Origin of the sequence: Paenibacillus sp. GCM10027628 (genome assembly GCF_042676385.1) — a bacterium.
GTDB lineage: Bacteria > Bacillota > Bacilli > Paenibacillales > NBRC-103111 > Paenibacillus_E.
The window spans coordinates 115344-200602 of record NZ_JBHTHA010000017.1; the positions used below are offsets into that span (position 1 = coordinate 115344).

Genomic DNA, 85259 nt, shown 5'->3' on the forward strand with positions numbered 1-85259 from the left:
CGCGGAGCGCGGAGCTAGAGGCGACGCAACTCGCGGCGGCGAAAGAGCCGGTGGTGCGGAGCGTGGAGCTAGAGGCGGCGCAACTCGCGGCGGCGAGAGAGCCGGTGGTGCGGAGCGCGGAGCTAGAGGCGGCGCGACTCGCGGCGGCGAGAGAGCCGGTGGTGCGGAGCGCGGAGCTAGAGGCGGCGCGACTCGCGGCGGCGAGAGAGCCGGCGGTGCGGAGCGCGGAGCTAGAGGCGGCGCGACTCGCGGCGGCGAGAGAGCCTTTGGCGCGGAGCGTGGAACTAGAGGCGGCGTGCGGGGCGAGAGTGTCGGTGCAAGAAGCGACTCTGCGCGTAACGATAACATGAGTGCCGCAAAGGCTCGCGTTACGAAATCTTGGGGGCGCGGGGAAGCCGTTGAACGTGGCGGAGCGCGGAGCAGCGAAAAAGCAGGAAGCGCGGAACGTAGCGGCCAGGCTTTCGGTCGTGGAAACACGGCAGCCCGTGGTACGAGAGGCGCGAATCGGAGCGAAAATACCGGCTCGCCATACGGCAAGTATGCCGGCGCTGAGCGGGGGCAAGCTCGCGGACGTAACGATCGCGGCGGCCGCGGTGGAAAACGCTAGATAAAAAAGCGTTTTCATGACAAAGCTTTACCGCTTCCCGTGAAAGTTGTAAAATATAAGTACCCTCATCTTCGGAGGTTGGGATATAACGATTGCTATTGATCTATTCGACCAGATGTCTTTCTTATTTCTCATAGAAAGCTTAAGCACCATCTGGAAGTGATCCTACTTAAGCAAAAATCGTTTCATACCGGAGCTCGCACGTAGGATTTACCCCCCACTATTTCACCAAATAAGGAGGTATGTTCCATGTACGCATTAAAGGAAAGAGAAATGATTTTTGTATTTACGGGCCCGCACGGAGCCGGCCGCAAAACGGTAGCGGAAATGTCAGGTTCAACCCTCGGCATGAAACAAGTCATCTCGTACACGACAAGGCCTCCAAAAGCAACCGAAGTAGACGGTCAAGACTATAACTTTATCTCCCCTGCTCAGTTTGTGGCAGCGCAAGCGGGCAACGAATTTATCGAAGTCAGCACGGTTAATGATCATTTGTATGGCATTAAGAGCACAGATATCGAGCACATGTTTCAGCAAAGCGGAAGCATTTACTTAATTTTGAACCGTTTTGGCGCGCAAACGCTCAAAAAGCTTTATGGCGAGCATGTGGTTCAAATCTTTATCTACGCGGACAAAGATACCTTGGCCCAAAGAATGCGGGAAAGCGGCGACTCCGAAGAGATGATCTCCAAATATCTTTCTCACTACGAAGAAGAAATGGCCTTCCGTGATCAATGCGACCATGTCTTTGAAAATGTAGACCTCGCTCATACCGTATTCGATCTGACCAAAACGTTGGACCAATACTTGAATCGCAATTTATTAGATCTGGATTAAGCGGCAGCAACTGCCTTTTATCAGGCCTGGACGTCAGCGGCGTCCGGGTCTTTTCACGTATAACCCTTCTCTGCCCATAAAAGAAAGGAGCATGCTTACCGATGAAAATCGTATCGATAGAACCAACACCCAGCCCTAATTCGATGAAGCTGAATATGGATGAATCCCTCCCTACCGGGGTGCGAATGACCTATACGAAAGGTAACAGCGCAAGCGCACCGGCAGAAATTCGAGAGCTGCTCGCCGTACAAGGGGTTATCAGCATTTTTCATACCGCAGATTTCGTTGCGGTGGATCGTAACCCGAAGGGCGATTGGCAGTTTATACTCGCCAAAGCCCGTGAGCTGTTCGGCGAAGCGCAGCCGTCTGCCGGCAGCGACCTGCAGCCTGAGCAAGCCGCCACGGATGCGGCGTTCGGCGAAGCGCAGGTGCTGCTGCAGACGTTCCGCGGCATCCCGCTCCAGGTGCGGGTGCGCGCCGGCGCCGAAGAAGTGCGCGCGGCGATGCCGGAGCGCTTCACTGAAGCCGCGGTCCGCGCAGGTACGGCATCGCCGAACCTGATCAAGGAGCGGAAGCTCGAAGAGCTCGGCGTACGCTACGGCGAGCTCAAAGACATCGCGGGCGAAGTCGTCCAGGAGCTGGACGCTTCCTACGATGACGCCCGCGTCGAAAGCCTGGTCTCCCTTGCGATGCAGGAGACCCCAAACGCATCCCCCGCTGACGAAGACGCGGGGCTACTTGACACAGCCGCAGCGGCAGAGCAGCTGCGGCACAGCGATTGGAAGCTGCGCTACGCCGCGCTTCAGAAGATCCAGCCGTCGCTGGCGACGCTGCCGCTTCTCGTCCATGCCCTGCAGGACGAGAACACGTCGATCCGTCGACTGGCGACCGTATACCTCGGGGACATCAAGGAGCCCGAGGTACTGCCTTACTTGTATCGCGCCCTCGAGGACGATACACCTGCGGTTCGCCGGACAGCGGGCGATACGCTGTCCGACATCGGCGATCCTGCCGCCATACCGGCCATGGCGAAGGCGCTGAAAGACCGCAACAAGCTCGTACGCTGGCGGGCCGCCCGCTTTCTGTACGAGGTCGGCGACGAATCAGTCATCGATGCGCTGCGTGCGGCTGTAGACGACCCCGAGTTCGAGGTGCGCATGCAGGTGAAGATTGCGCTCGAGCGCATCGAAGGCGGCCATGCAGCTGAGGGATCCGTCTGGCAGCAAATGACGCGAAGAAACGATTAACAATGAAAAAAAGCATGAATCCTGTCCGGCTAATCGGATAAGATTCATGCTTTTTACGTTTTCCCCGGGTTGCTACCTCCTGTTACCACCTGGGGTCACCTTGCAAATTGCTTAAAGTACTCAATACGTTCCAGAATCGTCGGATGCGATCCGCGAAACCATTGCACGAGCTTCGGCTGCGTGACCGGACTCAGATTCTCTTTGGCAATCTTTTGAAATGCATGAATGGCTGAAGTGCCGTCTCTCGTCATTTTCATGGAATAGACATCTGCCCGGTGCTCGATGACGCGTGAAAATGCATTTTGGGCTGGAGCAGAAGCAAAATTCATCAGAGTTACAATAAGCAGTAAGACCGGCAGTGCGGCTAAATCCCTTTCCCCGGTAATTCCCCAGAGCGAACCCCAGCGCGCAAGGAAAAAGCGATAAGCATGAAAAGCAAGCCAGAAACCCAGAAGGCTAAGCGCAATGCCATATGCGATTCCAAAATAAATATGCTTCTCGACATAATGCCCCATTTCATGAGCCATTACGGTCAATATTTCCTCCGGCTGCAGCTTGTTCAGAAATGTATCCCAGAGCACAATCCGCGCATTTCCTCCGATTCCGTTCACATAAGCATTAATGGCATTCGTACGTTCCGACATGTTGACTTCGTAAACTTGATCTGCAGGGATATGCGACTTTGCTGCCAGGTTAAGAATCTGCACTTTCAACTCTTGATTCTTGAGCGGTTGAAAATCGTTATAAAGCGGATCCAGCACAACAGGTTGAATAAAGGTCACAAAAAGAATAAGCGGAATCGAAGCCATCCAAAACCACAGCCACCAGCGTTCGGGACTACGCCCAAGAATCCACCTGAAGATCCAGACCATCACAATCGTCCCCACACTGTTTAGGAGAAAATCTTTGGCATGATCGTCCCAGAACATCGCCATCGTTTCATTCGATATGCCGTAAGCTCGATCAACCCGGAGCAGGAAATAATCGATCGGCAGGAAAAGCACGTCCAATAATAAAGTAAAAATCAGCACGAAAACGATCATCTGCAAAAAAGGCCGCCGAAACCACGCCTCAGCCGCCTTGCGAAATTTTACGGCAATCCCTAACAGGACCAGCAGGAGTCCCATCTGCAGCGGCGAGGTGATGAAAAAAGCCAGCGAACGAATGCGAGATAAGGACTCGGATTGTTCGATTTCTTGAATTGTCATGAACGTATGCGGGTCGGCCACAGTTCCACTGAGCGCATTGGGGATGCTGTATAAATCTCCTTGCAGCAAATATAAACTAATCGCTATGGCGTACAAACCAAAACCGATAAGCAGCCAAATGTATAAGCGTTTCACTGGATTCCCCTCCCTTAAGCTTTGGACAAACTTATATGTATGCCATAACGGCTGCCATTATACGGGAAATCAGGAATCCAAGAGCTTACGCCTGATCCGGTCTGGTAAGGGTTCTTTTAAGAGTTGATGGATAACAGTTGCATCGCCGTGCTGCTCCATATAATGCCATAACAGATCTGCCTTGACTGGACGGTTCATCAGGTCATAGGCGACTGCCCATGCAGCCGGACTGCCTATGGCCAGCCCGTTCCATTTTGACTCAGAAACGCTTGGAATACGAACAATGCCGGTTTCCGTATGAATTTTGAAACCCCCAATAATTTCTATCGGCTTCCCTTCCGTCAGGACGCGAACGCGATAATCGCTGACAAAGGGGAAGTCGCCGCTATGCTGCAGCCGCACTTCCTCTCGGATTAGAGCCTCCATAAGCGCATCCAGCGGAGCCTCTGTCGTCATATCCCAGTCGTTCATGCGATCAACCAGCTCCAGGCTGAATAATAATCCGCTTCCACCTATGGCATAGGAGATTTGGGCATGATCCAAAGCTTTCGTTACTCGCCTTATATGCTCGAACACGATTCATTACCCCTCAATCTCGTATAAATTGACCAGCAGCCAATCGGGCGTAAAGTCTCTGGATAGCAGCCAGACCTTTGTGAAATGACCGCGCGGCAGCACCAGCTTATGCTTTTTGCCCAGCACATCGGACATGCCGAATAGCAGAGAGATATTGCGAATAAGCAGCATGCAGGGATATTCATGCGAATAATCTTTGAATTTCTCTTCCTTGCTTCGTACCCGATCATTAATGACCTTAATGAATTGATCGAGCCCTTCCATCCCAGGCTTAGGAAGCTCGGAACGTGACATCAGCCTCGCTTCTTCCGCATCATAGAATAAATGCGTTACTTCCAAACCTATGCCGTTCTGCTGCGCATCTTCAAGTAAAGCGTCCGGCTTTTCCTGCTGTCTGACAAGTCTAAGTGGTTGTTCATTGTTTAAATTATACAATTCGAGAAATATGTCAATCGCCGTTTGTTCCAACGCTTTTTTCTCAGCCTCGTGTTTGTTCATAGCTCTCCCTCAAATCCATATAACGGGTCTGTACAATCCATTTTACCCTATTCTATGAGCTTATGCGCCATGAGGTCATGCTGTGAACAGCTTTTGATGCATAAATCTGACAAACTCCCGGGCTTCAAGCGGCCTGCTTAGAAAATACCCCTGTATCTCATCGCAGCCGAATAGGGATAGCATTTCCCACTGTTCGTAATTTTCCACACCCTTAGCGATGACGCGTTGGCCTAAAAGATGAGATCTCGCGATGATGGTGCGGACTCGCTTCTGTTCGTGGTCATTGAGATGCATCTCATTGGTAAAGGAACGATCGATTTTAATAGAATCTACGCCTATCTGCTCTATGACACCCATGGCCATACTTCCGCTTCCATAATCGTCAATCGAGAGCTTGACGCCAAGTTCCAAGATGGATCGGTATATGCTCATAATGTCATTGTTTCCGTACATCACTGTGATCTCGGTTATTTCCAAGCAGAGACAAGCAGGATCAAGTCCCGTGCGTCGCAGCGTCTCCGCTAACCGTTCCGGGAAACCCGGATCAAATAATAGCTGTGCAGAACAATTGACCGACATAACTAGTGGCTGCATCCCGTCCTCCATCCAGGTTTGAAGCTGCTTGCACGCGGTATCCAATACCCATTGGTCGATGTCGGCCAGCAGTCCCGTTTTCTCAGCAGTCCCGATAAACTCGTTAGGAGACAACAACCCGATCCCTGGACGAATCCAGCGGATCAACGCCTCGACGCCGAGAATACGTCCGGAATGGATCTCAATTTGAGGCTGATAATACAGAATGAACTCGCGATCATCCAGCGCTTTTCGAATTTCGAAATTTTTAATAGATGCATCTTGTTTCACATTTTGATTGGATTTCTCATAGACAACGATCTGATTCATCCCTTGCTTTTTCGCCTGATACATAGCCAATTCGGCAGCCTGCTGAAGTTCCTCTGCCTGCAATCCATGTTCCGGATACGTGCAAATGCCCACACTGGCTGAGATCATGGGTTCTTCCAAGTTAGTGATTAGATAACCGGCCAACGTGGCAAGTGAATATGTTTCAACGATATCTGGCAATATCAAAGCAAATTCATCACAGCCCGACCTCGTTATAAGTGCGCTTTCCGGTGCATACTTCCTTAGCCGATCAGCTATATGCTGCAGCTTCCTATTTCCCGCATCAGGTTCCGTTATGTCATTCGTGGGATTGCAATCCTCCACCTTTACCAGCATAATGGCAAAAGGGGGCGGATCCCCCTGTGTGAGTAAGGTATTCATTTGATTTATATACTGCAAGCGGTTCCCGATGCCTGTTACGGTATCGAAATAGGCAAGGATGCTTACTCTTTCTTCCGCCGCTTTTTTTTGAGTGGTATCGGTCAGCACGATATAGTACAACAGATCGCCTTGGGATTCCATATGCTGGATTTCTACCTTTACATGCTTAACCTTCCCGCTGCTAGTTACAAGGGCATATTTCCCTTGAAGAACCCATTGCGTTATTTCGTTACAAAATAGACCCGTTGCCGAGTTCCCTGCTTCGGCCGCCAGAATTTGTTCGATATGCAGCCCCAGCAATTCGCTCGGCGATCGTTCCAAGAGCTGCGCCGCTTGCGGATTCAAATCTTTGATCATGCCGTCCTGATTAATCACAAGAATGGACAAGGGCGATAAATCGTAAAGCTGCTGATAGTTGCGGTCAATGGATGGCAAAAAGTCATACTTGGTCATCGCCTTCTTTAGAAACCAGGCAAACCAAAGAAAAGAGAATAAGCCCAAGTCCGGATAGTGAACATATGCCGGTAAAAAGGGAAGTCGTTGATAAAAGAAAAAAAGCAGCTGCCAGATGTTAGCCGCCAGTGACCCTAGAAAAATCGTGCGGATTTGCTTTCTTTTCAAATTCAAATCGTATGTTTTCACATAGTGAAAACCGGCAGCAACCAGCAATAGGCCGGTCACCGTTGTATATAAGCTGCTTCCAAGCATTATCAGTTCGAGTGCCTTGCTATTCCTCTCATACTTCCAAGTAACGCTCTCGATGATCTCAACCGATATCCAGGATAAAGGAAAGAAAAGCATGCTTCCTAAAGCCACGGGTCCGTAACAAATCACAAGCAGCAGCCATTTGGGCAGGGACTGGAACCTCCCCGTCATTCTTATACAAAAATGAAGCGCCACTGACATTAGTATAAAAGCCGGAAAATAGTAAAGCCAAAGGATGACCCGGCTCTCGTACACCGGAGGAACGATACGTACCACGAAATTGCTTACAATCAGAACCACAGTCAGCACGAAAAAAGTAGAAGCGATTTTATTCAAACCGCCGTAGGGATTTCTTTGATATACCTCTACCGCCATATGCAACAACAAAACAATAGGAATGATATAGAGCACGATTGACGTTGCAAAAGTTATCATGTTGCTGCACCTCGAGTGTTGGTAGGCCATCCATAAGAAGAAAAAAAGAAACCTTGCTTAAGGTTTCTTAATCGACCTAAAGCGGAAACTGGCTGGCATACGAGTGAATCGTGTAGCCCCTCTAGTTTTGCGTCCTTGACTTTCGTCAAGTTTGCCTTTATCTCTTTATGGAAGTAATATATGTAACAACGATGTTTATATAGGACTTTTTACCTACATAATTTATATCATGCCAAGTTTGATAGCGTCAACTACTATAATAGTAAAAATCATAGATGGGGGCGAAACGCGTGAAAGGGAAATTCACCTCAATTTTGATTATCTTTGCTGTTTTATTTCTGACTCAGCCAAATATGACTTATTCCGATGAAGATCCCCATCACTATCAAATTCCTGACGTGGCGGCTCTCTCTCAACTTCCCGAATTGCCGAACGGCTGCGAGGCCGTAGCCGCTACCATGCTGCTGAATTGGGCCGGAGTTACCGTTACTAAAGAGGAAGTGGCCAAAGCGCTGCCCAAAGGTGAGCTTCCCCAGGTCAACGATGACGGCGCTTGGGTAGGGGCGAATCCTGAACAGGTATTCGTTGGCGATCCGTTCGGGGTAGGTTTTGGGATCTACCATAAACCAGTCGCCGATACACTGAATCATTACCTGCCTGGGCAAATCAAGGACATCACAGGCTCGTCGCTGGACGATTTGCTTGAAACCGTGAAGTCGGGGCGACCTGTCATGGTATGGGCTACCGAACATATGGATTCCCCCTTTTTGGAGGATGAATGGCAGGATGCCGATGGCACTCTGATCGATTGGTACGATCCGGAACACGCCCTGCTCCTGACAGGGTGGGACGATGATCACGCCTACCTGAACGATCCGATGACAGGCGAGCAAGAAACGTACAACCTCTGGGGCTTTAAGACGGTATGGGAGGCCATGGGTTCGCAAGCCATTACTGTTACAGAAAATTATCATCCATAAAATGAAGTAAAGCCCCCGCAGCATTGCTGTTATGAGCAATGGCGCAAGGGGCTTTTTTGAGTATGAGTTGAGGTGACTTATTCGCTCCGTCTCCGGGAGGGGAAGATTAGACCGTATGCGGGACCGTACTTTCTTCCTTTGGCTGTGCGTCTGCGCCTTGAACAGGCGCCACGAAGCGGAGCGGACCCGCTATGAAAGCGGCTGATAAGCCAATCACTCCGAACACGATGCAAAGGATGAAGCCATGATTAATGGCCGTTCCAAGAGTGTCTCGCATAAAATCCAATGTATCTTTAGGCAGCTGCGCGCCGGCGCGGATTAATTGATCCGGATTCCCCAGGGTCGCCAACTGATCAAGCGGCATATGATGATCTTCAGCACCGGATTGGATCAGGCTCTTGTAGTTGTTGTTCACAACAGTTGCCATTATTGAAGCCCCGAGCACCCCGCCAATACTGCGCCAGAAGCCGACAATGGAGGAGCTAACCCCGATGTATTTACGATCTACACTAATCGCAACCGCATTTTGTGCAACGCTCATGAGCGGTCCGATGGCGAAGGCTCCGAGAATAACCATAAGCAGTATCATATACCATTTTGTCGCGTCATGACTGACAACGCTCAATAAATAACCGACAACAACACCAGCTATCATACTAAATGCGATTACCGTACGGAAGCTGAAGAAACGCAGGAAGAAGCCGGAGGACACAGCTCCCACCATTAAGGAGAACATCATCGGAGTCAGAAGTCCGTTGGAATTCGGCTGCCCGAGAACTGCCGTTGAGAAAACAGGCAAGTAAGCAATCGCCGAGAACATGATGGCTCCTTGGCAGAGGCAGGCCAAGACCATGCCGAGCACCATCCGGTTTTTGAACAACGGCAGCGGAAGCACCGGTTCTTGAGCCCTGCGTTCTACCGCAATAAACAAAGCTCCAACGACAACGGCAATAGCCAGCATGCCGATAATTTGCCACGATCCCCACGCATAATCCTTACCTCCCCATTCCAAAGCGAGCATCAACGAAACCGTGCTAATGATAAGGAAGAACGTACCCAGGTAATCGATCTTCGGACGCCGATCCGAACGGGATTCTTTCAGGGCTAACAACAGAACAATGAAAGAAAGCAAGCCTAAAGGCAAGTTGACATAGAAGCACCAGCGCCAACCCCAATTCTCCGCAAGAAAAGTCCCGATCTGCGGGCCTGCAACAGACGATAGACCGAAGATGGCAGCGAAAACGCCGGAAAGTTTGGCCGCTTGTTTCGGATCGGAGAATATCGTAAAAATAATCGTGAAGCTGATCGGAAATATCGCACCTGAGCCAATTCCTTGAATCGCTCGATAGATAATTAGCTGCGTCATATCCTGTGCAGTACCGCACAGCGCCGAACCGATCAGAAATATTGAAATACCGATCAAATAAAACAGTTTTCTGCCGAACATATCCGACATCTTCCCGAACACAAGCATCGTAGAGGTGGAGGCCAGCATATAAGCCGTGAACACCCAACTGATCTTGTCGAAGCCATTAATGTCACTAATAATGTGACTGATTGCAGCCGACGTAATCGTATTGTCCAGTGCAGACATCAACAGCCCCAGCGCCATGGCTAGAATGATGAATCCTGCCCGTTTGTTATTCATGATTTCCCTACCTCTTTTCCTTGATTTAGCTTTTTAAATTTATCTAAACCGTTTCCCAGTGTTCCCAAGAGGCTTTCACTGTTCTCAATGCCGATCAGGATGCAGATTTCCTGCGTCGGGGACATGGTTGCTTTCCATTCTTCATAATTCTTCCTAAGCCTGGCGAGCGTCTCCTTCGTTTTCTCGATGCCGAGTTCAAGATAGCCGATAATCACCTCTGGCTCCACGAACTCTCCAAAAAACAAACGGATCATCGCATCAGACTTAAACTCATTCGCTTGCATAGGGCTATACATATACGTCCTAAAATGTTTGCGCCCCTCATCGGTAATGGAATAAATATTTTTATTCGGCCTACCCTCTTGCAGAACGCTCTCCTTTGTAATTAAGCCATCCTTCTCCAACTTGCTAAGTGTCGGATAGATCGTGCCATAGCTGGCATTATAGAAATAAGAAAAAACCGACTCCAGCAAATGCTTGATGTCATACCCGGAACGACTTTGTTTCATTAATATGCCTAAAATAACATCCTGACTTGTCATGTTGTATGCCTCCTGGTTCGATTATGCTTGGTTTGGATCATACATAATTTAACATATAACATATATCGAGTCAATATATATCTGATAACTATATTACACACTGCTATATAATGATTTGCGATACGTTGGAAAAAGAGGACTTCTCGAAAAAGCTTGAGGAAGGGTTGTTAATATAAGATGACTATGGCAGTATAAAGCAATATAAAGAACACCCTAGGAGGAAAGAAACGATGTTGGATTTGCCAAACTGCCCCAAATGCAATTCAAAATACACTTACGAAGATGGAAATCTTTATATTTGCCCCGAATGTGCGCATGAGTGGACTTTAGAATTAGAAACTGAAAATCATGAAGATAAAAAGATTTTCAAAGATGCCAATGGAAATGTGTTAAACGATGGCGATTCCGTCACCGTGATTAAAGACCTTAAAGTAAAAGGAAGTTCATTGGTCGTAAAAATAGGTACAAAAGTAAAGCATATACGTTTGGTTGATGGAGATCATGATATTGATTGCCATATTGATGGTTTTGGAGCTATGAAATTAAAATCTGAATTCGTTAAAAAGGCGTGAATGCCGGTATAGATGAAAAAAGGATGGACTGCCTCGTCGGTGAGGAATCCATCCTTTTTATATCCCGGCCTTGCTTTCACAGCGGATCCAACTGAACGGCAGCTTGCTTGCCGCTAAGCTGAATGCCTGTCCGCTTCTGACCGTGCGGACTCAAATCTCGGAGCAGCTGCTCCAGCAGCGCCTTCGCTTGCGCGCCTTCCTTGCCGCTGATCTTCACGACCAGCAGCACGGCGTCGCCGGATTGCAGGATGCGCTCTGCCTGCAGACGTTTCGTTTCCAGATCGTGATCCTCGATCTGCGGCGTCAGCCGGATTTCTTTCACCTTCGGCCCTTGCTCGCGTTTGCGCGCTTGTTGTTTCTCCTGCAGCGCTTCCTGTTTAGCAAGACCTGCGCCAATCAGCTTGCAGGGCGGCGGACTGCTCATCAGTGACGTGCAGACCAGATCCACTTTAAGCCGCTTTGCCATCGCAAGCGCTTCAGCTGTAGGCATAATACCGAGGTCTTCCCCGTGCAATCCGGTTACATGCACCTCGGAAGCCTTAATTTTCTCATTCTTAATCATTGTGATTGCACCTATACTTTCGCTATAATAAACCCAGTACCTGTGACAACTCCCACGACTGAAGCGTGTGGGCTTCTCAAATCATCGGGGATCGTAACCTTTCCCCTCCTTGAAGGCTCTGCCCAAGCCTAATAATTTTTATTGGTTACGATACGCAAAGTGCACGTTTCAGAATGTTCCTCGCCGCATTGACATCTCGATCATCGGTGTAGCCACAGGAACAACGGTGAGTACGTTCGGCTAATGTTTTCTTCACGATGTTGCCGCAATTCGAGCATTCTTGAGATGTATGGCGTGGATCAACTTGGACAACAGCTCTACCGGCGCTTTCAGCCTTGTATATGGTGAAGGTGACAAGTTGGCTCCAGCCCGCATCCGCAATGCTTTTGGATAGGCGGCGGTTCTTGATCATTCCTTGTACATGTAATTGTTCAAATGCAATGAAACCGTATCGGTTTACAAGTGCGCGGCTTACCTTGTGGGTGTAATCCTTCCGTTGATTAGCAACTCGCGCGTGTTGCTTTGCTAACTGCGCTACGGCCTTCTTACGACGCCCAGAACCTTTCTTCTTGCGCGAAACAGCACGTTGAAGTTGTTTTAATCGGCTTTCGCTCTTGCGTAAATATTTTGGCGATTCAAAAGGCTTCCCAACGGACGGAACGGCTAAGTATTTAAGGCCAAGATCAACGCCGACTTGTGCATCCGTAGGAGGGAGTAACTTGGCCTCCACTTCGCAGGAAAAGCAAGCATAGTAGCAGGAATTCTTGACGATGATCGTACACGTTTTCACGGTTCCTTCTATGGCACGATGCATTTTGATTGTAACTTTGCCGATTTTGGAGAGATGAAGTTGGTTGCCCTTGATACTATACCCACCTTGCGGATAGGTGAAACTGTCATATTGCTGCTGTGGCTTATAGCGTGGGAAGCCCGGTTTCTCACCTTGCTTGATCCTCCGAAAGAACGATTGAAAGGCTTTGTCGAGTCGCTTACCCACATCCTGCAGCACTTGAGAATGAACTTGGCGAAGTGAAGGAATGTGTTGCTTCCGTTCGTTGAACGTGTTTGCTTGCTCGTAGTAGGAAAGAGATTTTCCTTCCCGCTTAAATGTCAAAATACGTTCCTCTAGTAGCCGATTGTACAGTAAACGACATCGTTCAAGGGTAAACTTGATCTTCTTCTTTTGTTCTTTAGTTGGATACAGTCGGTATTTAAACGTCAAGCGCATCCTTCCACCTCCCATTGTTAGCATACCACAAATGGGAACAATTGTTTGTTTTTTTCAAAGATGGCGCCTTATATCCCACACCTGAAGGAGATGGGTTTTACGACGCGCCCTATAAGGAGATACACCCTATTATGAGCAGAAAAGAAATGGAAGAGCAAATTATTCGCAACTACCAGCGGGACGAGCAGATGATGATTCTCGTTTTTGCCCAGTGGTGCATCAATAACGATCTCGATCCGTCCGAACTGTACCGTCGTGCTTATCCGGATCAAACCGACAATATCGCGCTTCAGCAGGCTCTGGACCTAACCGTGCCCAAAGAAGAGGCAGGCGAGGTGCCGGACGATACGCTGCTCGGCGTGCTGTCGTTGTTCGGTAACGAGGAGCTCGCTTTCATCGTTACCGAAGAGATTCATAAACGGCCAAAACGTGGCCGTTAAGCCAATCAAGAGGTCGTGCGGGTTAATTCCACACGGCCTCTTGATATTAGAGGACATGCAGAACTGTTGTCCGCCCGGCCTAATTTACTAGTACTTCCTGAAGAATGTACATGTGTTTTGAAGTAAATGCCCTTTTTACCCAGATCGTCCTGCAAAATGTGCATGTTATTTATCCGATTTCTGCTAAATTACCTGATTCCAGCTCATTTTAATGTACGAAATGCATGTGGCACTTCATATATAGCCCTTTTCCTCGAAACTTACTGTATAAAATGCAGCAAGCCCAGACCATTGGGGTTAGACACCATGGGGCTGTCATCCGAGACCGAAAGCTTCGGCCAGCAATTCACATGTACGGATTCTTGTTTCCATCTGATAGCCGCCCGCCACGACCATCACTTCATCCACTTCGTAGCTTTCCGCCAACGCCAGCAATTGCTCCTTCACCCGCTTCGGACTGCCGATAATCATTCGCGCCCGATTGTCGCGTAAGCGAGTCCGGTCCCACTCGGAATACGGATAGGCCAGCGCTTCTTCGGGTGATAGGACGGCGGCAAACTCCCCTTTTTCAAACTGCAAAATCCTGAGATCAAACGATGCCGCTTGGCGCTCCGCCTCTTCGTCCGTCTCCGCGCAGAGCACATAAATGCAGACCGTCGCCTGCGGCACGACGTTCAGCGCGGACGGACGGAACGACTTGCGGTAGCTGCGCACCGCCTGCTGCCCGCCCGCGCCGTTGATGAAGTGCGCGAAGCAGAACGCCGCGCCCGCCTGCGAAGCATACACCCCGCTCTGCCCGGTGGAGCCGAGCAGCCAAACCTGGGGCACTCCGTCCACCAACGGGGTGGCGCGGATGCCCTCGAACACATGGCCCGGTTCCACCGAATCGGTTAGGAACCGCAGCAGATCCGCGACTTGAGCCGGGAACCGCTCAAGTCCCTCGAACAGATCGGCGCTGACGCCTCGCAGCGCCTTGGCCGTATGCGGTGTGCCGCCAGGCGCACGCCCGATGCCGAGGTCGATGCGCCCAGGGTAAAGCGCCTCGAGCATGCGAAAATTCTCAGCGACCTTGTAGGCGCTGTAGTGAGGCAGCAGCACGCCGCCGGAGCCTAGCCGGATGCGGCTCGTGCGGGCTGCGAGCGTGGAAAGGAGCACCTCGGGCGACGACCCGGCCAGGCCGGCCGAGTTGTGGTGCTCCGACACCCAGAATCTGGTGTAGCCGAGACGGTCTGCCGCCTGAGCCAGCTGGATCGTTTGCTGCAGCGCCTCGCTATGCGTGAAGCCGGAGGATACCGGCGACTGGTCGAGAATACTGAGCTTCAGCACATTCATCCCTTCTTTCTGCCCATCTGTGGGGATCATTCCATAAATTATACCTTGCCCGGTAGCAAAAGAAAAAGGACAAGCCGCTATCGGCATTGTCCCCTTCTTCGTTACTTCAGCTCCGCGATCAGACGATCGACTTCACCTGCAGGTGTATTCAGCGCTTCGTATACTTTGACGGTCACGTTGCTTTGAATTTGATCGGTAGTCAGATTGTTGAAGGTTAAGGTTTGCTTTCCGTTAACTAGGCGGTCTGTGCCTGTGAAAGGAAACGTTTTGGAACCCAGGATGCTGCCGGCAGCGTCTACCAGCTCAAATTTCAGCTTGGAGAAATTGTTGTCTACCAGTACCTGAGGATCGCGTGCAAGCTCCATGTACAATTGCAGTTTGTAGGTGTAATTGATGGCCAGAGATTGACCCGGCGAAGTAATCTGCGCTAAGAAATAATCTTTAATATTTACAGTGTATGGAAATAAAGAAATCTTATGTCTGTCCTCTTCACTTTGAGCCGCCACTTGATAGGACGCGATCGTCGATTTATACGCTGGAGTTGAATCGCCGCCAGCAGCGCCATTCACTACATTTTGCAGCTTCATGGTGAACGTCTCGCTTGTCTCGGAAACAGGCAAAACGAAAGCGTAGCTTACTACCGTTGACGTTCCTGGAGCAATGGTTTTCTGCGCATCGCTTTGTCTGGATCCGGCGTAATCATACCCCGCCTTACTCGACAACTCCGTTTGGAACGCTGGAACAGGAATCGGACTTAATCCTTTATTTGTCAGCTTAAACTTGGCGAACGCCAGTTTGCTGCCCTGATCCTCATTATCGGCGATATGCAGCTCATTCAAGGACACATCCAGATCCTGATTAATAACGTCATTCCATTTTTCGAAAACAATCGGAGTACCATATTGGTAGCTGCTTACAGCCTCTTTGGAGCCAGGCAATTGAACGTTCAGCTTGCCTATGGCAAAGTTGGTGGTTTTCACCGCACCTGCGCTATCGGCTTGCGTGAAGCTCTCGGCTGTCAAGACGTTAATGCTCTCCAGGATAGTATCCATCTCCGCACGGATAGCAAAATGAATGTATTTGCTTTCGCCAGGTTCCAGCGAAACCGTACCTGCTTCTACCTGTTTGCCGGCGTAGATGTTCGCTTTCGCCTTCCCATCCAATTGTAGCGCAGGAACCGTCTCGGTCTGATCCGATGGATTAGTCACGAGCAGTTTCACTACATAGTCCGCACCCTCGTTTGTGTTGCTTCTGGTGAAATCGACGGTTTTATACTGAAGCGGCGATTCCAAGGTAGGAATGGTGAACGATTCGCCCCATTTTTTCAACAACGCAGCTTCTTTAAGCTCTGATCGGCCGCCGTTCCACACCGTTGATCCGATAGACGCTGTAAACAGCGTGGTTTCCACTTTCGGATACACATCATAGTCCACATCAATCAGCGATAAATCAGTAAGGCTCACTTCCGTTTGACGATTCACGACTTTCAGGTAAGTTAACTCGACTTCGGAATCCGGCTGTACGCCATGAGCATTGCTGCTGCTAGGACGAAGCGTGTATGTAACGCCGTCGGCCGTTTTTACTCTTAGTTCGTGGTCCGGAATCCGCAGCGTCTGACCGCTCGTATTATTCACCCGAATGACGGCGCCCAGGCGCACGCCACCGGATGTTTTTTCGTTATAAACCCCTTCAATGGTAACGTGAAGGCTGTCGTTCAAATCATAAACCGCTGCTGCGGGCGATACGGCTGCCCCGTCTGCCAGTGCGGGAACGCCTGCCATCAAAAGCGAAGAAGTCAATACAAGGCTCATCGCCGCTTGTTTGAGTTGAATCTTCATGGTTGTGTTCACTCCTAGAATTTTGAATGGTCTTACATTTCGATCATCACATGTTGCTGAGCTTCCGTTCCGGATCCCGCACTTTCCTGCATGGCTTCCTTCTGTTTCTTTCTCTGTCTCATGAAGATGACCAATACGATCGAGATAAAAGCCGGAACCGCAGAGTACATCAGCGTATCGGCGATGGCTCTCGTCAGGGCTTCCTTTTGCACCAAACCGTATAACACACCGATGACGCCGCTCGCCGCAGAGCCCGAATCCGTACCCAGCTCCATGTAACGATGCACGACATTGGTTTGGAAATCCGAATACGCCGGTGAATTCGTAGAAATAACTTCGTTGAACCTGGCCCCGTACTGCGTCGATCTGTTATTCATAATACTTGTCAGCAGCGCGATACCCAGAGAGGCCATGACGTTACGAATGACGTTAGACACGGACGAGGCTCTGCCGATCATATGATTCGGGAGTGTGTTCATCCCGGCTGAAGACAGCGGCATCATACATAATCCGATCCCGATCCCGCGAATGATGAGCAAACCGCTCATCCAATGTGTTGAAGTTTCCTGTGAGAGCACATGCAGCTCCAGGGTCGTAAAGCCAAGAATCGCCAGTCCCAGCGCGCTAAGCGGTACAACGCCGTATTTGGATACCAGCTTCCCGGTCACCGGCATCATGAACGCCATCGCAATCGACTGCGGCATCATGACAAGCCCTGTTTGCATCGGCGTCAATCCCGTTACATTTTGCATGAAGATCGGCATCATATAAATACCACCCTGCATGGAGATCATGACGAAGCTGGAAGCCGCCAAGCTTAGCGTAAAGACTCGGTTCTTGAACAGCCGGAAGTCCAGAATCGGGTTTTCCTTGCTAAGCTCCACCCATATTAGAATTACAAAGCTAAAGAAAGAGATGAAAAACAAACTGACAATATACAAAGACGTCCACCCATCGGATTGACCATCTGTTAAAGCAAGCAGCAGCGTTGCGAATACAATCATAGACAAGATACTGCCGGTAAAATCAAACTTCAGCCCTGCGCGCTTCGGCGTCTCTTTCAAGATAATAAACCCGAGTGCAACCGCAATGATCCCGATCGGAACGTTAATGTAAAATAAGTACCGCCAGCTGAAATTATCGACCAAGTAACCGCTGAGCGTAGGTCCCATGGCAGGCGCCGCCATGGCAGCGATGCCCCAGATGCCCATTGCAACCTGAATTTTGCTGCGGGGCATGATTTGATATAACATCGCCATGCCGACCGGCATGATGAAGCCTCCGCCTAACCCTTGAATAATGCGGAAAACGATCAAGCTCGTGTCGCTCCAGGCAACTCCGCACAAGATAGAACCTATAACAAAGGCGACTACTGTAGATAGAAACGTCGTTTTATAGCCAAACCGATCCGACAAAAACCCGCCCATCGGCACAACGACCGCCGAAGCAAGCATATAGCCCGTCACGACCCACTCGATCTCAGTCGAGGTTGAACCAAAGACTGCCATGAGCTTCGGAATGGCGACATTCATCAAGCTGTTGTCCAAAATCGCGAGAAACGTGCCGAGAATGAGCACCACCAGCGCCAGCCACTGGTATCCGGTGATTTTCTCTTCTTCCGGCTTGATTTCAGCTGCGGGGGAAGCTGCTTCCGTTGTTGACATCTGTGTCGCCCCCTTTATTCGGCATGAACCTTGGCTCCGTCGGTCAGCTTGTCACCCGGATTTAGCACAATTTTATCATTTGTATTTAAAGGAGATTGCCCTTTAAGATACACCCAATCCTGGTTTTTCTCTTCCGTTTGCAATTCAACCGGGTGAACCGTATCCCCGCTTAACTTGTAAACGATCGATTTCCCGTCTTTTTGCACGACGGCTGCTTTCGGAATCTCCACTCGACTCTCGCCGCCGCTTCCTCCGAATGCAACGCTTGCGACTGCCCCTGCATGTAAAGAGCCGTCTGTGTTGCTTACCGTCAGCTTCACAGGGAATGTATTGTTATTCGTATCCGAGACCGGACTTACGAATGTAATCGTACCTTCGAACGTTTTACCCGGGATGCTAGGTACGATGACGGATGCTTTCGCGCCTTGCTTAATCGAACCCACCATATCTTCCGGAACGCTCACTTCCACCTTCACTTGATCCATACTGACAACCGTCAGCAGCGGAGCTCCGGCTTGGGCCATTTCCCCTGCGTTTACGCTCTTTTTCACGATCACGCCGTCGATTGGCGAGACAACACCGGCATTTTTAACCGCGTTCTGGGCTAAATTGAAGGATGCTTGCTTCGCTGACACATCCGCCTTTAGTTGCTCCAGCGTATTGGCCGTTGCTCCTTCTTTAGCTAAGCTTAGCTTAGCCTGTGCCGCAGATAATTGCGCATTTGTCGCCTGCTGCTGGGATACCGCCGATTCATAAGCCGACTTGGCCTTATCATAGTCCAGTGATACTTTATCCAGCTCATCCTGCGTTACGTCGCCTTGGTCGAAACTGTTCTTCGCGTGGTTGTAACTCTTAGTTACGAGATCCAGCGCCGCTTTCGCTTGCGTCACGCCCGCAGCCGCTTGATTCACGCCCGCCTTTGCTTGTTCCACAGCTGCCGCAGCCGCTTGCAGATCCTGCGAACGTGCGCCCGCTTCCGTATCCGCCAGCTTCGCTTGCGATGCCGTCAGACCCGCTTGCGCTTGATCGAGCTGCTGCGTCAGATCCTCCGGATCGATTTGCACAAGGATGTCGCCCTTCTTCACTTTCGCGCCTTCTTCCACGTTCACGGAGGCAATTTTGCCGCTGATCTTGGAAACGACCTGTACGGTTTGATCTGCCGCCAATTTACCGCTCGCGCCTACAGCATTTGTGCTGCCCAGCGTTATCACTTTCACAGACGGTACCTGAGTTCCGGCAGCGCTTGTCGGCGTACTTCCGCAACCGCTCACCATCATCATCGAACCGGCCAGAACACTTAAAGACAATACTACGTTAAGATGTTTTCTCATGGGTGTCACCTTACTCCCCTTTGATGTGGATCTTGATCTGAGCATTCATGCCCGGCGCCAGATCAAATCCCTGATGATCGTCGATCGATATTTTGACATTCATGCGCTGCGTAACCTTCGTGAAGTTCCCGCTCGTACTCGTTGTCGGAAGCAAAGAGAAGGTAGACGCCGTCGCTTGACCGATCTCGAACACTTTCCCTTTAAACTCGGTTCCGCCATAAGTATCCAATGCAAAAGTTACGGGCTGACCCACCCGAATCTTCTTGATTTTCGTTTCTTCCACGTCTGCCGATACATACAGCGCGTTTTTATCCACAATCATCGCAACCGATTGACCCGGCGAAACCACCTCGCCGACTTTGGCTGCCGTTTGGATAACCGTTCCGCCGATCGGAGAACGCAAGGAAGCTTGATCCAGCAAGCTGTTCGATAAATTCGTAATATCTTGCTGCCCGACGATTTGATCGGCCACAACCGTATCGCCTACCTTGACGCCCAGCGAGTTGATTTTACCTGAAATCCGTGGCATAACCCTGTAAATATCTCCGGCAATACGTGCGTTATCCGTCGAGACGAAATACGCTCCCTCGTACCAGTAATACCCGCCAATACCGGCTCCGCTGACGACCATAACGGCAAGAATAATGACTAAAACCAGTTTTCGTTTCATTCCATTCCCTCCAGCTTTTTCTCCATATGTGCAATGAGTGTGCCTATGACATCCTTGCATATAGCAATTTGTTCAGGCGTAAATGTGTCCTCGAGCCCTGCGTAAAACTCTCGATTCAGGTCCTCGACCTTCGTCTTCTTCATCTGCTGACAAAAATTCGTCGTACCAATCCAAACCACTCTTCGATCCTGCTCATCCCGCTTGCGCTCAACCAGTCCGTCTCGCTCCAACCGATCAACAATGCCGGAAACGGTGCTGTTGCTGAGCTGCACGGCTTGAGCCAGATCGACAAGCTTTCTGGGCTCTTTCATGAACAATTCCCGTAAAATAAACAGCTGCGGTCCAGTCAACTCTTCCCGTTGGAGCGCCTTATACGTGAGAGTTAAGCGTAATTTTTGCAGCTTCATCAGATCAGCGACAAGATTTTTTACATCCTCCAAACCACTTCCCCCTTAGCATTTGCTACCCTGTATGAACCCCCGAATATTTCGGACGCGAATCTTTCGTATGCGAAATAATCAACGTCACCTATCATAACACGCTTTTTTCATTCTGGAAATATTTATCTTTGTGAATAATGTGTGAAAAAGTTTTGAAATTTGGATGTGTTATTATTTCAAATCAATCTTACAAAGTTCCTGCTCGCTTGTAAATATGTTTTGAAATATTTTTGATAAAAATTTCAAAAGTGGTTATACTAGAAGTGGAGGTGTACACCTTGGACGGGTATACAAAACGCACAAGAGAGAAAATGAAAAATATCGAAGAGGCCACTCTCTCTCTTTTACACTTGGACTTGAATGACATCAAAATAGCTGACATTGCCCAGAAAGCGGCCGTGTCGCAAGTAACCATCTATAATTATTACGGGAGTAAAGAGAAACTGATAGAAACGGTTATCCTGCAGTTAATAGAGCGGCAGCTTCAACGATTTGAAGAAATCATAGAAACCGATTTACCGTTCACTGAAAAATTAAAACTCATCATCTCTGTCAAAAAACTAACGGCACGTCAGAGTAATATATATAAACTGGCTGCTCAAGACGAAAGATTCCGCGAATGGCTCAGCATTTATTTCCATAGAACCATCCCCCTGTTTATGATATTAATTCAACAAGGCAGACAATCCGGCCATATCCGCGAGTCCGTGAAAGATGAAGCCTTATTATTTTATTTAAATCTATTAGAACGGTCAGTAACCCGGCTAGACGAAAATTTCAATATTCCCGGTGGGTTTGAATCTATTTCAGATGGTTTAACCGATTTGTTTTTGTATGGGATTTTGAAACAGAATTGAACAAAGGAGTTGTCGTCACGGACAGCTCCTTCTTTTATAAGACCCTCTTAAACTACTTATCGTCCGGAATCTGTACCTTTTGACGTCTTCGGAATAGAAGCGGCAGAAGCGCAAAGACGCCATATAAAGCTAAAGCCCAGTAATTTTCGCGTCATATAAAAAGCAAGCAGCGCCCCTGCTCCCGCTCCAATGATATCGTACAGCGTTCCCCAGAAGGCTCCGAACACAAAACCTCCGAATATTGTCAAAGGTGTTGCCGGAAACAGCACTAACGGACGCAAAGTGTAGACCACAATATACAGCAGACCGCCCACTACGTCTAGATTCCGCAACCAATCGCTAAGAAAATCCATATCTACTCGAGACCAGACACCCGTTACTTGGAGTACGAGCAGGCAAGTCCCAGCGGCTAGAAACCAGATCAGCAGCAACCAAAGCGATTTCACGCGCACCATGGCTTCCCACCACATCCTTCTTAATTCTGTTGTGTTCCATCTTACACAAATTTACAGCGGAATATCAACAACAGAAACGGTTCTGACAAAACAAAAAAAAGGATCAAGCAGTTCACCTGCTCGACCCCTTTTTTCCAAATACCCTTAAGCCAACCACTGCTTCACTTTCGTCGAAAAGTTCTGCAGCATCTCTTTCGAACCATACTGCCCGCTGAAATCTTCGATGCCCAGATAGCCGTCGTAGCCGACTGTTTTCAAATCGCCGAGCAGCTTCTTCCAGTTCACGATGCCTTCATCCAGTGGTGACCACTCGCTGGTCCAAAGCGCAATACCGTCCTGACGCTCTCCCGTCGGTATCCACTGCGTGTTCTTGACGTGAACGTGAGCGAGGTAAGGCCCGAGCAGCTCAAGGCCCATGCGGAAGTTCTCAAAGCCCTCATGCACCATATTTCCTGCATCGTGCAATACGCCAACGTGCTCCGGATTGAAACCAGACACTAATCTATACGCTAAACCAGCGCTAGGCGCGATTGTTTTGTGATGGATTTCAACCAAGCCTTTTACGCCATATTGCTGCGAAAGTTCCTGAACGCTATGCAGGAATTTCACTTCTTCAGCAAACAGGTCATTGTAGTTCTTACGTCCATCGTACCCAGGAACGCCTACACGAATGAAACCCGCGCCTACTTTCTTCGCAACCAGCATGGCCCGTTCCGTACCCTCAACATCTCCGTAGGTCAAATATGGCGTCACGCTTAAATTGACTAAACGATGCTCTATAGCGGCAAGTCTGAATCGCTCAAGCTCTTCATCCGATGCCGACGGATTAATGGAACAAATGTTATTTCTCCAAAAAGAAGGCTCTTCATTCGCAAATTCTGCGGGGACTTCCTTATAACGCCACTCAATACCGTCAATCCCAGCTGCCTCGGCCGCTTTTGCCAATTCTTCCGGTGTCAGGTCTGGTGTAGCCACGGTAAATACGGATAGTTTCATCTTGTTCCCTCACCTCGTCAAATGGTTTATCTCCCCTTTATTTTGCAGTATAATAATAACGTATTCATTGCAATAATTGGGCAAAAGTATGCTTATATTGACCGCTTCAGATCATAAATTCATTAACGTGCTTAAGCGAAATGAAACCATTCTGAACGGCATGAAAAGCTACATCTTACGCAGGGTCATTCATCGTGGAGATGGCTCCGAATAGAAGCTTTTCTTACTCCATAACAAGGAGATTACCGCATATGCAAGAACTCTACCAAAACTTACATCAAGCCATTAATTTCAGGCATGGCGTTACCCACGATCCGGGACATCTTGATTTTCACCGGCATCACGATTTATATGAAATTTACTTTTTCCTTACCGGAGACGTTCATTACTTTATAGAAAAGCAAGTATATCCGCTTCAATATGGGGACCTCCTCATTATGCACAGCAATGAGCTGCATAGGCCTAATTTTCAATCCAAAAAGCAGCGCTACGAGAATATCGTCATTCACTTTAACCCTAAACTGATCCAAGCGTTCAGCTCCCCTCAATTCGATCTGCTGCATTGTTTCAACAGCCGCGTCCTGGGCGAGAAAAATCGAATGAGGTTGACGCCGCAGCAAATCACCGACATCATGGAGCTCTACGAACGTATGGATATTCACAGCCGTTCTCAAGCTCGCGCAGGCTCGGAAGTGTTGTATGTCTCTGCATTTATTGAGCTCCTTGTCTTCATCAATCGATTGTTTCAAAGTCAAGGCAAGCAGGAAGAGCAAGTTATGATTCCGGACAAGCTCACATCACTCCTAACCTATATCGATGAAAATCTGGATCAGGATCTATCGCTCGATGTACTGGAACAGGTTGTCTTTATGAACCGTTCGTACCTATGCCGACTCTTCAAAAAGCATACCGGCAGCACGATCCACGAGCATATTCTATTCAAGCGGATCGCTAAAGCGAAGCTGCTGCTGCGGGAAGGCAGCACAGTCACGGATGCATGTCAGCTGGCAGGCTTTAACGACTATTCCAATTTTATTCGCACATTCAAGAAAGCCGTCGGTCTCCCGCCCCGGCAATATCAGGCGCAGCAGCGCCGAGTGTAACTTTTCAAAAGAATCCCTTGACATTACGCTCAAACGATACTATAGTATTGAACCAAATCCATATGTAAGGCTTTGACCAAAGACATGGTTTCCTTCACGGGCTGCCCAGAGAGAGAAGTGTAAGCTGCGAGCTTCTCCTGTACCGGATCGAGATTACCCCTTTGCAGCCGTGGCGCCCAACCCGTTGAGAGTTCGAACGGCAGTAAGCGGCACCGTCTTATCCCCGATAACGGATACCAATGAGGACCTTGCATCTGCTTGCTTTGGCAATTTGCCACTGTATGACATGCTGCAGGTCGAATTAGGGTGGAACCACGAGCTGAACGCACTCGTCCCTTTGTGGATAGAGGCGTTTTTTTGCGTTCAAAAATAATCATGAACAAAGAAGAAATGGAGGCTGGAACATGGAGATCAATGTCATTTTACCCGATGGAACAATACGGAGGTATAAGCAAGGCACCACAATCGAGCAAATAGCGGAGTCCATTAGCACCGGGCTGAGAAAACAGGCTGTTGCCGGCAAACTTGACGGTAAAACCGTTGATCTGATTCAGCCGGTTCATCAAGACAGCCGCATCGAAATCGTCACACTGGACAGCAAGGAAGGATTAGAGATCTACCGTCATAGTACGGCACATCTCATGGCTCAAGCCATTAAGCGCATTTATGGGCATCAATCCGTTAAACTTGGCATCGGACCGGTTATTGAAGACGGATTCTATTATGATATCGATATTGAAAAGCCACTCTCGGTTGATGATCTCGCCGCCATTGAAAAGGAAATGGCCAACATCGTCCAGGAGAACCTGCCGATCGTAAGACATGTGGTCAGTCGTGCTGAGGCTATCGCCAAGTTCGAGAAGCTCGAAGAACCGCTAAAGGTCGAACTCATCCGCGACCTGCCTGTTGAGGCCGTCATCACTCTCTATGAGCAAGGCGAGTTCATTGACCTTTGCCGCGGCCCGCATCTGCCGTCGACAGGCAGAATCAAAGCATTTAAGCTGTTAAACGTGGCCGGCGCTTATTGGCGCGGCGATGCTAACAACCAAATGCTGCAGCGTATTTATGGCACTGCTTTTCCTAAACAAGCTCAACTTGAGGAGCATTTGCATCTGCTTGAAGAAGCCAAAAAACGGGACCACCGCAAGCTTGGCAAGGAATTGGAACTGTTCATGTTCTCGGAAGAAGCGCCCGGCATGCCCTTCTACCTTCCAAAGGGAATGACAATCCGGACGGAACTTGAAAACTTCGCACGCGATCTGCAACGACAACGCGATTATGAGGAAGTTCGCACGCCGCTGATGATGAATAACCAGCTCTGGGAGCAATCCGGACATTGGGACCACTACAAAGACAACATGTATTTCACCGATGTGGATAGTACAAAATTCGCCCTTAAGCCTATGAACTGCCCCGGCCATATGCTGATTTTCAAAAACCGTCTTCGCTCCTATCGCGAGCTGCCTCTCCGCATCGCGGAGTTTGGCCAAGTGCACAGGCACGAATTTTCCGGAGCGTTGAACGGCATGATGCGTGTCCGTACATTTTGTCAGGATGATGCTCACTTGTTCGTACGCCCTGACCAGATCGAAGAAGAAATTGGCCGGGTTATTGAACTGATCGACCATGTCTATCAGGTATTCGGCTTCGACTATAAGATTGAGCTGTCTACTCGTCCGGAAGACTTTATGGGTTCGGAAGCGTTATGGGCACAAGCAGAGCAAGCTTTACAAAACGTGCTGGAGAAGCGCGGCATCTCCTATCGAATAAATGAAGGCGATGGCTCATTTTACGGCCCCAAGATCGATTTTCATATTCTAGATGCGCTAAAACGAAGCTGGCAGTGCGGGACAATCCAATTGGACTTCCAAATGCCGGAGAAATTCGATCTCTCCTATATCGGCGAAGACAACATGAAACATCGTCCCGTCGTGATCCATCGTGCGGTATATGGCTCCATCGATCGCTTCATGGGGATTATCACTGAACATTTTGCAGGTACATTTCCGCTATGGCTCGCACCCGTTCAGGCGAAGATACTGCCTGTTTCCGAGAATTACCTGGATTATGCGTATCAGGTGAAAAAACAGCTGGAAATCGAGGGGATTCGCGTCGAAGTGGACGCTCGCAACGAAAAGCTGGGGTACAAAATTCGGGAGGCTCAGCTTGAAAAGGTGCCTTACATGTTCGTAATCGGCGAAAGCGAGAAATTGGCTGGCAACGTCTCTGTCCGAAAGCGCGGGGAAGGCGACCTCGGATCGATAAGTATCCAAGCGATTGTTGAACAAGTGAAAGAGGAGATTAACGGCAAAACCGGTTAAAATAACTTTCTTTAGAAGTAGGACAATAGAGTTGTATCGCTCCTCATTGGATTTTGTACAGTAAAAATGGCTGATCTGAGGAATGATGGGGGTATTCCATTGGATTTTATACAGTAGATTGAGCCAAATAGACTTACTCTAATGGAGATTTCCCTCATTAATTGTATGATTTCCAATGACCATCCTTATTCCCCATTATGGTAGACATTCTATTGTACAATTTCCAATGAGAGACGTTGTCTATCAAAAATAATAGGCTGTTTCAGTAGCAAGTCTACTGAGAACAGCCTTTATTTTTTGAATTGAGATCCTTATCGGGCCCTTAAAGAACACTTATCCAAGAACGTCCCTAAAGCCTACGCGCCAGGAGGGGTAAAGAGGCTCCCAACCATATTGTTCTCTGGCTTTCGCGTTTGAGGCCCCTCTTTCCCATCGCTGGCCCGGTACTTGAGCTTGCGGTTTCGGAGCACCGATAGCCGCAGCATAAATCGGCAGCCACTCCGTTCCATGGGCCGGTTCATTATCCACGATGTTAACGGGGCCTGTTGGCCAGTTCAACGCAAGATAAGCGGCACGCGCAGCGTCATCCACATGAATAAATGAGCTGATGCCGTCCGTTTCAGGCAATCCTTGATTTCTCACCTGTTCAGCCATGAACCCGGAGGGCGCATACCAGGTGCCAGGTCCGTAAAACAAGCCATAGCGAAGGATAACATATTCCGGCATGTCAGCGACCGTCTGTTCGAGTGCCTGTATCCCTTGAACAGTCTGTTGTCTGGGCGCTGGAGCATCTAAATCCAACGCTTCCTCTTCTGTAGCCGGCCCATCGCCCGGTACGTAAGCCCAAGAGATACTCTGCGCGATCATCCGACGCACCCCGACCGATTGTGCAGCGTCTACAAGATTTCGCGTCCCTTCGATTCGAATTCTGGCATTATCGGCGAAATTCCTGACACTTAACGAAGTGAGTTGATGAATTACGGTTTGCGGCTTCGTCTCCTGGAGAGCTGCAAATACAGCTTCGCGATCTAAAACATCGACGAGTACTGGTTGAACACCCACGGACTGAAGCCGTTCTACATAGGCCGGATTGCGTGTCATGCCCACCACTTCATGCCCTGCCTCAACCAGAAGCGGCAGTAACGATCTGCCGACTGCGCCGCTCGCACCTGCAACTAGTATTTTCATTTTTAGACGTCCTCCTCATACAATTCCGATTCAACAACTTAAGACTGAATAGGCTTCACTTTTGTGACATGTTTATTTCACAGAGGTTGCGCCAGCACCTCAGAAAAGCCGTATTGTCTTGTCAATCCGCCATCTTCTCGTCTGGAAAGATGAAAAATATCGTTATAGCCACGATTGCACCCTCCCACATGCCTCTTACGATAAAAAACATCTTTCCAGCTTCGCTCAGCGCACAAAACTGCTTTTTTCTTCGTCTGTAAGTGTCCAAAACATCGTTAGAGACACGACTTCATTTCCCACTCGCCCCTGTAACGATGAAAAACACCTCTGCAGCTGTGCACTTGCGATTAAGTTCTATAAAGGATCTAAACATTCTGAACAAAAAAGAATAAAAAAAGACAGCCCCGAATGTCACAACCGACCTCTGGGAACTGTCTTATTCTATATCCTATTTTAAATTCTCCGGATTCAGCTGCAGCAGCTCCGGCAGAACGAAGATGCCATCCTTGCGAATCAGCACGTCGTCGAACCAAATTTCGCCGCCGCCGTATTCCGGGCGCTGAATGTTGACGATATCCCAGTGCAGCGAGGATTTGTTGCCGTTGTACGCATCGTCGTAGCAATTGCCTGGCGTGAAGTGGAAGCTGCCATCGATTTTCTCATCGAACAGCGTATCTTTCATCGGATGCTGGATGAACGGATTCACGCCAATCGCGAATTCGCCTACGTAGCGAGCGCCTTCATCCATATCGAAAATCTCATTAATGCGGGCCGTATCGTTAGCTGTTGCATTCACGATTTTACCATTTTGGAATTCAAGACGAATGTTCTCGAAAATAAAGCCGTCATGCGGAGTCGGCGTATTGAAGCTGATCACGCCGTTAACGGAATCCCGTACAGGCGCCGAATAGACTTCGCCATCCGGGATATTCATTTCACCGCCGCATTTGATGCTGCCGATGCCTTTGATCGAGAACGTCAGATCAGTACCCGGACCAACCAGACGTACTTTATCCGTGCGATCCATCAGCGCTTTGAGCGCATCCATAGCCTTCGACATTTTGCCGTAGTCCATTGTGCATACATTGAAGTAGAATTCCTCGAATGCGTCTGTGCTCATGCTGGCCAGCTGCGCCATTGAAGGCGTCGGATAGCGAAGAACGACCCACCGGGTATCCTTAATACGGACGTCAAAATGAACTTGTTGATAGTAAATTGAATTATAGAGCTTCATGCGATCCGCAGGAATATCGGACAATTCATAGCTATTGAGGCCGCCGCGCACGCCTATGTAACCTTGCATCTGTTTCATTTGAAAAGCATCAAAATCAGCCCAAGTTTGCATTTGCGCTTCCGTGCTGTTCATGATGAGTCCGCGCATAACGGAATGGTCGCGCAGATTGACATAAGGATGAGCGCCCGCTTCGTGGACTTTCTTCACGAGTTCTTTGACCAAAGCGGAATCGATGCCATAGGCTTCGATCAAAATATTTTCACCGGGCTCAGCTTTCACAGAATAATTCACAAGCACATCTGCAAGCTTCGTAAGTCTTGGATCCAGCATCTTTATCTCTCCTCTTCTTCATCAACGGGGTCAAAAGACGGCTCATTCGTCTGGAAGCCGACCGTAGTCAAATAAAACCATTCCCCATTCTCTTCCTGCTGTGAATCGAGTTCGTAAATCAAAGCGCGAAACTTTCTGAGCCATTCCGCATATTTTTCCTTGCTCATTTTAACTTCGACCTGAGTCATGATGATGGGCCACTGCGAACGGTCTGAAGATGGAATCTGGAACGCCTCTTCAGGTGCAGTGATCGCTCTGCGTCTAGCATTTGCAAGTACGCTTAACGTTCTTTCCCGGTAGTAATTCTCTACCTCGGACGCGTAAGGGAGCAGTTTTTCACTTGGTACGAAACCGCGAGCGACGGCACGGTAAAACTTTTGAACGATACCGTTTTTCAGCTCCGTACGCACAACTGTGATGACGCTGTGTTTTTCCAGTTCATTCAAATGATAATGCACCTTGGCACGCGCCATACCTAATAGTTTAGCCAACTGCTGGCCGGTATACGCTTTCTCGATTAAAAATTGCAGCACCTTGGCGCGAAGTGGATCACTCACCGTTTTCAGTTGTTCAAGATCTTCAATGATATAAATCGGCTGCGGCTTCATCATGGACCCGACCTCCCTCTAATTACCCATAGACCCGTATACGATACGGCTATCGGTTCATTCTTTCTCTCTAAAATGAATTTAATTAGACAACGGTCAAATCTTTTTAACCGTATCATAATGCGAAAAAGTAAACATGTCAATTGCGCATTTATATGTAGAATATGATTTCTCACATACTCCATTCAACGCTTTAAAGGGTTAACGAAGGATAGCTTTTCTCTATGGTAGCAAAAAGGGGCGTTTCTGTCACCACTTTAGACAGAAACGCCCCAGGATAAATCAACTATAAATTTGGCTTCCGGCTTCGCGGAATTCCTTGGCCTTCTCTTCCATACCGCTATTCAGCGAAGCTTCTTCTTCAAGCCCCTGCGCATGCGCGTACTGCCTAATGTCCTGCGTAATGCGCATGGAGCAAAACTTCGGTCCGCACATCGAGCAAAAATGCGCTGTCTTGGCGCCCTCGGCCGGCAGCGTCTCATCGTGGTACTCGATCGCGCGCTCCGGATCAAGCGACAGGTTGAACTGGTCGCGCCAGCGGAACTCAAAGCGCGCCTTCGACAGCGCGTTGTCGCGGATTTGCGCGCCCGGATGGCCTTTGGCCAGATCGGCGGCGTGCGCAGCGATCTTGTACGTGACGACGCCTTCCCGGACGTCGTTCTTGTTCGGGAGGCCGAGATGCTCCTTCGGCGTCACGTAGCACAGCATCGCCGTGCCGAACCACCCGATCATCGCCGCCCCGATGGCGGAGGTGATGTGGTCGTAGCCCGGCGCAATATCGGTCGTCAGCGGTCCCAGCGTGTAGAATGGCGCCTCTTTGCAGACATCAAGCTGACGGTCCATGTTTTCCTTGATCATGTGCATCGGTACATGACCCGGCCCTTCCACCATCACTTGGACGTCATGACGCCAAGCGATCTCGGTCAGCTCGCCGAGCGTTTCCAACTCGGCGAATTGGGCTTCGTCATTCGCGTCGGCGATCGAGCCGGGGCGCAATCCGTCGCCGAGGGAGAAGGCGACATCGTAGGTTTTCATGATTTCGCAAATATCCTCGAAATGCGTATAAAGGAAGTTCTCTTTGTGATGCGCGAGACACCAGGCCGCCATAATCGAGCCGCCACGGGAAACAATGCCGGTCACCCGTTTCGCTGTCATCGGGATATAGCGAAGCAACACGCCTGCATGAATCGTGAAATAGCTGACACCCTGCTCGGCTTGCTCAATCAGCGTATCCCGATACACTTCCCATGTGAGGTCTTCGGCTTTGCCGTTTACTTTTTCCAGCGCCTGATACAGCGGTACGGTTCCTACAGGCACCGGCGAGTTGCGGATGATCCATTCGCGCGTGGTATGTATGTTTTTGCCGGTCGACAGATCCATGATCGTGTCTGCGCCCCAGCGGGTTGCCCACGTCATTTTCTCCACTTCTTCTTCAATAGAAGAAGCAACTGCCGAGTTACCGATGTTGGCATTGATCTTCACGAGGAAGTTACGTCCGATGATCATCGGCTCGCTTTCCGGATGATTAATATTAGAAGGAATAATGGCACGGCCTTTGGCGACTTCGTCACGAACGAATTCGGGCTTCAAATTCTCGCGTATGGCAATGTACTCCATTTCCGGCGTAATGATGCCACGTCGGGCGTAATGCATCTGGGTCACATTGTGACCGGGTTTGGCACGCAGCGGTCTGCGGTGAAGGCCCGGGAACACTTCAGCGGCGCCCTTCGCTTCCGGAGACGATAATCCGTTGTCCTCAGGCTTCACTTCACGGCCGACATAGGATTCGACATCGCCCCGTTCTTCAATCCATGGCAATCGGTTGGCCGGAAGCCCTCTGCGGATATCGGTTTGCTGCTCGACATCAGTATAGTGCCCGCTTGTATCATAAACCCGGACCGGTTCATTGGCCTCCTCTTGACCGAACATATTCGTCGTAGGACTGAGGGCAATTTCCCTCATCGGCACTTTGATATCGGGTCTGGAGCCCTGCACATATACTTTGCGGCTGCCTGGAAATGCGGAAATTTTAACGTCATTAACTTTATCGTTAACCTTTGAATTTGTTGTCATTATGAATCACTCCCATGGTTATTGTAGATAATAGCTCGGCTGCTGCCTCGCGCGGTGAGCGCGCCTGACTGATCGCGCTCACTACGGCGACGCCGTCCGCGCCTGCGCGGATGACGGCGGGGGCGTTCACGGCATCGATGCCTCCGATGCCGACGAGCGGCAAGCGGATGCCGCCGGCGCGCATCCGCTCGATCATTGCGGGCCCCCGGACCTCACGCGCATCGAGCTTCGTGCGCGTGGCGTATTGGGGCCCGACGCCCAGGTAGTCGGCGCCTGCGGCCAGCGCCGACTGGGCTTCGGCAAGATCGTGGGCCGAGACGCCCACGATCTTGCCTTGCAGCCGCTCGCGCACGGCGGCGGCTGGCGCGTCCTCTTGGCCGATGTGGATGCCATCGGCCTCAAGCTCTAGAGCGAGCCGTTCATCGTCGTTCACGATGAACGGTACGCCCCGCTGCGCGCACAGCCGGCGCAGCCGGGCGCCCAGCTCGAGCCGCGCCTGCCCCTGCAGGGCGCCGGCGCCTTTCTCGCGGAACTGAAACATCGTGATGCCGCCTTCGATGGCGGCCTCCAGCACTGCATACGGGTCAGCCCCGGCACAGTTCGGACTGCCCATGACCAAATATAAGCGCAGTGCTTGCCGCAGCTGTTCGCTATTCATAACACACCTCGCGTCTGGACGTGCAGGTCGTTATTCGAATCGGCCTCGTGGAATCCGCCACGCCCCGCATCCTCCCGAGCTCCGTCTCTGCTTACTTGTTCGTTCCGCTCTCGCAGCCGACGCCCGTAAGCCCAATGATTCGTCGGCCCATGCCCACCGCCGAGATGAAGCGGCTCCGCGATTGCGGCATGGATGAATTGTTTGGCCAATTGTACCGCTTTCTTGATCGTGAATCCTTGCGCGAGTCCTGCAGTCAGCGCCGCCGCAAACGTGCAGCCGGTGCCATGCGTATGCCGGGTCGCCAACCGCTGCGATGTAAATTCCGTAAACGTCTCGCCATCGTACAGCAAGTCTGTCGCATAATCGGCATTCGCCTCATCATGACCGCCTTTGATTATCACCTGTTTGCAGCCATATTGATGGATACGCTTCGCCGCCAACTGGCGCGTACCCAAGTCGGTGATGGTTAACCCGCTAAGTGCCTCAGCCTCCGGGATATTAGGCGTTACAACGGTTGCCAGCGGAAGCAGAACATCGATCATCGTATCGACCGCTTCCTGCTGCAGCAGCGAAGCTCCACCTTTGGCAATCATCACCGGATCAACGACAACTTGCTCCCAGCCGAATCTTTTAATTGCGGCAGCTACCGTCCCAATAATTTCACCGCTGAACAGCATGCCGGTTTTTAATGCATCCGGAGGAAGGTCTTCACCAATGGATATTAATTGACGCTCGATCGCTTCAGCGCTCATCGGGTAGACGCCCTGTACACCCAGCGTATTTTGGGCGGTCACGGCGGTTATCGCTGACATGCCATAAACGTCAAGTTCTTGGAACGTCTTGAGGTCTGCCTGTATCCCCGCCCCGCCTCCGCTGTCGGAGCCGGCGATCGTCAATGCTTTGAAAATCGCCATCTTCTCCCCCCTTTTCATGGAATGTTTAAATCTATCGTTTCTAATGCACGTGCAGAGTCTTGAATAAGCGCCACGGGGAGCTACTCATTGGATTTCATCCAATAAAATAAGCTGTTCAACAACAATAAAGGCTCGACTGTTGGATATTCTCCAATAGATTTAGAAATACGAGCCCCTTTCGCCAATATTTCCTTGATTTTATTGGATATTTTCCAGTGTAGTAGGCAAAAAACCGTAGGCATCTTCGATCCATTGTACGAAATCCAGTGCATACCGCTCCTGCGATTACCTGGCAAATGATACGGGTAGCATTAGGGTATGTGGTATGCTCTCTCTTTGCTCAGACGATCCTCCTAAGCGCGACTAAACCCTTCCATCGGGCTGCTAGCCGATGCATATCGCTTCTTCGGAATGCGACCCGCTTCGAAGCCTGCGCGTCCCGCTTCGATGGCGAGTTTCATCGCGAGCGCCATTTTCACCGGATCCTTCGCACCCGATACCGCTGTGTTCAGCAGCACGCCGTCAGCTCCCATCTCCATCGCGAGCGCTGCATCCGAAGGGGCGCCGATCCCTGCATCCACAATAACGGGCACCGTCGCCTGTTCGATAATGAAGCTTAGGTTCAAAGGATTGATAATCCCTTGCCCCGTACCGATCGGCGATGCTCCCGGCATGATGGCGTGTACGCCCAGTTCTTGCAGTCGTTTAGCAAGCAAGACGTCATCCGAGGTGTACGGCAGCACGATGAAACCTTCTTTCAAAAGCATTTCCGATGCTTTCAGCGTTTCGATCGGATCGGGCAGCAGCGTCTTGTCATCTCCGATGACTTCGACTTTAATCATGTCGCACAGCCCAGATGCCTTTGCCAGCTTCGCAATGCGCACGGCTTCTTCCGCCGTCTTTGCGCCCGCCGTATTCGGCAGCAGCGTGAACTGCGATACGTCCAGCATAGACAAGAAATTCGGCTGGCTCGCCTCAAAAATATTCATTCTACGCACCGCGAACGTCAGAATCTGCGATTCACTGACATCTACGGCTTGCTTTTGAATTTCAAAATTCGGGAATTTCCCCGTACCGAGCAAAAGACGTGAACGAAACTCGTAAGAACCGATTTTCAACATAAATTTAGCCTCCTCCGACAAAATGTACGATTTCGATTTTATATCCTTCAGCTAACGCTGCTTGCGCGTGATCTTCTTTTTGCAGAATCGACTGGTTAAGCTCGACAACAAGCATTTTACCGGTCAGCTCAAAATGCTCCAGCAGCTCCGTAACTGTCGTGACGGAATCCGGTACGTCAACCGTTTGTCCGTTAATGTGCAGCTTCAATGATGTGCAGCTCCTTTCCTACTTCTCGGCCCTGCTCTTGCTTAGTAGGCCCCTGACCACGATGTCCGGCCCGCTTCGAGTGCCCCGACAGATCCGGGCAAAAAGCATCGAGCCACGGCTTAAGTTGAGGCTCTTGGCGGGTCGGCTCTAAGTCCAACTCCAATTGAGTATCCGCCTCTTGCTCGCTGTCATCCCCCAATATCAGGTCGGCCATCACCTTACCGGTTATCGGACTGAGCAAAATTCCGTTGCGGTAATGGCCATAAGCCGCATACAGTCCCTCGACCTCAGGCACCATGCCGATGTACGGCAAACCGTCCGGCGTCTGAGGACGCAGACCCGACCACGCCTTCTCCCACTCCGTCTCGGCAATGGAAGGCATCAGCAGCTTCGCCCGCTCCATCAGCTCAGCCAAACCGGCCAGCGACACCTTCCGGTCGTAGCTGCCGGGCTGGACCGTTGCGCCGACCAGCAGCCTGCCGCCTGCTTTCGGCACGATATAGCACCCTGGCGTGAACAGGGTCTTGCTCAGCACGGGCTTCGGCGTCAAAACGGAAAAGCACTCGCCCTTCACGGGGTACACCGGCAGCTCTACGCCTACATCGGCCAGGAGCTGCCCGCTCCATGTACCCGACGCGACGATTACGCGATCGCCATAGATCGGGCCGTCGCTCGTCATGACGCCGATGGCCTTGCCCTGCTCCGTGAGCAGCTTCTGCACTTGAGCGAATTCCTGCACATTCGCTCCCAGGATACGGGCTGCTTGCGCGAACGCCTGAGCCAGCAGCGGCGCCTCCACCTGCCCGTCGTCCGGCAGGTAGAGCGCTCCGCGCACGGCCTGGCTCAAGGCCGGCTCCAGCCGGGCGGCTGCGGCTGCGCTCAGCCACTCGGCCTGCTCGCCCGCTGCGCGTTGAAGCTTCTCGCGGGCGCGCAGCTCCTCTTCTTGAACGTCCGTGAGCGCGACGTTCAAGAGCCCTTCACGGACGAGGCCGATGCCGATGCCCGTGAGTGCCTTCAGTTCCTCGGCCAGCTGCGGGAACATGGCCCTGCTGCGCCGGGCCCATTGGAACAGCAGCCCCGTGTCCTCCATCTCGGACTGCGCACCGAGCATACCGGCTGCAGCTGCAGACGCTTCCGAACCTGTTCTGCCTCGCTCCAGTACGGTGACCGCCTGACCACGCCCTGCCAGGTGATATGCGATAGAGCAGCCAATGACGCCGCCTCCCACGACGATAACTTCTGAAGAACGCACATTAGAACTCTTTTTGCTCAATCGATCCACGCCCCTCACCTCCGTACCTTCTCATTTCATCTGCATATACCTTCGCCGCTTGCTGCGGATCCTGCGCTTCCCAAATACCGCTCATAACAGCTATGCCCGTGGCCCCTGCTTCCAGCACCGTCCTTACCCGATCTGGCGTTATCCCTCCGATGGCGATGACAGGGACCTTCACCTTCCCCGTCACTTCCGTCAGCTGCTCTATGCCTCTCGGAGGCAATCCTTGCTTCGAAGCAGTCGCAAACACATGCCCAAACATCAAGTAATCCGCCCCTTCCTGCTCACGCAGCCATGCTTCCTCGGCGCTATGTATGGATATTCCTGTTCGAATGTAGCCCAAGTATATCTCCCGGATAGCGGGAAGCGGCGGGCTGCTGCCCGGTAGATGAGCACCGCCCAGCTTCGCTGCTATCGCTAGACTCGGGTACCCGTTTATATAAATGCCCTTGGGTGAAACACCCGCTTCCAGCAGCGTTTGCAGCCCCCGCAAAATCTCTTTCATCGGCTTTGTTTTTTCCCGAATATGAATCGCAGTGACGTAGGACTGTATCTCCAGCGCGATGGCCGTCATCGTCGACCAGCTTTGTTTGCCATCAGAGATCACGTGCAGTTCATAGCCCGCCATACTCCGCCTCCTCTTTTGTTCAACGCTTGTTTTAAACGCAAAAAAACCACTTTTCCGAAGAAAAGTGGTTGTAGGTCCGCACATACTAAACATGTAAACTAAACATGCGTAGGTGTCCTAACAAATTCGAAATTCCACTTTCCTCCGCTGGTATGACCCAGTTCAGGTTCAAAGGGTTCAGATCACTCTGTCTCAGCCTTTCGGCGCCCCTAGGGATTCATTCACATTCAATTGTTATTCATCATAGCACGATGTCCCTGACTTGAAAATAGGGGACTTTTATAAAAATAGTTTATCGATATTCATGACGCTCCCCCCTTGTGCCCTGTCACGCTTATATTATAATGATCATTAGCATGCTTTTTTGATAATCTGTGCTATAACGAAGAATGCTGGCGATTATTAGCCTTATTGAACTTTTTTACATGAGAAAGCTGCGAAAGCAGCACGGATGCATTGAGCCAGAGAGCACCTGTGCTGATGAGCGAAAATCTGGCCTTCGGATTGGCGAATAAAATGCGAAGATCCTTGAAGAACGCCAGGGCAGACGGGCCGAATTGGACGTGAGGATTGCCCGCTTTCTTGGGAATTGCACACGTTAACAAGAGGGATAGCACGTACAGCGTCAGACAGGTAAGAATGCCAAGCGTATCGGAAATGTCCGCCAGCAAGCCGCCAACGACAGTACCGAGTAGAATAGCCAAAATCGTCGAGCCTTCCACTTTGGCGTTTGCGCGCAGCAGCTCTTCTTCACTATTTGTAAGTTCCGTCAAAATGCCGTATTTGGCCGGCGAGTAGACGACAGCACCTATACCTAGCACCAAGTAACAAAACACGGCGGGCACGCCGAAGAGCAGCATGAGAATGCCGATGCTTTTGAATAAATTGCCATATAAAAGTACATGTGTCTTCGCCTTGCGGTCAGCAAGCGCACCTACGATTGGAGCGAGCACGACATACTGCGACCGCGTTTAAAGGTTGTTTTTATCGCCAATAAGAATTTGTCTTTCCGTGTACCTCGGAACTTATCAATTCTTATGTGGTAAAAAAGTTCAAATTATCCGCAAAGGCGCTTAAAAATTGCGTGAGATATAGCGAATTTAGCGAGCTCGATTTTAGACTCAACGCTCTCACCCCTGTATATATTTTGTTTCAAACTGCTAAATTCAAAGATACTACTGGATCAAGTTGGAAATGAATTTTCAAGAGAGGAAGTCCTCCTGGATGCTGCCGCAATTGAACAAAAAAATGGAAAAAATCATGCCCCTTATAACACCTATTAGCGTTCTCATTGGCGTTTTGCTGGGCGCTCATTTATCCGGATACACGTACTTGTCACCATGGATTTTTGCCTTTATGACCTTCTCGGGAAGTATCAGCTCCAGTTTCAAAGAGTTCGTGCAGGTCGTCGTTCAGCCGCTCCCTTTAATTGCAACTTTACTTATCCTTCATGTCATGATGCCGCTTGTGGCCATGGGCCTCGGCCATGTCGTTTATAGCGACGATTCCTTTACAATAATCGGCCTCGTATTAGCTGCTGCCATCCCTACAGGCATTACCAGCTTTGTCTGGGTAGCTATTTATCGCGGGCATATAGCGTTGACACTATCGATCATATTGGTGGATACGGTGCTCTCCCCATTCGTTGTCCCTTATACGATGTATCTACTCGTTGGAGCCAAAGTACATATGGACACGCTGGCCATGATGAAAGGTTTGTTTTTCATGATCGTGCTGCCTTCCTTGATCGGCATGATTCTCAATCAGTTGACACGTGGCCGAGTTAAAGAGCAGTGGAGCGGAAGGCTCGGGCCTTTTTCGAAAATCGCGATGGGCATTGTCGTCGCCATTAACGGTTCCGTCATCGCGCCCTATCTGCGCGACATCAACGGTAAACTGCTCGGTTTAGCCTTGTTCGTGCTTATCCTAGCCTCGCTGGGCTATGTCCTCGGCTGGCTCATCGCCAAGCTGATGCACTGGCCGGAAGACATTGTCGTTGCACTAACCTTTAACGGCGGCATGCGCAACATCAGCGCCGGTGCCGTTCTGGCTGTCGCCTATTTCCCAGCTCCTGTTGCCATTCCAGTCGTACTCGGCATGCTGTTCCAGCAATCGCTCGCTTCGCTGTTCGGCTACCTGCTGAACAGGCGGTATGCTTTGAAAGCACCGCACAGCTTGGGCGCCGGGAAGGCGCAGGTTTAGTGGTTATAGCTAAAATCAAAAAGCATATTCCGGCTCCGAATACGATGATGCCCAGCAGAACGAGAAGCAGCGTAACCGTGATTTTGGCTGCGAAAACGTGCTCTCTCTAGTGCAAATAACTAGCAATTTTATATTAGGATAGCCTTGTGTTCGGTGCAACACAAGGCGTTCACGAGTCGTTAAGAACAAAGGTCCCAAATAAGGCATTCTGGAGACGCTAAAGATGGCCAGAATCGCTCCTTTCATGCTCCGAACGAACAAAAGTCCATAAACTACGAACAATGTTCAAAGTTTATGGACTTTTGTTCTCTCCTGCTACATCAGATCGTTTCGCCCATATATTAGCGCCTTACGGTTCTTTATTAGTGCACTATGGGGCGCTAATCATTTTCCCAATAATAATCCTGATCTCAGACAACAAAAATCCCGTTCATCCATCAGATGAAATCGGGATTCTAAAAACACATGCTACCTAATGGATTGCAGCACCTGGTCCGCATCCGCTTCTCCGCTCGCTACAAGCTCAACAGGCTCAGCGAACATGTCGCACATGTAGACGAACAAGCTAAGTATGTCCAATATTTCTTCACTATCGAACAATTTCGCGGCGGATACACTGTATACGTAACGGTAATGCAATTCATTCTGTTCGTTAATGCCGAAGTGGCCTATAGGCAGCCTTGTATTAATTTCCAGCAGCACTGCTGCCACGGCATCGCGGCACGCCTCATTCAAATGGAATGGTAATGTACTGTAAATTTGCAGCAGATGGATGGCTGCAGTCTCTTCCTCATCGAGCGGCAAAAAGCTGAAATGGAGAAACCGGTCGCGCCCCTTCTTATCTTCCTGAAATCCGGCCATAAGTACATGAAGCGGAATCGCCTCAGATTTCTCCAGCAGATTCGTCGGCAAACCCGTTTCATCCAAAATATGTTTCAACAGCCTAAGCTGTTCCAAATGACGTGCATGCACATGTTCTTGCAGCATTTGTTCACTCCCTACTTTCTTCAGCTTCTTCAAGTTCAAGTCCACTATAACATGCCGGGCACAAATGCAAAAACATAGCCGAGGAAGAATCGGCATGCCCTCATTCATTTCTCAGTTGTGGTAAAAAAAGTTAGGCACCTTCACCTCATTGTGATAAGTGCTGTGGAAAATATGCGTCGTCGCCGGGGAAAGCGGCGGAATCAGCCAGGACCAATCCCCTGTCACTGCACGGCCATTCGTTTGCTCCCGTTCCTCAAAGCGCATAAACTGTTGGGCTGCAGTGTGATGATCTACAATCGTGACGCCCTGCTTTTGATAGGAGTGCAGAACCGCCACGTTAAGCTCAACAAGCGCTTTATCTTTCCACAGCGAGGCCGTTCTCCGTGTATCCAGTCCCATAATGGAAGCCACACGCGGCAGCATATCGTATCGCGCTTGATCTGCGAAGTTTCTCGCTCCAATCTCCGTTCCCATATACCATCCGTTAAATGGAGCCGCCGGGTAGTCGATGCCGCCGATCTGCAGCCGCATATTGGATACGATCGGTACCGCATACCACTTGAGCTGCAAATCTTCGAACGCCGCAATGTCAGGGTGCGTAATATCCACTTGCATGACCAAATGCTCCGGGATTTCAAACAACTGCGGCTTCCGCTCCCCAATCTGCACGACAAGCGGCAGCACATCAAAATGAGTGCCTGCCCCGTTCCAACCTAGCGACTGGCAAAGCTTTGTCACTTGAAGTGACGCCGGGTCGCCAAGCACCCCATGCTCCGTCTCATAGCCTGCATAGCGGATTAATTGGTCGTTCCAGATGCGAACTCCATGTTTTGGCTCAAGCGCGGGCGGGAAGATCGTGACAACTGGACGAATTTTGCCGCCATTCGTAGCGGTTTCAATATGTTGAAATAGCGCCTCTGCTATTTGTTCTTCGGTTTCCATATGCCTCGCATCGTGAATTTTCAGTGTTTCCCAAAATAATCTTCCGATGCAGCGGTTGCTGTTGCGCCACGCCATTTTCGCGCCATGCTGGAGCTCTTCGGTCGTGTGTTCATAATACCCGTTATCGCGAATATGCCGGTCAATTTCTGCTAGGCGTGTTTCTGTAGCATCTTGATCCTTACCTAGTTCATGATAGCAATCCTTGATGAAGGATATGGCCTCTTCAAGAAGCCGATCCGGTTCTTTCATGTTTGTACTCCCATCGGTATCGGTGTAATAGCCCTAGCTGCTTCGAACCAACTAGGCTCACGTTGAATACATTTGTAATGACCATAAATTTCCAATTTTGAGGCCGCCCATGGATAATTATCCAATGTACCCCTATTACAGTAAACGAACAAAATGTCAGGAAGAACCCCTCTCCTTCCCTCCACAGCGTCAAACCCAGCAACCTGGCTTGGAATATCAAATGACACCAAGAAGATGTCTACCTGGCAAGCGATGATTCCAAGTATGTGACTGGGGAGACCCTGCACGTCAATGGCGGAGATTTTATGACAACATGACAAAGCTTACTGTTGCCTGACATTCATCAGCACCTTACCCGTGCTTTGCCTGCTTTCCACCCATTCATGCGCCTGCGCAGCATCTTTCAAAGCAAACTGTTTGCCGATATTCATCTTCAGCTGACCCTTACTGATATAGTTCAGCACTCGGTCTGCGGTGTTTTGCAAGAGATGCGGCCTTTGCACACGTGTCGTTCCGAAGCTGAATCCAAGCACCGAGCGGCAGCTGGCGTGCAGATCCTGTGTCTTGAAATGACCCATTTCTCCGCTGGAGTTGCCAAAATGAACGAGTCGTCCGTATGGAGCCAGGCACAGCAAGCTTCGTTCAGAAATGCTCCCTGCGATGGAGTCCAAAATGACATTGGCCCCCTTCCCCTCGGTCAAGCGATTGACCTTGTCGGCAAAGTCTTCTTGATCCAGACTAATAACATGATCGGCGCCAGCATTAAGCGCAGCGTCCACTTTTTTTGAATGACCTACGGTGCCAATCACGCTGCCCGCGCCTAATAATTTCGCCAATTGGATCGCCGTCGTACCGATGCCGCCCGCAGCCGCATGAATCAATACGGTCTCGCCCGGTTCGAGCCTGGCAACATCAGCCAGCAGTTTAAACGAAGTAAAAGAAACCACGGGGCAAGCCGCGGCTGTTTCAAAGTCGATGCTGTCCGGCAGCGCAAAGGTGAGATTAGCATCAGCCACAACGTATTCCGCATAAGTCCCCTTGCTCGGGAAAGCAATAACCCTCTGCCCCGCCTTCAAATGCGTGACATCCGCTCCAACTTGCTCTATGACGCCTGCGGCATCGAGCCCTGGGATAAAAGGAAGCGAGGCTCCCTTTTTTCCATATCTGGACTTAATATCGGCAAAATTGACACTTGTCTTCTCGACTCGGATCAAAACTTGACCTGATTGGACTTGCGGTATCTCAAGATCCCGATAAGCCATGAATTCCGGCCCGCCAAACGCTGTAACTACAATCGCCTTCATCCGCTAACACAACTCCCCTGTAATGTTAGATTTGAGCACTAAATTGGTCCGGTACGTACTCGATTCTTGACTGTGCAACTATGATCAATTGCCCGCTGGCGTCATCATAACGGACGGGTCCTTCATTAACGTAGAACCATAGTTTGCGTGTAGGTTCATTTTCAAACTCTTGAAAAATAAACACGTTCAGCTCATCTTTCCATCGCAACAGTTCATCAATGATCTCATTCTTCGCCGTCTGAACGTTGAACACCCAGTTGTCTCCTTCTTGCTTCCACTCATAGGGGAAAGCTTGCTTACCCGTATCGATAAATGATCGGCCTCCGACCGCATGCTTGACCAGAAAAGTTTCTTTCATCCCTAGCCCTCCTTTCTTATGGCAAATCGATTAACATGAAATGTGCGTCCTCAATGGCGGTAAAAGAAACGTTCGCCTCCAATTCCATCCGGGCCGAATCCTTTGCTCCCAGAACGGCATCATTCGCTGACAATTGACCGCTTATGACGAAAAGGAACAGACGGCGGTTCTCCCCCTGCTGAAAGGTCAATTCCTTGCCCGCTTCCAAACGGCTTAAGTAGATGCTCATATCCTGATGGATTTTGGCCGCATGCTCGGAGCCTTCCGGCGTTACGACGGGCAGCAGCGCATTTTGCATCGCCTCAGGCAGGTAAGTCACATTCTCAAAAGACGGCGCAAGCCCCCGTTTGGCCGGCATGAACCACAACTGAAGCAGACTCAGCGGTTCCGTGTCCGAGGCGTTGTACTCCGCATGAACGACTCCGGTGCCTGCAGTCATTCGCTGCACGCCGTCGGCAGCCGTTACCGCAACATGGCCAAGACTGTCTTCATGCTTGATTTGCCCGCTGAGCACGATGCTGACGATCTCCATATCGCTATGCGGATGTGGCCCAAAGCCCCGCCCAGCCGCGATATCATCATCATTACACACACGCATAACCCCGAAACTCGTGTTCTCGGGATCGAAATAATCGCCGAACGAGAAGCTGCGGTGGCTTGTCAGCCAACCCAGATCTATCGTACTGCGCGTTTCTGCCGGAAATAGTTGTATCATCCTCATCGCCTCCTTATAGATTACCTATAGCTTATCACAGTGGAACCGCCAAGTACTATGTCAGAGCCTTGACGATTGCCGATGGGGGCTGTAGACAAATCCTACATCTTTTCGTCTGTAAAGATGAAAAAGAGGCTGTCGATTAACTGTTCATACCTTCGGAAATCTGCGGGAGACCACAAAATGTATGCGAAAAATCTTACAAAATGAGCGGCGCACACATCGAATCAGTCGATTCTATTCGAAAATTCATACACAAAACGCGATTTGGGCCCTGATTCTGTAAATAAATCCGAAAAATCATATACATTCTCTGCATGTTTCCGTTCACGTCAAAACTATCCCCAATAAATCGACAGCCTCTTAAACATTCTTAGTCAAAGAAAAAACCGCCCCTAAAAAGGGACGGTTTCCACAAGCAAGATTATACTTTAATGATGCCAACCGAATATAAGAACACGAGAACGATGAGGATTGGCGAGATAATCCGGAGCAGGAACATCCAAGCCCGGTACCAAAAGCCGGTTAGACCCGCTTCTTCGCCCGCGCGCTTCCATGCATACCCCGTAAAGAGCGTTACGATAAGCCCGCCAAACGGCATCAGAATGTACGATGTGATAAAATCCATCCAGTCAAAAATCCCTTTACCCCCCATTTGCAATGGGCTAAGCACGCCTCCAACAGACAAAGCAGCCGGGACGCCGACCAGATAGCACAGCACGGAGATGTATACGGCCGCTTTGGGACGGCTCCAGTTCCATTTGCTCATGGCGTAGGCAACAGGAACTTCCAGGATGGAAATTGCGGAAGTGAGCGCTGCAATCGCCAACAGCAGGAAGAACAACCCGCCGAAGAAGAAACCGAACGGCATTTGCGAGAAAGCGGCCGGCAAGGCCATGAAGGCAAGACCTACCCCTTCTCCAGGTTGAAGACCGTACGAGAAAACAGTCGGGAAAATGACCAGACCCGCAATGAAGGCGTAGACCAAATCGCCGAATCCGATGGCGAGCGTCGCACCGCCTAACGATTGCTTTTTATCCACATAGGCCCCATAAGTCAACATGCACCCCATACCGAGCGATAAGGAGAAGAAAGCATGTCCTAGTGCAACGAGTGCCGACTCAGCGTCCAGCTTGGAAAAGTCAGGTTTTAAGAAAAAAGTTACGCCTTCCGCAGCACCGGGCAGAGTCAACGAGCGCACCATCAAAATCAACAAAATGATCAAGAAGCCGGGAATTAATATTTTATTAAATTTCTCGATCCCACCGGAAACCCCTCTAGCAATAATCCAACCGCTAATGAGCATAACGACAGCCTGCCAAAATAAAGGCCAGTATCCGGCAGCGAACGACAGGAATTTACCTTTATAATCAGAGCCGGATTGAAACAAGAGCCCTGTAAATGATTCCAACGTGTAATGCAGCGTCCACCCCGCCACAACCGCATAATAAGACATAATCATAAAAGCGGTTAGGATCGAAAGAAGGCCGAAGGCGCCCCAATACTTTTTGCCCGTTAAGTTCACCAGAGAGACCGAAGCATTGCCGCGACCGCCGCGTCCAATGGTCATCTCAGCCAGCAAAATGGGTAAACCGACAATGATTAGACATACAATGAATAACAAGAAAAATGCGGCACCGCCGTGCTTCCCGGTAATATAAGGGAACTTCCACATATTTCCCAAACCGACCGAGCTGCCGATTGCCGCTAAAATAAAACCGGACTTGCTAAAACGCTCACTGCTTTTTGAAGCTGTCTTGGTTGCTTGATGCGAATTCATGATGCACTCCTAGTTGTCAAATTTTGAATTAGGAATAGGGTATCTAATTTTGCGGCTCTTGTCTTGTTGTAAATATTTACAATTGGAATAAGCAAAAAAAGAGGAGCTCCCGCTCCCCTTCTGCTGACTATTCGTTTATCCGTTCTTCCGCTTGCACCCACTGCTCATAGAGCGAATTGAGCTGCCCTTGCACCGTTTCACGCTCCGTCCATAACCGGCTGAGCTCATGGGTGTCTGCATCATCGCCTAGCGATTGCAGCTGGCGGTCAAGGCCGGCCAAGCGTTCTTCTTCCTTGGCGATCTGCCGCTCCAGCTTCTGCCGTTCCTGCTCCTCCGCATGCACCTTTGTGCGCTTCACTTCCGGGACAGCCTGTGACGCTCGCTTTACTGGAGCGCCGGTCGCAGGCTTTTTCTCCTCCGTGCTGCGCAGTTGCCTGCTTTTTTCCTTATAATCGTCGAAGTTGCCTAAGAAGACCGTAATTCGGCCGCCGTCGAGCTCCCATATTTTGCGGGACAGCCGATTCATAAAGTAGCGATCGTGCGTCACGGCCAGAACGGTGCCGGGAAACTCATCCAGCGCTTCCTCCAACGCCTCGCGGGATACGATATCCATATGATTCGTCGGCTCATCAAGAATAAGCAGGTTCGGCTTGCGGAGCACAAGCAGCGCTAGCCGGAGCCGCGTCCACTCACCGCCCGAAAGCTGGCTGACCGGCTTGAACACGTCGGACCCATAGAACAAATAAGATGCCAATCGCCCTCTGGCCTCCCCCTCTTCCATTCGTGCCTCCTCGCGGAAATAGTCCAGCACCGTCTGCTTCTGATCCGCCGGATACTCCTCTTGAGCCAGGTAGCCGATGTCTACACGAGCTCCAAGCTCCATGGCTCCGTCATCCGCCTGCTCCTCCCCGAGTATGAGCCGCAGCAGCGTGGTTTTCCCAGAACCGTTGTGCCCGACGAGCATCACTTTCTCGCCATATTCCAGCAGGCCGCTGGCCTGTTGAAGCACGGATTTGGTGCCGTAACGCTTGCTCACATCTTCGAAGCGAATCACTCTCTTTCCAGAGCGGTCCTCCGTCTTGAGATCAAATTCGGCCGCTTTCGGATCCAGAACCGGTCGCTTCAGCTTCTCCATGCGATCCAGCGCTTTCTGCATTGACGCCGCGCGGCGGAAGAACTTTTCATTATCTCCGACCCGCCCCCATTCGGTCAGCTTCTTGATCGTCTCTTTCATCTTCTTAATCTTCTTCTGCTGTTCCTGATAATCCGCGAATTGCTGGAGAAGTCTCTCTTCCTTCTCCTTCATATAGCCCGTGTAATGAGCATGATACGTTGACGACTCGCCGTCTTCCAGCTCTACGATCTTCGTAACGACACGATCCAGAAAGTAACGATCGTGTGATACGATCATACAAGCCCCCTCATATTTGCCGAGGAATTCCTCCAGCCATTCGACCCCGAACAAATCCAGATGATTCGTCGGCTCATCCAGCAGCAGCAGGTCCGGCTTGCCGATCAACTGGGAGGCCAGCGCAATCTTCGTCTTCTCGCCGCCTGAGAGCGAGGCGAATTGCCGTTCGTAGAACTCCCGGGCGATGCGCAACCCGGTCGCCACTTGATCGATTCGTGCGTCGAGCTCGTAGCCGCCCTCACGCTCAAAGCGCTCCTGCAGCTCCGCGTATTGCCGCAGCAGCAATTCCAGCTGCCCTTGCCCGCTTGCAGCGTCAGGCTGCGCCATCCGCGACTCCAGCTCCGCCATTTTGGCGCGGCACTCCCGCACCTCGCGGAAGCTCGCGGCCAGCACGTCGTAAACCGTGCCTGATTCCCACTCTTCGGGAATCTGCGCCAGGTATCCGATCCGCATATCCTTGCGGACGGTCAATTGGCCCTCGTCGGGCTTCTCCATCTTGGAAATCAAGCGCAGCAGTGTCGATTTGCCGCTTCCGTTGCGGCCGACGAGCCCCACCCGCTCTCCTTGATGAATGTCAAAAGTTACATCTTCTAAGACAAGCTGAGCACCGTGATATTTTTTAACGTTTTGGCTATTAATGATTAACATCGTAAAGGATCCTCCTATTGGTTGAAGACCCTATCCCGAAATTACCCCCAAAACTAACAACGCAAAAAGGCCGCAGGAAAATTCCCTACGACCTTTACGGATGCATCCGTCTGAGGTTAAGGTAGGCGTCTTTTCGTGAGTGGTAATACCGTATGTTCGAAAATGGACAGACTTCTCCCGTCTTTACCAAATACATGAACGATGCCAGCCATCGCAATGGGTAACTGGCTCACACGGTTGTTTACCAACTCCAGATTCATCCTACCTTCACCTCCTATTTAAACTCTCATTATATGTCAATTCCCAATATATCACAGGAAGCGCCGCATTCACAACAGGCGCTCCGCCTAACATCCGCGCTACTGTTCACTCCGCATTTTATCCATGACTTCGAGATATAACACTTGAATGAACTTTTTGATGTTCACTTTGCCTTTCTCCGGCTTTTCGTTCTCATCGATTTCTTTCATCTTCAATCTTACGTCCTGGAATTCAAAATATAGCGGTGCATAGTGCTCGAATTTAGGGTTGCTGTAGTCGGTCAGACCGATGCTGGCAATGTTCGTCAGTGCCGCCATAACAGTGCGGCGGATGCGCTGCTCGGCCGCTTTGCCTTCCTTTTCCACTTCCGCTTCACGAACTTTGTGCGCGCGGGCAGCCGTCTCATAAAGCTCTTTGAGCGGCGGGATCCCGTCCGCCTTATGATGGCCGGTCAGATGCTCGATAATTTCGATCAAATCTCTGCTGCCGCTATCGCCGACAATCCCCAAATCCATGAAAATGGGCTGCATGACCTCGCGGGCGGTGCGCTTTTTCCGGGCGGTCTCTTGTCCCATGTTCAACAGGCTCAGCTTGGTTAACGACTCCTTAATTTCATTCAAGGAACGATTAATCTTCCACTGCTCGTTGACTCTGGACAGCACCGCTTCCACTTCGATTCGATTGATTGGCTTTTGGATATAAAATTCAACGCCGGCCTGGTACGCCTTGCCGATCATTTCTTTATTTTCAATTTGCGAAATCATCACATATTTTCCCTGGAACCCGCGTTCCTTCAAGCGAATGATCGTTTCGATCCCATCCTGGTCAGGCATTAACAGATCGATAACCACAACGTCCGGGTTCGATTCCAACAGCACTTTTTCCCCTTCACTTCCGCCACCGGCCGTCCCTACGACTTCGCCAAGCCCAGCTTTTTCGATAATCGTTTGCAGCATCAGCCTGCTAACCGCATCATCGTCGACAATTCCGAATGTCAGCATGATCTCTACGCTCCTTTTTTCAACGTATCGGTCAATAAAGTAATGACAAAGGTAGTCTGAGAAATCTGCTCGCCAGACTGCAAATGAATGTCTCCGCCCAAAGCATGGATAATATCACGAACATGGGAGAGGCCGATCCCTGTGGCAGCGAAGCCCTCCTGATTGAATTTCGTCGTAAAGCCCGGTTCGAAAATCATCCCCTTGGCCTGCTCGGCAATGCCCGTCCCCGTGTCCGATACAACCAGAACGGTCGCATCACCCTGTTCATAAGCGCGGATAAGAATCTTCCCTTGCACCTCAATCGCTTCCACGGCATTCGATATAAGGTTATTGAGAACCGTTAAGAGCGGTATAAAATGATCCGTCAAATAATCCGTGCGGATTTCGCTGTGAAATTCGATATCTTTACCCAGCATCGCACTATAACCCCGATTCGATTTGATGGAAAATTCAACCACCTCGGCCAGCCTCATCTCGGAGGCGATATCCCGATCGAAGAGTTTTAGCAGACCGGCGAGAATGCGCTGCGAATCTTTTTTCACTTCATGAATCTGTTGTGTAATTTCCAAAATGGTACGAGAATAGCTTTTGAGTCCCGAGCCGTTGACTTTCTCATAGAGATTGTGGCTTTTGGCCGTGATCTGCTCGATCGTATCCATGGATTTTTGCAGGTAAAATACTTCTCCATACAAGCCGCTGTTCGTATTCAGCATCTTCTCAATACGTTTCTGCTGCTCGCTGTGAAGTGCCCGCATCTGACTGATTGTGACACTGCTGTATATGCCGACTACAAAATAACTCCGCACTATGGCGGTCACGGTAATGAGCATCCACTGCTCCGAATACATGTAAGGCCTATCGAAGATGAAGCTTCGAGCTAACAGCTCTAGCTCATTGGAAACAATGTCAATGGCTGAAAGACATACGCCCAAGAGAAACGGATGCAACTCAGGCCATTTCCCCCGTATGCGGCTCATGGCAATCCCATAGGCGATGTAATACAGTGCAGACGAGAAGTGCGTTTGTATACTGCCGCCTAATGAAAACATCCCTGCCGAAGTGATTCCATCCTCCACCGTCCGGAACAGCAGCACCGTAATTCCAGTGATGAGTCCCGAATACGCATAAGGCAGATGCCGCATTAATAACAGACAGAGGAGAAAAGCGCTGCTGCCCAGCCCGATTCGAAACATTTCGCCGCTAAAAGGGGTGATTTTGAACTCACCGGCTATGGCTGTTACGATAGCGACGAGCATCATTTGAAAGCCTTCGTTCTTTAAGCGTCCCAGCATCTCACCCCCAAACTGTAAATCTATTGTAAATCAAGATAGGGTTAATTTCATAGGGTTATAACAAATCCCAGATCTGTTTGCCGATTAACAGCACACAGACGGTTAGGAACAACGGCCGCACATAAGAGGCGCCTTTACGAATCGCCATGCGTGAACCAAGCAAGGACCCGCAGATCATCGCCAGTCCCATCGGTATGCCCACCCCGTAATGGATAGAGCCTATCGCTATGAAAGTAGCCAAGCTCGCAATGTTGCTGCCGAAATTCAGCACTTTGGCATTGCCGGCCGCTTTGACAAAATCGAACCCCAGCATAAGGAAAGTGAAGATTAGGAACGAACCTGTGCCCGGTCCGAAGAATCCGTCATAAAAGCCGAGGCCAAATGCGGCGATCCCCATGAGCCAGGCTGTTTTAGCGGAGAATTGGTGAAACGTGGACTGCTCGCCCCAACTTTTGCGCATTACCGTATAGATCGCAATCCCAACGAGCATGACAATAACTAGCGGTTTCAAAAAATCGGAAGGGATTTGGCGCAGCACCATGGTGCCGCTTACCGCCCCTGTCAGCGACAGCAAGAATAATCCGCGCACCGTCTTCAAATCCACGTTGCCCGATCGCATGAAGGAGATCGTACTCGTCAAGGACGACATCGTACTGGCCAGCTTATTCGTTCCTAGCACAACCGCCGGGGGCAGCCCTGTAGCGAGCAGAACGGGGACCGCAATCAGGCCCCCTCCCCCAACGACTGAATCCACATAGGCCGCTAAGAAGCCGCCGACGATCACGAAGATCATCATTTCCACACTTAAATGTGCCATACTGCGAGCCCCTTCTCTTACGCTAATTTCGTTTCCAATCTGCGTGCCGCCAGGGATAGCGCATAATTGACGGCGAAGTAAAGAATCGCCACCAGCAGCAAAATCGGAATCGTATAACTATAGCTTTGACCGATTACGATTTTCGCATTATGCATCAGCTCCGGCAATGAGATCACAACCGCCAGAGACGAATCCTTCAGCAGCGAAATGAATTGGCTGACCAGTGGTGGCACCATGCGGCGCAGCCCCTGCGGGAGCACAATGTGCCACAGCGTTTGCACATAGCTAAGACCTGAGGAACGAGCTGCCTCGACTTGCCCCTTGTCAACGGAAATGAGGCCGCTTCGCACAATCTCCGCAATCATCGCACCTTCGAACACCGTCAAAGCAACGATGGCCGAGTTCATGACACCGAGCTTAATCCCGATATCAGGCAAAGCGAAGCATGTAAAAAATATAATCAATAAGAGCGGCAAATTACGGATAAGTTCTACCAATACACCCAAAATCGGCGATATGACAGGCATTTTCGTGTAACGAATCGTACCTACGACACAGCCTACTACAAAGCTTAACACAATGGAGATAAAAGCTACCTTCAGCGTCATGTAAAAGCCTTCAAAAATAAATCTTATGTTATCCGGCGAAAAAGCATGTAAAATGTCCATTCATTCACCCTCCAAGTATGGCGCGAAGACCGGCCTCAGCCGCTCCGGGCCAGCTTGCGCTCCAATCGCAGCGCTACATAGCTGAGCGGAAGCGTCAGCACCAAATAAAGCAAAGCGACAAAAACATAAGTATCGAATGTCGCATACGTCTCCATGGCGACCTGATCGCCGAAATACATCAGATCGAAGCCGGCGAATACACCGAGCACCGATGAATTCTTAACCAGGTTAATAAATTGGTTGCTAAGCGGTGGAATAACAATTTTGACCGCTTGCGGCAGGACGACATGCCACATCGTTTGGATGTAGGTCAAACCAGATGCTTGCGCCGCCTCGGACTGTCCTTTCGGTACCGACATAATGCCGGCCCTGATCGCTTCCGCAATAAACGAAGCTGTGTAAACCGTGAGGCCTACGGTTCCGCAGACAAACCCGCTTAGTGTGATGCCTACAGAGGGCAATCCGTAGAAAAACACAAAAACAACAAGCAGCAAAGGAATGTTACGAATAAACTCCACATAAGCTGTCCCGATCCAATTCAGCGGCTTCACGGACGAGATGCGGAAAATGGCAATGATCGTTCCCAGAACAAAGCTGCCGATCAATGCAATTACGCTGGCAATAATGGTGTTGCCGAAGCCCTTCATGTAGATGTCGAAATAGTCGGTAAAAATCGAGAATTCCGGCATACGCTCCCCCCTCATATACAGAAGATGGGTGGCGGCAGCCACCCATCATTCACTTACTTGGATGGCGATTGGCCAATCCATTTTTCATAAATCTTTTTATACTCGCCATTGCTTTGCAGCTTCTTCAGCGCTTCATTGACAGCCGTCTGCAGGGTAGTTTCACCTTTCTTCATCGCGATGCCGTAAGGCTCATCGGTGAACGGCTCGCCTACCACTTCAAAGTTCTTATCTTGCGCCATCATGCCGTAAAGAATCGCATTGTCCGTCGTCAGCGTCTCACCTTGACCTGCTTTCAATGCGCTAAATGCATCCTGGTAGTTATCAAACTCCAGCACCGTAGCATCAGGCGCTTTCGCTTTAATGTTCGTTACGGAAGTGGAGCCCTTCACAGCCAATACTTTTGTGCCTTTCTTGATGTCCGCGATGCTCTTGATCGGGCTGCCTTTTTTCACAAGCAGGGATTGACCGGCTTTAAAGTAAACATCGGAGAATTCCACTTGTTTCTTACGCTCTTCGGTAATCGTCATCGTAGCGACAATCATATCGATCTCTTTGTTGTCGAGCATCGGAATGCGTGTCTTGGAGGTAACTTCTTTCAGCTCCAATTTCTTCTCGTCGCCAAGGATCTCTTTGGCTAACGCTTTCGCAATATCAACGTCGAAACCTTCAACTTCGCCGCCAGTCGGGTTTTTCAAACCGAACAGCTTCGTATCGTACTTCACGCCAACGACAAGCTTGCCTCTGCTCTTAATTTCATCCAGCACGGAAGCGCCGCCTGCCGGTTTCGCGCTGCTTGGCGCGCTGCTGCTTGCCGGGCTCGAAGCCGGTGTGCCTGTCGCGCCCCCCGAAGTTTTGGCGTTGTTTCCACACCCCGATAATACGAATACCATGGCCAACATAAACGTGAAACAACTCATCATCCATTTTCTTGTCATCATTTGAACTTGCTCCCCTCTATATGTTTAGTGATTTAAAACCCGATTCAAAAACAGTCTCGCTCTTTCCTCGCGAGGGTTAGAGAAGAATTCGCCGGGCGGCGCTTCTTCTACGATCTGGCCTTTGTCCATAAACACGACGCGGTCGGCCACTTCACGGGCAAAACCCATTTCGTGCGTGACGACAACCATCGTCATTCCTTCATGCGCCAGCGTCTTCATAACGTCTAGCACTTCGCCGACCATTTCCGGATCCAGTGCGGAGGTAGGCTCGTCAAACAGCATAATTTTCGGCTTCATCGCAAGCCCTCTTGCAATCGCCACACGCTGCTGCTGACCACCCGAGAGTTGTGAAGGAAAGCGCTGCGCTTTATCCTGGATGCCGACTTTCTCGAGGTAATACATCGCCACCTCTTCGGCTTCTTTCTTCGCCATACCGCGCACCTTGATTAGCGCCAGCGTGATGTTGTCGATGACTTTCTTGTGGGGATACAGATTGAAATGCTGGAACACCATCCCAATATCCCGGCGCATTTCGTTAATGTTCGTTTTCTTATCGCTGACCTTGTAGTCGTTTACGATAAGCTCGCCACTTGTAATCGCTTCCAAACGATTGATGCACCTTAACATTGTACTCTTACCCGATCCGGATGGGCCGACAACAACAACGACCTCACCTTGTTTAATCTGAAGATTGATCCCTTTGAGCACATGAAAATCACCGTAATGCTTCTCTACTTGTTGAAATGAGATCAATGGAACCCCCCTCTTCGTTGGATCATTAACCGATGTAAAAAATGTAAACTGTTTGTTACATAAACTAACACTTGGTGCGTTAAATATCCCTAACTAACTATGGAATCCTATACAATCCGACATTTGCTCAAAAAAAATATTTAGATTTTTGTAAGAAATCACAATTTTTCAAAGGTTATGGCTAAAGCTCCACCCGCAAATAAAAAAGAGCTGGAACCCATTTATATCTGGGATCCCGCTCTTTCTTTTGAATGCAACGAATCAATTAAATTCCGCTTCGATTAAATCCGAGTTAACGCCAATGGCCGCCCGGTTTCCTTCCGCTGCTGCCCCAATTAGCTGAGCAGGTCCGCTGACGGACATATCGCCTGCAGCATAGACGCCTTTAACATTTGTTCTGCCTAAGACGTCTGTGACGATACCTTGGAGAGAGTTTAGCTCGAGACCCAGCGTCTCGGCAAATCCAGTAGCCTGCGACCAGCCGATCGTAACGAAGCCGCCATCCCTAAGCAAATCGGAGCCGTCCTCGAAAACAATTTTCTCTAACATCCCGTTTGTTCCATGCAGGGAGGCAATTTTCTGCTCATAGCATCGAATTCCCTTATTGGACAACACTTCTTTCTGCTCTGGCGTCACAATATCATTGCCGTTCGTGCAAAGAACAACGTCTTTGCTCCAGTTATATACGACCTTTGCCATATGAAAAGCATGCTGATTCTCAGCGATAACGACCAATGCTTTGTCTTTTAACTCCCAACCGTCGCAATAGGGACAGTTGAATACGCTTTTACCGTAATATTCACGAATTCCCTGCACGTCAGGTACAATTTCTTTCAACCCTGTTGCGAGAAGAACGGTACGGGCCCGATAAGACGCTCCAGAATCCGTGATGAGCTGAAACGCGCCTCCTTCTTCATCTTCCTTGATCAATTGCACGACTCTTTCACCTTGAAATTGAACCGAAGGATACTTCGCTATGTCTTGATGGGCAATCTCGCGGAATTCACCGGGCTTCACGCCATCCCTCGTAATGAACCCGTGCGACTCCTGCGTCACCGCATTTCTAGGCTTGTTATCATCAAACAAAACCACTTGCCTCCGGGCTCTCCCGAGCACTAGGGCAGCATTTAAGCCGGCGGGGCCTCCACCAATAATGGCACAATCAATAACCATGTTACATCGACTCCTTTTTCAAAAATGATGTGAGTTGTTCGTTTGTCCGCTCAGCAATTTCCGCGATGGTACTCCCATGTAAATATTGTTCCAAGGCACGTTCCGCGTCGCACATCACGCCTTGAATGCAATCATAGATTTATTTTGTCTATAATTATAACAATACCAGATTTTACCTTAAATTTCCTTATCTAAATCCATTCTTTAGCAATTATTTCTTCGCTCATCGATGTAAATTCCTTGCTTTATTGGATGAAGATTCTTTACAATATTGATGAACCTCCCCTGCCTATACTTCGCTAAGAGGCAGGAGTTTCTTACTACTACTTGCCGTAATTTTCTACATGACAGCAGGTTTGCCACCGTCATTCGCTACACATGCAGCGGAAAAAATCGAATTCACTCATACAGTGTGGAATGAATTACTAATAAAAAGCCCTAATAAAATCTTCGCTTCTCTCCGAAAACATATAGTAGAACAGGAGGAAGCAGCTATGGCAACTAAGATTCTCGTTGTGGATCATGTCAAAAGTCTTAGAGGAATTTTACGGCAAATTATTACCAAGATGGGTTACGATGTGCTGGAAGCTTCCAATGGAGCCGAGGCTATTCATAAGTATCGAGATAACAAACCTGTTCTGACCACGATGGATTTGAATATGCCGGACATGAATGGCATTGACGTTCTGCGAATCATTAAAGAATTCGATCCTCACGCCAAAATTGTCATGTGCTCCGCTATGGAGCAGAAGTCGATGATTATCGAAGCGATCCACGCGGGAGCCAAAGATTTCATCTCCAAACCGTTTCACGAGCAAGAAATGATGGAAACCATGACGAAGCTGCTTGTCATTTGAACTTGCCCCAGAAAGGCTTCATCACCTCATACATGAATTTGGCGGATTAGGCAAATAATAGCCAAAATCAAATGAGGTGGTAGCCCATGTGTACTTCGATATCCATTCTTGCCGATGTCTCCGAGCTGGTCAAACAATTTCAAATTGATCGTTTATTGTCCTATAGCTCCAACCGTTATGAGGTTCGTCCGACGGAGTCCCTTTCCGCTGTAGTTGTGAACAAAAAGGGAGAACGGCTTCTCGATGAGTTTCGCTGGGGTTTGATGCCCTTTTGGGCCAAGGAAGCCGTATGCGGCGACCGAGATTCGATATTTACCAATGAAGTCTTCAGACGTATTGTGAAGAAGCAGCGCTGCGTAATTCCATGCAGCGGTTTTTATGTTAGCCGCACAGAAGGCAAAGAAACCAAGTGGATTAAATTTAAAATGCGCAGCGGCACGTTCGGCATCGCAGGTCTGTATGATGTGTGGCGTTCTCCGTCCGGCGACGAGGAACTGCGCACTTGCATGATGCTGATGACGGAAGCGAACCCACTGGTCTCTCCTTACCAAGGCAGAATGCCGGCGATACTTGACGAGGAGCAGACTAACCTCTGGCTGCAGCCGGAGTTGAGAGATCCTTACGCACTCAGATCGTTGTTGCGGCCCATGGATGATCTGCTCATGGTTGCGAATGTGCTGGCATCGCCGGAAGAGAAACTGGAGGCTAACTCCGATGTCGGTGTGCTCATATAAAAAGATGAAATAACCGGGCTCGCGCTATGCGCGGGTCTTTTTTTCTACCGGCGGCAATGCCCCTCCACTTGCGATGATGCGAACCCCTTCCTCACAAACGCCGTAAGGCTGCCAGCGGCAGGTGGCACAAAGATGGCCAATGTCGCTAGGTGCAACATGCTCTGCAACTTGACTGCATATTTCGGCCCAGCTCCGCTCCATTCCTACTTGCAGACCCAGCTTCTCAACAATCTCTGCATCCCTTTGGTATACGGTTCTCCCTTCACAGTGCGATTCCTGGTCAGCGGGATAGGCAGCGCATAGATCATCAGGTCCCAGAACGATTCGGATCGTCGTCTCCGGATGATTGCGCAGCTTTTCATAAACGGCGGTCATATTTTCACAAAATTGTTCGGAATATCCCATTCCCCTGTAACCTAATAAACAAAGCAAATGATGTCCCCGAAGGCCGATCGTCATTGTCATTCCCCTTTTGGATCAAACTCGTCATGTATTACTTAAATGTAGATGATTGCACCGCAACAAATCAATACATAATAATTCCAAAAGCGCTGGGGCGAGCGTATATACAAAACCTGTAATTCCAGCTATACTGAATTCGAATAATACAATTTGTATCAATTTATTTTAGGGAGTGGATATTATGAGAACATTGAAAAAGCAATTTTTTATCATGGCCATCGTATTATTGTTAGCGCTTACTTTTTCTATCGTTCCCGCTTCTGCCGCATCGACCTCCGAACCTCAACCCAAATATGACGTTTATCTGAATTTGGATGGGATTCCAGGAGATTCTACAGTTAAAAATTATGAAAAGTGGATTCAGCTTGCCGATGTTCAATTTGATGTATCCAGTAAGGCAAGCGCCGTAGCAGGCAGTGGAGCAGGCGCCGGCAAGGCAGCTCTGGAAAACTTTACAATCACCAAACCCTTTGACTCCGCTTCCATTCCTTTATTTGTGGATATGGCTACCGGAAAAAATATCGCTAAAGGCCAGCTTGTTTTTGTAAGCAATGCCCTGCAACCGGCTGCAATACTAACCATTGATCTAAGTACAGTTTTTATCAGTGACTATAAGTTCGATGATACCCACGAAACGATTTCACTAAGATTTGGCGGTATCAAGATGAGCTACACGCCGATCACCGCTAAAGGAACCAAAGGAACTCCCATTACAGGAGGTTGGGACTTTATTAAAAATACGAAGCAGTAAAAAAAGCTGCGCAAGTGAAAATCCCCTAGTCCTCTCCAAGAGGCGCTAGGGGATTTCTCATTCATTTCGAGGCGACGCGAGAATCCGGTACACGGTACAATCCGTACCCCTCCATCGGAACGATGGGATTCTCGTCGGTAACCAGCCCCGCCGCATCGGCATGCATGGCAACATCGATGAGCCAACGTGTGAAATCGGCAACGTTCATCGACTGCATCTCTTCCAGGCTGTAGAAGCCGGCGGCATCGACTTCCACTCCGTCAGGTGCAGGCTCACCGCTAATATAATCCATCTCAAAAGCAATATATAAATTATGTATGCTTCTCGGTAAATCGCGCACGGCAACAACCCTCTTAACAACAGCTTCGATGCCGGTTTCTTCCATCACTTCACGCTGAATCGTATCATGAATCAATTCATGCTGTTCAATGTATCCGCCTGGATTCGTCCATCTGCCTTTACCCGGCTCCTGCGCCCTGCGCACAAGAAGCATTTTGCCTTCCCGCATTACAAGCGCGCCCACGCCGATGCTATAATTTCCCCAATGTACAAAGCTGCACACCGTACAAGCTCTGCGCAAAGTTCCGTCTACATCCCGAGTCTCTAAAGTCGCCCCGCAGGACATACAAAATTTGGCTTCCATCATCCTCCAACCCTTCTATGTGTGTGCTTGTCATCCTTCATTGTAACACGAATTGGATGCCATTCACTCATTTGAATGGAGCTGGATCATTATCGCAATCCCAGACTTTTTTTAGCATGCTGATATTCGAATGAAACCTCGAATAACATTTTAAATGCAGGATTACTTTGAAGTCTGGATTTTAAAAATGGATACAAATTCGGCTTCTCAAATTTTAATATGGTGATCACTTCGACCAATGGGCCATGCGATCTTTGTATGTTATAAATCATATCCACACATTTATTCAGAGACACAAGACTATCGTCAATTAGCCCTAGTTCTTTGATGATTAGATACTTATCCATAAGTCCTATTCCCTTTCAGCGGTTTGGTTCAATAATCCCAATATAACATGTGTGTATGCAAGAATCTGTGTTAAAAATAACAAAAGAGAAAGCTGTAACATTATTTCTACTCTGCCATTGAATAGGACTCATAACACAAATAGCCCCATTACTGCCGTGTAACATTCAGGCAGCAATGGGGTTTCGTGACAACCTACACCAGGAACATCGCCACGATCGTCGTGACGGCGAGCCCGATGAGCACCGGCTTAAGGTTCCGTCTGGCCAACTCAAAGGGGCTCACGCCGCAAATGGCTGCCGCAGGAATGAGCGCCCACGGGATCAATGTACCGCCGCCGACCCAGATGGCGGCGACTTGCCCGAGCGCGGTCAAGGTGGCCGCGCCCGTACCAATGGCGGTTGCGAACAATTGCGCAACCGAGCCGGCGAGGGAGATGCCGGAGAAGCCGGAGCCATCGAGCCCCGTAATCGCGCCGGTGACGGTTAACGTCACCGCGCCCACTGCGCTGTTCAGCGGCACGTGATTGGCCAGCGCGACGCCGAGGTCACCCACAATCCCGTGCGAGCCTTGCGGCAGCACTTTGCCGAACAGCTCCACGAAGGCGGAGTCACCCAGGTAGAAGAATGCGGCAATCGGGATGACGGGACCGAATACTTTGAAGCCGAATACGAAGCCTTCAATCAGGTAGGAAGTCGTCTGTTCTAATCCTTTATTGCCGTGAGCCAGCAAGGTTACGGCAATCAGAATAAACACTGCTGTTCCTCCGACCAGCGCCGTTGCGTCCCCGCCTTGCAGGTTAAGCACGAACATCGCGATGACATCCGCCGCGAACAGCAGCGGAATGATGACGGCGAGCCATTTCCTAGCCTTGGGAGCAAGTGTGATTTTCGCATCTTCTTGGACTCCGTCCGAAGTCAGCGTCCCGCTCGAACCGCTCGCAACAAGGCCGTCCCGCCAAGTTCCGTTCTTGATATCCCTCCGCATCATCCAGAAGGCAGTAACGGTCGTTACTAGCCCCATCACAATGACGAGTGGAATACTGGCCTCCATCACGGCGGTGACTGGCAAACCAGCTGCATCAGCTGTCAACTTCGGAGCTCCTTGAATAATGTAGTCGCCGGAGAGGGCGATACCGTGTCCGAACAAGTTCATGGCCATCGCTGCACCAAGCGCAGGCAATCCGACTCGAACCGCAACGGGAAGCAGCACGGCGCCAATAAGCGCTACAGCCGGAGACGGCCAGAAAAAGAATGACGTCACCAGCATAATGAGACCGATCCCCCAAAATGCCAGTGAAGGCGTTCTCAGAAATCGGGTCAAGGGCGCAACCATCGTTTCATTAATACCGGTTCGGATCAAGATGCGGCTCATGGCAACGATAATCGAGATGATCATAATCGTGCCCATCAGCTCTTTGGTTGCATAGATAAAGCTATTGAATACCCCGGATACCGAGCCGCTAAGCGTTTCCGTTGCAAGCAGCCCCAATGCGAAGATACCGACGACGCAAATCATCGTCGTATCGCGCCGTTTGATCAAAACGGCAAGGATAAAACCGATAAATATCAGATATACCCAATGAATCGGCAATAATTGAATGTCCACCGGGAATCACTCATCCTCTCTACACCAACAGCGTTTGTGCTACAGTGTATGCGGGGATCTGGGCGTGGGTTCTCCCGAACGTAGAATCCGTGGTTAATGCTTGGCTTGTGGTACAATAAGAGGAGAATTTTATTTAAGTAAGGAGATTGGATATATGGCTCGGAACCACCGATTAATAACGGACATTGATTTTCAGGAAGCCATAGACCGGAACGCAAGTGTCCGTGTCTTTAAGGACGATCATATCGTGGATTCGAATGCCGTCATTTTACGCTTTAGCGAGACGACCGTCGTCGTTCAAACCCAAGTAAGCGATTTGACCTATTACGATCGCAACGCCTGTGAGTTTTTTGAAATGAAAAAACGCTAGCGCTGACAAGCAGCAGTAGCGTTATTCAAGTGGATATGCGCTTAACTGGACGAAGCGGAAGCCCGCCTTCTGTAGCTCGGGAACAGCTTTTATGACTCCTTCCGCCGTATCCTTCTCCGGTTGGTTCATGTGTGCCAGTACAATAGCTCCGTTATGGGCCTTCATTAGTGCTTGGTAAACTTGCTGCGTGTTATAAGTAGCGCCCGCATCGCCAAGCACATTGTAATTGACCGCCTGGAACCCAAGATCTTGTACAATTTGCACTGCGACTTCGTCGTAATAAGCCGTACCCGAACGGTAAAATAAAGGGCGGCGACCCGTCAGCTTTTCGATTTTGTCAGCGTTGTCCTTAACTTCATCGATGACCCCGCTTACGCTTTTTGTTCCGGCGATGCCATAAGCCGCCTTTCCGTTCACCGATAAGGGCCGATGCTCCGTACCATGGTTCTCGATCTCGAACAACGGATCCGCTGCAAGCTTGGCAAACGTGCCCGGATTGGCATCGATCCATCTCGCGTTCATAAATAATGTCGCCGGGATGTGCGCTTTAACGAGATAATCAATCAGCTTCTCGTCATAGCCGCTGCCTTCCTTGCCGCCGCAGGCATCAAACGTGAGCGCAATGACTTTCTCTTTTGTTTGCAGATGCGTCAGCACTCCGGGCACATGCTCGCCCCACTTTGAGGGGCTTAATGGGCTATAGCGGTTCAGTAGCGTAGTCTTTTGAGCTTTGGCGTCAAGCTTACCGGATGAAACCTGAGCTGCTTCCGGCGTAGCTGTCAGCGATGGAGCCAGCGGCGGGGCTTGCGCCGCCGTCGTCTGAAGTGCAGAAGGCTCTGCAGACGGACTTGTCCCTGCGGGCATACTGCCGACCGTTCCACAACCGGACAACGTCATCATGCTAAGCACAACGAACAGGATAGAGCGTCCTGTTCGTTTTTTCATTTGTGCTTGCGCCAATCGAGATTGCTCTTGCTAAGCAGATGTCCAAAATCGTTCTCCAGCCGTTTCTCTTCCGCTTTACGCGCGGCCTCCGCCTGCTCCCTGGCAGCTTCCTTGCGCGCTTGCTCTTCGGCTTTCATCGCATCGGATTGCGATTTGAGCTTGCTTAAAACTTCCGGGCTAAGCAGATCCTTAAGTGTTGCCGGTTTATCTTGAGATGTGGCATCCGGAGCTGCAGCCGACCATTTTTTCTTGGCCATTACTAATCACCTCGGTTTCTCCCCACATTATTCAAGAGCCCATAGGAAAAGTCAACCCGGTTATGCCTACTCATGCAAATGATAAGGAACTGTCGCCACGACAATATCTTTATCCGATTGCAATTTCGAGCGGATTCGCGACGCAGACTGGTTATGAAGCAGACGGTGCCACCACTTTTTAGGAATAAATTGCGGCAAAATCACCATAATCGATTGTTTTTCGGATACGTGCGTATCAATTCTTTCGATAAACTCGGCCAACGGTTTCACGATGGTTCGATAACGGGATTTGAATACGACCAAGCGAACGCCAGGATCCCATTTATTCCATTTTTCTTCCATCGCTTCTTCCTCTTCCTCCGAGAAAGATACGTAGAAGGCGATAACATTGGGCGATAACGACTTCGCATAGTTAAGCGACTGGGCCACAACGCGGTGAATTCCCGCGACGGGAACAATAATCAGCGATTCTTTGGTACATACGCGATCATGCGCAATATCAATCCGCAGTTGTTTGGCAACATCATCGTAGTGAGCGCTTATTTTCGTTATTAACCAAAGCAGCAATGGCGTCACAACGATAACGATCCAAGCGCCTTCCACAAATTTTGTAAAACAGAAAATCAGAAGTACGGCGAAGGAAACCAAAGCGCCTAACCCATTAATGAGCAATTTACGCCACCAGCCCGCGTTCCGCTCTCTAATCCATTTGCGAACCAAGCCGCTTTGCGCCAGTGTAAAAGACAAGAATACACCGATAGCATACAACGGAATGAGTCCGTCCGTTTTACCTTTGAAGACGATAAGCAGAATGCTGGCCAGCACCCCGAGCGTAATGATACCGTAGTTGAATGAAAGCCGATCTCCACGGAAAGAAAACATGCGCGGGAAGTTTTTATCTTGAGCCATAATTGAGGCCAAGATGGGGAACCCGTTAAAGCTCGTATTCGCAGCTAATGTCAAGATGAGCATCGTCGCGATCTGTGTTGCATAGTACATCGTCCCGCGGCCAAACGCTTGCTCGGTCACCATCGACAACACGGAGGTATGCCCGTTCGGATCAGGAGCGATCCCATAAGCTAGACTGAGCATGGTCACCCCGCCGAAAACAATAGCCAAAAGCGTTCCCAATGAGGCCAGCGTTCTCTTGGCATTTTTGACGGAAGGCGTACGGAAATGCGGTACCGCATCCGAAATCGCTTCGATTCCCGTTACAGCGGAGCAGCCCGATGAGAATGCTTTTAGGAGAACAAACAAGGTTAAACCATGCGTCACCGAACTCGGGACTAGATGGATAGGCTGTGTATGTTCGTGTCCTGTTACCATATCGAAGATCCCTTTTCCAACTAGAAGCAGCACGCAAAGAATGAAAAAATAAGTAGGAATTGCGAAAACCGTGCCTGATTCTGATGTGCCGCGCAAATTCAGCCATACCATGAGCCACACCAGGAGCAACGCCATTGGGACTATGTAAGGCACTGTTACCGGGAAAGCCGACGTTATCGCCTGTACCCCCGCTGAAATCGAAACCGCAACGGTAAGCGTATAGTCGATTAGGAGAGAAACCCCCGTCAACCGCCCCCACATCATCCCCAAATTCTCTTTGGAAACCATGTAAGCTCCGCCGCCCTGCGGATAGGCCTCAATGACCTGACGGTAACTAATGACCAGAATTGCGATGAGAGCGATGATAGAGATTGCGATCGGCAAGGAAAAAGCAAAGGCTGCAACCCCCACGGTCGCAAGCTCCAGCAGAATTTGTTCGGTCCCATAAGCAACCGAAGAGAGCGCATCCGAAGACAGGATGGGCAGCGCCTTCCAAACTTGCATTTTCTCGGATTCGATCTCGCTGGACTTGAGCGGTTTGCCGAAAACAATTTTTTTGATTGAATCGCTAGTCATTCTGTGTAAGCCCCCAATAAAATCTAATAGTCTGATGTTACATTGCCCTTAAGTACGCAAAAAAACACAAGGATAGCCCTTGTGTTTACACGCGTTCTCCTTCTCACGACCGCTTACGAGGTTAGCTGCCGGGTTCGGGCCGCGAGAAATATGCCCTAATCGGTGCAGATGCATGCACCTTTATTCACCCCATGAAACCTTCGGTTCCCCCGCTTTTCTAAGTAGAAAATTCAGCGAAATATTCAAATGTGATGTACGAAATGAATACTACTCTCTTATCGCAACATAGTAAAGGAGGGAATAAAGTTAAAAAGGCATGCCGCGCCATCACATTCATCCAATAATTCGCTTACAACCGTGTGATTCGTTGATTTACTTCGATTATCTGATGCTTTCGTTTATCTTTCTCGATTTTTTTGTCCTTAACCTGAGACGTGATGATTTCTTGTCGTAACTTTGTGTTTAAAAATCATCTTTTTCCATACAAGCGGCAGCCCGCCGATGAGGAACAGATAACGGGCATCGATCACTTTTTTGAGCAGTGCTGCGAATTTGCCCTTGACCTTCTTCACTTTCAACAAGCCGACCGCTTCCCCTCTTCCGAGCGAGGCGACTGTCCCTTTGTAATCAAATGCAAATGGCTTAAGAGGCTTGTTACGAACGGCTGCAATAAGGTTTCTCGCGGCATTGTAGCCTTGCTGCACGGCAATCTGGGCATTAGCCGGATATGGAGAGCCGTCCGGGCCCGTGACGATGGAACAATCGCCTGTGATGAACACATCGGGATATTGAAGCGAACGCAAATGTGCGTCCACCTTCACTCTCCCACGCTGTACGTCAAAACCCGCTTTCTCCAAAAGCGAATTGCCGCGTATGCCGCCCGACCAAATGACCGTCGCTGAACGTATGAACTCTCCGTTGCCTAGAATGACACCCTCCGGTGTACATTCCTTAATCGGGGTCGCTAATTTGTACTGCACACCTTTTCTACGCATCACGTCCATTCCATATTCGACGAGATCGCTTGGTAAGCCTGGAGGCAGCGCCGATGGGGACGCTTCGACATTGAAGATTTTCACACTCGCCGGGTCGACGTCGTAGGTTCTGCTCAACACGGGAATGTGGTCCGCCAGCTCGCCGACAAACTCCGTGCCAGTGAAGCCAGCGCCTCCGACCACGAACGTCAAATAATCCTGGCGATGCGGCTGCATCTTATATTTCGCAAACATATATTCGATGTGCTGGCGGATGAACCGCACGCTATTAATGCTCTTGATCGACATTGCATATTCTTTCAGACCCGGAATGCCGAACGTCTCGGTCTCGCTTCCCAGCCCGACAACCAAGTAATCGTAGGAGAGGATTTCGTCACCGAGCACTACCTTCTTCTCATCAGGCAAAATCTGTTCCACAGTCGATTTCACGAAACGCACTTTGTGCTCGTCGATCAGTTCTGAAATCTCAACGCGGGCGTTGTCATGATGGTCAGTACCCGCCGCCGGCATATGCAGATGCGTGGTGATGTAGTGATAATCATGCTTGTTAACGAGCGTCACATCCAGTTCGTCGAATCTGATCTTCTTCTGAAGCCTGATCGTTGTGACAAGTCCACCGTAACCTGCGCCTAAAATGACTACTTTCGGTTTGCTCATGAGATCCTCTCCTCCGATTTTCTCTCTTTAAAGTTTGTGAAATAAATCACTTACATCTTTATCATATTCTTGTTTTCACAAAAAAACACGATAAATATGACGAATTTATGTCCAAATGCTAATCTCCGCTTTGTCACACAGCCTGCGTATGCGGAAGCAGTTCATGCCTGTCACTCCAAGTTCCTCCAGCAGACCGTAGTTCGCCCAAGCGCCTACTACCGCCCCGATGCCTGGAACGAGCTGCAGCATTTTCCGGAAATCGATCGTATCGCGGTATTCCTGCTGAAGCTGCTGCCAATCGACCTGATCCATGTAGGACGCAGCCGGCGGAAAGGCGCTTGCAACTTTGTTCCAATTGCGAATCGTCTCCAAGAGCTCCGGCTTCTTGTTCGCACTGGAGAAGGCAAGCTGAAAAACATACAGAATAAACAGCCGCTCGCGGTAATCCTTTGTGGAATAGCCGTAAGCGTGCGCCAATTCAAACAGAAATTTCATTTTGATGCCGATCAAAATCGGAAAGTCCGCCAAGCCGAGCAAAATACCGCCTGCTCCGGTACCCGCCCCTTCGGCAGCCGCGATTTTTTTATAGAGAGACAGCAGTTCTTCAGCCCTAGCATCACTGTCCGCCAATGTTGCACCTCGAAGAGGCTCATTCTTCGGCATGTAATCCATACCGAACAATGTAGTCTGAACGATGCCTTTGACCGCTCCGGTGATCGTCTTATGGACTTTATCCGGAATGAGGTTGTTAATGCGGGTTTGCACGGATTTCGACGCCTTTTCTATTAAGCCTGGCGCCTTTTGAAGCTTAATTTCCCAACGTTTCAATTGCTTGATCGTTTGCTGTTCATATAGCGTATACTCGGGTTCCATCAGGCCACCACCGTCAACTTTTTTCTTAAAGTTAGTATAGTATACGTGAAGCCTGTGCACAAAATGTTGCCATGTATCTCTTCATCCTGCAATCATGCTATAATATAGTCCTATAGTAGTTTATCGGGAGGCTTAAAAGTGCGTAAAATCAAAAAGCTGCAATTGCATGAAATTGCTGCACAAGAAATTATTGAATATATACGGAAGTCCGGATTGCAAAAAGGGGACAAGCTGCCGCCAATTGAAGAAATCGTTCAATTGCTAGGCGTTAGCCGAACCTCGATTCGAGAAGCCCTTCGGTCGCTGGAAGCGATGGATTTTGTCAAAATCCAGAATGGAAAAGGGATTTATGTCGATGATCCTTCGTCTTACCGCTTCTCGATGAAAATTGATGTAGAAGATGAAAAAACATTCATGATTCAAGCGTGCCAAGTTCGCAGAGCGTTAGAAGGATTGGCTGTTGAGCTCGCTACCGAGCATGCATCGGATGAGCAGATTCAGAGTATGATGCTTTACTTGGATGAAATTCGGAGCAATTATGAAGTAATTGAAATTACGACGGCTGCAGATAGGAACTTCCACAAGACCATTTATGAAGCATCCGGAAACTTGGTGCTGCAAAGCATCATCTTATCGTTGTCCACTTTCTTCGAGAAGTTCTGGGTACGCGCTCCTCTCGGTCAAGAGCGGCTTTTCGAAGATACATTTCCCTTCCACCCGATAATTGCCCAAGCCATTGCCGACCGTGATAAAGATAAAGCGATGTCAACTTTTCATCAATTGATGGATGCCATAGAAGCCGCTATCCTCAATGTTCCGATGCAGTAACGAGCGGAAAATCCCGTTCGTAACCTCATAAAATATGACAAAACCCCCTCGTGGCCACAGGAGCCTGAGGGGGTTTTCGTTCCAGTTTACTCGTTAATGATTAGCGCCTATGGAAGCAAATGCCTGCTTCAAATCGTTGATGAGATCATCCGGCTCCTCTAGTCCTGCATACAATCGGACGATAACCCGACCACCCGGTTGATTACGCATGAACACTAAACTTTCAAAGCCACCCCAGCTCACCCCTTTGCGGAAGTACTGCAGCTTATTCGCCCAGGATCGCATGCGCTCCATCGACATGTCCGTTTCGAAGGAAAAGAGGCTTCCGCAGCCCGACATTTGCGCGCGATACAGTTCATGCTGCGGGTGGCTGATTAGACCTGGATGGTTAATTTTAGTAATAGACGCCTGGGTTTCCAGGTACTGGGCCACCTTCAATCCATTTTCATGAAGTTTATGCATCCTCAGCGGCAAGGTGCGCAGGCCGCGCAAAAACAAAGCGGCGCTTTGCGGATGAAGGATTCCCCCGATGAGCTGGAACTCCTCTCGGAACAGTTGATCCATATGTTGTTTAGCGCCAATTACGACGCCCCCTATCAGATCGCTATGACCGGAAATATACTTCGTCATCGAATGCACAACCAAATCTATCCCCAATGTAAGCGGGCTCTGAAAAATGGGACTTGCCCATGTGCCGTCAATAATCGTCTTTGCACCGACCTTTTTCGCAAGTTCAGCGCATTGTCTCAAATCCTGCAATTCAAATAAGAAGCTTGTCGGGCTTTCCAAGTAAAACAAACGAGTATTCGGCCGTACGGCATTCCGGATTTGTTCCATGTCTTTTCCGTCAACGAAAGTCGTCTCAATCTGAAATTTCACCAGATAATCTTCCATTAATCTTTTGGCAGGTCCGTAACTGCCGTCCACACAGATAATATGGTCTCCCGCCTGCACAGTCGATAGAATCGCAGCTGCAATCGCCGCCATACCGGAAGCAAAGCATCTGGCTCGCTCTCCGCCCTCCAGTGCGGCCAATCGCTCTTCCAGAGCTTGTACCGTCGGATTGTTGCCGCGGGTGTAAATCATACTGCCTACTTCATAGTCAAGCGCCTTTTCCAGCTCTTCATGTGTCTGAAACGTAAATAGACTGTTTTGATAAATCGGATGCGTGACAGCGCCATAATGGCGTTGATCATGCAGGTCGTGCGTGACGATGGTCTCGTGGCTGTAAGTTTGAAAATCTCGCATGCGGTTCTCCACCTTCTCCTTATGACAATCTATGACTTTTTCTATTTATCCTTTTTCGGCGCCTTGCGTTAAACCTGCGACTATTAATCGCTGACAGAGCGCAAAAATAATAACGGTTGGAACGACCGATAATACCGCTCCTGCAGACATGGGGCCCCAGTCGATATTAAATTTTGTAATGAAACCGTTCATGGCAACCGGTATCGTTTTGGCTGATTCTTTATCGATAAACATAATCGACATGAACAGTTCATTCCAATTCTGTACAAAAGCAAAAATGAAAGTTGCCGCAATCCCCGGCAGCATGACCGGCATAATAATACGGTACAGCGCCGATAGCCTGGAGCAACCGTCGATCATAGCCGCTTCTTCCAAACTGGCAGGAATGCGTTGAAAAAAACCGCGGAGCATAATCGTGCAGAACGGAATGAGTCCGGCCGTGTACAAAATAATAAGCGAGTATAACTGATTAAGCAGTCCAAATTTCGACATCATGACATACAAAGGAGCGAAACCTATAAAGGCCGGAATCATCTGCGTCATGAAAAAAGCGAACATAATGTGCGGACCGCCCTTAAATTTATAACGTGCCAATACGTAAGCGCTAAGCGTTGTGATGAGAAGCACCGTAAAGGCTGATGCAAGAGAGACAGTTAGACTGTTGATGATATAGATGTGAAAATTGGAAATTTTGAAGATATGAATGTAGTTTTCGAAAGATACCGTCGATGGCCAATATTCCAGCGGCATTTTGAAAATTTCTTTGGACGGCTTGAGTGACGTGATTAGAATCCAATACAACGGAAATACCATGATAACGAGCACGATGCTCAAAAATAACACCTTAACGGGGAGCTGCAGCCGTCTAAACATTGGATTCATTAAAAATCAGCTCCTTTCTCCGACTTGGTCGCCATTAAGTAAAACACCGTATACATGGCCAATAAGATGACCATAATGACCCCCGCTGCAGCCGCCTGGCCGTAGTCGCCTCCAAACATAATTTTATCCATCATGAACGTGGCCAAAATATGGGATGCGCCTGCCGGTCCGCCATTCGTCATCGCATAAATAATATCCGGAAAGTTGAAGATCCAGATGACCCGCAGCAGCGTCGTGGCAATAATTGTCGGCATGATATAAGGGATCGTCACATGCCAAAGCTTTCGCCAACCGTTCGCCCCATCGATACCTGCAGACTCATACAGATCTGAAGGAATCGATTGCAGCGCGGCAAGCAGCATGATGGCAAAGAATGCAACGCCATACCAGACATTCGCTGTAATCACCGAAGAAAGTGCCCATTTGGGATCCGATAAGAAGCCGATTCGTTCCGTAATGATGCCCATCTTCAAAAGCAGATCGTTGATGACCCCGATTTGGGCATTAAACAACCATCTCCAAATAATCCCGATAAGGAATCCGGACATGGCCCACGAGTAGAAGACAAGCCCTTGGTAGATGCCTCTGCCTTTGAATGGCTTTTTCAATACCAGTGCCAAGATGAACCCGATCGCAAACTGTAATATGAGGGAGATAAACACCCAGAAGAAGCTGTTGGACAAAGCTTTCACAAATGCAGGCTGCCCAAATATTTGAGTGAAATTATCAAAACCGATAAAATGAATATCCGTTAAATCGAATAACGTATACTTCTGGAACGCCATACCGACGCCCCGGAAAAAAGGGTAAAACGTAAATACAGCAACGATCAGTATGGAAGGCAGCAAGCAATAAAATATGAATCGGTTCACATTGCCCTTCATTTTTTTCCTCCTACCGTAAATATCCCATGAAAAAGAGGGGCCTTCTTATCCCAGACCCCTCTAAATAAAGTCATGTCATCCGGCTTATTTTTTCTGGTTGGCTTTTTCGTTTTTCCAGTACGCGTCCCATTGCTCGAGAACTTTATCCAGCGGCATGCTGCCCAGGATCAGCGCCTGATTGTTCTCCACTTGCAGCTTCTTAAATTGCCCGTAACCTTGATAGTCCGTAGCGTCTCTCATCATGAAGTACTGCTGCGGGTTGTTATTCATATTAATAAAAGCTTGGTAGGCCCCGACCTTGAAAAATTCATCTTTCGCAGCCGAGGTATAAATTGGAATAAGTCCGATGCCTTTAGAGAATGCCAAGTTCTGTTCCGGACTGGATAAGAATTGAATCAATTTCCAGGCCTCTTCCTTATGCTTGGAGTATGAAGTCATTCCCCAGCCCGCAGCGCCGACAAACCTCGGAGCTTTACCGCTCGGACCCAGTGGAATTGGCGCTGTCGCCCAAGTTCCTTCCGCCATTTTCTCTTTCGTTACCGAGATGACCTCCGGATCGTTGATCAGCATCGCGGTTACCCCCGATACGAAGCTTTCTACGGTTTCGGAAAATGCCCAGTTCGTTGAATCCTTCGGCGATGCTTCTTTATAAATTTTGGTGAATAATTCCATACCTTGCTTCGCTTCCGGCGAGGAGAAAATGGTTTGGCCGTCCTTCAGGAACATGGAGTCGTCCGGGTTTATTTTATCTCCAACAAAAGCCTGCATGATCATAAGAGTAAAGTTATCACCGCCGGCACCGCCTCGATAAGCATAGCCGTATCGATTCTTAGCAGGATCGGTCAACGCCTTGCCTTTCTCATAAACCTCTTGCCATGTTTGGGGAGGGGTTAATCCCTTTTCCTTAAACCAATCTTGACGGTAGTACAGTACTTTTTGATACAGTCCGTAAGGTATGTAATAGGGCTTATGATCGATATACTCTGCAGCCATTTTCGCGCTATCATTCAATGTTTTATACGATTCCCATTTATCTGTAAACGGTTTCAAGTCTTCAATAAATTGATTCGTTACAAACTGTTTTGCGGTAATATCACGCACTTCGAGGACATCCAGCTCTTCTTTCGCACTCAGCATCGCAGCGATTTTCGTATCCGCATTCTGAAGCGGCGGCGAGATCAATTCGACCTTAATCGTTGGATTTTGCTTCTCGAATTCGCCGATCATATTTTTAAGAAGCGTCGTTCTTTCCGGACTGGTCAAGCTTTCGATCATTTTTAGGGTCACGGTATTTTTTTTATCTCCAGCCGTGTTGCCCTTGTTCGTATCGGTTGAGCAACCAGCCATGACCGTACCCGCTAACATGACGACGGCCAATCCCATGGCGTACATTCTCTTTGTAACAAACATACTTATAACCTCCCTATGAATTCGATGTTTTTTTCTATGCCTTCATGATGGACTTAGTTAGTAGTTTTCGATCACCCGCCTTTGACTGAGTAACTATGTTACTATATAACTGTATAGCTGTAATACAGCTTAATCTTAATAGAGTTGTTTTTCCCTGTCAAGCACCAAACACTATATGTTGCCCACGAAAAAAGGCGAACCATCGGATAAATTTACCTGACGGCTCGCCATCTATTAGGATGAAGAATGATTGCAATTCCTTAATTTCCGTTTTCCGGTTCGTGTTCCGGCTGTTCTGTAAGGACCGAACCATCCGCCAAACGGAGCCACGTCTCGAAGTCACGTTCACCTTCGTGCAAGCGAATGACCCTCGCCCCGCGAGGAAATCCTTCTCTGCCATATGTATTGTATCCCGTCGCTCTGCCATAACTAAGGCGGATTCCATGGAGTTCGCCCCAATAGTCGTTCGTATGGTCATGTCCCGCAAACGTTCCCATCACATCTCCCATGCCAACCATAGCAGCGAACAGGCCTGTATTCATCCTCGGGCAGCAGACGGTCTCATATTGGTGTCCATAGCACACCTCATGCTCCCACACCTCTGCATATTCCGGGAGTGGAATGTGAAAAAACGCAAGTGCAGGAAGCGGCTGGCCATCGTTGCTTGTCTTGTACGCCCTAGCTTGCTGCTCATACCAATCGATTTGATCTCGCTCCAACCAACCGTAGCCGGGTACATGAGGAAGGGAGGATACGCTTCCCGAATCCAAGTGATACAACAGCGCTGCTGTCCGCCCCATCGTATTCTTCACCTCGATGACATAGTTCCCGACCCCACTCAATTCCGCGGGTCCTGGCTCGGCAAGTGCATACGCATATCCCGAGACTGCTTTCATCAGCTCATCTCTAGTAATCTTGGACTCCGTATCATGGTTTCCAAATACAACCGTCCATGGAATACACCGCTTATCCACGATTGAAACCGCAAGATCAAACCGGTGTAGCGGATCATCACAGGCATTCGCTTCAATAACGTCTCCGGTGAAAACAACAAGATCCGGTCGTTCCGCTTCTAGAATTTGTTCCATGAGCATACAAGTTTGAGCATCGGCGTCTCCACCGGCTTTCATATGCACATCTGTGAACTGAACAATTGTAAACGTACGATCTTCTCGAAATACTAAGTGACGCATGGCATCGCCTCTTCTCATCAAGTTTGATTCTTCTTTGAATTTTTGTTGTTTTAAGTTGTTTCATTACTATTTATGTTGTTTATTTTATTTTCTTCCCCTTAAGGTGTCAACAGAAAGTTTCCAGGGACGAAGATAAAAAAATCCTCAAGAGGGGTCATTCCATTAGGAATAACCGCCTTTAGAGGATCAAAGATTTAAACCCATTCGCCATCCCTCGGAATAGCGACTTGATCAAGGAGCCCGACATCGGCTAGTCTGTTGTGCAAGTCCTCTCTGGTCAAGAAGCAATGATTGATCGCGTCCATGTGTACAGCCACGACTTGCGTATAAGGTGCGTGCTTACACACTTGAATGATGTCGTCCAGCTCCATCGTGATCGGATCGCCGACCTCAAACCGTGCGCCTCCAGCATTTACGATACTGACGTCTGGACGATAGGTATCTAACGCTTGCTCTACATCACTGCACCAAATCGTGTCGCCCGCTACATAAAGCGTCGGTTCGCCATCAGCTTGCAACACGAAACCGGATACGGGTCCCATCTTCTGGCCGATTTCGCCCGTTCCATGCTGACCGCTCGTTCGGCTGATTTGAATATTTCTTGTAGAAATCGTTCTTTCAATGGCTGATACGGTTGTAAACCCCTGGGAGCTGATGGTTTCTTCATTTCCAGGTTGGCAAAAGATCGGAGTCGCTTTGGGCAATGCCTCTGCTGCCGCATCATCCCAGTGATCACGGTGCAGGTGCGTTACCAGAACAGCGTCAGGGTGCAGCCAAGAATCCATCGATGCCGGCAGGGGAATGAGCGGATTCCGACGGTCGTTCGAAGAACCCGGGATTGGAGGATTGGCTCCTGCCTCACTAAACATCGGATCGATCAGGAAAGTGACGCCCGCGTATTCCAGCCACAAGGTTGCGTGGCGAATGAGTTGAATTTTCATTATTGAAACACCTCTTATCGTGAATTCGTCGATCTGTTACAATTGTAAAAAAAGCTGAGCGATACGTATACAACCTGATGAAACGGAAAATCGGCTTTCATTTTCATCATGAAAGGAATTCGACATCGATGAGTACTTCGGCAATTGACGAGATCGATCTGCGCATTTTGGCGTGTTTGTTGGAGGACGCTACCCGGCCTCACAAAGTGATTGGGGAACTCGTTCACCTGACTGGACAGGCGGTCGGAGCACGCGTTAGAAAAATGCAGGATATCAGACTTATAGAAGGCTACACGCTGCGTTGGAATCCCGATAAAATCGGGCAGAACGTGCATGCCTTCATCACGGTTTTCATGAATTCGAATACGGCGCACCAGTCGTTTCAATCTTTTGTACAGCAAAATGAACAAATCGTGGAGATGCACCGAGTTAGCGGCGAAGGCTGCTACTGGATGCGTGTGCGCGTCGGCTCGTCTCAGGAGCTGGGAAATTTGCTGGATCAACTGTTAAGGTTCGGCAATTACAGGATCAGCTTGTCCATTGGACAGGTGAAATGAAAAAAACTGGCCGATTGCCAGGTCATTGTCTTGAGCCCCCTGTCAATCCTCCATTTTCTCGTCTGTTAAGATGAAAAATATCGTTCGAGACACGACCTCAGCATCCTCACAGGTCTGTTACAATGATAAACATCTTTCCAGTTGTGCATTTGCTGTTTATTGTTCTACCCTTTTCAATTTTCAGGGTGGCTAGACTCCTTATTCCGGGTACATTTCCCCTTCACATGTTTCACCAGCTCTAACTCGCTACATATTTTGTTCGAAAAGGATTTAAACATTCTGGCGATGAAAAAACAGCCCTGTTAAGGGCTGTTCTAGTAATCTAACCTATTTATTGAATAATGGTAATAGTTGGATTATGATATACCTAGCGTACAACTCGACCTTGGGTGCGGCAATCCTCCGGAAAGGAGGAGGATGCCATGGAAACTTTCCAAACGGTGATGATCATGTTTGCGTTCGGCAGTTTCATTCTGGCGCTCTTGACCTACATCGACAAACGAAAGTAACCCACTCCAAAGGTTGACCGCCTAAGTGGGTTACTTCTCTAAGCATTTACTCGGGAGGGAGTCCACCCAAGATTGTACGCGGGGACGGTTTAGCGGACCGTCCTTATTTAGCTTTATGATATCATGTAGATTTTATACTCTGCAAGTACTATTCCCCCAAATATTCCCTGAAGATTACATTTTTACTCACTTTCGAACAAGTACTAATAGTACAAAACAAAAAATGCCCCCGATAACAAGAACCGTATCCGCGCGCTGCCACTTCAGCAAATTGGTCTTAAGTGAAAGTTGCTTGCCATCTACCTTTTTCAGCTCCATCGCTACAGTCATTTCTTCTGCCTTATAAAACATAGAGAGCAAAAGCGGTACAACCAAAGCCGGGATATCTCTCGCGCGCACCGCGCCGGGGCGCAGAGCTGCTTTGCCTCGTGCCCTTACAATCGCGGAGAACCGCTGCCATTCCCGTAAAATAAGCGGAATAAACCGAAAAATTAGCGAGACCGCCAAGGCGAAGGAATCGACGGGCAGCTTGGCTTTTTTGAAATATTGCAGCGCCCAGTTCAGCCCCTGAACCAACTGGCCATAAGGTGTCGTAGCTGCCAGCCAATAGCCTGCGATAACGACAATGAAAAGTCGCGTCACATTCAGCATCGTATTCCAGGCTCGATCTATCGAGAAACCAATTGGGTAATGCGAATTAGCTGGCGCGAACTGTATACCTGCCAGGAAGATGGATATGGCCATGAAGATGAAAAATGGCCACACAATCTTCAATCCGCCGCGCAAGACAGACCGCGGTATTCCGATAAAGGCGAGCGCGACAGGCACGGCCGCCGCGGCGAGGCCGCCCCACTGCTGCTGCAGCATCGTCCCGATGACGAGCAGCAGATAGAGCAGCCACTTCGCCCGCGGGTCCAGCCGCAGCCAGGCGGCCTGCTTGCGCAGCGGCGGCTGCGGCGGCTGTGCCGCTACCGCCGCAGGCGCTGGCGCAGCCGCGCTGGCGGCGCGACCAGCGCCGGGCGTGCTCGCGCCCGCAAGCGGCGCGGGCTGCGCTGCGCTGCGCTCGGCGCTAGCCGCGCGCACGAGCAGTGCCTCCGCGATCGCCTCAGCGGCGAGCTGCGGCGTGAGCCGGTCGGGCGCGATCGCGATGCCTCGCCCGGCAAGCGACTGCGCGACCTCCGCGCAGCTCGGGAGCCCGACACCCGCGCGCGCGAGCAGCTCCGGCGCGCGACAGAGCTCGGCCGGCGTGCCGTCTGCGACAATCGCGCCGTGGTCCATCACGATGACACGGTCCGCAAGCGGAAAGAACGTGTCCAGATCATGCGTGGCGATGACGAAGCCGCCACGTTCGCGCTCGCGAATGACGCGCAGCAATTCGCGGACGGCTGCCGCCTCCAAGCCGGCAGTCGGCTCATCCATGAGGAGCCAGTCCGGTGTAGCGGCGAACGTGGTTGCCAGCGCGAGGCGGCGCTGTTCGCCGCCGCTCAGCGCAAAGGGCGACCGATCCATGGCGAAAACGCCATGTGGATCGAAGTCTTCCCGAGCGCTCCGGATGCGGCGCTCGCGCTCCTCCGCCCCGATTCTGTAGGGGCGCAGCGAGTATGCGAATTCGCGGGAGATACTGCCCGCGAATAGCTGCTGTTCGGGGAATTGGAACGTCAGCCCTAGGCGAATTAGGTGGGCACGATCCACTTTCCCCTTTTTCCACAAAGGCTGTTCATCCAACGTGATCCTCCCGGACGAGGGCTCTACAATCCCTCCCAACACCTGCAGAAGCGTGGACTTGCCGGAACCTGTATGCCCGATAAGCAAGGTCACGGCGCTATCTTGCAGCTCAAGGTTAATCCCTCTCAGCAATTCATGATGTTTGTCATCCGGCGCGCAAACGCGAATATCTTCCAGTAGAATCGTCATAGACCAGTTACCGCCTCTGCCAGTTCATCCGCGCTGAGCGGCAGCCGCCGTAACCGGATGCCCCTTGTTAACAGCTCGAAGGCTGTCTGTACAACAAACGGCGGTTCTAATCCAAGCTTTCTACAGGGTGTTAAGCCCTCTGCTCCTACATCGCCTTCCCCGTAAAAAAACGCTGAAGGCGCCCCATCAAAAGCAACCTTTCCACCGCCGAAAGCGATAACGCGACTTGCTTCCGCCGCTTCCTCCAATCGATGCGTAATCCAGACAATCGTCGTCCCCTGCTCATGTGCCTGGCGCACCGCTTGAATCACTTCTTGCCTTGCAGCAGGATCCAGCATCGCAGTAGGTTCATCCAAGACGAGCACCGCGGGTTTAGCTGCAAGCGCTGCGGCAATATTCACCAACTGTTTTTGTCCACCGGACAACGTATGGAGTGAACGGTTCAGCGGGATGGATAGACCTACGCTTTTTAGCGCCTCCTGATAAAATGCCTCTCGCTCATTCGTGGTCATATGCTCGGTTTCCGGCACATACTGCATCTCTTCCTCTACCGTATCACCGACAAACTGGGCTTCCGGTATTTGCAGAACACCTCGGATCAGCACACTTTCACGCTGTAAACGGACCAACTGTCCGCTAGAGAGCGGGCACAAGCCCAGCAGTACGCTGGCCAGGGTGCTTTTTCCGCTGCCATTAGGGCCGGTAACCATAATCCATTCCCCAGCGCGTATGTCGATTGTTATGTCAGACCATACTCGCCTTCCTTGACCGGTTTCCGTTTTATAAACAACTGAAGCTTGCTGCAAAGCCGCTATTACTGTTTTTTGGAGCATATGTAAAATTTCCTTTCACTTTCTCAGAAGATGTGCTATGATCTCAATTGTCAACCGGATTCGTAAGTGTAAGTTGACAATACATTAACAATAACAGAAACAGGAGAGATGAACAATATGAAACTAACTCTTCGGGGCATTGTATTTAGCGCTTTATTTGCGGCCATCTTAGTTTTATTCAGCTTTGTTAGTATCCCGTTGGGTTTTACCCCTGTGCCTATCACCCTTCAAACGCTAGCGGTTATGCTTGCCGGCGGCTTACTTGGCGCTCGTTACGGATTTTTGAGTATGGCGCTTGTCGTCGTATTGACAGCAATCGGCTTCCCGCTGCTCCACGGGACTGGCGGAATCAGCGTCGTTCTTGGACCGACCGGCGGGTTTATTCTGATGTTTCCTTTTGCAGCGCTGCTTATCGGTCTCGTTTTACCACGCATTCGAATGAATGGCATTTTGGGCTACCTTGCAACCTTCGTCGTTCTCGAAATTCTCGGCTCGCTTCTTCTTTATGTTTCTGGAGTTCCATGGCTTATGTACAGAGTGCCGTCCCTGACCTTCTCCAAAGCTATGATCGCCGGTTGCTATCCATATTTGCCTGGTGATGCGATTAAAGCAGCCCTGGCCGCTCTCATCATCGCTCCGGTACGTCAAGTGTTCCCACCGGAGCGATTGACAGGATCCGTCTCGCGCAGTGTCGTTCCACACGGTCAAGACGTTCGGGCAAACTAGTCCCTCATATGAGAAAGCCTAATAAAGACATTTATGTCGTAGAAAAGATCGCTAACCCCAGCCAATACGGCCAGGTGGTTGCGATCTTTTTGTGCTTCCTGGGAGCATTTTTACGAATTTGTAATGCCGGGCTCTGAATTTTTATTCGATTGTAATGAGCTGCCGTGTAAGCTAAACCATGTAGACAACAAAGGCACAACCGAGCTTGCAACGCAACTTAAAATAGCGAACAGGAGTGGTAAACATGAAAAGCAACAAAAAATCTCTAGCAGCATTAACCATTACGACAGCGGTAGGGTTGTCAGCACTGCTTCCTATGGGCGCGATGGCCGCAAGCCCGTTTACAGATACGGCGAGCTCGCCTCAGGTGCAATCAGCCATTGAACAACTGGCTGGACAACATGTCGTTTCAGGCTATGAAAACAGCACCTTCAAACCTAATCAACAAGTTACTCGTGCAGAAATTGCGAAAATGGTTGCTTTAGCGCTTCATGTCAACCTGAACAGCTCCGCGACGAACAACTTCAGCGATGTAACTTCTGCTGATTGGTTTCAAACTTACACCACTGCGCTTGCGGCCGTTGGCGCAATAAAAGGTGAAGCCGGCAAATTCGGCCCAACTCAAACCATTACTTCCGATCAACTGATCGATATCCTTTCCAGCGTGCTGAAAGTAGATAAAGTTGACGTGCAGAAGCTGCCAAGCAGCGCAACCCTCACAAACGCTCAAGTAACCCGTGGTGAAGCCGCACTACTTATCTTTGAAGCGCAGCAACTGGCACCCATTCAAATTACAAGCATTCGAGCATTAAATGGCATTACCTTGCAAGTGACTTTCTCGGCGCCGATTCCTAATGCGGATCTGGAACTGGATCCAGCGTCCAAAAACTTTGTTTTCGACAACGGGCTTAAGATTTCTAACCAACCGCGTTTAAAAACAGGCTCCAAATCGACTTACATCATTCCGACGCCGACGCAAAAAGCAGGTACGACCTACACGTTATCCTATAAAGGCCAGCCTACTGTAACCTTTACGGGTAGTTCGGAAAAAATCGCTCTAAAATCCACTCAACAAGTTGCAAACGACATGTTCGAAATCGATTCCACACTCGCAGACGGGGTTGCCGATTATGGATACGTCATTGCGGCTTACAGCAAGAGCCGTCCAGGTTCGTTCATCGTAGACGAGAACAATACCGCCGGGGGCAAATCTTATCAAATTCTCTCCTCCATGCGTTCTCGCCAAGTGCAAATTACGCCTGAAGGCGGCGCGCCGATGACGGCTACTTACTCACCGTTCACACAAGCAACGGATGGCAGACAAGCACCTAAGTTTATTCTCCCTAACGGAGAGACGTTCAAACCGGGCGTAAAATACACAGTGTCGGCAGACTGGGCTACATTTGCAAATTCGTCGTTTACAGCCAAAGACATTGCACCACTTGCGATCCAATCCGCTGCCGCGGTTAATGAGAAATCGTTTACGATCACGATGACTGAGGATCCGAAAGATGAACTGTTCGTGCTGCGCCGTTTGACGTTAACGGCTCCCGACGGCACCGTATTAACTGCCGAGTACACCCAATCATCCCGTAAAGGTGCATTAGCGACTTTTGCAATATTAAACAACGGTCAATTAACTCCCGGCACGACTTATACGGTTGCACCAGTTGGAAAATGGGCTACAGCAACAGGCGTTACAATTAAGAAATAGGGTTACTGAAAAAGCATCCAGCCTGTCCGTTGACAGAATGGATGCTTTTTTCATTCATATTGAGCCATATATCCCACGCCTGGATACGTCACGATCAAATCGAGCCCCTCGGCGATGTTCTTCACTTTTTGCCGAATGCGGGCAATCGTAACGCGCAGATACTCAACCTCATCCCGATATTCACTCCCCCAAACTTCGCTTAGCAGTTGCTCATGTGTCATCACTTTTCCTGCATGCTGCAGCAATAAGGCAAAAAGGTTATACTCCGTTTCCGTAAACTTGACCTCCGTCGCATTCAACCATGTTCTTCGCTGTGCTAGATTTACTGTCACGGGTCCTAACGTTATTTCACTTGTTGCCTCAGGAGCCGTCATTCGGCCATCCATCCGGCGAAGTACCGCATTCACCCTTGCAAACAATTCATCCAGCGAAAAAGGCTTCGTCAAATAGTCGTCCGCCCCCAGATTCAGCCCCTGAACTTTATCGCTGGAATTGCTTCTCGCCGTCAGCATAATGACAGGAACGCTGGAATACGTGCGGAGCCTTTTTAGAACATCGAACCCGTCCATGCCCGGCATCATTAAATCGAGCAAAATCAAATCCGGATCAAACGCCTCCACCTTCTCCAGCGCCTCCGCTCCGCTCTGGCAGGTTAACGTCGCGAAATTCAATGATTTGAGATTCGCGGCGACGAAACGAACAATCTTCGGCTCATCGTCGACAATCATGATTTTCTGTCTTTTCAACTCAGCCACTCTCCTTCCCCTGGAACTTCGGTATCGATATCGTAAAGGCACTGCCAACGCCCACCGTACTTTCCACGTGAATATCTCCGCCATGCGCTGCCATAATGCCTTTGCATATGGCCAGACCAAGTCCCGTACCGCCTGTTTGACGACTGGATGACACGTCCACGCGGTAGAAACGGTCAAATATTTTGCCTATATGCTCTGCCGGTATCCCGATGCCATTGTCCCGGACTTCGAGATGCACAAATTGTTCATCTGTCTTGGCACTAATCTGAATGACCGGAAGATTTTCATTGTACCGGATCGCATTTGTAAATAAATTGACTAGCACCTGCTCAAGCCGCAATTTATCCGCATAAATGAGCGGCAGACCATCAGATAGCTCTACACTGAATTGGCTTTGCGCGTAAGCCGCCTGCTGTGGCAAACGTCTTTTTGCACTCTCCACAACTGCTTCCAGTCTTAGTGGCTGGGGATTAATTCGCATCGCGCCGGATTCAATTTTGGAAATATCCAGCCACTCATCAATCAGGTCTTGAATCCGCCCGATATCCTCATGAATGCCCTCCAAAAGCTCCAGTTTAAAGCTCTCCTCCCACTGGGCATCGACCCGCAGCAAGGTTTCTACACTGCCTCTGATGCCCGTGATTGGTGTTTTAAATTCATGAGAAGCAAGCGAAATCAAATCGCTTTTAAGAGCATCAATTTCATGCTCCTTCGTCATATCGCGCCATACATACCCTCGGCCATATACCCGATCCGCGCGGGACACCTCAAAAGCCGATACCATCATAAAGCGCTCTTTGCCATTCTGAAGCTTAATGGTATAAGTACCTTGTGTACTTGGTTCCTCCGTCAGCTTTTGCAAGTCCTCACGGTTCTCCGAAAGAAGTGCTGAGATTGTCTGGAACAAAGAATACTCGCTCATTGCCAGCAATTCACTCATCGGAATATCGAAGAGTTCGGACATCCGATGATTCGCATAAATAACCCTACGCTGCACATCAATCAGGACAACTGCATCGGACATACTTTCCAATACTGCGTTTAAGGTTGCATGCTCGTGCTGCATGCTTTTCATCAAGATATCGTTTTGTAATATCATCGAAATCGTATTCGCAAACGTTTGCAAAAAAGCGCGATTATGCTCGACTTGCTTAACCGCTTCGCCATCCTGCTTAACAGCTATTTCCCCCAATAGCGAATTCCCCGCCATTACAGGTATGCGCAAATCAGCATCAACTTGATTGACTGCTTCATTACTTGGAACAGGGGCATTCCACCCCTTAAAGCTGCCAAGAGATGTTGTCCCAGGATGCAAAAGATTCAATGTCACCGCTGCTTGTATCAAATGACCGAGCTGCTGAATCCCTTCTTCAATATGCTGAGCGGCCGCACGATTTGCAATGGGTGGTATCAGCAGCGCGTTCACAATTTCCAACTCCTGATTCTTGCGCAGCAGACTTAGGGTTCTCTCTTCTACACGTGTCTCCAGTTCAGCATTCAGCTCCATAAGTGCCTGCTGATTCTCTTTGATTTGCCCTGCCATTCGAAAAAAATGATCAGCCAGCATTTGCAGTTCCAAAGGCGATCCCTTAGGAACTACTTCACTCTCAATCTGCTGAAATGTCCCGCTGGCAAGCCGCTGCGTGTAACCCACTAACGCATGAATGGTGCCATTCAATCGTTTAGCAAGGAAGCTCCCAAGCACAACCGTCACGACCAGCGTTGCGATCAGCAGCAAGAACGTAATCCATAGAGAGTCATTAACAGCTGCATTAACGGCATCCTTTGATCTGCCCACCCAGACGATCCAACCGATATCATCAATTGACTTATAAGTAATAAATTCCTTTTGTCCGGAACTGGAAAGGTCATATGTTCCCTCGCCTTTATGACCGTTTCTTGCATCGACTACCACCTGCTCTTGCGATAAATCCGTTAACGTATCCGTGAGCGTCTTATTCGGGTGGTAGACCGGTCTTCCAGTATGGTCCAGAACGACCGGATAAGCTTGTGTCCCATAATCATATGCTGTTGCAAGCGACTTAATTGGCGCTAAATCCAATACAGCGAGAACGAATCCATCCATTTGCTTTTTGGCGTCATAAATGGGTGCAACAATCGCTACTGCTGGTAAATTCGCCCCTTCCGGAGCGCGAAACAACGAAGAAATGACGGTTTGCCGCGAGGCTTGTATACGTTTTGTATAATCACGATTGCTAAGATCAAATCCTAATAAGGAAGAATCCGCGGATGTGTTCATGGCTTTAATCGCATAACGTTGATCAACGACATAGAGGCCATTGAATCCAGTCAAATTTTCATGAAGCGACTGCAGCTTGAGCGTTAAACTTTCCCTGGTTCTAAACGGGGGGGCCGAAGCGCTAATCGTAGCTGCCAATGTTTCTACGGCATTTTGGTGGTAGCTCATATACGCATGAACGGCGTCCGCTAATCGATATGTTGTTTGTTTCTGATTCTCATTAGCTTCCTTCGTAATATTCGAGATCTGTGATACTTGAAATCCGCCGAGAATCAGAATCGGAATCATAGCTATTATCGCAAAAGTTATTGTCAAATGAGAACGCATCGAGTACTTGTTCACGAATGCCTCCGTTTTAATGTGCTAGTCTTGCCTTTATTTTAACATAGGTTCCACGGATTTCTCTGTAAAACAAAAACAAGTATAACCGATAGCTATTCGCTGATCTGATTATACTTGTTTCTTAAACGATTTTAATAGAATCGGGACGACACGATTTGAACATGCGACCCCCTGCTCCCAAAGCAGGTGCTCTACCAAGCTGAGCTACGTCCCGTTAATACCGGCGAGAGGACTCGAACCTCCACGGTTTCCCACTCGATTTTGAGTCGAGCGCGTCTGCCATTCCGCCACGCCGGCTTAAGTGGCGTGCCCTGAGAGATTCGAACTCCCGACCTTTTGATTCGTAGTCAAACGCTCTATCCGGCTGAGCTAAGGGCACACAATATAAAGTTGATTAATGCCGAAGACCGGACTCGAACCGGTACGGTAGTCACCTACCGCAGGATTTTAAGTCCTGTGCGTCTGCCGATTCCGCCACTCCGGCTTACTTGAGCTACTTAAAGGCACTACCCAGATTCGAACTGGGGATAAAGCTTTTGCAGAGCTCTGCCTTACCACTTGGCTATAGCGCCAAAAAAGCAAAGCGGAAGACGGGATTCGAACCCGCGACCCTCGCCTTGGCAAGGCGATGCTCTACCCCTGAGCCACTTCCGCATAATAGGGCCCCCATAAAGCAACTTGTCACTAAATGGGGTTGTGATGCGCGTAGAGGGACTTGAACCCCCACGGTCTCCCGCTAGATCCTAAGTCTAGTGCGTCTGCCAATTCCGCCATACGCGCACACTGTCAATCAGGCAAATGGTGAGCCATGTAGGACTCGAACCTACGACACCCTGATTAAAAGTCAGGTGCTCTACCAACTGAGCTAATGGCTCGTGTTAAAATTTTGGGGCCCCCGGAAAGTAATGTCTAAACTCTAATCGAAGTAATACGATGAAGTACGACCGCGTATATAAGGTAAGTTTAGACGCCGAACGAGTTATCACTCGTTGCGGACGGATAAGCTTCGTAGCTCATCGTCACTTTTTGGGGTTGTAAACTGGGGATCAAGGATTCGAACCTTGGCATGACGGAGTCAAAGTCCGTTGCCTTACCGCTTGGCTAATCCCCAACATTTAAGAAAATAATGGGGCGATCGATGGGACTTGAACCCACGAATGCTGGAGCCACAGACCAGTGCGTTAACCCCTTCGCCACGACCGCCATACATCTTGAACATCGTTTTGAAAAAGTGGTGGAGGCTGATGGATTCGAACCACCGAACTCGGAGAGAGCAGATTTACAGTCTGCCGTGTTTAGCCACTTCACTAAGCCTCCAAATACAATACCCTTACCGGGATTCCCCGATTGGGATAATGGTGCCGTCGAGAGGACTTGAACCCCCAACCTACTGATTACAAGTCAGTTGCTCTACCAGTTGAGCTACAACGGCATATAATGAAACTATCATGGTGGCTCGGGACGGAATCGAACCGCCGACACGAGGATTTTCAGTCCTCTGCTCTACCGACTGAGCTACCGAGCCTTGCAAAATGTTAATACGGGGCCCCCGAAAAGTAATCGGAAAATACTACAAAGCTTATCTTCACTTTTTGGGGTATAATGGCGGAGCCGACGGGATTCGAACCCGCGGTCTCCTGCGTGACAGGCAGGCATGTTAGGCCTCTACACCACGGCTCCACACTAGGTAAACCTCTCAATCGTCCTTACATAAAACGGAGGTTGGTTGCGGGGGCAGGATTTGAACCTGCGGCCTTCGGGTTATGAGCCCGACGAGCTACCGGGCTGCTCCACCCCGCGTTATTAAAAAGTTATTTCATTGGGCCCCGAAAAAGTAATCGGCGTTGCTACTAAGCTTTGCTTCACTTTTTTGGGATGTATGGTGGAGGCTGACGGGATCGAACCGCCGACCCTCTGCTTGTAAGGC

79 protein-coding genes, 15 tRNA genes and 3 riboswitches (1 of these 97 only partly in view) are annotated in these 85259 nt (G+C 49.6%); of the genes, 19 read left to right on the forward strand and 75 right to left on the reverse strand.

Annotated features, from left to right (window positions below):
• The 3 genes from ACFQZT_RS16095 to ACFQZT_RS16105 form a co-directional block, all read left to right on the forward strand.
• Positions 1-607: the end of a DEAD/DEAH box helicase gene (locus ACFQZT_RS16095; RefSeq protein ID WP_379301590.1), read on the forward strand. 1409 nt of this gene lie to the left of the window's left edge; the window shows 607 of its 2016 coding nt (coding positions 1410-2016); its start codon lies off the left edge, out of view; the stop codon is at positions 605-607.
• A 249-nt stretch (positions 608-856) separates the two neighbouring features.
• Entirely contained in the window at positions 857-1444 is a 588-nt protein-coding gene (locus ACFQZT_RS16100) for a guanylate kinase (RefSeq protein ID WP_379301592.1), read from the forward strand.
• A gap of 101 nt (positions 1445-1545) precedes the next feature.
• Entirely contained in the window at positions 1546-2691 is a 1146-nt protein-coding gene (locus ACFQZT_RS16105; RefSeq protein ID WP_379301594.1) for a virulence factor, read from the forward strand.
• Positions 2692-2786: 95 nt separating this feature from the next.
• On the opposite strand, the gene ACFQZT_RS16110 is transcribed toward ACFQZT_RS16105, so the two are convergent.
• The 4 genes from ACFQZT_RS16110 to ACFQZT_RS16125 form a co-directional block, all read right to left on the reverse strand.
• Entirely contained in the window at positions 2787-4034 is a 1248-nt protein-coding gene (locus tag ACFQZT_RS16110) for a M48 family metallopeptidase (protein ID WP_379301596.1), read from the reverse strand.
• 69 nt (positions 4035-4103) lie between these two features.
• Positions 4104-4610 carry a hypothetical protein gene (locus ACFQZT_RS16115; protein WP_379301598.1) on the reverse strand — a complete coding sequence of 169 codons (507 nt, stop codon included), beginning with the start codon at positions 4608-4610 and terminating at the stop codon, positions 4104-4106.
• Positions 4611-4616: 6 nt separating this feature from the next.
• Positions 4617-5108, reverse strand: coding sequence for a hypothetical protein (locus tag ACFQZT_RS16120; RefSeq protein WP_379301600.1), 492 nt, complete (start codon positions 5106-5108; stop codon positions 4617-4619).
• A 75-nt stretch (positions 5109-5183) separates the two neighbouring features.
• Positions 5184-7532: an EAL domain-containing protein gene (locus tag ACFQZT_RS16125; protein WP_379301602.1), complete on the reverse strand. Its 2349-nt coding sequence runs from the start codon at positions 7530-7532 to the stop codon at positions 5184-5186.
• Positions 7533-7612: 80 nt separating this feature from the next.
• Positions 7613-7698, reverse strand: a riboswitch (cyclic di-GMP riboswitch).
• A 124-nt stretch (positions 7699-7822) separates the two neighbouring features.
• Here ACFQZT_RS16125 and ACFQZT_RS16130 point away from each other — a divergent pair.
• On the forward strand, positions 7823-8512 hold the full coding sequence (locus ACFQZT_RS16130) for a C39 family peptidase (protein WP_379301604.1): 690 nt from the start codon (positions 7823-7825) through the stop codon (positions 8510-8512).
• 106 nt (positions 8513-8618) lie between these two features.
• Here the strand turns inward: ACFQZT_RS16130 and ACFQZT_RS16135 are convergent, their stop codons facing one another.
• Positions 8619-10160 carry an MFS transporter gene (locus tag ACFQZT_RS16135; RefSeq protein WP_379301606.1) on the reverse strand — a complete coding sequence of 514 codons (1542 nt, stop codon included), beginning with the start codon at positions 10158-10160 and terminating at the stop codon, positions 8619-8621.
• Entirely contained in the window at positions 10157-10702 is a 546-nt protein-coding gene (locus tag ACFQZT_RS16140; RefSeq protein ID WP_379301608.1) for a helix-turn-helix transcriptional regulator, read from the reverse strand. The genes ACFQZT_RS16135 and ACFQZT_RS16140 overlap by 4 nt, the downstream gene beginning before the upstream one ends.
• Before the next feature lie 230 nt (positions 10703-10932).
• On the opposite strand from ACFQZT_RS16140, the gene ACFQZT_RS16145 reads away from it, so the two are divergent.
• Positions 10933-11274: a zinc ribbon domain-containing protein YjdM gene (locus ACFQZT_RS16145; RefSeq protein WP_379301610.1), complete on the forward strand. Its 342-nt coding sequence runs from the start codon at positions 10933-10935 to the stop codon at positions 11272-11274.
• A 76-nt stretch (positions 11275-11350) separates the two neighbouring features.
• Here the strand turns inward: ACFQZT_RS16145 and infC are convergent, their stop codons facing one another.
• The gene (gene infC / locus ACFQZT_RS16150) at positions 11351-11836 is read right to left on the reverse strand and encodes a translation initiation factor IF-3 (protein WP_379301612.1); all 486 of its coding nucleotides are present in this window, start codon (positions 11834-11836) and stop codon (positions 11351-11353) included.
• 145 nt (positions 11837-11981) lie between these two features.
• Positions 11982-13064 carry an RNA-guided endonuclease InsQ/TnpB family protein gene (locus ACFQZT_RS16155; RefSeq protein ID WP_379301614.1) on the reverse strand — a complete coding sequence of 361 codons (1083 nt, stop codon included), beginning with the start codon at positions 13062-13064 and terminating at the stop codon, positions 11982-11984.
• A gap of 131 nt (positions 13065-13195) precedes the next feature.
• Here ACFQZT_RS16155 and ACFQZT_RS16160 point away from each other — a divergent pair, with 131 nt between their 5' ends.
• The gene (locus tag ACFQZT_RS16160) at positions 13196-13504 is read left to right on the forward strand and encodes a hypothetical protein (protein WP_379301616.1); all 309 of its coding nucleotides are present in this window, start codon (positions 13196-13198) and stop codon (positions 13502-13504) included.
• Positions 13505-13819: 315 nt separating this feature from the next.
• Here the strand turns inward: ACFQZT_RS16160 and ACFQZT_RS16165 are convergent, their stop codons facing one another.
• From ACFQZT_RS16165 to ACFQZT_RS16190, 6 genes are all read right to left on the reverse strand, one after another.
• The gene (locus ACFQZT_RS16165; RefSeq protein WP_379301755.1) at positions 13820-14830 is read right to left on the reverse strand and encodes an LLM class flavin-dependent oxidoreductase; all 1011 of its coding nucleotides are present in this window, start codon (positions 14828-14830) and stop codon (positions 13820-13822) included.
• Between the two features lie 107 nt (positions 14831-14937).
• A complete protein-coding gene (locus ACFQZT_RS16170; RefSeq protein WP_379301618.1) occupies positions 14938-16674 on the reverse strand; it encodes a DUF4352 domain-containing protein in 1737 nt (578 codons plus the stop codon).
• Between the two features lie 32 nt (positions 16675-16706).
• Positions 16707-18338, reverse strand: a complete 1632-nt coding sequence (locus tag ACFQZT_RS16175; protein WP_379301620.1) for a DHA2 family efflux MFS transporter permease subunit — start codon at positions 18336-18338, stop codon at positions 16707-16709.
• 14 nt (positions 18339-18352) lie between these two features.
• Positions 18353-19669 carry an efflux RND transporter periplasmic adaptor subunit gene (locus ACFQZT_RS16180; protein ID WP_379301622.1) on the reverse strand — a complete coding sequence of 439 codons (1317 nt, stop codon included), beginning with the start codon at positions 19667-19669 and terminating at the stop codon, positions 18353-18355.
• 10 nt (positions 19670-19679) lie between these two features.
• A complete protein-coding gene (locus ACFQZT_RS16185; RefSeq protein WP_379301624.1) occupies positions 19680-20339 on the reverse strand; it encodes an HlyD family secretion protein in 660 nt (219 codons plus the stop codon).
• Positions 20336-20779 carry a MarR family winged helix-turn-helix transcriptional regulator gene (locus tag ACFQZT_RS16190; RefSeq protein ID WP_379301626.1) on the reverse strand — a complete coding sequence of 148 codons (444 nt, stop codon included), beginning with the start codon at positions 20777-20779 and terminating at the stop codon, positions 20336-20338. The genes ACFQZT_RS16185 and ACFQZT_RS16190 overlap by 4 nt, the downstream gene beginning before the upstream one ends.
• Positions 20780-21057: 278 nt before the next feature.
• On the opposite strand from ACFQZT_RS16190, the gene ACFQZT_RS16195 reads away from it, so the two are divergent.
• Complete coding sequence (locus ACFQZT_RS16195) at positions 21058-21636, forward strand: TetR/AcrR family transcriptional regulator (protein ID WP_379301628.1); 579 nt, start codon at positions 21058-21060, stop codon at positions 21634-21636.
• A 56-nt stretch (positions 21637-21692) separates the two neighbouring features.
• Here ACFQZT_RS16195 and ACFQZT_RS16200 read toward each other — a convergent pair whose 3' ends face one another.
• Both ACFQZT_RS16200 and ACFQZT_RS16205 read right to left on the reverse strand, forming a co-directional pair.
• Positions 21693-22091 (reverse strand): TVP38/TMEM64 family protein, encoded by a 399-nt coding sequence (locus tag ACFQZT_RS16200; RefSeq protein ID WP_379301630.1) that lies wholly within the window; start codon positions 22089-22091, stop codon positions 21693-21695.
• A gap of 144 nt (positions 22092-22235) precedes the next feature.
• Positions 22236-23087: a sugar phosphate isomerase/epimerase family protein gene (locus ACFQZT_RS16205; RefSeq protein ID WP_379301632.1), complete on the reverse strand. Its 852-nt coding sequence runs from the start codon at positions 23085-23087 to the stop codon at positions 22236-22238.
• A 251-nt stretch (positions 23088-23338) separates the two neighbouring features.
• On the opposite strand from ACFQZT_RS16205, the gene ACFQZT_RS16210 reads away from it, so the two are divergent.
• Positions 23339-24190, forward strand: coding sequence for a helix-turn-helix domain-containing protein (locus ACFQZT_RS16210; RefSeq protein WP_379301634.1), 852 nt, complete (start codon positions 23339-23341; stop codon positions 24188-24190).
• 404 nt (positions 24191-24594) lie between these two features.
• Positions 24595-26511 (forward strand): threonine--tRNA ligase, encoded by a 1917-nt coding sequence (thrS, locus tag ACFQZT_RS16215; RefSeq protein WP_379301636.1) that lies wholly within the window; start codon positions 24595-24597, stop codon positions 26509-26511.
• A gap of 333 nt (positions 26512-26844) precedes the next feature.
• Here thrS and ACFQZT_RS16220 read toward each other — a convergent pair whose 3' ends face one another.
• From ACFQZT_RS16220 to ACFQZT_RS16270, 11 genes are all read right to left on the reverse strand, one after another.
• A complete protein-coding gene (locus ACFQZT_RS16220) occupies positions 26845-27699 on the reverse strand; it encodes an NAD-dependent epimerase/dehydratase family protein (protein WP_379301638.1) in 855 nt (284 codons plus the stop codon).
• Positions 27700-28147: 448 nt separating this feature from the next.
• Entirely contained in the window at positions 28148-29263 is a 1116-nt protein-coding gene (locus ACFQZT_RS16225; RefSeq protein WP_379301640.1) for an aminopeptidase, read from the reverse strand.
• Between the two features lie 2 nt (positions 29264-29265).
• Positions 29266-29874: an ArsR/SmtB family transcription factor gene (locus ACFQZT_RS16230; protein WP_379301642.1), complete on the reverse strand. Its 609-nt coding sequence runs from the start codon at positions 29872-29874 to the stop codon at positions 29266-29268.
• A 279-nt stretch (positions 29875-30153) separates the two neighbouring features.
• On the reverse strand, positions 30154-31944 hold the full coding sequence (thiC, locus tag ACFQZT_RS16235; protein ID WP_379301644.1) for a phosphomethylpyrimidine synthase ThiC: 1791 nt from the start codon (positions 31942-31944) through the stop codon (positions 30154-30156).
• On the reverse strand, positions 31922-32602 hold the full coding sequence (thiE, locus tag ACFQZT_RS16240; protein ID WP_379301646.1) for a thiamine phosphate synthase: 681 nt from the start codon (positions 32600-32602) through the stop codon (positions 31922-31924). The genes thiC and thiE overlap by 23 nt, the downstream gene beginning before the upstream one ends.
• Positions 32599-33516, reverse strand: coding sequence for a bifunctional hydroxymethylpyrimidine kinase/phosphomethylpyrimidine kinase (thiD, locus tag ACFQZT_RS16245; RefSeq protein WP_379301648.1), 918 nt, complete (start codon positions 33514-33516; stop codon positions 32599-32601). The genes thiE and thiD overlap by 4 nt, the downstream gene beginning before the upstream one ends.
• 353 nt (positions 33517-33869) lie before the next feature.
• Positions 33870-34637 (reverse strand): thiazole synthase, encoded by a 768-nt coding sequence (locus ACFQZT_RS16250; RefSeq protein WP_379301650.1) that lies wholly within the window; start codon positions 34635-34637, stop codon positions 33870-33872.
• Positions 34638-34641: 4 nt separating this feature from the next.
• Positions 34642-34845 (reverse strand): sulfur carrier protein ThiS, encoded by a 204-nt coding sequence (gene thiS / locus ACFQZT_RS16255; RefSeq protein ID WP_379301652.1) that lies wholly within the window; start codon positions 34843-34845, stop codon positions 34642-34644.
• Complete coding sequence (gene thiO, locus ACFQZT_RS16260) at positions 34829-36127, reverse strand: glycine oxidase ThiO (protein WP_379301654.1); 1299 nt, start codon at positions 36125-36127, stop codon at positions 34829-34831. The genes thiS and thiO overlap by 17 nt, the downstream gene beginning before the upstream one ends.
• Complete coding sequence (locus ACFQZT_RS16265) at positions 36099-36749, reverse strand: thiamine phosphate synthase (RefSeq protein ID WP_379301656.1); 651 nt, start codon at positions 36747-36749, stop codon at positions 36099-36101. The genes thiO and ACFQZT_RS16265 overlap by 29 nt, the downstream gene beginning before the upstream one ends.
• Before the next feature lie 122 nt (positions 36750-36871).
• A riboswitch (TPP riboswitch) is annotated at positions 36872-36970 on the reverse strand.
• Between the two features lie 156 nt (positions 36971-37126).
• The gene (locus ACFQZT_RS16270) at positions 37127-37702 is read right to left on the reverse strand and encodes an MFS transporter (RefSeq protein WP_379301658.1); all 576 of its coding nucleotides are present in this window, start codon (positions 37700-37702) and stop codon (positions 37127-37129) included.
• Between the two features lie 271 nt (positions 37703-37973).
• Here ACFQZT_RS16270 and ACFQZT_RS16275 point away from each other — a divergent pair, with 271 nt between their 5' ends.
• Positions 37974-38951 carry a bile acid:sodium symporter family protein gene (locus ACFQZT_RS16275; protein ID WP_379301660.1) on the forward strand — a complete coding sequence of 326 codons (978 nt, stop codon included), beginning with the start codon at positions 37974-37976 and terminating at the stop codon, positions 38949-38951.
• Positions 38952-39419: 468 nt separating this feature from the next.
• On the opposite strand, the gene ACFQZT_RS16280 is transcribed toward ACFQZT_RS16275, so the two are convergent.
• The 15 genes from ACFQZT_RS16280 to ACFQZT_RS16350 form a co-directional block, all read right to left on the reverse strand.
• Positions 39420-39938 (reverse strand): YbjN domain-containing protein, encoded by a 519-nt coding sequence (locus tag ACFQZT_RS16280; RefSeq protein WP_379301662.1) that lies wholly within the window; start codon positions 39936-39938, stop codon positions 39420-39422.
• A gap of 111 nt (positions 39939-40049) precedes the next feature.
• On the reverse strand, positions 40050-41129 hold the full coding sequence (locus tag ACFQZT_RS16285) for a nitric oxide synthase oxygenase (RefSeq protein ID WP_379301664.1): 1080 nt from the start codon (positions 41127-41129) through the stop codon (positions 40050-40052).
• Between the two features lie 323 nt (positions 41130-41452).
• Complete coding sequence (locus ACFQZT_RS16290) at positions 41453-42433, reverse strand: quinone oxidoreductase family protein (RefSeq protein ID WP_379301666.1); 981 nt, start codon at positions 42431-42433, stop codon at positions 41453-41455.
• A 25-nt stretch (positions 42434-42458) separates the two neighbouring features.
• Positions 42459-42791, reverse strand: a complete 333-nt coding sequence (locus ACFQZT_RS16295) for a hypothetical protein (RefSeq protein ID WP_379301668.1) — start codon at positions 42789-42791, stop codon at positions 42459-42461.
• A gap of 16 nt (positions 42792-42807) precedes the next feature.
• The gene (locus ACFQZT_RS16300) at positions 42808-43506 is read right to left on the reverse strand and encodes a pirin family protein (RefSeq protein ID WP_379301670.1); all 699 of its coding nucleotides are present in this window, start codon (positions 43504-43506) and stop codon (positions 42808-42810) included.
• A gap of 424 nt (positions 43507-43930) precedes the next feature.
• A complete protein-coding gene (locus ACFQZT_RS16305; protein ID WP_379301672.1) occupies positions 43931-45286 on the reverse strand; it encodes a sodium-dependent transporter in 1356 nt (451 codons plus the stop codon).
• A gap of 127 nt (positions 45287-45413) precedes the next feature.
• Positions 45414-47345, reverse strand: a complete 1932-nt coding sequence (locus ACFQZT_RS16310) for an ABC-F family ATP-binding cassette domain-containing protein (protein ID WP_379301674.1) — start codon at positions 47343-47345, stop codon at positions 45414-45416.
• Between the two features lie 359 nt (positions 47346-47704).
• Entirely contained in the window at positions 47705-48607 is a 903-nt protein-coding gene (locus ACFQZT_RS16315) for a response regulator (protein WP_379301676.1), read from the reverse strand.
• Positions 48608-48612: 5 nt separating this feature from the next.
• Entirely contained in the window at positions 48613-49899 is a 1287-nt protein-coding gene (locus ACFQZT_RS16320) for an ATP-binding protein (RefSeq protein WP_379301678.1), read from the reverse strand.
• Positions 49900-49954: 55 nt separating this feature from the next.
• Positions 49955-50716, reverse strand: a complete 762-nt coding sequence (locus ACFQZT_RS16325; RefSeq protein WP_379301680.1) for a TSUP family transporter — start codon at positions 50714-50716, stop codon at positions 49955-49957.
• Between the two features lie 17 nt (positions 50717-50733).
• Positions 50734-51384, reverse strand: a complete 651-nt coding sequence (locus ACFQZT_RS16330) for an amino acid ABC transporter permease (protein ID WP_379301682.1) — start codon at positions 51382-51384, stop codon at positions 50734-50736.
• 35 nt (positions 51385-51419) lie between these two features.
• On the reverse strand, positions 51420-52073 hold the full coding sequence (locus ACFQZT_RS16335; protein WP_379301684.1) for an amino acid ABC transporter permease: 654 nt from the start codon (positions 52071-52073) through the stop codon (positions 51420-51422).
• Between the two features lie 53 nt (positions 52074-52126).
• Entirely contained in the window at positions 52127-53011 is an 885-nt protein-coding gene (locus ACFQZT_RS16340) for a glutamate ABC transporter substrate-binding protein (RefSeq protein ID WP_379301686.1), read from the reverse strand.
• Positions 53012-53035: 24 nt separating this feature from the next.
• On the reverse strand, positions 53036-53764 hold the full coding sequence (locus ACFQZT_RS16345; RefSeq protein WP_379301688.1) for an amino acid ABC transporter ATP-binding protein: 729 nt from the start codon (positions 53762-53764) through the stop codon (positions 53036-53038).
• A gap of 261 nt (positions 53765-54025) precedes the next feature.
• Positions 54026-54937 (reverse strand): NAD(P)/FAD-dependent oxidoreductase, encoded by a 912-nt coding sequence (locus ACFQZT_RS16350; RefSeq protein WP_379301690.1) that lies wholly within the window; start codon positions 54935-54937, stop codon positions 54026-54028.
• Between the two features lie 494 nt (positions 54938-55431).
• Between ACFQZT_RS16350 and ACFQZT_RS16355 the strand changes: the two genes are divergently transcribed.
• Entirely contained in the window at positions 55432-55794 is a 363-nt protein-coding gene (locus tag ACFQZT_RS16355; RefSeq protein ID WP_379301692.1) for a response regulator, read from the forward strand.
• A gap of 86 nt (positions 55795-55880) precedes the next feature.
• On the forward strand, positions 55881-56528 hold the full coding sequence (locus ACFQZT_RS16360) for an SOS response-associated peptidase (RefSeq protein WP_379301694.1): 648 nt from the start codon (positions 55881-55883) through the stop codon (positions 56526-56528).
• Between the two features lie 24 nt (positions 56529-56552).
• Here ACFQZT_RS16360 and ACFQZT_RS16365 read toward each other — a convergent pair whose 3' ends face one another.
• Positions 56553-56987 carry a DUF1284 domain-containing protein gene (locus ACFQZT_RS16365; protein WP_379301696.1) on the reverse strand — a complete coding sequence of 145 codons (435 nt, stop codon included), beginning with the start codon at positions 56985-56987 and terminating at the stop codon, positions 56553-56555.
• Positions 56988-57171: 184 nt separating this feature from the next.
• Here ACFQZT_RS16365 and ACFQZT_RS16370 point away from each other — a divergent pair, with 184 nt between their 5' ends.
• The gene (locus ACFQZT_RS16370; RefSeq protein ID WP_379301698.1) at positions 57172-57741 is read left to right on the forward strand and encodes an Hcp family type VI secretion system effector; all 570 of its coding nucleotides are present in this window, start codon (positions 57172-57174) and stop codon (positions 57739-57741) included.
• Between the two features lie 61 nt (positions 57742-57802).
• On the opposite strand, the gene ACFQZT_RS16375 is transcribed toward ACFQZT_RS16370, so the two are convergent.
• Together ACFQZT_RS16375 and ACFQZT_RS16380 are read right to left on the reverse strand one after the other, a co-directional pair.
• A complete protein-coding gene (locus ACFQZT_RS16375; protein WP_379301757.1) occupies positions 57803-58384 on the reverse strand; it encodes an NUDIX domain-containing protein in 582 nt (193 codons plus the stop codon).
• Positions 58385-58924: 540 nt separating this feature from the next.
• Complete coding sequence (locus ACFQZT_RS16380; RefSeq protein ID WP_379301700.1) at positions 58925-60337, reverse strand: hypothetical protein; 1413 nt, start codon at positions 60335-60337, stop codon at positions 58925-58927.
• Positions 60338-60491: 154 nt separating this feature from the next.
• On the opposite strand from ACFQZT_RS16380, the gene ACFQZT_RS16385 reads away from it, so the two are divergent.
• Positions 60492-60707 (forward strand): hypothetical protein, encoded by a 216-nt coding sequence (locus ACFQZT_RS16385; RefSeq protein WP_379301702.1) that lies wholly within the window; start codon positions 60492-60494, stop codon positions 60705-60707.
• A 21-nt stretch (positions 60708-60728) separates the two neighbouring features.
• On the opposite strand, the gene ACFQZT_RS16390 is transcribed toward ACFQZT_RS16385, so the two are convergent.
• The 5 genes from ACFQZT_RS16390 to ACFQZT_RS16410 form a co-directional block, all read right to left on the reverse strand.
• Complete coding sequence (locus ACFQZT_RS16390; RefSeq protein WP_379301704.1) at positions 60729-61652, reverse strand: polysaccharide deacetylase family protein; 924 nt, start codon at positions 61650-61652, stop codon at positions 60729-60731.
• Complete coding sequence (locus ACFQZT_RS16395) at positions 61649-61909, reverse strand: YqkE family protein (protein WP_379301706.1); 261 nt, start codon at positions 61907-61909, stop codon at positions 61649-61651. The genes ACFQZT_RS16390 and ACFQZT_RS16395 overlap by 4 nt, the downstream gene beginning before the upstream one ends.
• Before the next feature lie 66 nt (positions 61910-61975).
• Positions 61976-63811, reverse strand: a complete 1836-nt coding sequence (locus ACFQZT_RS16400) for an APC family permease (protein WP_379301708.1) — start codon at positions 63809-63811, stop codon at positions 61976-61978.
• Positions 63812-63906: 95 nt separating this feature from the next.
• Positions 63907-64057, reverse strand: a riboswitch (cyclic di-AMP (ydaO/yuaA leader).
• Between the two features lie 176 nt (positions 64058-64233).
• Positions 64234-65463 carry an NAD(P)/FAD-dependent oxidoreductase gene (locus ACFQZT_RS16405; RefSeq protein ID WP_379301710.1) on the reverse strand — a complete coding sequence of 410 codons (1230 nt, stop codon included), beginning with the start codon at positions 65461-65463 and terminating at the stop codon, positions 64234-64236.
• Between the two features lie 105 nt (positions 65464-65568).
• Positions 65569-66336, reverse strand: coding sequence for an EcsC family protein (locus ACFQZT_RS16410; RefSeq protein WP_379301712.1), 768 nt, complete (start codon positions 66334-66336; stop codon positions 65569-65571).
• 138 nt (positions 66337-66474) lie between these two features.
• Between ACFQZT_RS16410 and ACFQZT_RS16415 the strand changes: the two genes are divergently transcribed.
• Positions 66475-67164 (forward strand): FadR/GntR family transcriptional regulator, encoded by a 690-nt coding sequence (locus ACFQZT_RS16415; RefSeq protein ID WP_379301714.1) that lies wholly within the window; start codon positions 66475-66477, stop codon positions 67162-67164.
• Positions 67165-67257: 93 nt separating this feature from the next.
• Here the strand turns inward: ACFQZT_RS16415 and ACFQZT_RS16420 are convergent, their stop codons facing one another.
• From ACFQZT_RS16420 to ACFQZT_RS16445, 6 genes are all read right to left on the reverse strand, one after another.
• A complete protein-coding gene (locus tag ACFQZT_RS16420; RefSeq protein WP_379301716.1) occupies positions 67258-68412 on the reverse strand; it encodes a trans-sulfuration enzyme family protein in 1155 nt (384 codons plus the stop codon).
• A gap of 45 nt (positions 68413-68457) precedes the next feature.
• A complete protein-coding gene (locus tag ACFQZT_RS16425; RefSeq protein WP_379301718.1) occupies positions 68458-69294 on the reverse strand; it encodes a carbohydrate ABC transporter permease in 837 nt (278 codons plus the stop codon).
• On the reverse strand, positions 69294-70178 hold the full coding sequence (locus tag ACFQZT_RS16430) for a carbohydrate ABC transporter permease (protein ID WP_379301720.1): 885 nt from the start codon (positions 70176-70178) through the stop codon (positions 69294-69296). Before ACFQZT_RS16430 ends, ACFQZT_RS16425 begins: the two co-directional genes overlap by 1 nt.
• A gap of 84 nt (positions 70179-70262) precedes the next feature.
• Positions 70263-71588 carry an ABC transporter substrate-binding protein gene (locus ACFQZT_RS16435; protein WP_379301722.1) on the reverse strand — a complete coding sequence of 442 codons (1326 nt, stop codon included), beginning with the start codon at positions 71586-71588 and terminating at the stop codon, positions 70263-70265.
• 260 nt (positions 71589-71848) lie between these two features.
• Positions 71849-72781 (reverse strand): metallophosphoesterase family protein, encoded by a 933-nt coding sequence (locus ACFQZT_RS16440; protein WP_379301724.1) that lies wholly within the window; start codon positions 72779-72781, stop codon positions 71849-71851.
• Positions 72782-72975: 194 nt separating this feature from the next.
• Entirely contained in the window at positions 72976-73722 is a 747-nt protein-coding gene (locus tag ACFQZT_RS16445) for an MBL fold metallo-hydrolase (protein WP_379301726.1), read from the reverse strand.
• Between the two features lie 128 nt (positions 73723-73850).
• Here ACFQZT_RS16445 and ACFQZT_RS16450 point away from each other — a divergent pair, with 128 nt between their 5' ends.
• Together ACFQZT_RS16450 and ACFQZT_RS16455 are read left to right on the forward strand one after the other, a co-directional pair.
• A complete protein-coding gene (locus ACFQZT_RS16450) occupies positions 73851-74279 on the forward strand; it encodes an Lrp/AsnC family transcriptional regulator (RefSeq protein WP_379301728.1) in 429 nt (142 codons plus the stop codon).
• A 422-nt stretch (positions 74280-74701) separates the two neighbouring features.
• Positions 74702-74788: a putative holin-like toxin gene (locus ACFQZT_RS16455; protein ID WP_379301759.1), complete on the forward strand. Its 87-nt coding sequence runs from the start codon at positions 74702-74704 to the stop codon at positions 74786-74788.
• 186 nt (positions 74789-74974) lie between these two features.
• Here ACFQZT_RS16455 and ACFQZT_RS16460 read toward each other — a convergent pair whose 3' ends face one another.
• Positions 74975-76702, reverse strand: coding sequence for an ATP-binding cassette domain-containing protein (locus tag ACFQZT_RS16460; RefSeq protein WP_379301730.1), 1728 nt, complete (start codon positions 76700-76702; stop codon positions 74975-74977).
• On the reverse strand, positions 76699-77535 hold the full coding sequence (locus ACFQZT_RS16465; RefSeq protein WP_379301732.1) for an ATP-binding cassette domain-containing protein: 837 nt from the start codon (positions 77533-77535) through the stop codon (positions 76699-76701). The genes ACFQZT_RS16460 and ACFQZT_RS16465 overlap by 4 nt, the downstream gene beginning before the upstream one ends.
• A 117-nt stretch (positions 77536-77652) precedes the next feature.
• Between ACFQZT_RS16465 and ACFQZT_RS16470 the strand changes: the two genes are divergently transcribed.
• Together ACFQZT_RS16470 and ACFQZT_RS16475 are read left to right on the forward strand one after the other, a co-directional pair.
• Positions 77653-78261 carry a biotin transporter BioY gene (locus ACFQZT_RS16470; protein WP_379301734.1) on the forward strand — a complete coding sequence of 203 codons (609 nt, stop codon included), beginning with the start codon at positions 77653-77655 and terminating at the stop codon, positions 78259-78261.
• A 244-nt stretch (positions 78262-78505) separates the two neighbouring features.
• Entirely contained in the window at positions 78506-79975 is a 1470-nt protein-coding gene (locus ACFQZT_RS16475) for an S-layer homology domain-containing protein (protein ID WP_379301736.1), read from the forward strand.
• Positions 79976-80025: 50 nt separating this feature from the next.
• On the opposite strand, the gene ACFQZT_RS16480 is transcribed toward ACFQZT_RS16475, so the two are convergent.
• The 17 genes from ACFQZT_RS16480 to ACFQZT_RS16560 form a co-directional block, all read right to left on the reverse strand.
• Entirely contained in the window at positions 80026-80721 is a 696-nt protein-coding gene (locus ACFQZT_RS16480) for a response regulator transcription factor (RefSeq protein WP_379301738.1), read from the reverse strand.
• 1 nt (position 80722) lies between these two features.
• Complete coding sequence (locus tag ACFQZT_RS16485; protein WP_379301740.1) at positions 80723-83332, reverse strand: ATP-binding protein; 2610 nt, start codon at positions 83330-83332, stop codon at positions 80723-80725.
• A 140-nt stretch (positions 83333-83472) separates the two neighbouring features.
• Positions 83473-83546 (reverse strand) — tRNA-Pro (locus ACFQZT_RS16490).
• 4 nt (positions 83547-83550) lie between these two features.
• Positions 83551-83629, reverse strand: a tRNA-Leu gene (locus tag ACFQZT_RS16495).
• Positions 83630-83634: 5 nt separating this feature from the next.
• Positions 83635-83711: transfer RNA gene (locus ACFQZT_RS16500), tRNA-Arg, on the reverse strand.
• 19 nt (positions 83712-83730) lie between these two features.
• Positions 83731-83816, reverse strand: a tRNA-Leu gene (locus ACFQZT_RS16505).
• 17 nt (positions 83817-83833) lie between these two features.
• A tRNA-Cys gene (locus ACFQZT_RS16510) sits at positions 83834-83904 on the reverse strand.
• Between the two features lie 10 nt (positions 83905-83914).
• Positions 83915-83986: transfer RNA gene (locus ACFQZT_RS16515), tRNA-Gly, on the reverse strand.
• Between the two features lie 46 nt (positions 83987-84032).
• Positions 84033-84112, reverse strand: a tRNA-Leu gene (locus ACFQZT_RS16520).
• Between the two features lie 19 nt (positions 84113-84131).
• Positions 84132-84207, reverse strand: a tRNA-Lys gene (locus ACFQZT_RS16525).
• Between the two features lie 164 nt (positions 84208-84371).
• Positions 84372-84443 (reverse strand) — tRNA-Gln (locus ACFQZT_RS16530).
• Between the two features lie 16 nt (positions 84444-84459).
• Positions 84460-84535: transfer RNA gene (locus tag ACFQZT_RS16535), tRNA-His, on the reverse strand.
• Positions 84536-84564: 29 nt separating this feature from the next.
• Positions 84565-84649: transfer RNA gene (locus ACFQZT_RS16540), tRNA-Tyr, on the reverse strand.
• 39 nt (positions 84650-84688) lie between these two features.
• Positions 84689-84764: transfer RNA gene (locus ACFQZT_RS16545), tRNA-Thr, on the reverse strand.
• Between the two features lie 17 nt (positions 84765-84781).
• A tRNA-Phe gene (locus tag ACFQZT_RS16550) sits at positions 84782-84857 on the reverse strand.
• 78 nt (positions 84858-84935) lie between these two features.
• Positions 84936-85012, reverse strand: a tRNA-Asp gene (locus tag ACFQZT_RS16555).
• Between the two features lie 43 nt (positions 85013-85055).
• Positions 85056-85132, reverse strand: a tRNA-Met gene (locus ACFQZT_RS16560).
• Between the last annotated feature and the right edge of the window lie 127 nt (positions 85133-85259).

What these genes read in the sequence shown, in the direction of transcription:
- ACFQZT_RS16100 (WP_379301592.1), top strand. Translation starts at nt 857, where the DNA reads ATGTACGCATTAAAGGAAAGAGAAATGATTTTTGTATTTACGGGCCCG.
- ACFQZT_RS16105 (WP_379301594.1), top strand. Translation starts at nt 1,546, where the DNA reads ATGAAAATCGTATCGATAGAACCAACACCCAGCCCTAATTCGATGAAG.
- ACFQZT_RS16120 (WP_379301600.1), bottom strand. Translation starts at nt 5,108, where the DNA reads ATGAACAAACACGAGGCTGAGAAAAAAGCGTTGGAACAAACGGCGATT.
- ACFQZT_RS16125 (WP_379301602.1), bottom strand. Translation starts at nt 7,532, where the DNA reads ATGATAACTTTTGCAACGTCAATCGTGCTCTATATCATTCCTATTGTT.
- ACFQZT_RS16135 (WP_379301606.1), bottom strand. Translation starts at nt 10,160, where the DNA reads ATGAATAACAAACGGGCAGGATTCATCATTCTAGCCATGGCGCTGGGG.
- ACFQZT_RS16140 (WP_379301608.1), bottom strand. Translation starts at nt 10,702, where the DNA reads ATGACAAGTCAGGATGTTATTTTAGGCATATTAATGAAACAAAGTCGT.
- ACFQZT_RS16145 (WP_379301610.1), top strand. Translation starts at nt 10,933, where the DNA reads ATGTTGGATTTGCCAAACTGCCCCAAATGCAATTCAAAATACACTTAC.
- infC (WP_379301612.1), bottom strand. Translation starts at nt 11,836, where the DNA reads ATGATTAAGAATGAGAAAATTAAGGCTTCCGAGGTGCATGTAACCGGA.
- ACFQZT_RS16155 (WP_379301614.1), bottom strand. Translation starts at nt 13,064, where the DNA reads ATGCGCTTGACGTTTAAATACCGACTGTATCCAACTAAAGAACAAAAG.
- ACFQZT_RS16160 (WP_379301616.1), top strand. Translation starts at nt 13,196, where the DNA reads ATGAGCAGAAAAGAAATGGAAGAGCAAATTATTCGCAACTACCAGCGG.
- ACFQZT_RS16170 (WP_379301618.1), bottom strand. Translation starts at nt 16,674, where the DNA reads ATGAAGATTCAACTCAAACAAGCGGCGATGAGCCTTGTATTGACTTCT.
- ACFQZT_RS16175 (WP_379301620.1), bottom strand. Translation starts at nt 18,338, where the DNA reads ATGTCAACAACGGAAGCAGCTTCCCCCGCAGCTGAAATCAAGCCGGAA.
- ACFQZT_RS16180 (WP_379301622.1), bottom strand. Translation starts at nt 19,669, where the DNA reads ATGAGAAAACATCTTAACGTAGTATTGTCTTTAAGTGTTCTGGCCGGT.
- ACFQZT_RS16185 (WP_379301624.1), bottom strand. Translation starts at nt 20,339, where the DNA reads ATGAAACGAAAACTGGTTTTAGTCATTATTCTTGCCGTTATGGTCGTC.
- ACFQZT_RS16200 (WP_379301630.1), bottom strand. Translation starts at nt 22,091, where the DNA reads ATGGTGCGCGTGAAATCGCTTTGGTTGCTGCTGATCTGGTTTCTAGCC.
- ACFQZT_RS16205 (WP_379301632.1), bottom strand. Translation starts at nt 23,087, where the DNA reads ATGAAACTATCCGTATTTACCGTGGCTACACCAGACCTGACACCGGAA.
- ACFQZT_RS16210 (WP_379301634.1), top strand. Translation starts at nt 23,339, where the DNA reads ATGCAAGAACTCTACCAAAACTTACATCAAGCCATTAATTTCAGGCAT.
- thrS (WP_379301636.1), top strand. Translation starts at nt 24,595, where the DNA reads ATGGAGATCAATGTCATTTTACCCGATGGAACAATACGGAGGTATAAG.
- ACFQZT_RS16220 (WP_379301638.1), bottom strand. Translation starts at nt 27,699, where the DNA reads ATGAAAATACTAGTTGCAGGTGCGAGCGGCGCAGTCGGCAGATCGTTA.
- ACFQZT_RS16225 (WP_379301640.1), bottom strand. Translation starts at nt 29,263, where the DNA reads ATGCTGGATCCAAGACTTACGAAGCTTGCAGATGTGCTTGTGAATTAT.
- ACFQZT_RS16230 (WP_379301642.1), bottom strand. Translation starts at nt 29,874, where the DNA reads ATGATGAAGCCGCAGCCGATTTATATCATTGAAGATCTTGAACAACTG.
- thiC (WP_379301644.1), bottom strand. Translation starts at nt 31,944, where the DNA reads ATGACAACAAATTCAAAGGTTAACGATAAAGTTAATGACGTTAAAATT.
- thiE (WP_379301646.1), bottom strand. Translation starts at nt 32,602, where the DNA reads ATGAATAGCGAACAGCTGCGGCAAGCACTGCGCTTATATTTGGTCATG.
- thiD (WP_379301648.1), bottom strand. Translation starts at nt 33,516, where the DNA reads ATGGCGATTTTCAAAGCATTGACGATCGCCGGCTCCGACAGCGGAGGC.
- ACFQZT_RS16250 (WP_379301650.1), bottom strand. Translation starts at nt 34,637, where the DNA reads ATGTTGAAAATCGGTTCTTACGAGTTTCGTTCACGTCTTTTGCTCGGT.
- ACFQZT_RS16265 (WP_379301656.1), bottom strand. Translation starts at nt 36,749, where the DNA reads ATGGCGGGCTATGAACTGCACGTGATCTCTGATGGCAAACAAAGCTGG.
- ACFQZT_RS16275 (WP_379301660.1), top strand. Translation starts at nt 37,974, where the DNA reads ATGCTGCCGCAATTGAACAAAAAAATGGAAAAAATCATGCCCCTTATA.
- ACFQZT_RS16280 (WP_379301662.1), bottom strand. Translation starts at nt 39,938, where the DNA reads ATGCTGCAAGAACATGTGCATGCACGTCATTTGGAACAGCTTAGGCTG.
- ACFQZT_RS16285 (WP_379301664.1), bottom strand. Translation starts at nt 41,129, where the DNA reads ATGAAAGAACCGGATCGGCTTCTTGAAGAGGCCATATCCTTCATCAAG.
- ACFQZT_RS16290 (WP_379301666.1), bottom strand. Translation starts at nt 42,433, where the DNA reads ATGAAGGCGATTGTAGTTACAGCGTTTGGCGGGCCGGAATTCATGGCT.
- ACFQZT_RS16295 (WP_379301668.1), bottom strand. Translation starts at nt 42,791, where the DNA reads ATGAAAGAAACTTTTCTGGTCAAGCATGCGGTCGGAGGCCGATCATTT.
- ACFQZT_RS16300 (WP_379301670.1), bottom strand. Translation starts at nt 43,506, where the DNA reads ATGATACAACTATTTCCGGCAGAAACGCGCAGTACGATAGATCTGGGT.
- ACFQZT_RS16305 (WP_379301672.1), bottom strand. Translation starts at nt 45,286, where the DNA reads ATGAATTCGCATCAAGCAACCAAGACAGCTTCAAAAAGCAGTGAGCGT.
- ACFQZT_RS16310 (WP_379301674.1), bottom strand. Translation starts at nt 47,345, where the DNA reads ATGTTAATCATTAATAGCCAAAACGTTAAAAAATATCACGGTGCTCAG.
- ACFQZT_RS16315 (WP_379301676.1), bottom strand. Translation starts at nt 48,607, where the DNA reads ATGCTGACATTCGGAATTGTCGACGATGATGCGGTTAGCAGGCTGATG.
- ACFQZT_RS16320 (WP_379301678.1), bottom strand. Translation starts at nt 49,899, where the DNA reads ATGCTGGGACGCTTAAAGAACGAAGGCTTTCAAATGATGCTCGTCGCT.
- ACFQZT_RS16325 (WP_379301680.1), bottom strand. Translation starts at nt 50,716, where the DNA reads ATGGCACATTTAAGTGTGGAAATGATGATCTTCGTGATCGTCGGCGGC.
- ACFQZT_RS16330 (WP_379301682.1), bottom strand. Translation starts at nt 51,384, where the DNA reads ATGGACATTTTACATGCTTTTTCGCCGGATAACATAAGATTTATTTTT.
- ACFQZT_RS16335 (WP_379301684.1), bottom strand. Translation starts at nt 52,073, where the DNA reads ATGCCGGAATTCTCGATTTTTACCGACTATTTCGACATCTACATGAAG.
- ACFQZT_RS16340 (WP_379301686.1), bottom strand. Translation starts at nt 53,011, where the DNA reads ATGATGACAAGAAAATGGATGATGAGTTGTTTCACGTTTATGTTGGCC.
- ACFQZT_RS16350 (WP_379301690.1), bottom strand. Translation starts at nt 54,937, where the DNA reads ATGGTTATTGATTGTGCCATTATTGGTGGAGGCCCCGCCGGCTTAAAT.
- ACFQZT_RS16355 (WP_379301692.1), top strand. Translation starts at nt 55,432, where the DNA reads ATGGCAACTAAGATTCTCGTTGTGGATCATGTCAAAAGTCTTAGAGGA.
- ACFQZT_RS16360 (WP_379301694.1), top strand. Translation starts at nt 55,881, where the DNA reads ATGTGTACTTCGATATCCATTCTTGCCGATGTCTCCGAGCTGGTCAAA.
- ACFQZT_RS16365 (WP_379301696.1), bottom strand. Translation starts at nt 56,987, where the DNA reads ATGACGATCGGCCTTCGGGGACATCATTTGCTTTGTTTATTAGGTTAC.
- ACFQZT_RS16370 (WP_379301698.1), top strand. Translation starts at nt 57,172, where the DNA reads ATGAGAACATTGAAAAAGCAATTTTTTATCATGGCCATCGTATTATTG.
- ACFQZT_RS16375 (WP_379301757.1), bottom strand. Translation starts at nt 58,384, where the DNA reads ATGGAAGCCAAATTTTGTATGTCCTGCGGGGCGACTTTAGAGACTCGG.
- ACFQZT_RS16385 (WP_379301702.1), top strand. Translation starts at nt 60,492, where the DNA reads ATGGCTCGGAACCACCGATTAATAACGGACATTGATTTTCAGGAAGCC.
- ACFQZT_RS16390 (WP_379301704.1), bottom strand. Translation starts at nt 61,652, where the DNA reads ATGAAAAAACGAACAGGACGCTCTATCCTGTTCGTTGTGCTTAGCATG.
- ACFQZT_RS16395 (WP_379301706.1), bottom strand. Translation starts at nt 61,909, where the DNA reads ATGGCCAAGAAAAAATGGTCGGCTGCAGCTCCGGATGCCACATCTCAA.
- ACFQZT_RS16400 (WP_379301708.1), bottom strand. Translation starts at nt 63,811, where the DNA reads ATGACTAGCGATTCAATCAAAAAAATTGTTTTCGGCAAACCGCTCAAG.
- ACFQZT_RS16405 (WP_379301710.1), bottom strand. Translation starts at nt 65,463, where the DNA reads ATGAGCAAACCGAAAGTAGTCATTTTAGGCGCAGGTTACGGTGGACTT.
- ACFQZT_RS16410 (WP_379301712.1), bottom strand. Translation starts at nt 66,336, where the DNA reads ATGGAACCCGAGTATACGCTATATGAACAGCAAACGATCAAGCAATTG.
- ACFQZT_RS16420 (WP_379301716.1), bottom strand. Translation starts at nt 68,412, where the DNA reads ATGCGAGATTTTCAAACTTACAGCCACGAGACCATCGTCACGCACGAC.
- ACFQZT_RS16425 (WP_379301718.1), bottom strand. Translation starts at nt 69,294, where the DNA reads ATGAATCCAATGTTTAGACGGCTGCAGCTCCCCGTTAAGGTGTTATTT.
- ACFQZT_RS16430 (WP_379301720.1), bottom strand. Translation starts at nt 70,178, where the DNA reads ATGAAGGGCAATGTGAACCGATTCATATTTTATTGCTTGCTGCCTTCC.
- ACFQZT_RS16435 (WP_379301722.1), bottom strand. Translation starts at nt 71,588, where the DNA reads ATGTTTGTTACAAAGAGAATGTACGCCATGGGATTGGCCGTCGTCATG.
- ACFQZT_RS16440 (WP_379301724.1), bottom strand. Translation starts at nt 72,781, where the DNA reads ATGCGTCACTTAGTATTTCGAGAAGATCGTACGTTTACAATTGTTCAG.
- ACFQZT_RS16445 (WP_379301726.1), bottom strand. Translation starts at nt 73,722, where the DNA reads ATGAAAATTCAACTCATTCGCCACGCAACCTTGTGGCTGGAATACGCG.
- ACFQZT_RS16450 (WP_379301728.1), top strand. Translation starts at nt 73,851, where the DNA reads ATGAGTACTTCGGCAATTGACGAGATCGATCTGCGCATTTTGGCGTGT.
- ACFQZT_RS16455 (WP_379301759.1), top strand. Translation starts at nt 74,702, where the DNA reads ATGGAAACTTTCCAAACGGTGATGATCATGTTTGCGTTCGGCAGTTTC.
- ACFQZT_RS16460 (WP_379301730.1), bottom strand. Translation starts at nt 76,702, where the DNA reads ATGACGATTCTACTGGAAGATATTCGCGTTTGCGCGCCGGATGACAAA.
- ACFQZT_RS16465 (WP_379301732.1), bottom strand. Translation starts at nt 77,535, where the DNA reads ATGCTCCAAAAAACAGTAATAGCGGCTTTGCAGCAAGCTTCAGTTGTT.
- ACFQZT_RS16470 (WP_379301734.1), top strand. Translation starts at nt 77,653, where the DNA reads ATGAAACTAACTCTTCGGGGCATTGTATTTAGCGCTTTATTTGCGGCC.
- ACFQZT_RS16475 (WP_379301736.1), top strand. Translation starts at nt 78,506, where the DNA reads ATGAAAAGCAACAAAAAATCTCTAGCAGCATTAACCATTACGACAGCG.